Consider the following 115,343-nt stretch of genomic DNA (forward strand, 5'->3'; position numbering starts at 1 on the left):
CAGTGACGATGATTGGACGCGAAATTATAATTTCGGCTTTACGCGAGTGGATGGCTGAAATTGGTAAGCGTGCTAGCGTTGCGGTTTCTTGGGTCGGTAAAGTAAAAACGGTTTCGCAGATGTTTGCTCTTTGGGTACTGATTTGGCGTTACGATGATTGGATGATTTGGCTAGGCTATGCAGCGCTCTATATCGCGACCGTGCTGACATATTGGTCAATGGCACAATATCTGTTAGCGGCGAAAGATGACTTGTTGAATGAAGAGCATCACTGATCAAATATAAATAAACGGGCAATCGCCCGTTTTTTTATATTCGGTCATTTATTTGCAGAGTGCGACCTATCCACGAGGTCGGTGAATGTTGGAAATCAACGCTAATTAACCATCTGAATTGCAAGTAAAGTGAGCAAATTAGTGGCTTTTGAGTGTATTTTAGCCAAACGATTCAAAAATAGAAAAATAGTGTTGACTCATTAGAGCGAATCCGTAGAATGCATCCCGTACCCAAGAGGAACTCGAGAGAGTTTTAAGGGTGTAGAGATGGCGCCTTGGCAGAGTGGCTATGCAGCGGATTGCAAATCCGTGGACCTCGGTTCGACTCCGGGAGGCGCCTCCATCTTGCGACACTAGCTCAGTTGGTAGAGCGCAACCTTGCCAAGGTTGAGGTCACGAGTTCGAACCTCGTGTGTCGCTCCAAATTTTATTGGAATGATTGGCTTATGCGAGGAACCTCGTGTCTGAATCCAGCCGAGTCGCTCCAAAGTTTTAAAGCCCCGACTTGTCGGGGCTTTTTGCTATCTCCACATTACAACTCTCAACTCTCAACTCTCAACTCTCAATTCTCAATTCTCAACCTCGATTGTTCTGAAAACCGTGCAAGAATTCCTCTAGATTTGGATTCACTCCGCAGGCTTGGGGATTAAGTACACGGTTTTCACTAAACCATTGTCATTCAGTCATAATTTTTCATACTATCTTGATGTGCACTCTTTGGCATAATCGTCGGCATGGGGATGTGTGATGGACCCAGTACTGAGAAGAACACTTTTTGGCTGTGGCTGCTTGCTAGCCCATTTTTGCGCTGTACCGCAAGCGATGGCCGAATCACTCGCTTCTTATCCAGTGGGATGGGATAGCTGGACAGAAGTCAGACAAGGGATGATTTATCCAGCTGCGAGTGAACCGCCTGCAAGTGCATCACTTTTTAGACAGGCAGTGTTTCAGTCCTACAACTGGGTTAATGGTTTTCAAGGCTCATCAGTGGCGATTTTTGTCAATCCAAGCAAGTTAGAGCAGTATTTAAGTCACGGCCCTTATAGTGATGGTCCAACAATTGTCGCTTATGCAGAGGAGGCAGGGCTAATTTTAGTGACCGAGCATATTGGTGGGGAAGCGATATTTGGCAGTTACAACACCAAGGGTGAGGATGTCAGTCATAGTCATTACTCATTGAGACCTGACGTTTGTGAATCGTGTCATTCAACTTACCAAGAATATTGTTCTCATGGCGTGTGCTCGGATTTTGATGAGAAGCAAAAGTCATTTAAGTAGTGGAGAAGGTATGATTGCATCGGCAAAAAAGCTAACCGTTAGCAAAACATTGTTTCTTTCTCATTTGCTGCTGGCTTTAGTCATTATCGGTGGAATGAGTGTGGCTCGTTATGAGAGCGAATGGTATCGACAGGTCAATTTTTCCGCAACACTGGCAAAGCAGTCTCTCCAATCTCAAATTCATCCTTTCTCCGCCGCAGTGGGCGGCATCAACTACGCAGCGATGACACTCCCGTCCACTATCGATACTCTCAGTGCGATCGAAAATATGCTTTTTGTCGAGATCTCTGGTGTTTCTGACTTTTCGCGTAAATCGGTGGTGGTGCGTTATGTGCCGAACCAAAGTAAAGTCTGGCGTGCCGATCTAGCCAGCGATGAGGTTAAGCAATCAGCGGATCGGGTCAACAAGTTGACTGGGATGCTGAAGCTGGTGGAGTCATACAACACTTTGCAAGTACGAAAGCTTAACTACTTGCTTGAGCGCGCTAAAGCAGAGCAGCGTTTGCTGGCGAATAGCGTGCGCAAAGAAGAGACCTTTGAACTCAAATGGGAAAAACCGACCACGTTTTCTCCCTATTACTCTCTCGATGAATCTACTTACACTCTGCATGTTTTATTGCCGCTTAGAAATCAAAATGGAGGCTCAATTTGGGCGGTATTTGATGCTCAAGAACTGCGGGATTTCAAGCAAAGCTTAACTTATTCAATTGTTCTTGAAGCTTTGATTGCTCTTTCATTGGCCTCACTTGTCGTCTATTGGGTGGCATATTGGATAGTCCGACCGTTGAAACGCTTAGCGGACAGTATGTCTAAGACGGTTAATTATCGCAGTTTGGATGGTTTCCCAGAACTTGAACGCAGTGATGAAATTGGTCAATTAGCGCAGGCATATCGTGGTTTGTTGCTCAAGATTGACCAACAACTGGATTCATTGAGGGCGAAATCCGATGCGGATTCTCTCACGGGGCTGGGGTCAAGATACAAATACTCCCATGCGGCCTCGACTTACATAGAGCGCAACCTTAGAGCCGGCAAGGCGGTGGGGTTGCTAATATGTGATATTGACAACTTTAAAGCCTACAACGATATATACGGGCATATGCAAGGGGACAAGGCGTTAGTGACCGTCGCCGCTCAGTTGCAATCAAAGCTGACTAATGTCGATCTCGCTTTTCGTTATGGAGGAGAAGAGTTTGTCATTCTTTGTTGCCGCCGTGATAAAGCCGAGCTTGAACGCGTTGGTGAGCAGATGCGCCGTGCAGTTGAAGAGGTAAATCTATCTCATAGTGGCAATGCCGGTTATGGCAGAATCACGATATCGATAGGAGGATCACTGGCGCAACTCAGCCAAGCTCAAAACGAGGTGGCTGACTTTGATGCTATGGTTGAGTCACTGTTTTCGACTGCGGACAAAGCTCTCTATGAGTGTAAAAAAGCGGGGCGCAACCGTACCGCTTGGGCCAGTGTATTTTATCCGGTGCAATCCGGTTCTTACCCGCTATTGGGTTGTAAAAAATAGAGTTTGCCGCTGTCGGTTGAAAATAGCAGTTTATCGTCAGGCGTAACGATCAGTGCGCGCACGCGTTCACCCAACTCCTCGACAATACGGCTTTCTTGAACAGCGCCATTTTCTGATAGCTCGATGACATTAATGTGAGTTAATTTCAATGCACCAATAATCAGTTTACCGTTTAACTCGGGATAGCGTTCTCCGCGATAGATAAGCAAACTACTAGGAGCAATTGAGGGGACATAGGCTTGAGTTGGAGAATGGATGCCAGGCATCTCTTTGGCTTCGCCAACATCCAGTGGACCCCAGTATTCTTTACCATGGGATGTCACTGGCCAACCATAATTGTGTCCTTGCTCAATCAAGTTGATTTCGTCACCGCCTCTCGGGCCGTGCTCAACTGACCAAAGCTGGTTGGTTGCCGAATCGTAAAACAAGCCCTGAGGGTTACGATGGCCGTAACTCCAAATGGCGCTGGCGTTCTTGCCTTCTGATACGAATGGGTTGGAGTCAGGTACACTGCCATCGGGCAGTAAACGTAAAATACTGCCGGCGTGAGTCTGCTTGTTTTGTCCATTGGCTCTTTGACCTCTATCGCCAATAGAAAAGTACACGTAGCGCTCATCAAAAGTGATCCTACTGCCAAAGTGACGCCCAGTACTTGAACCAGAATAAGAGACAAAAATATCTTCTAGGTTAACGAGCTTATTCTCGACTAAAGATGCGCTGGCTAAAACGGTCTCAATCCCTGTGGGTAGATCGCGACTGTAGCTGAAGTAGTAGCGGTGGGCGTCAAACGGGGATTTCGCCACATCAAGCAAGCCTCCTTGCCCTTTTGCTAACACATGGGGAAAATCGAAAATAACGCGGTATTGACCGGTGTGGTGGTTAAGGATCCCGACTTGGCCGTGGCGTTCAGTGAGGAGTATTCTTTGCTCATCTATCACTGCCATGCCCCAAAGTACGCCGCGTCCAGATAACAATAATTCTGCTTGCCATGATTGCGCATAGGCAGGTGCGAACAGAAGAGGCAGTAACCAGTAGATAATCCATTTCATAAGTTGCCTTCCTTTTTTATCATCACTGACTACCAAGCGCGCAGTTTAATAGAATCGCTAGACCCTCAACTCGTTGCCTTGCCTACAAACCCAGTTATTCTTGCTGGACCAAGCATCTTGAGGTTATTTGAGTATATGAAATAGCGTGAGTGTTTGCTCGTCTATCGTCAACCTATCAAGCTAAGTGATTAGTGAAATTGCTTGTATATGAGCAATAAATGCACTATTGTGACGATTCGTCAATAATGACGATGCGTCATAAATTGAGTTCGGTGTGAAAATTTGTTCGTGTTATAATCTCGGTATCAAGGAGTACAAAATAAACGGGTAAACAAAGATGTTTGGTTTTCGCTGTGACAAGAAAGAGCAGAAAAACGCAGGCGGTTGCACGTTAGGGTTGAGCCGTAAAAAGCAAGCCATAGCCGATCGTGAAGTGGAACTCGTCTTGTTGGCAAAGTCTTTGGTACAAGAGCAAGGGTTTAGCAACTTGACCATGGATAAGCTAACCGCTTTGAGTCCATACTCAAAAGGAACGATTTACAATCACTTTTGTAGTAAGGAAGATGTGGTTCTTGCGCTGTGTATCCATTCGTTAAAAGCGGAAGCATTATTGTTTGCAAGAGCGGATGCGTTCGATGGTTCGAGTCGCGAGAAAGTGGTCGCGATGCATGTTGGTTATCGAATTTACACCCGCTTGGAGCCTGTTTTATCAACATGTGCGATTATGGCTAAAAGCCCTTGGGTACTGGAAAAAGCATCCGCAGAGCGAGTCAAAGAGCTCAGTCGACTTGAGGAGCAAGTTGTAGAGTACGCTGATCGATTGGTCCAAACGGCTGTCGAACAGGGCGATTTACAATATTCGGCTGGTATAGGTTCTGACTCTATCGTGTTTGCCAATTGGGCGATTGCTTTTGGATCCAATGCTCTTACACAGAGCTCGGGACAAAGCCATTGTATTAAACGCTTACAAGACCCTTACACCGTACTCAACAATGCCAATATGTTGCTTGATGGTCTAAATTGGAAACCCTTGTCCTCGCAGTGGGATTACCGGAAAACATGGCAGCGTGTTGAGAAAGAGCTGTTTAGTGCCGAAGTCGAGTACCTCTCTTCCGTCGGCCGCTAAGCTAAACGCCCCAAAAGGGCGTTTTTAAGCACCGTTTGTGACGAATCGTCATTTTTTGGCTGGGTGAGTACATCCAAATAGCTTGTTGATTGATAAACCAGAGTGATCTGGTTTTTCTTTCAACTTTCTTGACGAAACGTCACAAATGGAGAGTGTGATGAACATAAATCAGTACAACACGAAAGTGTGGTATACCCGATTAACCCAGCAACCTTGGCTGGTGTTGCTTCTATCCGTGTTGTTGTTAGTCGTTGCCAGTTACGGCGGCAAAAATCTCTACTTTGAAGGAGATTATCGAATCTTTTTTGATGGGAACAATCAACAGCTGCAAGCCTTTGATGAGATACAAGCGACGTTCTCAAAATCTGACAATATTTCAATTGTTATTGCGCCGACAGATGGCGAAATATTCACTGTATCAACATTGACCTTGATACAACATTTAACCGAGCAGGCTTGGCTGGTGCCATACACCAGTCGGGTCGACTCACTGGCTAACTATCAACATACCCAAGCAGTGCAAGATGACCTGTTGGTTGAAGACTTATTGCTTGAAGAGCACCCGCTGACTAAAGCGCGTGTTGAGTACGTCAAGCAAGTGGCACTAAATGAACCTGCATTAGTTAATTCGATGGTCTCAGCATCGGGTAAGGTATCGGTGATCAATATTACGATACAGATGCCTGAAATTGATAAAACCGCCGAGTCCGTTGAGGTGAACCGTTACGTTGATGAACTGATCAATGATTATCGCCAACACTACCCAGAGGTGGAGTTTCACAAAGCTGGCATCATTGCTTTAAATGGTGCGTTCGTTAAAGCTGCGCAAGATGATAGCGCGACACTTGTCCCTGCGATGTTTCTCATCATCTTAGTTTTTCTCACCATCATGTTGCGTTCCATATTGAGCGTTGCGGCGACTCTCATAATTATCGTTGGTTCTGTTGCAGCAACATTGGGAATTACGGGTTGGCTTGGTATGTACATCACTACTGCAACCGTCAATATTCCTACTTTAGTCATGACACTCGCGGTGGCCGATTGTGTCCATATCATCGCGGCGATGCGCCACAAAATGAAGCATAGTGCGAATAGATTGGCTGCGGTCGACCATAGCGTCGCGATTAATGCGATGCCGATATTGATAACCTCAGTCACCACCGCGATTGGCTTTCTGATGATGAACATGTCCGATTCGCCAGTATTGCAACAGTTTGGCAATGTCGCGGCATTGGGCGTTATGCTCGCATGTGGCTTGTCGGTCACCTTGTTACCTGCTTTGCTAAAGATTCTGCCGATAACAGTGGTAAGTGCGCCCGAATCGACGGCGAAAAAACCAAGTATTTTTGACCGTCTAGCAGATTTTGTCATCGATTATCATCGCATTATGTTGCCGTTATCGATTGTGGTGATTTGTTTAGCTGGGCTTGCGATTCCACTCAATAAAGTCAATGACGACTCAGTCCGATATTTCGACCACACCAGTGATTTTCGTCAAGCTGCAGACTTTATGGAGAAAGAGATTAGTGGCATGACCAATATCAGCGTTGCAATAAAGACTGCGGAATCACAAGGTATTGCCTCACCAAAGTTTATTGCTGCGTTGGGTGAGTTTACTGATTGGTTACGAAGCCAACCAAACATAGATCATGTCGCCACGCTAAGTGACACCTACAAACGGCTCAATCAAAATATGCATGGCGACCAAGCGAGTTACTATCGCTTACCGCAAGACAGACAACTCGCTGCGCAGTACTTGCTGTTGTATGAAATGTCCTTGCCATTTGGTTTGGATCTCAATAATCAGCTCAATATTGATAAGTCGTCGGTTAAGTTGGTCGTAACGACGCAAAACCGTGGTAGTGCAGAACTGGTCGCACTTGAGCAGCAGATTTACCAATGGTTTGAGGAGCATGCTTCCCAGTATCAAGTGGTGGCTTCCAGTCCTAACTTGATGTTTGCCCACATAGGTGAAACGAACATGGCAAGTATGCTAACAACGCTGCCTATTACGTTGTTGCTCGTCTCTGCCTTAATGATATTCGCGCTAAAATCCCTTCGCTTGGGTCTGATTAGCCTCATGCCAAATGTGGCACCAGCGGTGATCGGGTTTGGTCTGTGGGCATTGATTTCCGGTGAGATCAACTTAGGTTTATCCGTGGTTGTGACATTGACCTTGGGGATCGTGGTGGACGATGCGGTGCATTTTCTTACTAAGTACCAACGAGCACGTGCCAGTGGCCAAGATACTCAGCAGGCGATTCGTTACGCCTTTCATACGGTTGGACGAGCGTTATGGATAACGACCGTGGTTTTGGTTGCCGGTTTTTCCGTACTCGCAATGTCCAGCTTCAGACTGAACTCGGATATGGGACTGCTCAGTGCCATCGTGATCTTTATTGCCTTGGTTGTCGATTTTGTTTTTCTCCCCGCGTTGCTGATGAAGTTCGATAAGCAACATGACCAATCCTATTCCGACCAGCCGGCAATAGAGTCAGTTTCAACCCCACAAGCAACAAGACAAGGAGTCACATTATGAATTTATCCGCGAAACTTTGGCGCAAGAGTGCCGTCGTATTGGCCATCGTCTGTGCCAATCTAATCCCAGTTGCTGTCGCTGAGGATGGGCGAGGGTTGGAAATTGCCACAGAAAGAAAAAATCGCGATCAGGGGTGGGGGGATTCATTAAGCCAAATGGAGATGATATTAACCGATGCCCAAGGAGCAAGCAGTACGCGATTGATGCGCTTAAAAAGCCTTGAAGTGGATGATGATGGGGATAAAGGGTTAACGATTTTTGATCAGCCGCGTGACGTAAAAGGCACGGCATTTCTTAACCATTCACACATCGCGGAGCCGGACGACCAGTGGCTTTATCTTCCTGCTTTGAAGCGAGTTAAACGTATTTCATCGCGCAATAAGTCTGGTCCTTTTATGGGCAGTGAGTTTTCTTACGAAGACCTCAGTTCATTTGAACTGGAGAAGTACCGCTTTAAGTTACTCAAACAAGAAGAATTTGCTCAAGTGAATAGCTATGTTCTAGAGCAGATCCCGACAGATAAGTACTCAGGCTATAGCAAGCAAATTACTTGGCTCGATGCGGAGCACTATCGTCCGTTAAAAGTCGAGTTTTATGACCGCCGAGGCGCGTTGCTTAAAACACTGACATTCAGTGAATATCACCAGTACCTCAATCAATATTGGCGAGCGCACAAAATGGTCATGGTCAACCATCTTTCGGGGAAGCGTACCGAGTTGATAACCAGCAAGTTACAGTTTCAAACCGGGTTAACGACCAAAGACTTTCAGCAGAACATCCTCAAACGGATTAGGTAGGGTGTGATGCAGTTTTATTTCAAGTTGGCACTTGGCACATTAATCATGGCAAGCCAATTTGCGAGTGCGCTCGAGTTGAGTGGGCAGGTAAACCTAGAACATCGGCAGTTTCTGTCGCAAGGGACACAGGGGCAAGGCCAAGGTCAAACCTCGGTGGTATTGCAACCAGAGCTCTATTGGCAGGGGGAGGATGGTTCATCGAGCTTTACTCTGGTGCCGTTTTATCGCTATGACAGTTTGGATCAAGAACGCTCCCATGCAGATCTACGCGAGGCGCTGTGGCTTAAATATTGGGATGATTATGAGTTGCGCATCGGCGTTGGGAAAGTATTTTGGGGAGTGACTGAGTCGGCGCATCTGGTCGATGTTGTCAATCAAACCGATGCAGTGGAGTCGGTGGATGGAGAGCAGAAACTAGGACAACCAATGCTGCATCTTGCGCTAATCAAACCTTGGGGGACGCTGGACTCAATCTTATTACCTTACTTTCGACAACGCACGTTTGCAGGGCTCGATGGGCGACTTAGACCGCCGTTGCCGATTGTCTCAGATGCGATGTACGAATCATCAAGAAAACAAGCTCATCTAGACTATGCCTTTAGGTACAGTGCGATGCTTGACGATTGGGATATTGGGGTGAGTTATTTTAATGGTACCAATCGAGACCCTTACTATCGTGTAGCGTCCCATAGCAACCAATTAGTACTGGTGCCGTTTTATGCTCAATCTTCACAATTGGGTGTCGATCTGCAGGGGATTGTTGGTGACTGGCTATGGAAACTAGAAGCCATATATCGGGATAGTTTTGATCACCATACCGCCAGCGTAGCGGGCTTTGAATACACCCATATTGGCGTATTTGGCTCTGTTTTGGATATTGGCTATATAGCTGAATATCTCTATGACAGCCGAGGAAATAACGCTCAATCTGTTGGGCAGAATGACCTGTTTATTGGCAGTCGCTTTGTTCTCAATGATGAAGCGGGGACAGAAGTGCTTGTTGGGTTAACGCAGGATCTCGATCACCGTGACGTCTATAACGGTAAGTTAGAAGCATCGAGTCGCTTAACCAATCATTTGAAATGGCGATTGAATGCGTGGTGGTTCGAAAATCAGACGCCAACTGACTTACTCTATTTTGCACGGCGCGATGATTTTGTTGAACTATCGATAGAGTATTATTTTTAGCTAATAGCGCTATAGACCAGTCGCGTAAAAACAAACTAAGGGAGCAGATCAAGCTCCCTTTTTTTAAATAATAAGTATGAGTTATTACACTAAATTGGATAGAATGTTACACAAAATATAACTAAATAATTAAAAAACAGTTGCGGAAAGGTTGGCCTATGAACTCATTCCAATGGGACAGTTGTTATGAAACGGGGATTGATGAAGTCGATGAACAACATCAGTTTCTTGTGGATATTATTAATCGCTATGGTGTGTTGGTCGCCGAAAACACCATTTCGCTGCACGATATTCGAACCATCTTGTTTGAGCTTTCCCAATATTCAGAGTTTCATTTCCGCGAAGAAGAAGCCTTGATGCGTCAAAAAGGCATCTACTCAGAGCATTTACAACGGCACATCAAGGTGCATCGAGCGTTTATGACTGAGATCATTAGCATGCAAGCGTTTGTGAATGCGGAAAACAAACGGGCATCTGAACTGTTGCTCAACTTTCTTATCCATTGGTTGGCTTACCACATCCTAGGTATCGACAAAAACATGTCTCGCCAATTGGCGAAAATTGACCGTGGGATTGATGCCAAAGTGGCGTATGAGGAAGAGGAAAAGGCCTCAGATAGTAGCACAGAGCCACTACTTGCGGCGCTAACGGGCCTATTTGAACAAGTTTCTGAGCGTAATAAGGCGCTATTGGAGCTTAACCAAAATCTTGAAGATATGGTGCAAGAGCGCACTAAGCAGCTGCTCAAAGCCAATGAGCAGTTAGAGGAACTCTCGCTGACGGATTCCCTTACCCAGTTACCCAATCGCCGCTGTGCAATGCGCCAACTCAAACAGTTGTGGGATGTCGCATCGGTTAAAAACGAACCGCTGGTGGCGATTATGATCGATGTTGATCATTTCAAAGAGGTGAATGATAGTGCAGGGCATGATGCAGGGGACTTGGTTTTGCAAGAGATTGCCACCTTGCTTAAACATCATTTTCGCAATGATGATGTGGTTTGTCGGTTGGGTGGTGATGAATTCTTTGTAATTTGTCCCAATACCGACCAACAAGGTGGTCTGTATGTCGCTCGCCAAGCGCAAGAGTCAATATCAGAACTGCAACTCGATCTGGGTAAAGCATTTTGGCGTGGCAGCATTAGTGTTGGTGTCGCTGAGCGATTGGGTTCGATGGAGAGTTATCACGATCTGATTAAAGTCGCAGACAACGCAGTGTATCGTGCAAAAGCAGCAGGGCGAAATCGAGTATCCGCTTGGCTTAGCGTGGAATAGTATCAACGTTTGAATGGATTTTTATTGCGCCCATAAGCCGATTTGCTCAGCTCTATAGTGATTTTATCATCCATACATCACAGCTACCGTGTATGCTGCTAGCAATCGGAGCATCTAAATGCTCAAAGCCGACTTTTTCATACAGAGTGATAGCAGCATGCATGGAACTTAAAGTGTCTAAGTAGCACTGGCTAAACCCTTGCTGCTTGGCAAAGTCTAAACATGCGAGCGTGAGTTTCTTACCTAATCCCAAACCGCGACTTTGGGGCAAAAGGAAGAGTTTTTTTAGTTCGCATATATCATCGGAATGATTGAGTGGAGCAAGACCACACCCTCCTACGACGTCACCATCAATCGTGGCGACTAAATATAAACTTTTGTTTTTTTCAGTGTAGTAGTGACTCATCGCCTCTACTTCGGCATCGGATGGTCCGAACCCTTCACCAATAGCGCCAAATTCAGCGCCTACCGTTTTGATTATATTGCATATTTCTTCATTCTGTTCAGCCAGAATTGGTTTGACGATTAACGACATTTTGACTTCCTTTGCACATGTCTATATCCCTTGATGTGGGTATAAAAATTCCAACTATCAATATTAGAGCCGAATTTTTACTCAAAGACAGTGAGAATAGTGATTTCAGATTGGATTTAGACGTGTCATTCGTTACTATGTACAGCTATTTAAAGACCCAAGATCCCGATTGGGACGCTTATGGAACTACCACTTATGTCACTCGCTTTGAGCTTTGCTTAAAAGGGGGCGTAGGTAGATGAGGAAACGATGCAACATCTAGAAGAGATCATTGCTAATGCGAGCGCAGCAATTGAAGCTGCACAATCGCTAGTCGCACTTGATGAAGTGCGTGTTCAGTATCTAGGTAAAAAAGGTGAGCTAACGGCTCAACTTCAAAGCCTAGGTAAACTGCCACCGGAAGAGCGCCGCGAAGCTGGTCAAGAGATCAACAAAGCAAAAGGCGTAGTACAGCAAGCAATCGCTGCGCGTAAAGACGCACTACAAAGTGCTGAGCTAGAAGCGAAACTCGCTGCTGAAACAATCGACGTGACTCTACCAGGTCGTCGAATTGAAAACGGTGGTCTACACCCAGTTACTCGTACTGTAGAACGTATCGAGAAGTTCTTTGGCGAGCTAGGCTTTAGCACTGAAGCTGGTCCAGAGATCGAAGATGCATTCCACAACTTCGACGCACTGAACATTGCTGCGGATCACCCAGCACGTACTGATCACGATACTTTCTTCTTTAACCCAGACTTGATGCTGCGTACTCACACATCTGGCGTACAGATCCGTACGATGGAAAATGGTAAACCACCATTCCGCTTCATCGCACCAGGCCGTGTATACCGTAATGATTACGACCAAACGCACACGCCAATGTTCCACCAAGTGGAAGGTCTGCTTGTTGATGAAAACGTGAACTTTGCACAGCTTAAAGGTGTGTTACACGATTTCCTATGTAACTTCTTTGAAGAAGAAGTGGAAGTTCGTTTCCGTCCTTCTTACTTCCCATTCACTGAGCCTTCAGCAGAAGTTGACGTGAAAGGTAAGAACGGCAAATGGTTAGAAGTACTAGGCTGCGGTATGGTTCATCCGAATGTACTGCGCAGCGTAGGTATCGACCCTGAGAAATACTCTGGTTTTGCATTTGGTATGGGTATCGAGCGTTTAACTATGCTTCGTTACGGTGTAAACGATCTGCGTTCGTTCTTCGAAAACGATCTTCGTTTCCTAAAACAGTTCAAGTAATCCAGGGGATCAAGCACAATGAAATTCAGCGAATCATGGCTTCGTGAGTGGGTGAATCCTGCGATTACCACTGACGAACTAACACACCAAATCACTATGGCTGGTCTAGAGGTAGATGACGTTTTACCTGTAGCGGGCACGTTCAACGGCGTAAAAGTGGGTCACGTTGTTGAGTGTGGTCAACACCCAGATGCTGACAAACTGCGCGTAACGAAAGTTGACGTAGGTGAAGAAGAGCTTCTAGACATCGTATGTGGTGCGGCTAACTGTCGCCAAGGTCTAAAAGTTGCAGTTGCAACGGTAGGCGCTGTTCTACCGGGTGATTTCAAAATCAAAAAAGCCAAGCTACGTGGCCAGCCTTCACACGGTATGCTTTGTTCATTCACTGAACTGGGTATCGATGTAGAATCAAACGGCATTATGGAACTGGCAGAAGACGCAGTGGTTGGCACTGACTTCCGCGAATTCTTAGGTCTAGACGATGTAACTGTTGACGTTGACCTAACGGCTAACCGCGCAGACTGTTTCAGCATTCGTGGTCTTGCTCGTGAAGTGGGCGTTCTAAACCGCGCTGACGTTACAGAGCCAGCAGTTGAAGCTGCAGTAGAAACGATCACTGACACGGTTTCAATTGAAGTCAAAGCACCTGCGGCATGTCCACGTTACCTTGGTCGAGTGATCAAAAACGTAAACGTTCAAGCAGAAACACCGCTTTGGATTCAAGAGAAGCTACGTCGTTGTGGCATGCGTTCAATTGACCCAGTAGTCGACGTAACTAACTACGTAATGCTAGAACAAGGTCAACCAATGCACGCATTTGACCTTGCTAAGATTGAAGGTGGCATCGTTGTACGTCTGGCTGAGCAAGGTGAGAAGCTAGTACTTCTAGATGGCAGTGAAGCAGAGCTAAACGCCGATACTCTTGTAGTGGCTGACCACAATAAAGCGCTTGCAATTGCGGGTATCTTCGGTGGTGAAGATTCAGGCGTTAGCACTGAAACTAAAGATGTACTACTTGAGTGTGCATTCTTTGCTCCTGACCACATTCGTGGTCGTGCTCGTAGCTACGGTCTACACACTGATTCATCTATGCGTTTTGAGCGTGGTGTCGATTACGCACTACAATTCAAAGCCGTTGACCGTGCAACACAGCTTCTAATCGAAATTTGTGGTGGTGAAGTTGCACCAGTAGTGGCAGTGGAGTCTGAAGCAGACCTACCTAAGCCAAACCAAGTAGCACTTCGTCGCACTAAACTAGACAACCTACTGGGTCACCACATTGCGGATGCAGACGTGGTAGAGATCCTAGAGCGTCTAGGTATGACAGTTGAAGCAAATGCTGAAGGTTGGGTTGCTGTTGCACCGACATGGCGTTTCGACATTGCTATTGAGCAAGATTTGATTGAAGAAGTTGGTCGTATCTACGGTTACGATAACATTCCAAATCAACACCCAATTGCTGCACTGACTATGCACAACCACGTTGAAGCGGACCAACCGCTAAAACGCGTGCGTGATCTGCTGGTTGACCGTGGTTTCCACGAAGCAATTACTTACAGCTTCGTAGAGCCTGAGCAACAAAAACTGATCGTGCCAGATGTTGCACCACTTGTTCTGCCAAACCCAATCTCGGCAGACATGTCAGCAATGCGCCTAGGTCTAATCCAAGGTCTGCTAAATACTGTGGTTCACAACCAAAAACGTCAGCAACCACGTGTTCGTCTATTCGAATACGGCTTGCGTTTCATTCCATGTGAATCGGCAGAAAACGGCATGCGTCAAGAGCCAATGCTAGCAGGTGTTATCGCGGGTACTCGCGGTGAAGAACACTGGGATATGGCAACAGCAACCGTTGATTTCTTCGATCTTAAAGCGGATCTAGAAGCGGTACTTGAGCTATCTGCAAACGAAAAAGCCTACTCTTTCGTTGCCGCTAAGCACCCAGCGCTACATCCTGGTCAATCTGCAGCTATCGTACTAGATGGCAAAGAGATCGGTGTGATTGGTACGGTACACCCAGAACTAGAGCGTAAGTTCGGTCTAAACGGTCGTACTATCGTATTCGAAATCGAATGGGATGCAATCAACACTCGCGTGATTCCAGAAGCAGTCGCACTGTCTAAGTTCCCTGCAAACCGTCGTGATATCGCGGTAGTAGTCGACGAAGCAGTGGCATCTGGCGACATCGTAAACGCTTGTCTAGAGCAGGGTGGTGAGTTCTTGAAAGACGCACGTCTATTTGACGTGTACGTAGGTAAAGGCGTAGAAGAAGGCAAGAAGAGCCTAGCTATCGCACTAACGCTACAGTCTCTAGAGCGCACGCTTGAAGATGCAGATATCGCAGGTGCGGTTGATGCAATCGTTGCTCACGTTTCAGAGAAGTTTGGCGCAACTCTACGCGACTAATACTTAAAGAGACGGATATAAAAAACCTGCCAAGCGGCAGGTTTTTTTTCGTCTCATGATAGGGCTAAACTTTAAATCGTTTAGCCAGAGTTTCAAGCTGGCTTGAGAGCCCATTGAGAGTTTCGCTGCTGGCAGAAAGTTGGTCGGCCGCCTGCGCAGTTTCATCTGTTAAGGTGCTGATCTCACTAATGTTCATATTGATATCATTCACTACGGTTGATTGCTCTTCCGTTGCGGTCGCCACCAAGGTATTTTGGTCGTTGATCATTTCAATAAAGGCGTTAATTTGTTGCAGTGATAGCGCCACCGCTTCAGACTGCTCAACAACAATCGTACTTTGCTCATGTCCACGTGACATGGAATCAACCGCATTGGTCGACTCTTGCTGAAGGCGATTGATCACACCTTGGATCTCTTCGGTGGATTCCGCAGAGCGACTTGCAAGATTGCGTACCTCATCTGCTACTACAGCAAAACCGCGTCCTTGCTCACCAGCACGGGCGGCTTCGATTGCCGCGTTGAGTGCCAACAGGTTAGTTTGCTCGGAGATACTGCGAATGGTTTCTAGAATTGAGCTGATATCTTCCACTTGCACCGCAAGCGAGCTAACCACAGATTTTGCTCCGTCAATTTCCGTAGATAAGAACTCAATATTACTGGTCGTTTCGGTGACTTTCGTGACGCCGACGTTCGCCTGTTCGGTTGCTTCTCTGGCAATATTTGCCGCGCTTGCAGCATTCGAAGAAATTTCACCTACGGTAGCACCAAGTTCATTAATAGCTGTGGCGACTTGCGTTGTGCGGTCACGTTGTGAGACACAAATTTGCTGAGTTTGGTGTGCTTGACTAGCCAATGTCTCAGCGGCTTCTGACATGCGATGGCTGCTGGTCATAATTTCAGAAATGGATTCATGCACACGATCCATTAACGAGTTAAAGCTTCGCCCAATATCACTCAGTTCATCATTTGAAGAGACATCAAGGCGAACATCGAGTGCCAAGTCATTCGCGGCGTGGTTCATGTCTTTCTTCAGCGCATCGACTTTTTTACGCATATCACTGACCACAATATAGGCGATTGCGAAAGAGAGTAGCAAGCCAACAGCAATGGCCCCAAACAGGGTGTACTCGCCCTTGACGAATGTCTGCTCGCTCTGTGCATGTTGCGCTTCCGCTTGCACGAGTAAGTTATCTAGAATTGCAGCAGCTTGTTTGCGCAGGGTACCGTAACTTTTGGCATATTGTTGTTGATAGATTTGGCTCGCGGTTGCCATATCACCACGTTCGAATGCGGCTAACATCGGGGTTAGCTCTTCATTGACCATCTTTTCCATTGCCGCTTTAAGTGCAGTAGCTTCTTGCTTCATTTCAGGATTGACTTGCGCAGCAACGGCTTGCTCTAACGAGGTGACAAGTTCAGGAATGTCCTCTTCGCGGGTTTCTTTCACACGCGTTAACACCCCTTTCTTATCTTGCAGGGATTCCACTTGTTGGAGCAGCATCATATCAATACCTACGCGCATACGGGGAATACGTGATGCGACTTCTGCCATTGATCGCATCGGGTCAGCGGTATTGAGATAAATTGCTTCGGTTTGAGTTTGGATTTTGCTCATAGAGCTAACACTTAAAACGGCCACGACCAATAAGGCAAGGCAAGGGGCAAGTACAGCTAATATAAGCCGAGTTCTAATTGTAGTTTTATCAAGAAACATACCAAAATCCTGTTTGAATATGATGAATGAGCTTGTCTGAGAGCGACGTGAGAGCTTGGATAAGAGTGAGTTAACAAATATTAACTCGTTTGAATAATGATATTTATAAGCGACTTATATGTATCAAAATGTGACGGATTGGTTGTTCTCGAATTAAGCAAATTAAGATTTAATAAAACTGGGACGCCATACGCAAAAACCCCAAGCATGAACTTGGGGTTTTGTCAGACTTAGCCTACAAATGGCGCTGCCATGATTACGCGGTGGCAGTTGCCTTCGCTTTGATGCGATCGCGAGCGCCTAAAACTAGCGTCAGCGCAAAAGTGATCACAAACGCAATTGCCATACCAGCAACATAGTAGCCCAGTTTATCTGGAACAATTGAAATCACCCCAGGAAGACCTGCCGCACCCAACGCTTGGGCTTTAACATTAAATAGTGTAATGAACGCGCTTGCCGATGCAGCACCGATGATAGCGGCAATAAATGGGTAACGCAGCTTGAGGTTAACACCAAACATCGCGGGCTCGGTAATGCCTAGTAGCGCCGTCACCCCTGATGGCATTGCGATCCCTTTTAATTTGGTATCTCGAGTTGTAAAACCTACGGCGAGAGCTGCTGCACCTTGCGCAATGTTAGACATTGCCGCGATAGGGAAGATAAACGTACCACCAGTGACAGCGATGTCGGCAAGGAGCTGCGTCTCAATGGCAATAAAGCTGTGATGCATGCCTGTGATAACAAAAGGCGCATAAATAAAGCCAAATAGGGCACCACCGATAAAGCCCGCCGAATCATATAGCCAGTTCAGGCCATCACCCAGTAGGAAACCGATATCACGAGTAATTGGTCCAACTAGAGTAAAGGTTAAGAAACCAGTGATAAAGATAGCTAACATTGGCGTAAGCAAGTTATCGAGAACCGATGGAATAAACTTGCGTAGGCCGTTCTCGACTTTCGCCAGAATAAACGCAGAGACCAGAACAGGTAGCACTGAGCCCTGGTAGCCTACTTTCTGAATTTCAAAGCCGAAGATGTTCCATGTTGGGATGGTACCCGCTACGCTTGCACCGCCAAATCCCCAGCCATTGAGTAAGTCAGGGTGAACCATCAACATACCAAGCGCTGCACCTAAAAATGGATTACCGCCAAACTTTTTACTGGCTGAAAATGCCAACAGAACTGGTAAGTAGACAAACGGGGCGTTCGCAAACGTGTTGATCATGCTGGCAAGATCGGCCAAGTCCGGGTTTGCTTCAATCAAAGATTGACCGTCGATAAATAAACCTTGTGCGGTTAACAGGTTAAAAATACCCATTAACAGACCACCAGCGACAATCGCTGGGATGATTGGTACGAAAATATCAGACAGGCCTTTGACCGCACGCTGAACAATATTCTGTTTTTGCGCACCTGCTGATGCAACATCACTGGTCGACATTTCCGTCATACCGGTGAGTTTCGCCATTTCTGCGTACACCTGATTGACGATGCCTGAACCAAAAATAACTTGGTATTGACCGGCAACTTTAAATTGACCTTTTACTCCCTCAAGTTCGGCGACCGCGTCTTCATTAACAAGCGAGTCATCTTTTAAAGCGAGACGTAGGCGAGTAGCACAGTGAGCAAGCGCTTGTAGGTTATCTTTACCTCCAAGGTGCTCAAGCAGTTGTTTTGCGATTATTGGATAGTTCATTCCAAACCCCAGTAAATTATGTGGCTCTAGTTCTTATTAAAGTGTGTTCGAAAAAGATTGAGAACTTTTGGGAACGTTTGCGAAATGAATTCTTGTGGATTTATCCATCAACGTCAAAGGATGTTGGTGGTTTATGTGAACTGGATCAGCTAAACACATTCGCTAAAATCACGATACTAGGTAAAATTCATACTCAAACTGAGGTGTTTTCTGCAAACATTCCCAAGCAAACCAATAGGAAAGTGAATGGCAAGCTTACATGACGTAGCGAAATTAGCTGGCGTATCAAAATCTACGGTATCTCGCGTAGTCAACAACGAGTATGGCGTAAAAGAAGCGACCAAAATCAAGGTCATGCAGGCAGTTAAAGAGTGCGGTTATGTTGTAAACCAAGTCGCAAAGGATCTGAAATGCCAAAAGACTAACTTGGTTGGGGTGATTGTCCCTCGCGTCGCTTCGAATGCCACCTCGCAAGGGGTTGACGGTTTAAGCGCCGTGTTTGACGCGGCGGGAAAGCACGTCTTGCTGGCAAGTTCGCAGCAAGACTCAGCCAAAGAGATTGAATATATTCATATCTACAACCAAAAGCGGGTTGAAGGGATTGTGTTGTACGCGACGCATATTGATATGGAACTGGTTAATGCTATTAAGGCATCTAAAGCACCGGTGGTATTAGTGGGGCAAGATGGCTCGCTATTTAACATCCCAAGCGTAGTACATGATGATTTGCGTGTGGGGTTTGAAGCTGGCAATCGCTTACTTGATAAAGGTTGTCAACAGATTGGTTTTATTGGTGTTGATGCCTCTGATATTGCAGTAGATAAGCTCCGCTCGCAGGGTATTGAACAAGCACTGCAAATGCGTGGGGCATCGCCTTTGTTGTTTCACAGTCACGGTGAGTTCTCCATCGAGTCTGGTTATGCGCAAGTAAAACGCATTATACATGACTATCCACAGCTTGATGGTTTGTTCTGCGCAACGGACCGCATTGCTGTTGGCGCGATTAAAGCCTTGCAAGAAGCCAACATTAAAGTTGGTGAGCAGGTAAAAGTGCTGGGGGTCGGTAACGATGAGCTCGGTTACGTGGTGTCTCCTAATCTCTCTACCTTTAGCTATCCGTTTGTAAAAGCAGGAGAAAAGGGTGCTGCATTACTCCTTGATCTCATTGACGGCAAGCCACAAGAGATGAGTAAAGTGGTACTCACGTTTGATAATGTGGAGCGGGAAACTTGTTAAGTTAAGGGCATGAGCGCCGAGTATATTGCATTGAACAAGAGGGAAGCGAGGCTTCCTTTTTTTGTGTCTTAGATCACGAAGTGTTGTGGTTTAAGTGACAGAGACTTGTTGTTGACGATGAATTTTTCTATTCTTGCAAACGTTCCCAATTTTATAGGTTTGTTTGATGTCGTTATCAAGTTTTATCCAGATTGCTGGTGGTATAGAAAATATCGCGAGAGTACTCAGCCCTGATGAGCGAGTAATCTTAGTTGTGTTGGATGCTAAGCTAATTGACCAACATAATACGGAGGTTGAGTCGGTTGAACAGGTTCAGCAGGAGACGCAACTCACTTTTGTTCGCACTGAGATGATTACTGACAGTCAGTTGATCGAACTTGGTCGTCAAATTAGTGAGCGTCAATTGGAGCAACTGCGACCATTTTGTCAGCCCGTACCATGTGATTATCGACCTCAATGGCATATCTCTCCACCGCAGGGACTTCTTAACGACCCAAATGGTTTTATCTACCATAATGGTGAGTACCATTTGTTTTACCAGTGGTATCCATACGCTTGTGTTCACAAGGACAAACATTGGGCGCACTTGACTAGCAAAGACTTGGTCAACTGGCACTGGCAACCTGTTGCTTTAACGCCTTCAGATTGGTTTGACAGTCATGGAGTTTTTTCCGGTCACGCCTTAAGTCAGGATGAGCAACTGATGTTGTTCTACACTGGAAATACGCGAATCGGACCACAACGAGACCGTCATACTACCCAATGCTTAGCCACATCAAAAGATGGGATTCATTTTGAAAAATATGGCCCTGTAATAGGTGAACTTCCTCCAGGAGTAACTTCGCATATTCGAGATCCCAAAATCATTCGTCGTAATGACGAATGGTTAATGTTATTGGGGGCGCAGACAACGGATTTGAAAGGGCGTTTAGCTATTTATCGCTCCAACGATTTGCATCATTGGCGGTTTGATAAGCTGTATGGTGATGAGACAGGGGATATGGGCTATATGTGGGAATGTCCCGATATGTTTGAACTTGATGGCCAATGGTTTGCCATTATTGGTCCTCAAGGGATTGAGTCTTTCTCTAAGTACAACACGATTCCTCATCATAATGGCTACTTCAAAGCAACTTGGAATGAGAATTCACCAAGCTTGTCTGATTTTGCTCACCTTGATTACGGGTTCGATTTTTATGCCCCACAAACCATGGTAACAGCCGACGGTCGCCGAGTTTTATCGGGTTGGATGGGCTTACCCGATGAGATTGATCAACCAAGTCGAGGCTGGGTTCATCAACTGACCGCGTTACGTGAGTTATCAGTACGTGACGGTAAGCTTTGTCAGTGGCCGATTGCTGAAATGAGCGCTCTGGTTGATAAACAACTTGAGTTATCACTTAGCCAGCAACGCATTGATATTGGCACCAAATGTTTTGATATGTCGATAACACTAGAGTGGGGGCAGAGTTTGAATCTATTTGTTGATCAAGAGAGTGCCTTGGTGATTAAAGCTGAGCAAGAGAATCAACGATTGATTTTGGATCGTAGCCGTACGCTTAACCGTGCAATGGATACGCAAAGAGAACTGCCGCTGACTAGCCAAAAGGTTAAGTTACGTATTCTTGCAGATAACTCCTCGGTGGAACTGTTTGTTAATGGCGGTGAGGCAGTGATGACATCGAGAGTATTTACCAACAAGTGCGCGACGGCAATGTCGGTCAATGGCGGCGAAGCAAACGCGATTGTGAAGATACTGAAAGCGGCGACAGCACCCTTTCAAGTTAATTGATGATAGTTTTCCTTGGTGATAGAAAAAATCCCCGCTTAGCTAGCGGGGATTTTGGTTTTGTAGTTAACCAATATATTCAGCAAGTGCGACTTGAGTCGGTAGCGCCGTCATTGCGCCTTTTTGCGTGGTTGCCAATGCTCCGCAGCCGTTGGCCCAGTTAACCGCTTGATAAATTACATCTCGATTTGCCCATTCAAGGTGTTGGGAAAGTTTGGCGAGTAAACCGCCGACAAAAGCATCACCTGCTCCTGTAGTGTCGGTTGGTTTGACGGCTTTACCAGACACTAACTCTTGCTCGCCACCAAAGACGATAAGCGCCCCTTTCGCCCCTTGCGTCACAAGAACGAGGGTATTCGCAAACTCTTGCAAGGACGCTAAACCTAGTTCAAGGCTTGCTGTTTGCGTAAGGTGCATCAGTTCATCGTCGGAGAATTTCACCACATCAGCAAGCGCAATGGCTTGGCGAACCACTGGAATAAGTTCTGCTGGGTTTGCCCATACTTCTTCGCGTAGGTTTGGATCGAAACTAACAAAACCACCCGCTTGCTTTATTAGGCGCATCGCTTCCAATGTGGTGCTGCGGCTTGGTTCATTTGCCAGCGCAATTGAGCAAACATGCAGCCATTCGCCTTGAGAAAAGGTCGGTATGTCAGAAAGTTCTAAGAACTGATCAGCACTAGGTTTCACCATAAAAGTAAAGCTGCGCTCACCTGAGTCGTCTAAATCAACGATCACTGTTGAGGTGCGATGTGCATCATCAAGCAACATCGAATCCGTGTTTACTCGCTCTGCTGTGAGCGTCTGCTTCATAAAGCGCCCGAGAGGATCTTGTCCCACTCGGCCGAAGAAAGCGGCATCGCCACCTAAACGAGCGATTGCAACAGCCACGTTTGCCGGCGCACCGCCTGGGCATTTGAGGTAAGTTGATTCTGTATCAGGGATGAGGTCAACAACGGCGTCACCGGTTAGCCATACTTTGCTCATAGTTTGCACCTTAAATTGGAAAATTGAAGCGTTGCTGATATGATTGCTAAAACGGTTTAGCAAATCAATAAACTTGTTTCGCGAGTTGATGAATTTACTCAGATCTGTGATCGAAAACGGGGTATGTTCTCTTAAGTTTGGCTGAGGAAGTATCGCAATGACTGACAGAGGCAGGCGAAGCAGTTAGCATACGCAGCAGAGAGTGATGTTCAATCGCGATAGCTCATAACGGACGCAACATGAGTCAAAAGAAATTAAAATTAGCGGATATTGCTGACTTGGCAGGGGTATCCAAGTCGACGGTTAGTTTTGTGCTTAACGGGCACGCAGAAAAACACCGTATTAATGCTGATACCGTCGAGAAAGTACAACGCATTGCTAAACAACATAACTACACCCCAAGTGTTTATGCGCGCGCACTGAAATCAAAAAAAACTTATACCATCGGCTTGGTGATTCCAGATTTGGCCAATATGGGCTTTGCGAATACAGCCAAATCATTAGAGAAGCTGTTGCGCGTAGCGGGCTATCAGTTGTTGATCGCGTCGTCGAATGACGATCAACAACAAGAGATGCAAGTGGTGCAAGATCTGATTAAGCGGCAGGTAGACTTATTGCTGGTGGCATCTGCAATGCCCGATGAGATATTTTATCGTGAAAGGGTCACAGCCACACCAGTGATATTTTTTGACCGAACTTTTGCAGATAGCCAGTTTGTCAATGTTAAGACGGATGCTTACCGAGCGACGAAGGCGTTGGTGGCGCGTCTGGTAAGTGGGTGTGATGAGTGCCTCTATATTGGTGGGCAAGACTTGCTATCGCCCAGTCAAGAACGTTTAGCGGGTTATCGAGCAGGAATAGAGCAAGCCAATCTGTTGCCTAACCAAACATTGATTTTGAGTCGAGACTACCAGCCAAGTTCTGGTTACGAACTAATGGCGGAAGCGGTGAATCAACTTGGTCGTGTACCGCATGCGGTATTTACTGCATCGTATTCCTTATTAGAAGGGGTCTTAAAGTACCTTTCTGAGCACCATTTATTGGATAACTCGATTCGTCTAGGGACGTTTGATAACTATGACATTCTTGATTGTTTGCCGATCAAGATTGACTCAATAGAGCAAGATAGTGAGGCAATATCGACCACGCTGTTTGCTTTCGCTCAGCAGTTGCTCAAAGACCCACAAGCTTCAGTTGAAACCGCCGTAATCGCGGCAAAAATGCATTTTCGCCGCGAATCGAACTAGTCAGGTCTAGCGGCAGATTGACCGCGCCATACGCGCATAAGTATGGCGCACCCCTCGAATCGCAATGCTGTATTCGCGAATGTTTTCCGGTACCGCGATGCCGATCGCACACCCCGTATCGCCAATATGATGCAAATCTGCTCCTGCCATTTTACTCATCAAAGCAATTTGACGGATAGTTTCGACACTTGCCCCTTCTTGTGAGGTGCCGATGGCTGTCATCGCCATAATGCCTAATTCGTGCGCATAATCGATCAATTCAGCGACATACTCTTGGCTTATTCCAGCGATAGTACCTGGTGCAGGCACTAACACAATATCAACACCATTGTCGGCAAACTCTTTGACATCGGCTTTTGTGATGATCTTTTCGCTGCCAGAGCGCAAAATACCAGCAGCATGCATTTTGCCTGCAATCAATACCATTTGTTTACCCACTGCGGCGCGGATTGAGCGCAAACTATGAGAAATGGCTTCATTGCTTACGCCATTGCCCGGGTTACCGGTGATTGTGATAAAGCGAGCTCCCATCTCATAAAGCTTTTGTGCGTTTTCTCCCGTTGCTAAGCGACCCGGAGAGACTTGCCAAAAGTCTTGATGGCTTTGTTGGTAGTCTGGTGCAACCGCTTCTAAGTTCACGCCAACCGCACGCCCTGTATATCTTGCTAACTCTTTAAGAAGTTCTTGGGCAGGGATAGCGTCAGGCATACCTTTGATTTCAGGTTGGTCAGCGTCAAACAAGTTGAGTAGTAACAAGTCTGCACTTTGGCTCGCCGCTAGCTCTGCGTTACTCACTGATACCAACATCGGTTGTAATGCACCGATTGTTTCAGCCATTAAAATGCGCCCCTCACTTATACGTAGGGAATCTAACAAAGTTTGTCCTTGGAGAAGAGCAATATCAGAAGCAGAACAGTCTAAATAACGTTTGGTCATAACCACACCTCAATACGGCTTAGCTGAGTTTGAACAGCTTGAGCAAAGAAAAGATGGGCAGAATGTTAGCAAGAGTTGGGCAATAAAAACCGAGCAAACATGCTATTTTAGACGCAGCTAGCACTGTTTTCGTGGCTAACTTTTAGAACAATCAAAATATCATGTTGTAACTGTGTGCTACAGATTGAACTGAATACCGAGCTTCTTAAAACGAGCGTAAGGCTCTTTTGCACCGGATTGATACCACTCTGGGGGCATGGCATCGGCGAGTCCTGCTAGCTTGAGTACTCGCTGCTCGGTTTTGGAAATAACGACGTAGTGCAGCAGACTATCTAAGATCCGTTGTACTGTTTGTCTGGTGAGTTCACCGTCACGTTCGTAACGTTTTAGCTCGCCAATGATTGCTTGATGTGGAACCACTGGCTCAAGTTCTGCCAGCTTAAGTGACCTTAGCGTGACAGACTGAGGAGATTGATCACGCGCTGTTTGCCAGTCTGGTTTTCCGGCCTTAGATAAAAAGCCCTGTCGAAAGCAGAAATAGCTGAATAGAAACCGCTCAACCATCGACCAACGTCTTGCGTGGATTTCTAGCATTAAATGTTCAAACTCAATATCAATATCGGTCATATAAAAGGTGAATGAAAAAGTGTTGGGCAGTGATTATGCGACATTGTGGCGCCGCGAACCAGAGTGACTCGCGGCTTGTCGTGAAGTTAGGCGGGTAGTGGTTGCAACATCTGCTTTTTGATTGAGACGATCAACTGGGCGAGCAATAAAATACCGGTGACAGCCAAACCAATACCAATACCTGCCCAGATTCCACCAAGCTGATACTGTTTTAGCAGTAGCCATGCCGCCGGGATACCAAACGCCCAATAGCCAATCGCGGTCATAACGGTAGGGGCAAGTACGATTTTCATACCGCGAAGCAGATTAATCGCTAATAGCTGCCAAGCATCGACAACAAAGGCTAACGCCACGACCCAAAGGACCGAAGTGAGAAGTTCCGTTAGTTGTCCATCAAGGTTAAAAATAGCGGCAATAAACTCTGGCCACAGGATAAACCCACCAGCGAGTACGATGCTGATTACGGTGGTGATAGCAAAGCTACGCATGGCGGTCTGTCTGATACCTGAATAGTTCTCAGCACCGTAATCCTGCCCAACTAATATCGCTGCGGCTTGTGAAAAACCAAAGTTGATATTCCATGTGAAGCTCAAACATTGCAGCAGTATTTGGTGTAGAGCGAGGGCGGCAACGCCCACGGTACCGGCCATCAGAGTGCCACCGTAAATTAGACCATGTTCTAACAGCGCCGCAATGCCGATAGGCAAACCCATCGCGAGCAATGGAGTCACCAGTGATAACGAGTACTCGTTGAGGTTTTTCCACGGTGCAAACTCAGTAAATTCAGCGCGATTAAACACCCAGTACCCATAGCCTAGCATCACAATTAAAGATGAGAGTGCCGTACCAGCGCCGAGGCCGCTTAAGCCCAAGTTAAACTTAAAGGCAAGTAGGTAACTAATTGGAATGTTGAGTAAAATGTTGGCGACAGACATCACCAAAATTGAACGAACATTGCCAAAAGCACTGGTTAACCCTCGAAGAATTAGCAACAGTAACGCCGGCAACATTGTCCACTTCAACGCATTCACGTATTGCATTGCTGGCGCGATCACTTGCTCCGGTTGTTGCGCGACACGCAACAGATGCGGCGCAAATGAAAAACAACTGACAAGAAGTGCAGATAGAATTACTGCAAGTAACACAGCACCTTTGATCGCATAACGAATTTGTTGGTTGCCAAACTCGGGTCTCGCAACTCGTTGACCGTAAGCGATAGCGACTAAGTTTGCGACACAACCTACTGTGCTACTTGCGACAATAAACACGAAGCTAAAGATAGCAGCGCCGAGGCCTCCAGCGGCAAGGGCTGACATACTTAAGCGTGACATCATCCAAACGTCAGTCAAAACCAGTGCCATAGCAATAAGTTGAGAGATGATAAGGGGGAATGCTAAAGAGAGTATTTTTCTCATGATTGCTCAGGTTGGAGTAATTAAAAAGAATCGTTAATTTGCGCCAATTAAACGCTGAATTTGTATGGCGATCAAATGATTAATATGTCACTCTGGCATGAACTGAAGTTATGTGAGAAGTCGAGTGAAAGCGTACCCTAATTTGCCGTTTAGCCATAATAGTTTAAAAGTGTTTGAATCGGTGGCGAGATTGCTCAGTTTTACTCAAGCCGCGCAAGAGTTGAATGTCACTCAAAGTGCGGTGAGTCGTCAAATCAAGGCTCTGGAGCAGGAGCTGAACGCGACGCTGATCATTCGTAAACACCGAGCGATTGAGTTAAGTGACAAAGGCATTGCTTTGTTTGAGGTACTGCGCAGTAACTACCTTGAATTGCAAACCTTATTAGAAAAATGGTCACAACCGGAGAAAAAGCGTTTGGTGATCAAAAGTGCCATCAGTTTTGCCACTCGCATACTTATTCCTCGAGTACGTGAATTGAACGAGCGTTATCCTGATTATGAAATTGTGATTATTCCATTACTTGAAGGTGATTGGGATCTCTCTCGCGAGCAAAGTGACCTTGCGATAATTAATACTCGCCAACCCGAGTTATATCGTGGTCATCCCAAAGCGACTTTTTTACGTGATGAGTATATGGCGCCTGTTTACGCCTCAGGAGAAGGCTTATCAGTATTAAGTTTGCAAGAGATGCTTGCCATGCCACGCTTGCATGCAACCGATGATCACCTCGACTGGCGCTACTGGTTGTCACAAGAGGAAGATCGAGGTGTAAGGCCGAGTAGGGATACCTCATTTGTTAGCTTAGATTTGGCGATTAGTGCTTGTCTTGCCGGACACGGTGCAACGGTGACCGACTTACTGCTTGTTTTACCTGAGCTCGAACGTGGCTTTTTGTGCACCCCTGATTGCACGCCAGTTCGTTCAAGTGCTTGGCAGTACTTTGCTTATTTGCCACAGAAAAGCGATATCGCGAATGATTTGTTGGCATGGTTGCAAGGTGTATTTGCCAGTGATTTAGCTCGCTTAAACGCATTAGCGACAAAACATCAATGGCATCTCGGCTGAGAAAATAGATATGCAACCCAGTTATAGTCTTGGGTTTAAGGTAACATTCATAGTCATCAAGTTCAGGGAGGGAAGTGATGATAGCGTTAGCAGATAATATATGGATTTTTAATGGTGGAAACGTCACTTTTTTAGGTTTTCCGTTCTCAACTCGAATGACGATAGTGCGCCTTGCCAACCAAAAACTTTGGGTGCATAGCCCAATCGAACTCTCTGCCGAACTACAACAACAGGTTGAGTCGCTAGGAGAGGTGGCTTACCTTATTGCGCCAAATCATCTACACCATCTGTTTATAGCCCAATGGCAGCAAGCGTTCCCAACAGCAAAGACTTTTGGTACCGCGCAAGTGGTGAAAAAGCGTCAGGATCTTTACTTTGAAAACTGCTTAGCGCAGTCAAGTGAACTGCCTTGGGATGAGGAAATCTCACACTTGCTATTTACCGGCTCATCGGTGATGGAAGAAAGCGTGTTCTTCCATAAAGCAACTCAGACATTGATCGTCACAGATTTGATAGAAAACTTTGAGCCGCAACATTTTAAGCCGCTGCAACGAAACATCGCGAAGGTGGTTGGAATACTGGCACCAAATGGAAAGATGCCACTGGATTGGCGGCTGACTTTTCAGTTCAACAAGCAAACAGCGCGTGAACATATGTTGACGATTCTCTCTTGGCAACCACAGCGTGTAATATTGGCGCATGGAACCGTGATCGAAAATGATGCTAAGGCTTTTCTTTGCCGGTCGTTTAGTTGGTTAGGCTCGTTGGAAAAACAAAGCTAATTCATCCATTTGTATGATCGAACATTGTTCAATTTAGAGAGAATGATCGGCTGTTAATCGGGTTATTTTACTAAATATGCGTTGAGCATCCCTTTTCTCAACACCAAAGCATAAAAGCGTTTCGCTCGACTGATAAAATAGTTTAGGACCATTAGGCATTTTATCTGGCTAAGGGCGATTGTTTAGCGCAATAGCCAGCGAATTCAAGAGGCTACATGTTAGAAACTAAAAGACTAATACTCCGACAATGGGAAGATGACGACTACCCCCATTTTGCCAAGATGTGTGCAGACCCGGAAGTAATGAAGTATTTTCCAGCCACGCTCAGCGAGCAAGAGAGCCATCAGCTGGCAGATCGACTGCGAGCGCTAATTGATGTGAATGGTTGGGGCTTTTGGGTTGTGGAGCTAAAAGCAACGGGTGAGTTTATCGGTTTTGTCGGGCTAAATGCGCTCGATGGCGAAAGTGGTATTCCAGGTGCTCCGATGATTGAAATTGGTTGGCGCACGGTGAAAAAGCATTGGCGAAAAGGGTATGCAACAGAGGCCGCAGAGCAAGCGCTGCGTTATGCTTTCTTTGTGCTTGGCGTTGAGCAAGTTTATGCCTTTACTCCGATCACTAATACGCCTTCGCAGATGGTGATGAAGCGTTTGGGTATGGTCAATGCGCGTTTGGATTTTGATCATCCTAAAGTGGACGTGGGGCATGAATTGAGGCGTCATTGTTTGTATAAAATTGACAAGCAAATCGTGACGGTCGGATCTTTGTTAGGCTCTGTGCTTTAAGCGAAAAGGTGGGATGCGAGAGTATGGATACTCGAGAAAAAATGCACTCAGGAGGAGTGTACCATTGCAATGATGTGTCATTGATTGCTGAGCAACGTGAGTGTTTAGAGGTACTGTATGACTTTAATCACTCACGACCAAGCCAAGTTGCGCAGAAAGAGCAGTTGTTGCACCGCTTGTTGGGCGGTGTCGGCAAAGAGTGTTATATCGAGCCGCCATTGCACGCCAATTGGGGGCGAAACACCTATGTTGGCAACAGCTTCTATGCCAATTTCAATCTCACCTTAGTGGACGATACGGTTATCTCAATCGGCGATCATGTGATGATAGGTCCGAATGTGACCCTGACCACCGCGGGACATCCGGTTGATCCTGATAGACGCCGCAATGTCGCCCAGTTTAATCTTCCGATCACTATCGAAGATAATGTTTGGATAGGTGCCAATGTGGTGGTTCTACCGGGAGTGAGCATTGGCGAGAACAGCGTGATTGGTGCGGGCAGTATTGTAACTAAGGATGTACCCAGCAATGTTGTCGCAGTCGGTAATCCTTGTCGCGTGTTAAGAGAAATCTCGGAGCGAGATAAAGTGTTTTACCATCAGCAACGCCGCTTTGATGAGGGGTTAAGCTAACCAACGAGTCAATTATGCCAATTCTCTCTAGCGACTTGAGTATAATTCCCTACAATAGAGAGCTTTTGTGAGTATCGAGAGACAATTGCGTGAAAATAGATGATCTAAAACTGTTTGTAAAAGTGGTTGAACTGGGTAGTTTCACCGCCGCCGCAAATGCTCTTGATTTACCGCGGGCGAACGTTAGTCGCCGTATCAGCGAGCTAGAGAGCAAACTCAGTGTGCCCTTGTTTCATCGGACAACACGGAGCCTTTCTTTAACCAATCAAGGTGAAATCTACCACCAAGAGTTACTGAAAGCGCTGGCTCTGTTTGATCATGCCAGTCACGCGATCAATCAGTCAGATGAGCGTGTATCCGGCAAGATTAAGTTAGGCATGTTGTCTGAGACTCACGACGTTCTACAACCGATTCTGTTTGATTTTATTGATCAACACCCTGACGTGGAGTTGGATGTTCGAGTGATACAGAATGGATTTATCGATATGTATCAGCAAGGACTCGACATCGCGTTTCATGGTGGTGGATTAATTGATTCGGATTTAATTGCGCGTAAGATCTTACCATTGGACCGCTGTCTCGTCGCGGCACCCAGTTACATTACCCAGCATGGATTAGCTGACACTATTCAAGCATTAGCTGAGCATACCGCACTCTGTTTTCGCTGGCCGAATGGTGAGGTAGACAACCGCTGGCAGTTTGCCGAGGGTGAGATTAAAGTTAGCTCTAAGTTTGTTTCAAATAGTATCGCGTTTATTAAAGACTCGGCATTGTCAGGTCGAGGAATCGCATTTTTACCCCGAATTTTGGTGGCTAAAGAGCTTGAAAGTGGTGGACTTGTCCATATTTTACAACAATATAAAGCGACAGCAGAGCATGGTTATCTGCTCTATCCGCAACCGCGAACACTGAATCTTGCCAGTCGCGCTCTGATTCAACATTTGATACAAGAGATTCCTAAACTCGCTTGATTGTCACGTTAATCGTGACATTAAGTCATACATAAGACGGCTTATTTGAACACTGTTCGATAATAAAATAGTTCCATAGATATGGAGCTATTGAATATGAATCGATTAAGCACTCTCGCTATAGCTTGTGCGGCCGCTTTGAGCCTAACAGGTTGTAACCAATCACAAGACGTTGCTACTAAAACCACCGAGCAAACTAAACTTCAGGTGGTTCAACTGGGCACGTTCACGCCAAATAACGCCAAACATTTCAGTGGTACGGTCGCTGCACAAGAGCAAGCTTCGCTTGCATTTCGTGTACCCGGAACCATTGATGAAATTGTTGTCGCAAAAGGAGATACGGTCAAAAAGGGAGACTTAATTGCGCGCCTCGACCCGCACGACTATCAAGTGGCATTAGAAGAACTTCAAGCGAAAATGCTCGAAGCTCAATCAGCCCATAAGTTAGCCAAAGCGGAACTAAAACGAGTAAAGCAAGCGACTCAAGATGATGCGATCGCCTCCGTTAATTTAGATCGAGCGATCAGTGGCTATGAGCGCAGTCTATCAGCGATCAAAGTGGTGGAGAAGAACATCCAACGAGCGGAAGATACCCTTGCGTACACCCAATTACGTGCTCCATTTGATGGTGTTATTGGTCGGGTTGACTTCGAAGCCCACGAGCAAGTTCTGCCGGGTATGGCATTGGCAACCATTCAAGACAACATGCAGTTAGAAGTTGAGATTGATGTGCCGGAAACTTTGATTAAGTCGTTTGAAGTTGGGCAAATTGGCTCGGTATCTTGGTACCAGTCTAAGCAATCACTCAATGCTTATGTCACTGAAGTCGCACCGCTTCCACATTTGATTAAGCAAACCTACACCGTCACCTACCGCATTGAAAAAGGCGCAGCACAGTTGTTCCCAGGTAAGTCTGTGTCTATTACCACCCATATCGGATCCAGCCAGCAAGATTACTGCGTTCCTTATTCTGCATTGGTTGGCAGTAAAGAGCAGATGCATGTCAATTTAGTGCGCGAACATAAGGTCGTGAGCACACCGGTTGAGTTGCGTTCCCTTGATGCCTACCAAGCCTGCATCAATGGTGAACTGACCGCGGACGACTATGTGGTGGTTAGCGGAAGTCACTTCTTGGTTGATGGCCAGCGCGCCGATGACTTAGTAATTCGTAGTTTATAAAGGTGCATCATGATCAAGTTGGCTGAATTTGCGATTCGTCAAAGAACGTTCTTAATGTTCTTTACCGCGTTGAGCATTATTGCGGGGATCTACTCTTATTTCGATTTGGGTAAGTTGGAAGACCCAAGCTTTACAGTTAAAACCGCGGTAGTGGTTACGCTCTACCCGGGGGCTTCGGCAGAAGAAGTGGAGCTGCAAGTGACCGATACCATTGAAACCAAGCTCCAAGAGATGGGCGAGCTAAATCGCTTACGTTCTATCTCAAGACCGGGCATGTCGATGGTGTTTGTGGACTTAAAAGAGAGCCTCAATTCAAAGGCGTTACCGCAGCAATGGGACTTACTGCGTCGTAAAGTGAATGATGTAAAACTGCAACTGCCTAGCACCGCGCAAATTAGTATTGTGCAAGACGAGTTTTCGGAAGTGTACGGAATGCTATTTGCCATTCATAGCCATGACGCGAAACCGGAAGAGTTGCGTCGTTATGCTGAAGAGCTACAGCGCCAGATAAAAACCGTCGATGGGATTAAGAAAGTTGAGCTGCATGGCGTTCAACCCCGCACTGTCTATATAGATATGCCTGATGAGCGATTGGCTCAGTATGGTGTCTCATTTGCACAGGTATGGAATCAGCTTAGCGCGCAAAATATGACTTATGAAGCGGGGAAGTTTGACGCAGGAACTGAGCGAATTCGTGTTCATCAAGGTACTCAGTTTCAATCGTTAGACGATATTCGTAACTTGGTGATTAAAGGAGGTGTCAGTGAGTTGGGTACAGGCTTAGTGCGCCTTGGTGACGTTGCTGATGTTCGTATGGGTTATCAAACGCCAGCCGTGACGGAGAACCGTTACAACGGCGAGCCATCGGTGACACTGGCGGTGAGTCCTGTTAATGGTATTAACGTCGTTTCTTTAGGTGACACAATTCGCGATATCATCGACCAATATCAAGCCAGCTTACCGCTTGGTGTTGAGATTTCTGCTGTTGCGTATCAGCCAGATGAAGTCGCAAAATCTATCGATAACTTTGTTGGCAACTTGCTAGAAAGTGTCGCGATCGTGTTCGTTGTACTGCTGATCTTTATGGGCTTTAAGAGTGCCGCAATTGTGGGTGGTAGTTTGCTACTGACGATTCTGCTGACACTCATCTATATGAACATCTATGAGATCGATTTGCATCGCGTGTCGCTGGGTACTTTTATTCTCGCGCTTGGCATGCTGGTGGACAACGCCATCGTGATCACGGACATGATGATCGCCAAACTGAACAAGGGCGTAGAGCGCACTCAAGCAGCGTTGGAGTCGGTAAAAGAAACGGCACTGCCACTATTTGGTGCAACAGTTATTGCGATTATGGGGGCGAGCCCCGTGTTGTTCTCCCAGACAGACGCTGCTGAGTTTGCTGCATCCGTATTCTCTATCATCGCATCGTCGTTATTGCTGTCGTGGTTAGTGGCGATGACGTTTACCTTGTTGATGTGTTGGTTATTTATCAAACCAAGTAACAACGGATCTGGTGAAAAAGAAACGCGTTACAAGAAGATGGTCAGTTGGACGGTGGATAATCCGCTTAAAGCACTCACTTCACTGCTGCCTTTGATTGCGGTGACGGCGGTATTGATTCCATATGTATCGGTGAACTTTATTCCTCAGTCCGATCGTCCCATTGTGTTTTTTGACTACTGGCTACCGAATGGTGCGAAAATAGAGCAAACTTCGGCTGATATGAAGCGCATTGAGCAGTGGCTATTGGAGCAACCAGAAGTCACCAGTATCTCCAGTAGTATTGGGGCGAGCGTTCCGCGCTTTTCTGTGACAGTTGAGCCAGAGCCACTCGATCCTGCTTACGGTCAAATTCTGATCAACACCACTGACTATCACGCGATTTCAGCGTTAGTCGCACGAGGCGACCAATGGGTAAAAGAACAATTGCCTGATGCACGTCCGCGCTTTAGAGCACTAAAGCTTGCTACGACGGACAAATACGCCGTGGAGGCAAGATTTTCCGGCCCTGACGTCAATGTGCTGCATCAACTCGCTGACCAAGCAAAAGTGATTATGGCAGCGCATCCCGATGCGAAGTATGTGCGTGATGATTGGCGTCAACAAAGCAAGGTGCTTGAACCGATTATTAACCAAGAGCGTGCAAGAAAAGCGGGCATTAATCGAACTGATATTGCGTTTGCAATGAAACGTGCTTCCGATGGTCTGCCTTTAGGTATGATGAAACTCAATGATGAGCTGATACCGATTCAAATGCGCAGCACTGAACAAACCATGGCTTCATTAGAAACCATTCCGGTTAAATCGTTGCTTGGTTTGCACTCAGTGCCATTAGGACAAGTGGTTGATGGCTTCGATTTACGCGTTGAAGAGAGCATGATTTGGCGCCGTGACCGAGTTAAAACCATCACCGCACAAGCGGGTGTGGATCGAAGCACGACACCAGCTCTGGTTCGTAATGCCATCAAAGCCGATATCGAGGCAATTGAGCTACCACCTGGCTACAGCATGGAGTGGGGTGGTGAATACTATGATGAGCATAAGGCTGTTTCGGACATTATGAAGCAGTTACCTAAAGCATTGCTGATTATGGTGATTATTCTGGTCGCTATGTTTAACGGCTTTAAGCAACCGGTGATTATTCTTGCCACGATTCCTCTCGCTGCAACAGGGGCAACATTTGCCTTACTTGCTTTCGATAAGCCATTTGGTTTTATGGCGTTGATTGGTGCGATCACCTTAATGGGAATGATCATTAAGAACGGCATCGTGTTGATGGACCAAATCGAGCTTGAACGGAGCAATGGTCGAGAATTGTCTGATGCGATCAAACAAGCAACGCTTAACCGTACCATGGCGATCTCAATGGGTGCACTGACTACGGCACTGGGTATGATTCCATTGCTCAGCGACTTACTGTTTGACCAAATGGCAGCGACCATTATCGGTGGATTGGCAGCAGCAACGGTGTTATCGCTGTTTATTATGCCGGCTTTGTACCGCTTGGCTTACCGTGAATCCAGTCAGGCAGAGCAAGTAACACAGAGCAATGACAAGCGTCTTGAATCCAGTTCCACATCGGTTTAGCCAAGGGGTCAAAAGATGAAAACTAAACAGCTTAGCAAAGCGTTAAAACTGGCTCCATTGGCCCTGATTATCAGCTTATCAGGGTGTGCTGTAGGACCAGACTATCAAGAACCAACTGTTACTATGGCTGAAAGTTACCTATACAGTGATGGCGAGCAACTAAACAGCAGCGACTATTGGTGGCAGCAGTTTGACGACCAAACATTGAACCTAATGGTCAGTGATCTGCAACGACAAAATATCCCGCTAAAACGGGCCGCTGAACGGATTAACATGGCGCGAAGTTATCATTCGGTGGTTGAGTCGTTTAAGGTGCCGACTGTGAATGTTGGAGCAGGCTATTACAACTATCAGTTAAGCAAAAATGATTCGCTGCTCGGTCCAGCGCTGAACCCGATTGGTGACAGTGTCGCGGCATTGCCTCCACAAATGGGCAGCGCGGTTATGCTTGATAACCAACATGATGGCGGGTTTGTTGGAGCGTCAATTATGTGGGAAATGGATTTGTTTGGTCGCATCGGACATCAAGCGGATGCAGCGCAAATTCGCGTTGAGCAAGCAGAAATTTACCAAAGTGGACTCAACACCTTACTCACCGCTGATTTGGTGCACAACTACATTCAATTTAGAGGCGCGCAAGAGCGAGTTGAGCTGCTAAATGACAATATTGCCGACCAGCGTAAAACGCTTGATTTGGTTAAAAAAGTGGTCAGAAGTGGTTATGGTTCCGACTTAGATTTAGCGCAAGCTCAAGCCATGTTAGCAGCCACAGAGTCGTTGCTTCCTCAGTTGGAAATTGCCCAACAGGTACATAAGCAGCGAATCGCTACTTTGCTGGCCGAGCCACTTGATGCGGTAGAGAAACGACTAGAAACGGATCAAGCTGTGCCAACAATTCAAGGGGTAATTCCAACAGGGTTACCGTCAGAGCTGTTGCAGCGACGCCCAGATATTCGTATGGCGGAGCGCGAAATCGCAGCGGTTAACTCAGAGTTGGCCGCATCAGTTGCCAATCGCTATCCGAAGTTTTTCTTAACCGGTGCGCCGGGGTTGTCGGCGAGCAACTTTGATGACTTGTTTAGTAGTGATTCATTTGGTTGGGCGGGCTCTGTTGGTGTGAGTTGGAATGTTTTTGATGGTGGCAGAGGAGAAGCAATGGTTGACATCAATGATGCTCGACTTGAAAGCGCCATGCTTGGTTATCAACATACCGTGAACTCAGCCATTACCGAGGTTGATTCAATGCTGTTTGCATATGGACGTAGTCAAGAAAATCAAATGCGTATTGAGCATGCGCGACAATCTTCTGAAGTGGCATTAAGTAAGGCGAAGTCGTTGTATAGGGCTGGTTTAGTGGATCATCTGACGGTTCTGGATGCACAAAGACAGTATCGATTGATGCTTGATCGACAAGTTGCCGCCAAACTGCAAACCGCGCAAGTGACGGTTGGGGTGTATAAGTCGCTTGGTGGAGATTGGCAAATTTAATCTGCGCATAAAATAGTAAGCCGCAATATCAGTGGATATTGCGGCTTTTTTTTATCTGAAATTGCGCACTGGGTGATTAGTACAGCTTACCATCCACCAATACGGCTTGAGTCTGATAGTTCGCGTTTAGCACAGTCGCTGCTGCACGATAACCCGAGGCAAGCTTACCTAAGTCATTCGCCTTCATCGCCAGTGCAGGGTAGGTTGATGCCATCTTCAACGCTTCCGACTCTTCAATACCCCAACGAATCACATTGGCAACCGATTGATCCATTCCAATATGAGCGCCAGCGAGGCTGCCTTCAGCATTGACAAGTTTATTGTCGATAACTTCAATGATTTGTCCATCCAACTCAAAGCGATTGGTTTTACTGCCGACGGTTGCCATGGCATCCGTGACAATGAGCAATTTGCCCTGAGGTTTGGCACGGTGAGCGAGTAAAAAGCTATTTGGATGAACGTGAATACCATCGGTAATAATCGAGCACCAAGCATGGTCGCTGTTCAACGCTGTGCCGACTACGCCGGGCTCACGCCCCTCAAATGGGGACATAGCGTTAAATAAATGAGTAAAGCCATTGACCTCAGCGAGCTTGTCGTTGCTAAGTTGTTCAACGGTGGCATTACTGTGGCCACAGGAAATGATCGCCCCCACTTGTTGTAAATAACGCAGCGCTTCCAGTGACATCTTCTCCGTTGCGGCAGTAATAAGCACCTTAGCATTGTGCGGCCAAGGGAACTGGGAAAGGTCATCAACAGTCGGCGAGTAAAACAGCGTTGCGTCATGTGCGCCTTTTTTGGCCTCATTGAGCCAAGGACCTTCAATATGCACACCAAGCATGCCCGCTATTTTCTCATTGACGGCTTGCTCTGCGGTGGATAGTGCTTTCGCAATCTTCTCTGGCGTTGAGCTAATCAGTGTTGGCAGCAGATAAGCAGTACCATACTTACGATGCGCTTGGCAGATGGTTTCTATCGCACTTGAGCTAATATCATTGTTAAACATCACATCACCGCCTCCGTTGACTTGAATGTCAATAAAGCCTGGGGCGATCACGCCTTCATCATAGTGTTGATGTTCAATGTCTTTTGGTAGCTCGCTTATAGGCATGACGGCATGAATATGTCCATCTTTCCATACCAGCGCAGCATCATAACGATACTGCTCTCCGTCAAATAGCCTTGGCGCTGAGATAGCTTTCATAACCACTACTCTTCCTCGTTAAACTGATAAGCTGCGCCTAATAAGCACGCGTCGTAGTCCCCTTGGGCGGCAACGACAGGAACTTGGAATGCTTGTGGGCGAGCATGAATATGTTGTTGTACACGTTGCAAATAGGTGTCAGCGAGTCCAACACCTCCTCCTAACACGACGATATCGAGATCCAGCGTCGCTTTTAGGTTGCAGCATAAAGTGGCAATGGCATTTGCGCTACGGGAAATAAGTTCTTCTGCGATCAAGTCGGTTTTTGCGAGTGCGAACAATTCAACATTATCGATTGCAGGTTCAAATATCTGATCACTTGAGCGTTTGATTGCCGTGCCGGACGCAATGGCTTCCACACAACCCACTTGACCACAACCGCATGCTGGACCGTTAGGATCAATCGAGAAGTGACCGACGTGTCCTGCTAAGCCAGAGTGTCCGCTGTGAAGTTTGCCATCAATAATAATGCCGCCACCGACGCCAGTAGAGACAGTAATAAATGCCATGTTACTGACCGGATTGGTCAGTTTTGTGTATTCATACCAAGCGGCGGCTTGCGCGTCATTGAGCATGGCAACGGGCAAACCGGTCAGGCTTTCCAAAGCCTGTTTTAGTGGAAACGGTGCAGGAAAAGCAAGGGTATCGGGGTTAATGGCAGATATTCCTTGCTCTGAGACCAATCCTGTCGTTGAGATACCTATACGATGAGCCTCATTAAGCCATGTGCCAGCCTGCTCAAGTATGGAATGTGCAAACTCATTTGCTTGCGAAACGACCGGTGTCGGAAATTGGCGACGCTCGACAATAGCATCGTTTTTTACCAACCCGATTGCGATTTTTGTACCGCCGATATCAATCGCCAATGTCGACATTAGAATGCTCCTGCCTTTTGTGTTTGCGAGTTAAACCATTGAATCATCACTTCCAGACGCGTCAGCGCAGAACCCACGGTGACTGCGGTTGCACCATGAGCGATTGCTTGTGCAGCCAGTTCAGGTGTGTTGTAGCGACCTTCTGCCATAGTAAAGAATCCAGCATCAGAAAACTGTTTAACTAACTGCAAATCTGGTTCGGTTGGCTCTTCACCGCCGACATAGCCAGAAAGCGTTGAGCCGATAATTTCAACGCCTTGCTCGTTTGCCCACAAGCCATCTTCAAAGTTGGAGCAATCTGCCATAGCGAAACAGCCAGTGGTTTGAATTGCTTGCGCGATGACATCACGGTTTACAGGACGAGCACGATTGGTGGCATCAAAGGCGATGATGGTCGCCCCCGCTTGCGCGAGTGCATTGACATCTTCAATGTATGGGCTGATTCGCACAGGGCTGTCGATTAAATCGCGTTTTACGATACCGATAATCGGTATATTGACCGATTGAGATACCGCTTTGACGTTATCGACACCTTCAATTCGCAATGCTTTGGCTCCGGCTTGTTCGGCAGCCATTGCCATTGCGACGATAATCTCGGTCTTTTCTAATGGACTGCCCACAACAGGCTGTATTGATACCACGGTTTGACCTTGGAGTGACTCTTTTAACTGCTTGATATTTAAATTATTTGTTCTCACGCTTGGCCTCTCAAAAAAGACTTTTCACAGCGGAGTGTAGGCTGATAAAAGCCTGACACAATTCGTCGAGTAAGCAGGTAGAAATCATATCTCTGGCGAATTTTTGTCCGCGATCACATTTCAAAAAAAGTTGGTTTGAAAATAATCTTCACCACCATAATAATTCATAACGAAAATAATTTTCAAACAAAATAAAAAAATTTTTGAAAATCGTGAAACTAGGTAGAGAACAACAAAAAGGGAACACTATGAAAGCCATGAACAAGATTACTTTCGCTATGCTTGCTTTAGGACTATCGGTATCCGCTCAAGCTGCAACGACTTTAAAAATGGGGATGCAACCATCAGTAGGTTCAGTGGAATATAATTCTGCAAAACTAATGGCAGATACCATTGAAGAGCTCAGTAACGGCGAGATGAAAGTTGCTATCTACCCAAGTGCACAGCTGGGTGATGACCGAGCAATGCTTCAGCAACTCTCAATGGGTGACCTTGATATTACTTACGCTGAGTTTGGTCGTATGGGGTTATGGATCCCTCGCGCCGAAGCCGTGATGCTGCCATACGTAGCGCGTGATTTTGAACACCTACAAGCCATCTTTAACTCTGACTTTGGTCAAGGTGTTCGTGAAGAAATGCTAACTAAGTTTAACTGGCGTGCATTGGATACTTGGTACAACGGTACTCGCGAAACGTCATCGAACCGTCCTCTAAATAGCATTGAAGACTTTAAAGGTCTAAAACTTCGTGTACCTAACGCTAAAGCGAACTTGAATTTTGCTCGCCTGTCTGGCGCATCACCAACGCCAATGGCCTTCTCTGAAGTTTACCTAGCACTGCAAACCAACGCAGTAGATGGTCAAGAAAACCCATTGCCAGCAATTAAAACCATGAAGTTCTACGAGGTTCAGGCGAACTTAGCAATGACACACCATATCGTGAACGATCAAATGGTGATTATCTCTGAAACGACATGGCAAGGTTTAACACCAGAGCAGCGTGAAATTGTTAACAAGGCGGTGGCAAAAGCCGGTGAAGCACACACTGCGTTTGTTAAGCAACAAGAAGCTGACCTAGTGTCATTCTTCGAATCAGAAGGTGTGAAAGTCACTTACCCTGATTTGGCGCCATTCCGCGAAGCGATGCAGCCTCTGTACACTGAGTTTGAAGAAAAACTGGGTGAACCAGTGGTTAAAAAGCTTGCGGCAATGTAAGCAGCCGGAGCCAGTTTTGGCTTGAGTTTTAGTGTTAATTTCTAGGCTGGCCAATGCGGCCAGCCATGGAGCTCAAAATGTTACGCAAGATTATCGATAATATAGAAGAGATCATCACCGTACCGCTAATGGCTGCGTTATTAGTGGTGCTGACATGGCAAATCGTTAGCCGTTGGCTACTTAATGATCCTTCGCTCTGGAGCGAGGAGTTCGCAAGGGTTCTATTTATGTACATGTGTATGATTGGCTGTTCGATGGCAATCAAACGCGGTGCGCACGTCAACATTACGTTTTTCTCTGACAAACTGCCTGAAAAAGCGCGTATTGCGTTAATTTTTTCGCTTGAGTTTGCTGTTCTTCTATCGATTTTCGCCATTATCTATCTTGGTTATCAGCATGTTCAACGTACCGCGTTTTTTGAACTCATTACTCTTGGCATTTCGAGTAAATGGCAAACCTACGCCTTGCCGATTGGTGGATGTTTTATGGTGTTTCGCCAAGTGCAGAAATTAATGGGTATCGCAAAGCAGTTTTCTAATCGCGATAAAGAGATGGTGACGTCTGATTCGCAGATGGCAGAGAGGTAGTAAATTATGGCAACTTCTATTTTTGGTTGGCTAGGGCTGCTATTTGCAGGAATGCCGGTGGGATTTTCCCTAATTTTCGTTGCGCTGTTGTTTCTTCTGCTGACAGGCAGTACTGGTATTAACTTTGCTGCGCAACAGATGATCACTGGCGTGGATAACTTTACGCTGCTCTCTGTGCCATTTTTTGTCTTAACCGGACACTTGATGAATAGTGCCGGTATCACCGAACGAATCTTCAATTTTGCCAAGGCAATGGTAGGTCATATCACCGGTAGTTTGGGCCATGTGAATATTATGGCGAGTCTACTTTTCTCGGGGATGTCTGGTTCAGCACTTGCGGATGCGGGTGGTCTTGGTCAGCTTGAAATCAAATCAATGCGTGATGCAAAGTATGACGATGATTTCTCAGGCGGTTTAACGGCAGCATCATGCATTATTGGTCCTTTGGTGCCACCTTCAGTACCGCTGGTTATTTATGGTGTGGTTTCAGGCACTTCAATCGGTGCTCTGTTCTTGGCGGGCGCAGTACCTGGAATTTTGTGCTGTCTTGCGCTGATGATCATGAGTTACTTCATTTGTAAAAAACGTGGTTATATGGTGCTGCCTCGTGCGAGTGGTCGTGAACGTCTAAAAGCCTTTAAAGAAGCCTTTTTATCGCTGCTTACGCCTATCATCATTATCGGTGGTATCTTTTCGGGCAAGTTTACCCCAACAGAAGCCGCCGCTGTCTCGTCACTTTACGCGCTGTTCTTGGGTACAGTGGTATACAAACAGCTAACGTTTGAGGGTTTTATCGACATCTTAAAAGAGACAGTAAATAACACCGCAGTTGTAGCTCTTATGGTTATGGGCGTGACGGTGTTTGGCTGGATTGTGGCTCGCGAACAGTTACCACAAATGTTGGCTGATTTCTTCCTTAGCATCAGTGACAACCCACTTGTACTGCTGCTTCTGATTAACTTATTGCTGCTGTTCTTGGGCACCTTTATCGAGTCGCTCGCTTTGCTGCTGTTACTGGTTCCATTCCTTGTTCCTGTAGCGGTTTCGGTGGGCATTGATCCGGTTCACTTTGGTGTTATGGCTATCTTGAACCTAATGATTGGTATCTTGACTCCGCCGATGGGTATGGCGCTATTCGTTGTCGCAAGGGTAGGCGATATACCTTTCCACGTACTGACTCGTGGTGTCATCCCACTACTTGTGCCGCTGTTTATTGTGTTAGCACTGGTAGCGATTTTCCCTCAGTTTACGTTGTTCTTGCCTGAGCTATTCCTCGGCTACGGACAATAAAATTTAGATTAAAACAACAAGTGAGCCACTAAGGTGGCTCCGATTTAGTAGGATGTAAAAATGAACAAATTGACTGGTTTGATTGCTGCTCCTCACACGCCATTTGATACAAACAACAAAGTGAACTTTGCTGCCATTGATCAAATAGCCGAACTTTTGATCGCACAGGGTGTGACTGGCGCTTATGTTTGTGGCACGACAGGTGAAGGCATTCACTGCTCAGTAGAAGAGCGTAAAGCGATCGCTGAGCGTTGGGTGAAAGCGGCTGATGGAAAACTGGATATTGTGCTTCACACTGGCGCTCTAAGCATTGCCGACTCGATTGAACTCACGCAGCATGCAGAGACTCTCGATATTTTAGCGACCTCAGCGATTGGCCCTTGTTTCTTTAAACCGGGTAGTGTCGATGACTTGGTGGAATATTGCGCTCAAGTTGCGGCCGCAGCACCATCAAAAGGCTTCTACTACTACCACTCTGGCATGTCAGGTGTAAATCTCGATCTAGAGCAGTTCTTGATCAAAGGTGAGCAACGCATTCCAAACTTGTCTGGCGCGAAGTTTAACAATATGGATCTCTACGAATACCAGCGCGCTGTGCGTGCTTGCGGTGGCAAATTTGACGTGCCATTTGGTGTCGATGAGTTCTTACCCGCCGGTTTAGCGGTTGGGGCGGTAGGTGCCGTGGGAAGTACTTATAACTACGCAGCACCTCTGTATCTAAAAATTATCGAAGCGTTTAACAAAGGTGACCAAGCTACCGTTACGTCACTGATGGACAATGTTATTGCAATCATTCGCGTATTGGTGGAATACGGCGGTGTGGCGGCAGGTAAAGCAGCGATGCAACTGCACGGTATTGATGCGGGTAATCCGCGTACACCGATTCGTTCTCTCACTGACGCACAAAAAGCTGACGTTGTCGCGAAGATGCGAGATGCAGGCTTTCTTAACCTGTAGTTAAGGCTGACTGCTCAATTTAGTCGCTAGCAATAAAGGATAAATCTTTTATTGCTAGCCTAGTTGAAGGTGATATTTTCAGCACGAGCATCGACAAAAAAGTCTACTCACTCGCGTAATCGAAGATATTTACTTCAAGTAGTATGAATTCTAAAGCGTTTTGGCGGCAAACAGTGTCATTAACACGCTGATTTTGATATTTTTGCGGCAGCAAAATGATGATGTTGACATGAGGCAACGTATGGGCTCACCGAAAAATCTACTCGTTCGACTACGTTCGAACATCGAGCCGTTAAGCAAGAAATTGCGAGTGGTAGCGGAATATATTTCAGAAAACGCCAACGAGGTTCAGTATCAAACGATCACTGACTTAGCGCGTAATACCGCAACCAGTGAGGCGACCGTGGTTCGCTTGTGCCGAGATATGGGCTACAAAGGTTACTCTGATTTTCGAATGGCACTTGCCGTTGATTTGTCCCAGTCCCAGCCTCTGAAACCACAAGATCTTGAAGGTGATATTTGTGATGTCTCAGCGCAAAACGCATCAGCAGGTCTACTGGATACCGCAAAACTGATTGACCGCAAATCTCTTAGCCGTATTTGTGAGCGTGTACATGAGGCAAAATTCATCAACTGTGTCGGGGTTGGTGCATCAAGTATTGTTGGTCGTTACTTAGCTTATCGCCTGCTACGAATTGGCAAAAAAGTCACCATGTTTGAAGATACACATATGGCGGCGATGAATGCGGTGCGTAGTGAGCAAGGTGATTTGTGGTTTGCTATCTCAAGCTCGGGTTCGACACGCGAAGTGATTCATGCGGTTACTCAAGCATACGAGCGCGACATTCCTGTTATTGCGCTAACCAATATCAGTCACAGCCCATTGAGCGCTATTTGTTCTGAAATGCTGGTGGCAGCAAGACCGGAAGGGCCGCTAACTGGTGGGGCGTTTGCTTCTAAAGTTGGGGCGTTGTTACTGGTTGATGTGTTAGTGAACACCTTATTGGAGAACTACCCAGAGTATTCAGAGTCGGTATTGGATACTGCCAAGGTTGTTGTCCCGTTAATGAAATAACCCGCTGATTTTATTATAAGCCTGCAGTGAGCGGGCTTTATTTTGCAGTTTTTATAAAGGAAATATTCTTCTTGTGATGTTGTAGTGGAAAATATTTTTGTTTTATTGCGGTGAGTAGTGACCATCAGAGTCAATCCGCCGCGCTTAATAAGGAAATAGTGAACATGAAAGCATTTTATCCTGTATTACTGACGGTACCTTTGCTTGCTGCCTTCTCAGTGTCTGCGAATCAAACTTGGCCTGATTTACCAAAAGGGGTCAAAAATGGGGTGGGCGCTCAGGTAGACTCTAAACTTTATGTTGGTTTAGGCTCTTTGGGGCAAGACTTCTACATGCTGGACTTAAAGCATCTGGACAAAGGTTGGCAAAAACAAGCCTCATTTACTGGCCCAGCAAGAGACGGTGCGACAGCATCAGTGGTTGGGGAGGATATTTACATTTTTGGCGGCTCTGGCAAAGCTGATGCCAATGCTAAATCCCCGGTTATCTTTGATACTGTCTATCGCTTTGATGCCAACGCGAACACATGGTCGCAAGTCAAAACCACATCGCCCGTTGGCCTGTTAGGCGCGGCATCTTATTCTCCAGACAATCAACATGTTGTTTTCTTTGGTGGCTACAACAAACCGCTTTTTGACCAATATTTATCTGACATTTTATCGACCGACCAAAAAGCTAACCCAGAAAAATGGCAACAGATTGTGGATGATTATATGGGGATGAAGCCGGTCGACTATCAGTGGAACCGCCAAGTTCTGAGCTTCGATCCTGCCTCTAATCAATGGCAAGAGTTAGGTCTCTCTCCGTACTTACCAAACTGTGGTAGCGCGCTCGTAGCCAGCAAGCAAAACGCTTTACTGATCAGTGGCGAAATTAAACCCGGTCTGCGCACCGCAGAAGTAAAAACCTATCAGTTTGGGCAAGCGCAACCTTGGATGAGTGAGCATCCGTTGCCGACACCTGAGTCACAACCTTTGCAAGAAGGGGTGGCAGGCGCATTTGCTGGGATAAGTAACGGCGCAGTGATTGTTGCTGGTGGTGCCAATTTCCATGGTGCGAAACAGGCATTCGACAAAGGGAATATGTTTGCTCACAACGGGCTAGCAAAAGCATTTAACGCGCAAACCTATGTATTTAAAGACGGCTCTTGGCAACAAGCGAATGATCTTGCCGAGGGTATTGCCTATGGGCTTTCCTTTACTGTCCCTGAAGGCGTACTTATGGTTGGTGGCGAAAAAGCAGATAAGTCTGCAAGTACCAAAGTAGCAATGCTGTCTTGGAATGGAAAGCAAGTTAAACAACAGGATTAAACATGAAGATGCAGTTTTTGCCATTGCCACCTTTACCCTTAGGTCTTAAGAATGGTGTCGCGTTCTCCCATCATGACTCTGTTTTTGCGGGGTTAGGTAGCATGGGTGAGCAGTGGTTGATGCTTGATTTAAATGAGCAACAACATTGGCAGCCAAAGGCTCCGTTTCCAGGTGTCGCTCGTAACGATGCAGTGTGTGTCCCTGTAAGAGGTGGTTGCTATGTGTTTTCTGGCGCAGGTACTACAACGGAGCTCGGGTATGCAACGGTGCTGGTTGATGGCTACTACTATGATTGCCAACAAGATAGCTGGCATTTAGTGACGGAAGATATTCCGGTCGGGTTGCTTGGCGGGGCGGGAATAGCAATAGATGACAGCCTTTATTTTGTTGGCGGCTACAACAAGGTGCAGTTTGATGGCTTGATGGCACAACTTAGTGCATTGGAACGACAAGCTTCCCCCGATCTTAAACAGGCAACCTTGGTTGAATTTATGTCTCGTCCTATTGAAGAGTATCAATGGAACCAGCAAATTTACCGTTTTGATTGCAAGAGTCAGCAGTGGAGCCGAGTGGCTGAAAATCCATTCCAAGCCAACTGTGGTGCGGGTGTTTTTCGCAGTGATGGTACGTTGACATTGGTTGAAGGGGAGGTGAAACCGGGACTGCGTAGCTTACATACCAAACAGCTCACATTTGAGGCGGGTCAGTTAACTTCCAGTAGCTACTTGCCATCAATTGTAGAAGATGACCCGAAACATGAAGGACTTGCGGGAGCATTTTGTGGCGACGTGAATGGTTTGTGGATTGTCGCTGGTGGCGCCTATTTTATTGGCAGTCAAAGTAACTACCGGACTGAGCAGTACTATAGCCATCAAGGTTTAAGCAAAACCTTCACCGATAATGTTTGGTGTTTTGATGGTTGTGAGTGGCAACATGCAGGGCAACTACCTCAGGGTTGTGCCTATGGCGCCGCCGTCACGACATCACAAGGGATGGCAATGATTGGCGGTGAGTCACCACAAGGTGACGCTATGACCGAATGCTATTTATTGATCTAGCATTTCTTTCTTTGCTCAAAAGCCCGATATCCTTTGGTTAGGTATCGGGCTTTTTTACTGATAGTGGTGGGTGCTTAGTCGCGTCAACCGGGCGTTATTACGCCAGCTTAAATCTATCTAGCTGTTCTTTTAGTTCATCAGCCTCGGCTTGATAGCCATTGACGATGTGGTTTAAATCATCTGCTTGGCTGCTGGTTTGATGGGCGATTTCATTAAGAATATCGACGTCTTTATCAATCGCTTCACACGCTTTAGATTGTTCAATGGTTGATTGAGCGATGGAGCTAATATGGCTGTCGACTTGCTCAATGCTCGCCTCAAGCATTGAAACGCTTTCATTTACATGTTTGACGGAGGCAAAAGTAACATCACTGGCTTGTTTACTCTTTGTCATACTCTCAACGGAGAAGCGGGTTTTTTCGCTGATTTTTGCCAATAGTTTTTCAATATTCTCTGTCGCTTCTTGGCTGCGCTGGGCCAAATCTCTCACTTCGGAAGAAACTACCGCAAAACCTCTGCCGTGTTCACCAGCACGCGCAGCTTCAATTGCAGCATTGAGTGCCAGTAGATTGGTTTGTTCAGATACACCATTAATGGTTTCGACAATTTGACCAATACTTTGAGTGTCGTTTGCCAGCTCTGACATGCACTGTTCTGTCGCATTGATTTGATCAATAAGACTCTGTACCGATTCAAATGAACGTTCGCTTTGTTGCTGACATGCTTGAACTTGCTGGTTCATAGCATTGGTGTCGTCCATTGCCCGTTCTGCTGATTCGGCAATGCCTACACTTGATTGAGCCAGTTCGGTCATGGCGGTCGCGATGTTGTCACATTTAGCGATGGTGGAATGGCTACTTCGTTCAAGTTGCTCCGCCGAACTGACAATACGCACTAAACGTTCGGTGTTGTGGTCATTCGTTTTGGTAACCTCAAATAATAAATGCTTGAGGTTACTAATTAATTTATTGATGTTCCCAGCTATCGACGATATTTCGTCATGTCCACTCGAGTTCAACTGGCACGTGAGATCTTTTTGCTCAGACATTGCATTAAGATCAGATTTGATTTTCCCGACGCGATGTCTGAGACCTGAGACAACGAGGAAAAGTAACAGGCCAATGAGCAGTGCGCCAACCGCGGTTCCGACAACCAACAAGTTGCGATTAAAAATGGACTGAGCAGAGACGTTGGAAGCATATGTTTGCATATCATCTTGAACCGCATTGCGCAGTTGATTTAACAGTCCGATACGTTTGGTTGCCATCGGAAACCAGTCAGTTGCTTTAGGACCTTGGATAGCATCGAGGGTGTTGCTTTGAGACAAAAATTGCTGCTGGATTTTTTCGACATCTTGCCAAGCACTATTGGTTTGAAGTTGGCTTAGTTGGTTGAGGAACTCATCTGGCATAATGATTTTTGCACTGCGCTGAGCATAGTCACCGGATTGAATATACCCTTTGATATTGGCATAAACCACTGGGCTCGCACTGCCGCGTGCAAACACGCCATTTAATGCCCCTCGAACTTGTCCAGCACGTTCTTTCATAATCACAACAGAGATAAGAGATTTACCTAAAGCGCTGAGTTCATGACTGCGAGTTTCACTGATCAGCAAGTCGATATTATCGATAATGAGTTGGTTTAGATTGGAGTAATAACCAAAGGGTGCTATCTGCGGTTGCAACTGGTCAACGCCTTGACGCACTTGAGACAAGCGGGCGAGTTGTTTATCAATATCGATAAGCAATGTATTGATTAAGCTGCTTGGCAATACCGTGGACTTAAACTGCTTTAAATTGTTTAACGTGTTATCCACTTTGGTGCGCTGTTTGCTGAGGTTATTGACTATCTCGGGATTCCCTTTACTACCCAGCACCCCTGCAGTTAAGCCTCGCTCAACCGCGAGGTTATGAGCCAAATCATCATAGCGAATCACTAAGTTCACCAGTTGCTCATCTTTGATCGTCGTTTGTGACTTAGCATTTAGAGCGATTATGTCCAGAACGGCGAGAGTAACGGCAATCGTGACTGGAATTGTTACCGCAAAACTCACAATTAAATAAAGAGGAAAGCGACGTAGAATCGATTGCATGTTGTTTGTCTCCCTGACGCAATTACAAGCAAATATCTTTCATTAGTGTAGTTGTGTATTTTCTAGTACTAAAGTGTTACTAATTGGTAAATTATCAGAGAGTGATTTTGTAAGCATTTTTGTTGTAATTTCATTGCGAATTGGTGAGTTTGCGCAAGCTTTGCTTATGAAATAGCGATGTTTGATTGTTAAGTGAGGAGTTGGATTACTGACCGTTGTACCGCAGCAATCCAACTGGAATGGTTTGTTGGAATGAGGTGGGTTAAGGTTTCTCCCCAAGTGCTAGACGGCGCTCAATATCAACAATAACTTGCGGTAAATCGGATATTGTATCAATGAGGTAGTGTGGCTTGGCTGCCAGCATTTTGCTGCGGGCTTTTTCCCTTGCGCTATGCAAGGTTGCTTGATCCGCGTGCAAGTAATCTTGATAGGTGAGCCCAGCTTCGTTACCCGAAAGCAACAGTCCAACTGTCCACATCCCCGCGTTGTGCCCTTCTTCAATTCCCGGCACCGCATCATCCACTTTAATACAGCATTTGACATTGGTGACACCCAGTTCAATGGCATTTTTGAGTGCCATAAATGGAGCAGGGCGCCCGCCTTGAGGTAAGTCATCAGTCGCGACTATGTAGTCTGGATAATAGCCATATTGAGCCGCAGCAGGCACAAGCACATCCATCACCTGACGTGGATAACCCGAGCAAGAACCGATTTTTATCCCTTTTGCTTTAAGGTTATTGACGACTTCTACTGCATTGAGAATAGGTTCTGCATGATCAGTCACTTTGGCTATTTGTAGCGGCATAAATGCCGCGTAGATTTTGTCGATATCCTCGGTTGTCATTGCTTGACCAAATTGAGCTTGCCAACGAGATGCTACCGAAGGAATACGCCCAACGGCTTGGATGTGGTCCCACTTGCCGATGCCCATTGGTTGGCGAGCTTCATCGAGTGTAATCTCAAAGTCAAAACCAAGCTTAAACGCTTCGACAAAGATGGTGGTCGGAGCAAAGGATCCAAAGTCCACGATGGTGCCAGCCCAATCAAAAATAACGGCTTGAATGGCCGAGTGCGTGTCCAGTGTTTGCTTCAAAGTCATATTCAGTTCCTAATTTTGTTTGCTGCATACCGAGGCGATTGCCTGTTCAAAGATATGTAATGCTTGGGAGAGTTGTTCTCGAGAGATAATTAATGGCGGACTAAGTTGAATCACATTGCCTTGTGAAACTTTGAAACTGAGCCCATTTTGCAGGCACTGATAAAGCACCGTTTCGGCTTGTTCAAAGGTACGCTGTTTCGTTGTGCGATCAGTGACCAACTCAACTCCCCACAGCAACCCGATGCCGCGCACGTCGCCTATGAGAGGATATTTCTCCTTCATTGCCATCAGTTGCTGACGCATAAATTTGCTGTCAGCACGTGTTTTTTCAAGCAGTTGCAGTTGTTCTATCACTTCAATGGTGGCGAGTGCTGCTGCGCAACCAAGTGGGCTTTTTTCATGGGTATAGTGTCCCATGGAGATTTGAGCTGCGGTGTTATACTTGTCTTTGGTGATCATGGCTGCGATCGGGACTAAACCGCCGCCTAACCCTTTGCCAATACACAAGATATCCGGCTCGATGCCGTAAGCTTGGTAAGTAAACCATTCGCCACTTCGCCCCATACCATTGGGAATATCATCAATAATCAGCATCACCTGATGTTTATCGCATATCTCCCGAATGCGTCGCCAGTATGCTTGGCTAGGCACTTGCACATCCGTATTACGGACCGCTTCAGCGATAAATGCGCCGATGCCTCCCTCTTTTTCAATCACATACTCAAGGTAGTCGGCATAGTGCACATCGCTGTAATGATCGCTCCCTTCATGCATAGGAAACGCGCCCCGATAAGAGACCGGAGGTGGGATGCGTTCGACTCCTGCCATTAACGGCCCCATACCGTGGCGAAAACAAGCCTCGCCACCGACGGAGATAGCATCAAGCGAAGCGCCATGAAATGAGTCCCAGAGTGAGACCACTTTCGCATTACCAGTGATATGCCGCGCCAGTTTAAGCGCCATACCGACAGCGGACGTGCCCCCAGGAGCAAACAGCACTCGCTTTAACTCCCCGCCACATATCTGGGTGAGCTTCTCTGCACACTCTACTGCTATCTGGTTAGTGAAACGGCGTGGAGAAAACGGCAACTTGGTAATTTGCTGAGTGACTCGCTCAATAAGGTGTGGGTGACCGTATCCTAGTTGATGAACATTATTGCCATGGAAATCCATATAGCGTTTTCCTGCGCTATCTTGGATATAGATACCTTCTGCGTGTTCAAGGCTATCTAAGCAAGGGGTCGACATGGATTGGTGCAAGAATACGTTTGCATCACGCTCTAACAGGTTGTGTGTTCGACTGTCTGTAATAGAGGCGCACCACTTGCTGCGTGCGTGAGTGGTATTGATATCGCCTTCACTGCGAAACAGGGTGAGTGTGTTGTCTTGTTCCATCATAGTTCCTTGAATGGGGTGTAATCTGTCACTAGCTCTGCTGCCAATACATTGCATGGCGAACCGCTTCAATTAGGCGTTCGATATCTTGCGGGTATACCTCACCAATATTGCCGATGCGAAAACAGTCTGCATTGGAGACTTTTCCGGGATAGATAACAAAGCCCTTCGCCTTAAGTTGCTGATAGAATTGCTTAAACTGGTAGTCGCTATGCTGGGGCGAATAGAATGAGGTGATGATCGGTGAGTGGAGCTTTTCATCGAGAAGTGGGGTAAATCCCAACGCCTTCATTCCCGCAACCAAGGTTTTTTGATTGGTTTTGTAGCGTAAATGACGCGCTGGTATTCCGCCTTCTTGCTCTAGCTCAATCAGCGCTTGATAGAACGCTCGAACGGTGTGAGTTGGTGAGGTAAAGCGCCATTTACCATGATTGTTTTGCATGCATTGCCATTGGTCATAGAGATCAAGACTCAACGAGCGGGCTTGGCCCTGACAAGTTTCCAACTCATTTTGCTTAGCAATCACAAAGCCAAATCCCGGCACACCTTGTATGCACTTGTTCGCCGAGCTGATCATAAAATCGACACCCATGTCACCAATGTCGAATGGGATCCCACCAAAGCTCGACATTGCATCTAAGATGACCACTTTATGGTATCGCTTTGCGAGGCTCGCAAATGATGCCACAGGGTTTAACATACCCGTGGTCGTTTCGCAGTGGACAATGGCGACATGGCTGATGTGTGGGTCTTGCATCAGCACTTGCTCAACGTCAGCGAGATCGGGATGCTGAGTCTCGACGGGAGTGACCGTGACACAAGGAATATTTAAGTAGTGAGCGATTTGGGCAATGCGAGCGCCATACGCGCCATTATCAATCACCAGCAGTTTACCATTAGCAGGTATGACGCTGCCGATGGTCGCTTCAACTGATGCCGTACCACTGCCTTGCATAAGTACACTGGTATAACCTTGGTGCTGGGTTGCTAAGGTGACTAATTTACGGCGAATTACCTCGACAATGTCTTTGTTGTATTCATCATCCCATGTACACCAATCTTTCAGCATGGCCTGACGTACGGTCGTAGAGGTCGATAGTGGCCCAGGCGTAAGTAGTAGATAGTCGTTGTTCATCTTATATCCCTTTATTTTTAATTTGGTCTACACCAGATAAGATTACTTTAGCAGCGACTCAATTGGCGGGTAAATAGTCAGCCAGTCAACTTCATAAAAGTTTCATTTTTCTTGAGGTACGCGAACGGATTGGGGTAAGCGGGATAGGGAACATTTTCTAACGGTGAGCGTTAGTTTTGCTCGCTCGCTGGTTTTATCGCCAACGCATAAAGTGATACGTAGGCAAGTCACTAGGCTCAAGTAGCGCTGGATATTGCTTGTAATCCCTATCACGAAGGAAAGAATAATGACGCATCCATCCTATTGGTTTAAACAGGCTATCGAGTTAGAAAACCCACAAAAACCCAATGAACTAAAGGGCGATAGAACAACGGATATCGCAATTGTTGGCGGAGGTTATACCGGTTTGTGGACGGCTATTTTACTGAAACAGCAAGCGCCACAGAAGCGCATTACCATCATTGATAAGGGGCTTTGCGGCAGCGGAGCATCAGGTGCGAATGGCGGTTGTATGCTGACATGGTCAACGAAGTTTCCGACTTTAAAAAAGTTGTTTGGCGAGTCTCAAGCCGCATGGTTAGTGAAAGAGTCAGAACAAGCGGTGTTGGAGATTGAGCAATTTTGTCAACAATATGATATCGACGCTCAACTCGAACTCAATGGTGTCTATTACACTGCGACGAACAGCGCCCAGACAGGCAATATGCAGCCCGTGGTTGCAGAGCTAGAGCGTCTTGGCGTCAATAGCTGGCGACATTGTTTAGCCAGTGAACTGAAAACCAGCACCGGCTCGCCGCGCAATATAGAAGGTTTTCATTCAGCGATTGCTGCGAGCGTACAACCTGCGTTGCTCGCGAGAGGTTTGCGCAGAGTTGCGATTGAGATGGGAATTGAAGTGTATGAAAACACGCCAATGACGCAGCTTGAATATGGTCACCCTGCCAAGGTTGTCACACCGAATGGCACGCTTTCAGCTGACAAGGTGGTGTTGGCTTTGAACGCTTGGATGCTCGAGCACTTTAAGCAGTTTAAAAACAGTATTGTGGTTGTCTCTTCTGATATGGTGATCACTCAACCTTTGGGAGACGCTTTACCTCAGTCTGGTTGGCAACAAGGGAGCAGCGTACTCGATTCGCGCATCTTTGTTCACTACTATCGTGATACGCCTGACGGCCGTTTGATGCTGGGTAAAGGTGGCAATCAATTTTCTTTTCAAAACAAAGTGGACACCATGTTTAATAAGCCGAGTAACTATCAAACTTTATTGCGAAATGCATTTGATGCCATTTTTCCGCGTCTTAAAGGGAGCGAGTTTGCCTACAATTGGACTGGTGGATCGGATCGTTCTGCTACTGGTTTTCCTTTTTTTGACCGCTTGAACCAACAAGAGAACATTTTCTATGGTTTTGGCTACTCAGGAAATGGCGTCGCACAAACTCGCATGGGTGGGAAAATCTTGTCATCAATGGCGCTTGGACTAGATAACCAATGGACTCAATGCGGTTTGGCTAAGGGACCATTAGGATACTTTCCTCCTGAGCCATTTCGTTGGTTAGGCGCCATGATGGTACGAAATGCAGTTCGCCGTAAAGAGCAAGCAGAAGACAGTGAAACGGCTCCTTTTATCATCGATAAGTGGCTAGCTAAACTCGCGGGGCCGGCGGGAAAAGCCGATAAGGTCCGTTAGCAAGTGTCACGCGGTTAATAAATTTGTCATGCCTTCGTCATACGATTAGCGGCAATGGATTTGTCGGTCACTAAGGTGATGAAGGTTATGCACAATTTACCGCCACTAAACGCTCTCAAGGCGTTTGAAGCAACCGCTCGTTTGTTGAGTTTTACCAAAGCCGCGCAGGAGCTTAATGTCACCCGTGCCGCCGTAAGCCAGCAAGTGAAAAGTCTAGAGCACTATCTCGATGCTGTTTTAATAGAACGGCGGGGGACACAATTGCGACTTACGCCAGCTGCGCATGATTATTTACCCGTTGTCAGTCAGCTTTTTATCGGCTTGTCGACCACCACAGAGCATCTCTTTACTCGGCAGCGCCATCAGCAACTCTGTCTCCATGTCGCCCACAGTTTTTGCATGCAGTGGTTGATGCCTCGTTTGGCAGATTTTCGCCGTCAGCATCCGCAAATAAGTTATAAGCTCACGACCACAGCTAATGCCTTGCCAAATAGTAGTGCAATCGCTGATGTCGAAGTGATTAATGGTTATGGTGAGTGGCAAACAGAAGAGTTGCAACGTCTTACCATAGAGCGATGGATTGTGGTAGCGAGCCCAGGTTTCTTGAGGCTCAATCCGATAAACTCTTTGGCCGAACTTGCTTATGCTCCAAGGTTGGCAACCGGTGGATACAAAGAGACCTGGCAACACTGGTTTGAATATCATGGATATCAGCAGAGTATTTCACGGTTAATTGCTGAGTTTGACCACTCAATGCTGGCCATTGAAGCTGCCGTCAATCAGATGGGCGTTGCGTTGGTGCGCGATTTGTTGGTGGAAGATCACCTGCGTCAGGGCATCTTGGTGCAAGTTGGTCAGTGGCATATGCCGAGTGAAGGAGCGCATTACTTACTTTGTCGCAACACGCACAAACCGGCAGCTAACTTGTTCTGTGAATGGCTAAAAAACAGTGTGAGTTAAGTTTTATATTTTCCTTCTCCAAACTGCCATGGATTGTTCATGTTTTCGTCACATAGCCTGCGTAGGGTGTGTATTGCCAACTGGTACATACCAAAGAATATGAGCAGGTATGGCTGGTTAAATTGACCAAGTTGCGAAATAGACACCACGCAACATTAGCCGAATTAATGGAGAAAATGATGAAAAACCGTTTGATGAAAGGATCGCTGGCTGCATTGGTTGCATTGCTAGCAACAAACGCAAATGCAGCACAGGAAGTCACGGTTTACACCGCTTTTGAAACAGACATTCTTGCTAAGTACAAATCAGCATTTGAACAAGAAAATCCCGATATTGAGATTAAGTGGGTACGTGATTCCACTGGGATCATGACCGCAAAACTGCTGGCAGAGAAAAACAACCCGCAAGCTGAAGTTGTTTGGGGATTAGCGGGGTCATCTATGGCGTTGCTAAAGGAAGAAGGTTTGTTAAAGCCGTATACTCCTCAAGGTGTTGCAGAACTGCATGCCAATTTAAATGACCCTCAACCAAACCAAGCTTGGTATGGAAATGACGCCTTCTTCAATGCGGTTTGCTTCAATGAAGTGGTTGCCAAGCAACTGAATTTACCTAAACCAAGCTCATGGGATGACCTGACCAAACCTATTTACAAAGGGCATATTGCTATGCCAAATCCAGCCTCTTCAGGTACCGGGTATATGCAGGTATCCGCATGGTTGCAAAACATGGGCGAGGAGCAAGGTTGGAACTATATGCAAGCGTTAGATAAAAACATTGCTCATTACACCCACTCAGGCTCAAAGCCTTGCGTGCAAGCTGGTATGGGTGAGGTAGCGATTGGTATCTCGATGGCAAGCCGCGGTGCTAAGTTAAAAACTCAAGGTGCGCCATTGGCAGTTATAACCCCACAAGGTATTGGCTGGGAGTCGGAAGCTGTTGGCCTAGTCAAAGAGTCTGATGCTGCTAAGCGCGTTGTCGATTGGTCTATTTCGAAAGCGGCCAATGAGCTATACGTTGAAATGTACCCAGTCGTTGGGCACAAAGCCGTAAAAGCAACCGTCAATAATTTCCCTAATGTACAACAAAATATGGCGAAGATGGACTTTGCACAAATGGGCAGTAAGCGCGCAGATGTGTTGGCAAAATGGTCAGAAAAGTTTGATGCGAAATCAGAGCCTAAGTCTTAGGTTTTAGAAAAAGTGGACCAGACGACGGGAGCAATGCTCCCGTTTTTTATCTTTGTAAAACCGCCGCAATCAATCTGTAATCTTGTGTCTATAAATTCGTCATTCTAGCGTCATAATCAAAATCTAAAATTGGTATATACCATTTGGAGAGTGTGTTATGTCAACTAACCAACCTTATTTGAAAATTGATAACGTTGTGAAGCAATTCGGACAGTTCACGGCGTTAAAACAGATCTCACTTGCGATTGAGAAAGGCGAGTTTATCTGCTTTCTTGGCCCTTCTGGCTGCGGGAAAACCACCTTGTTACGTGCGATTGCTGGTCTAGATTTGCCCACTTCGGGCAAGATTTATCAACACCAACAAGAGACGACTTTTCTCCCCCCTGAGAAGCGGGATTTTGGCATTGTTTTTCAATCCTACGCACTCTTTCCTAATTTGACGGTGCAAGAGAACATTGCCATTGGCCTTAAAAATCAAGGCATGACCAATCGCGAAGCGCTGGAAAAAGTCGAGTACTGGCTGGAGATGATTGGCTTGCCTACTTCGGGTGAAAAGTACCCCAATCAACTTTCTGGTGGACAACAACAGCGTGTCGCTTTAGCTCGTGCTTTGGCACTTTCGCCGGGGTTATTGTTGTTGGATGAACCGCTTTCTGCGCTGGATGCGAAGGTGCGGGTTCACTTAAGAGATGAGATATGCAAACTGCAGCGTCAACTGGGCATTACCACGATTATGGTCACGCATGATCAGGATGAGGCTTTGTCTATGGCTGATCGCATTGTCGTAATGAACCATGGCGTGATTGAGCAAGTCGGGACGCCTCAGGAAATTTATCAGCAGCCAGCGACGCGGTTTGTCGCCGAATTTGTCGGCAGTATGAACTTTATCGAAACCTCAATTGCGACAGCAACGCAGATGCGTATCGCCGAATCCTTGTTGCCGATTCCTAATTTGTCTAATTGGCAAGTAGAACAAGGACAGCGCTTTGACTTAGCAGTTCGTCCGGAGTCGATCAAGTTTGTTGAGAGTTATGGTTGCTCACTGCCGGTTCGTATTAGAGCGATAGAATTTCTAGGCGCTTTTTATCGTGTCGACTGCCACTTACAACATGATGTAAACGCCGAGCTTATTGTTATTGATGTTGCCGTAGAGACAGTGCAAATGCTCAATCTAAAAGTGGGTGATGTTCGTTATATCCAGTTTGCTGATCAGGGAATACATGGTTATCCCTCGCCGGCGCTAACCTCTACGCAAGCGGCTTAATTGGAAAACATGGATGCAAATACAATGACGGTTACCACAATGACAACTCATACAGCCAGATTACAAGACAAAACCCGCGCCATATTTGGTCGTGTTAGCCGCGATAACTTGGTGCTCTTCGTGCTCCTGACTGCACTCTCCATTTTGATGGTGCTGTTTATTCTTATGCCGTTATGGGCGATGTTGACCAAAGCCGTGCAAAATAGCAGTGGTGAGTTCGTTGGTCTGGCTAACTTCGCGACCTATTTCGCTTCTTCGAGTTTGTGGATTTCGTTGGGTAATACTTTGACCATCGGCATTCTAGTGACGACAGTGGTGGGCGTGCTGGCTTTTGGATACGCTTATGCTTTAACGCGATCTTGTATGCCATTGAAAGGTGTGTTTCAGATCTTAGGTACAGCGCCAATTCTGGCTCCGTCACTGCTTCCTGCGATTAGCTTGATTTTTCTATTTGGTAATCAGGGTATTGCAAAGGAGGTGCTCGCCGGTCACTCCGTTTATGGCGTAATTGGTATTTCGCTCGGTTTGATATTTTGGACATTTCCACACGCTTTGATGATTTTAACGACATCTTTGCGAACATCGGATGCGCGCTTATATGAAGCGGCGCGAGCTTTGAAAACATCCCCGCTGAAAACGTTTTTTGTGGTGACATTACCTGCCGCTAAATATGGTTTGATTAGCACGCTGATTGTTGTGTTTACCCTTGTGATTACCGATTTTGGTGTCCCTAAGGTCATTGGCGGTGGCTACAACGTATTGGCGACGGATATCTTTAAGCAGGTTGTTGGACAGCAGAATTTCGCGATGGGAGCCGTCACCAGCATTATGTTACTTTTCCCAGCAATCTTGGCCTTCATGGCAGATCGCTGGGTGCAGAAAAAGCAAAAAAACATGTTTGATACTCGCTCGGTGGCCTACATTCCGGAGCCTAACAAAACCCGTGACACCGTGTGTTTTGCCTACTGCCTGTTGATTTCACTGGCCGTTTTAGCGGTACTGGGTATGGCGGTGTATGGTTCGTTAGTGACATTTTGGCCTTGGAACAAGGCATTGACGCTGAGCAACTACAACTTCGCTGAGATGAGTACTTATGGCTGGAGCCCGTTTTTCAACTCATTAACACTGGCCAGTTGGACAGCGGTGATTGGTACCTTAGTGATCTTTGTTGCGGCTTACTGCATCGACAAAGGACGCGCATTTGCGCCGATTCGTAAAGCGATGCAAATGTTGAGTGTTGTTCCGATGGCGGTGCCGGGTATGGTGTTAGGTCTGGGCTATATTTTCTATTTCAATGATGCCCACAATCCACTGAATGTACTGTATGGCACAATAACGTTTTTGGTGATCAACACTGTGGTGCACTACTACACAGTGGGGCATATGACAGCGTTGACGGCGCTTAAACAGATGCCTATTGAAATAGAGGCGACGGCGGCATCAGTTAAGTTACCGCAGTACAAGTTGTTCTTTAAAGTGACCTTGCCAGTCTGTTTGCCAGCGATCTTAGATATTGCGACTTATCTGTTTGTTAATGCATTAACCACGACTTCTGCGGTAGTATTCCTTTACTCGACAGATACGATTCCCGCGTCCGTTTCTATTTTGAATATGGATGATGCAGGACAAACTGGCGCAGCTGCAGCAATGGCGGTAATGATCATGATTTCTGCTGCAATGGCTAAAATTGTGCAGATGACGTTGGGTAAGTTATTAGAAAATCGCACACAAGCTTGGCGTAAAAGATAAGGATACCTAGTGCAGTACGTAAAAATTAAAGACTCTATTGTTGAACAGATTGAAGCGGGTATGCTTTCTCCAAGGCAAAAACTACCTGCGGAGCGTAAACTGGCTGAATCATTTGATACAACGCGAGTTACTCTGCGTGAGGCATTGTCGCTTCTTGAAGCGGAAGGGCGGATTTATCGTGAGGATCGCCGAGGCTGGTTTATTTCTCCAGAGCCATTGCGCTACGACCCCACTCAAACGTTAAACTTTCCCAACATGGCGAAAGCTCAAAACCGTGTACCTAAGACGGAGTTGGTGGCTGCTAAAGGCGTTCTAGCCGATAAGCTAGCCGCTCGATTGTTGCACTTACAGCCATTTTCCGATGTTTATCGAGTTGATCGAGTGCGTTATCTTGAGGATCGTCCGGTGGTTTACGTGACGAACTATATTCGACCTGAGTTGTTTCCTAATTTGTTGAGTTATGATTTGACCAACTCGTTGACTGATATCTATCGTGAGCATTTTGGCATGGTGTATCAGAAAACACGTTATCGGATTTCAACCAGTTCATTGCTGGGTGAGACTGCGCAAGCACTGCGAGCAACATCCGGTACGCCAGCGATGGTGGTCGAACGCGTCAACTACAATCAACACGGTGAGCTTATTGATTGTGATATTGAGTACTGGCGTCATGATGCGATCAGCATTGAATCAATTGCTGAGATCGGTGGTTAAGCCTAAAAGCTCATCAAGTTTTCGACTCTTTAATACCCAAGTTATTTGGGTATTTTTTTACCCATAAGGATAGGTATGGAACACCTTGCGATTATGCTGGTGGTTATTTCAGCGGTACTACACGCTGGTTGGAACCTGCTTGGCAAACGCTATTCCGGCTCAGGGATTTCTTTTGCACTGGCGGCAAGTTTGGCTGCCTCGTTTTTTTTATTGCCGTACCTGTTGTGGTATTTGACCGTGCTCGGTTTTGAACGCTTGCCGAAAGAGTTTTGGCAGTTATTACTGCTAAGCGGCTTTTGCCAGATTGTGTACATGGTCGGCTTAGTCTACGCCTACAAACATGCCGATATAGGCGTGATTTATCCCATTGCTCGTGCGCTTCCTGTGTTAATTGTAGGCGCTGCCAACTTGTTGCTGGGCTTCCCTCTAACCTTGATGCAATGGTGTGGATTTGCCTTGATTACCTTAGGCTGCGTGTTTGTACCCCTCACAAGCTTTACGCAAGTAACGTTCAAGGCTTACTGGAATTGGGGGGTATTTTGGGCGCTAGTGGCGGCCGTTGGGACGGCGGGTTATTCGATTATCGATAAGCAAGCCCTTAGCCTGTTAAGTCAAGCTGCATACTCGCTGCTAAATGACAAACAGAGTGCGGTTTTCTACTTGGGTGCTCAGTTTTGGGCAATGGGTTTACCTATCCTGTTTTGGTGTTTGTTGACCAACAACAAACAAGAAATCATCAAAGCTTGGCATATGCGTAAAAATGGCAGTCTTGCAGGAGCGATGATGGCAACAACCTATGGTTTAGTGCTTAGTGCAATGACGATGACTGACAATGTTAGCCTTGTTGTTGCACTTCGTCAGATCAGTATTGTATTTGGTTTATTGATGGGAGTGTGGTTTCTGAAAGAACGGTGGTTTGCCACTCGTTCGCTCAGTGTGATTACGATTTTACTTGGATTATTTTTAAGCTTAGCTTGAGGTCACTGACATCGAAGTGTAATTTGAGTAGAGTGTTGATAACTGACTGAATGTTTTGGATTAATTATGGGACCGGAAGCTCTTATTTTTGCTGTGGATGTATTTATAACGACGTGTTGTATGTATATCGCTTCTAAACTCTCTTTTGTGTCGGTAGAGTTTAAAGCATTGCTGATTATCGCCGTTATTGTCTCACTGGTATCACTTGTGCCTGTTGTTGGGTGGGCAGCTGGACTGATCCTGTTTGTTTACTTGCTGAGCAAAGCGGCGAGCGCCAGTTTTGGTGACTGTATCTGGGTGGTACTGTTTACCAAGTTGATATCTGCCGGCGCCATTATGTTGATTGGTAGCATGTTTGCCTAATATGGCTTAATGTCCAGCTAAGCCGCATAATGGATAGCGGTCTAATGAGGTTAATCTGATGGGGTATCTCTATCTCTCTATTGCAATAATTGCCGAAGTGATTGCGACAGGCGCACTTAAGTACTCGCAAGAGTTTACTAAGTTGGTGCCAAGTATTGTTGTTGTGGTTGGTTATGGCATTGCTTTCTACTTTCTTTCGTTAGTTCTGAAAACGATTCCTGTAGGTATTGCTTACGCCATATGGTCGGGATTGGGTGTGGTACTTATATCCTTAGTCGGGGTTGTACTGTTTAAGCAAAAACTGGACTGGCCTGCGATAGCGGGAATGGCCCTGATTGTGAGCGGCGTGGTTGTGATCAATGTCTTTTCGAGTGCATCGCATTAGTGATTGCTCTTGGTTTCAACACGTGATGCCCAATCATAGGTACGATGTTGGCGATGATTAACTTAGAGCGCTGTTTATCATCGCCACAAATCAGTGATATCTGAGTAAAACGGACACTTTCAGGCGACAGGGGTACACCTTGGGTATCGCAAGTTAGCTATTGGCAAGCACCAAATTGACCTCGACGTGACTCGGACAAATTAAGATACCAGCGGTACGACTATTTTGATCAGGCAGTTCAATCAGCAGGGGTGGGGCATCCTCACTTCTTAGTTCGACGATATTGTGGTCAACGATAATATCGATATTTTGACTGGCAATAACCTGATGATGTTGGGTTTCTTTGTAGCCAAAGGTGACGTCCAACTGCTCATCTTGCCGTTTAAGCACTCTCAATAGCGGTGCCTCATTGGAATAGAGTGCCAGCATTAAAGATTCGCCCAGTTGTAGCTGCGTCGCGTTAATTAGGATGTTGTAAGTCGCTGCGATTGGGCAAAATGGGCCCGGTGATATTTTTCTAAAGGTATTAAACTCATTCAGAATCTCAATCGGATTACCACGGCTGATCTTATTTTGCATAAAGGATACCGTGGTTGGCAGCACCATAATGCCTTTTGCGTTTTCAGTGATAGAAAACTCCAACACTCGGCCACTGGTGAGGCTTAACATTCGATTTTTAGTGCCAGTCTCTTCGGCTCGGGAAATCTCAATTAGGCTGCCGTTCTCTACTTCGTATTTGAGGTATTTCTTCTCATTGCTGTCTTTGATGTACAGCGTGATGAGGATAACGAGTTTCTGGTTGTCGATTAGCGATAAGCCAATATCTAAACGTGCAGAACGCACCTCTTCAGCGTTAATGTCATCTATTTTTGTTTGGTAGGCGTCGCTGCTGTTTTGGTGGAAGATCGATAGATTGAGTCCATTATCTTTGTTCAGTCGCGCGATAAACCCACTATCGGGATCATTGGCGATAGAGATGGTCGATGTATCCACATTGGTTTGAGAAGCAAACATCTCTGGCGATGCTTGATGCCAAATGTCTTTATATTTGTCCCAGTATCGGCAATGAAGTCCTCCATTGAGATCGCGATAAAATATGACAAAGTTATTGCTGGAAAGCTGAGGAAACTGTTGCGATTCCGATAAGTGGTCGATGTGAATTCCAATCGGCTCATAGCCGTTTGCGTCGAGCACTACAACAGACTGATGCTCCCAATTGACGAGATTTGTTGATGTGGCATGACCGACCGATTTTTCTTCCTCACGGTTGGTGAGCGTGAACAAATAAAAAAGATGAAACTTGCCTTCTGAAAACTTCAAAGATAGGGGCTTAATAAAAGAGCCTATAGCTGATAGTAAATGCATATCCCCTCCGGTTTATCACACTGTCACACAAGCGTATTGTTTAGTGTGCTTTTTATCTAATTGAAAATAAAAGAAATTTTTTGGCACGAGCATTGCTGTAGTGAATACTAGTTATAGTAGTTTAGAGGTTAAATGAGAACAATATGCTTACATCAAATATTAGCAAATCCAATGTTTTGTTAAAGCACAATTGTGACACCCGCGCAGAAGTTATCGCTTTGTTGGCGGATTCGTTATTTGCCAGCGGTAAGGTAAAAGCTTCCTTTAAACAAGCGGTGTTGGAAAGAGAGGAGAGCTTCGCTACAGGGTTAGAAGCAGGAGAAATATGTGTCGCGATTCCTCATACAGACCGAGAACATGTAATTTCTGATTCTATTGCTGTTATGACGCTTAACTCTCCTGTCGGTTTCAATGCCATGGGCACTGATGATGTGCCTGTCTCCGTCAGAATCGTGTTTATGCTAGCTATTTCCTCCAATGACAAACAAATAGATACGCTGCAAGAAGTGATTGACGTCGTACAGGATCAAGAGTTGTTGAGCAAGCTTTTGTGTGCTTCTGACTATCAAGAATTTGTCGATTATTTGAACGCCATTGAAGTTATTGACTAAAACCTAGATAAGGAAATCGTTGCCCATTCGGGTGTTTGACCCCTGTCTCTGTATTGATTGGTTTTGGAGTATATCGTTGTATGCACTTTCTTACTGAGTTTGGTATCAATTTATGAAACGAGTAACTGAAGTCTATGAAAAAATCCTTGAGCTAGAGGCAGCAACCCATGCTGAACATGGAACACTAGGCTTGTCGACTATCGAAATCGCAGACGCTGTCGGTTTGTGTCGTACCAATGTTAGTCGACTACTGAATGATCTCGTTCATGAAGGGACACTGCTCAAAACAAAAGGACGTCCTGTCGGTTATGTTACTCATAGTTTGGTGGCCAACTTAGGATTAGAAAACCGTGTTGATGGCAGCTTTATTGATGCGGCGATATTGGTCGGTAAGTCGCAAAGTGCGTTTGATAAATTGATTGGTAGTGGTGATTCTCTGAGAGGGTGCATCGACACCGCGAAAGCGGCAGTTGCGTATCCCCCCAATGGATTACACACCATGATTTTTGGTGAAAGTGGCGTTGGTAAAACCTTGTTTGCGCACTGTATGCATGACTACTATCAGCGCCATTTTCGTAAGTCCGTCCCATTTGTCCACTTCAACTGTGCTGACTTCCATCAAAACCCACAACTGCTATTGTCCCACCTATTTGGGCACACAAAGGGCGCGTATAGTGGCGCAAATAGTGACCGAGAAGGCTTGGTGCACAAGGCCAATGGTGGTGTGTTATTTCTTGATGAAATCCATCGCTTGCCACCGGATGGTCAAGAGATGTTGTTCTCGCTGATTGATAAACATAACTACTGTAAGTTGGGCTCAGATATACCCATTGCTTGTAAGGTGTTGCTGGTTGCGGCGACCACCGAGTCACCAGAGAAAAGTTTACTCAAAACATTTATGCGCCGTATCCCAATCACTCTGACGTTGCCGAGTTTGAGAGACAAAGCGGACACCGAATTGTTTGAATTGATCCTGAATCTTTTTGAGCAGCAGATTCACGAAAGTATTCGCAAAGATCTGCTTATTTCCGGGCGCGTAATCACTAAGTTAGTCAAGTATCGCCCTGATGGTGCTGTGGGACGGCTAACCTCAGATATCAAGCAAATTTTAGCATCGTCATTACTGGCATCGCCTGAGAACGAAAAACAGCTGGTCATCAATGATAAGTTTTTGCCGACTCACCTCCGGGCGGTTTCTTCGTCTAAACCTGAATTGTTTGATGTGGCAATTTTGAGTGAATGTGGGCAAGTTTATCTTAAAGACAGTAAAGCCGAATATCTGTTGACTCAGTACATCCAATCACACGATCGAACTGATGCGGTGCTGTTCTCTCACTATTACTCGTACATTAAGAATAAGTTGAGCGCCTGTTTCTATAATCAAAACATTCTGTCGAAACTGATCCCAAGTGCCACATGGGCGTTGACTGACTGGCTACTGGAACACTACTTCAATCGTCAGGTCGTGGGGATTACTGAGCGTAATCTTGTCGCATTACATCTTCATATTTATAACCAAGTTGAGACGTTTAGTTGCCACAGCATTAAAGACAATGAGCAACTACCTCAAGCTTTACGTAGCAGTCTAGATGCGCTGTTTAATGCTAAGTTGAATGAGGAAAAAGGTGCGGTCGGTGTGATGGTCATTTGCCATGGTGATGGTGTTGCGCAGAACATTGCACATGTCTGCAATACGTTGTTTGAAACCAGTGATATGCGCTGGTTTGATATCCCATTAGATTCCAGTTTTAGAGACCATCTGGATGAGATTGAAAAGCAAGTGTTGGCAATCGATCGTGGCGCTGGCGTTGTGATCCTTACCGATATGGGAACAACCGACGTTATTGCTGAGACGATACAACGTTCAACGGGCATTGATACATTTACGTTGAGTAGCATCTCTACCCCTGTGGCGTTAGAAGTATTAAGGCAAAGCTACCTAGAAGGTAAAACGCTTCATGAAATACGCAGTTATTTTGACAAGCAGATAGATGCACGAGAAAAAGTAAAATGTGATGCAATTCTGTCTATTTGTACCACCGGTCAAGGGTCAAGCGATTTTATTGCGCAAAAACTTAAAGAGTTAGCAGTGTCTGCCAATAGAAACGATATTAAGATCATCACTCTCAGCTTAAGTGATATTCGTCACGGCAGTAAAAAGCTAGATGCATTGCAAGAAAATAATAATATTCTTTTTGCGGTTGGAACCATTAGGCCAGGTATTGATGTGCCGTTTTATTCCATATCGAAGTTATTTTCATCGGATGGTGATGCACGATTTATTACTATTATTGGAGCAAAAGATAAAGAAACCAATATTTACGATGAATGCTTACATATCTTGTCTGACTATATTATGTACCTTAACCCTAAGTACGTCGTCAAATACATTCAAGCGTATATAGAGAGTAATGCACATCTCAGTCGGTTACATGATGACATAAAGCTAAAACTTGTTTTACACATCGCGGGAATGATTGAAAGACTCAGTCATCAAGGGCAGGGCTCTGCCATCGTTGTTGATGCGGGCGATTATGATCTTAGCGTTGTCTCTGATGGAATCGCGATTATAGAAGAGGCTTATGGAATAGACGTATCGCCTCAAGAACTGTCTTATATTTCTCAAATATCTCAAAGTGATTAATAAGGAAAATGCAATGAAAACGATCGATATCACGGTTAGAGCTGAGGATGGACTTCATGCCAGACCTGCGGCTGCTTTGGTTAAAATTTGCAGTAAGATGAATTCCGATATTCGTATAGAGAATGGTGAAAAAAGTTGCAATGCTAAATCGATGATGGGCGTGCTGAAACTGGGAGTAAAAAAGGGGACAGTCATTAGACTCACGGTTGATGGTGGAGACGAGGATATTAATTTCACCGAGCTTACTAGTAAATTTGATTCATTGGTTAACGCTTTATAACCAATTCGGTGAAATAAAAAACCAGCTTTTAATAAGCTGGTTTTTTTCGTTTTATACACAGTTACACACTTAATTTATTTTCAATGTGTAGCTGTAAGTTGTTGATATTTAATGATTAAAAGTTGGCTTGTAAATTGCTATTAATAGTATGGGTGTATTTCTATTGTTAAACTCGAGGAATGGACGTTATGGAACTTCTTAATTGGTTTATGGGTCTTGGATCCATAGTCGTGTTACCAGCGTTAGTATTCGTTTTTGGAATGGTATTAGGTACAAAGCCGAGTAAGGCATTAATGTCGGCTCTGACGGTTGGTATAGGTTTTGTTGGTTTGAACTTGGTTATCTCTCTATTGGGAGAAAGCTTAGGTCCTGCTGCTCAACAAATGGTTGAAAATCTTGGTTTAGAGTTAACGACGATCGACGTTGGTTGGCCTGCAGCTGCGGCAATCAGCTATGGTACTGCGCTGGGTGGATTGGCGATTCCGATTGGTCTAGGACTTAACTTTGTCTTGATTTTATTTGGTCTTACTAAAACGCTTAACGTTGACTTATGGAACATTTGGCACGCAGCGTTTATCTCATCACTTATTTATGCACTAACTGGCGATATGACACTCAGTATCGCAGCAACGTGTGTCTATATTATGATGATTTTGCTGTTCGGCGATATTCTTGGTGGCGTGATCAATCGTTTCTATGGATTCCCAAACATTACGTTCCCTCATGGTACAGCGATTCCGGGCTTTATCTTCGCATTACCATTTAACTGGTTGTTTGACCGAATCCCAGTGGTTAAAAACTGGAAAGCTGACCCTGAAACGATTCAAAACAAATTTGGTATTTTCGGTCAATCGACGGTAATTGGTGCCATTATCGGTTTGGGTATCGGTTTGGCTGCGGGCTACGATGCGGCGGGTCTTGGTCAACTTGCAGTAAAAATGGCTGCCGTTATGATGCTTATGCCTCGCATGGTCGCACTGCTTATGGAAGGTTTGACACCGATTTCTGAAGCTGCCAACGCGTTCGTGCAAAAACGCTTCCCTGATCGTGAACTCTATATCGGTATGGATGCGGCGCTATCGGTTGGTCACCCAGCTGTACTATCGTCATCACTACTACTTGTGCCGATTACTATTCTACTTGCCGTGGTTCTACCAGGAAACACCACGCTACCTTTTGGTGACTTGGCGACAATTCCTTTCTTAGTGTGTCTAATGGCCGCGGTATTTAACGGCAATATCATTCGAACAGTGATCGCGGGTACGTTCTACATGGTGACGATTCTATACATCACCTCATGGGTTGCGCCATTAGTGACTCAGGCCGCTATCGCATCGAACTTCGACTTGCAAGGCAATACCACAATCACAGCAATGGCAGAAGGTGGATTGTGGACAACATGGATGTACGTCGGTTTGGCAGAACTATTTAGTATGACAGGCATCCTTAGTATTGGTGTTGTGGTGCTCGCTGGCTTGGTTTACGTCAATAAGATTCTTCCAGGACGCAAAAATAAACAGCAACACGGCCAAGATACGGCTGCAGTGAAATAATCAAAGGTGACTATTATGAAAAAGCTTCTAATCATGTGTGGTACTGGCGTTGCGACTTCTACTGTTGTGACAAATAAGGTTCGTGATTGGTTAGACACGCAAGGTCTAGCTTCTGAGGTTCGCCTTTACCAAGGAAAAATCGCTGATGAAATGGGGCGTATCGATGAATATGACATCGTGATAAGCACCACTATCGTACCGCCTGAAATTAAAGAGAAAGTCATTATGGGCTTGCCTCTACTGACCGGAATGGGTGTTGATGAAATGTTTAACACTGTCAAACAACAAATTACGGCTTGAGGTGGATTATGCTTGTAACAACTCAAGAGATGTTCAAGCAAGCTGAAGAGGGTGGCTTTGCCATCCCTTCTGCGAATTTCTTGGACTATCGGATGGCGAAAGCTTTTGTACAAGTGGCAGAAGCGCACGGAATGCCACTTATCTTGTCATTTGCTCAATCTCATATGAAAGAGCTAGACATAATAGACGCGGCATCTATTGGCATTCATTTAGCGCAAAATTCCCGAGTACCGATTGCTCTGCATCTTGATCATGGTGAAGATAAACAGACAATTGAAAGAGCGATTTCATTGGGGTTCACCTCAGTGATGATTGATGCCTCCAAGCAACCTTTTGCCGAAAATATCGCCATCACTAAAGAAATCGTTGATATCGCTCATCACAACGGTGTCGTGGTAGAAGCAGAACTTGGGCATGTAGGCTCTGGTGATACGCTAGAGTCGGCAACACTGAGTGATTCGATATATACCGAACCTGCTCAAGCCCGTGAGTTTTGCGATAAGACAGGAGTCGACTCTTTAGCGGTATCCATTGGTACTGCGCATGGTCACTATAAAGGCGTACCCAAAATTAATTTCGAGGCTTTGGCTCAAATTCGTGATCAAGTTGAGATTCCGTTGGTTTTACATGGGGGCTCAGGTTCTGGTGATGACAACCTACATAAATGTGCCGTTAGTGGGATTCGTAAAATCAATATCTTTACCGACTTTATTACCGCAGCTCATAGCGCAATTTATGCCGAAAAACATGACAATATGCTGACTCTAAATCGTTTGGTTTCAGCAGCTTATGCAGAAACATTGGCTCACTATTACCGAGTGTTCGCCACACAAGCATGGAGGGCGTAGCCGATGAGTAATAAAAGAGAGTTTACAGCGCCATTTTTCACGCTTAACCCTAAGTCATACCTCTATGGTGACGAAGCATTGGCGTTGGCATTATACGCAGATGAGCTTGCCATCGAGTTTGACATCGATTTGTTCTTTACCGCGCAGCACGCAGATATTGCGAGAATTAAGCAAGCGACCAAACGCCTTATCGTGACGGCACAACATATTGATGCGATAAAGCCGGGGCGAGGGATGGGGAAAATTTTGCCTGAGAGCGTTAAATCCGCAGGTGCAGAAGCGACGTTTCTTAATCATGCGGAAAACCCACTCACCCAAGCAGATTTAACCAAAGCCATTGAACGTGCGAATGAAGTAGGGCTGATCACCATCGTGTGTGCAGATAGTATTCACGATGCAGAACTCATCGCACATCTTAAACCCGATATTATTGTCGCCGAACAGACCGAGCTTATCGGCACCGGAATGACCGCTGATGAAGAGTATATGAGACAGTCGAACCAAATCATTCACCGAATTTCGCCGACGACACAAGTGTTACAAGCGGCAGGCATTAGCACGGAGGATGATATTCGCAAAGCAATTCGTTCGGGGGCTGGAGGCACGGGTGGCACAAGTGGCATTGTCTGTGCCGAGGATCCTAAAGCGACCTTACACTCTATGATTAAAGCGCTAGTACAGTAGGTAAATTATGATATATCACGATACGATTACAGTTGAGTCATGCGCTGGACGCGTCTCTTATCACAACATTACCGATGAAGTGAAAAAGATTGTCGAGCTAAGTGGCGTCGCGAACGGCTCTGTACTGATACAAACGGCTCACACCACTTGTTCAGTGATTTTCGAGGAGTTTGTTCATGATCTCGATTTTAATGGCGATGAGTTTCTGCAAGTTGATATGAATCGAATGCTGGATCGCATTGTTCCTCGCGAACTCACGGAAAACACAGATTATCGATATCCAGGTCCAAAGCATCTTGAGTTCTTGATGAGTTTGGATGACCCTAACTATCCATGTGATCCGGGAACAATTTTAAATGGTGATGCACACATTCGTGCTTCTCTATTTGGACCAAGTCAGCAGTTCATCATCAAAGATGGCAAGATCAATATTGGCAGTGTGGGCTATATTTACTTTATCGATTTTGATCAAAATCGGCCGCGTAACCGCAAGTGCGCCGTAATGGTAGCAGGGGAGTAGCGTTGGAAGTGGATTTGTTTTAGAAAAACTAATGAGTTGAGACGATACTCCATGCAATTGCACTGGAGTATCGCTTTTTCAATTCCGTGAAAGGCTGGTTACAAAACCCAAGTTAGGCTGAGTAACAAAACTACTGCTGATGTAGATACAAACATCACCGCAAGCGTTGCGATTTCAGCAAGAGTAGAAGTTTTTTGCTGAGCATTGTTTTCTACTTTTGTAGTTTCTTCAGTGTCCAACATTGATAGTAGTGCTGAGTTCATAGTCTCCACCTTATGTAATCAAGTTTCAAAAGACAGGGTAAATATTACTCAAAATGTGAGCTTCGTCAAATTAAAATTGCAATTTAATTACAATATTTTTTCATAAGGCATGATTAGAATTTCTAATTAATGGTAGAGGCGAAACAAAATTGGCGTTTATTTTATAAAATAAACGCCAATGTCGAAAATTAATATTTAATCTGCGCGGTTTAGAATTGCCGACAAGTTACATGAATTTTTTCGATAAGCCATGGATAACGGCTTGAATAGAGAAACTTCGTTGGGCATTTTTGTTGAGAGACTCTGGGTATTTTTCATCTAATTCAATAAGATGTCTCAAGAGCATGTCGCTAAGTAGTAATTCGCCGATGACTTTTGGCAAACCAAAACCGGGTTTAGCGTGGTCATTGCTGATCGGCACAAGCGTAATATCAGAGATGGCCATAACGGGCGACATTGAATTTTTGCCCAGACTAATAATATGAACTTTTGATTCTCTAAGTTCAGCTAATAAGCCAATTGTTGTTTCAGATACTAGTTCATCTGAAAATACAATCGCGGTACTTTGCTTACCCTCTAGTGAGCAACTTAGCACATCATGGACGTCATTAATCCGTATCGCCAATATGCCTAAACGAATGAGGTTATCGCGAACAAATTCCAACGCACAAGATGAGGTTTGCGCGCCTAGTAACAACACATGGTTACTGTCGTGGATCAAACGAGCTGCATCCTTTATTTGGTCTTGATCGGCGACCGATAAGTTCGCATCAATAATCGACATCAACTCCTTGAGACCAGCGTAGCTGCCTTGTGTTTCGCTATCACTGGGCGCAGGATGATGATATGAGCGCGCGATCGCTACCTTAAAATCAGTGAAGCTACCAAACCCTATTTCTTTACAAAAACGGGAAATTGTCCCGACGCTGACCCCTGCTTTTTCGGCGGTGTTGGTAATGGTTTCAGACATCACTTCTTCAGGGTACTGAATGACATAATCAACGATTCTCACGAACATTGGTGAGAGCTCTCGTTTCTTATCTGCAAGCGTTTTAAGAATGTTCCCCACAAAACCCTCATCTTACTTACTGGTTAATTGAAAAAATTTCAATTTCGCCGCTACATCATCGTTCCTCATTGCAGAGAAAACAAGTGGAAATTATATGCATAGTAGCTTGAAACGAGCCAAAGACATGATCTCTATCGATAAATCGATCTGTGTCAAACATTGAAATTATTTCATTTAATCCGAGAAATTGAAATTGATTAAATTATAGTCTGATCACAGAAATCATTTCAATATGAAGTGTATTTTGAAAATGATTTTAATAAAACCAAAAAAAGGAACAGTGAAATGAAAGGTCTAGTTGTATGTCGCACAGGTATGGGTTCATCGATGATGCTGAAGATCAAAGTTGAGCAAGTTATTAACGAAAACTCATGGAATGCTGAAGTAAAACACGATGTTTATTCCGGTTTGGATTCGCATCGTGATGTTGATTTTGTTGTCACAATGTCGGACTTAATGACGGATGTAGAGAAAGCGGGCTATCGCGCTGTCGGTATTCAAAATCTGATGGACAAGAATGAAATCAGAGAAAAACTCTTACCGATCTTCGAGGGCTAAGCGATGGATATTTTGAAGTTTATTGTATTTGAAATACTGGGCGTCACCCCTTTCTTAGTCGGTTCAATTGCGTTCTTTGGCTTGGTAATGCAGAAGAAGTCTTTTGATGTTGTTTTGACCGGTACAATTAAAACCATCGTTGGCTTTTTGGTGTTTGGCGGTGGTGCAGCCATGGCAGTGGCATCACTGGATAGCTTCCAACAACTATTCAGTGAGGGATTTGGGCTCCAAGGCGTATTGCCGTTGGCTGAAGCGCTGACCGCACTTGCTCAAACTAAGTTCGCCCTGTGTGTATCACTTATCATGGTATGTGGTTTTGCTGCTAACCTGTTGTTTGCCAAGTTTACACCATTCAAAAACATCTTTTTGACCGGGCAACACAACCTCTATCTAGCCGCTTTACTGACCGTAGTGTTCAAAGCGCTAGGTTGGAGTGATTTAAGCACCATCGTATGCGGTTCTATTTTATTAGGTCTGTCTGCTTGTATTTTCCCTGCGATTTGTCAGCCATGGATGCGCAAAATTACCGGAAGCGATGAGATCGCAATGGGTCACTATGTCACGCTTGGCTATGCACTCTCAGGTTGGATTGGTAGTAAAGTTGGTGATCCTAAAGAGTCGACTGAGACCATTCAATTGCCAGGCTGGCTTAATATTTTTAAAGACTACATTGTGTCAGTCAGCATCAGTATCGGTATTTTCTACTACATCGCTGCCTTTGCCGCGGGCAAAGAGACGGTTGAAAGTATTGCTGGTGGCATGCATTGGCTAGTCTACCCAATGTTCCAAGCGCTGACATTTACCGCTGCTCTTTACATCATCATTACGGGTGTACGTTTGCTGTTGTCTGAAATCGTTCCTGCTTTCCTTGGCTTCAGTGAGAAGTTGATCCCTAACTCTCGTCCTGCACTTGATTGCCCAGTGGTGTTCACCTACGCACCAACGGCAACGGTTATTGGTTTTATCAGCGCGTTTGTTGGCGGACTTCTTGTGATGGGGGTTCTGGCGATCATGGGCAGTAACGTGATTATTCCAGTAGCGATTCCTTACTTCTTTATTGGTGCGACTGCTGCGGTGTTTGGTAATGCATCGGGTGGCTGGAAAGGTGCAATTGCGGGTTCTTTTGTCGTGGGGGTTTTAATCGGTGTTGGACCTGCCTTGATTTACCCAATCATGGAAAGTGTTGGTTTGTCAGGCACTTCGTTCCCAGAAACCGACTTTGTCGCACTTGGCTTGATTGTTTATTACCTAGGTAAAATGCTTCCTTAAGCCGCGGTGTAGTCAGCAATATTTAACAGATAGTTTCGGAGTTTATTATGAATATTAGTGAGTTAGAACAAAAAGCTAGACGACACCGCCGCCAGATCATTGAAATGGTTTACGAAGGTGGAGCAGGGCATATCGGCGGTGCATTATCCATTATTGATTTGATGACTTATACCTACGCTCGTTATGTCGATTTCAATCAATCTGAGCGAGCTAAAGTCGTACTGAGCAAAGGGCATGTCACGCCAGCGTTGTACGCGATTCTTTATGAGCAAGGCATTATCGAGCGAGAGGAGTTTAAAACTTTCCGCAATGTAGATTCTCGTCTGCAAGGTCATCCTAGCGTCAAGTGCTTACCAGAAGTAGACGCGACGACTGGTATGTTAGGACAAGGTCTATCTATTGCGCTTGGTATGGCGATGGCGAAGCGATTGAAAGGTTCTGAAGACAAGGTGTTTGCGATTATTGGCGATGGTGAATTGCATGAAGGGCAAATTTGGGAGGCGCTGTCTCAAGCTAGTCATATGAAAGCGTCAAATCTCTATGCATTGGTTGATTTAAATGGGCTCTCCTCTCACGACCCCGTTGCATCAGTTAACAATATCGAGCCAATTGACGATCGCTTTAAAGCCTTTGGTTGGGATATCTATGAGTTGGAAGACGGCAACGATATGGCGCAGATTCACCAAGCCTATGAATATTTTGAGCGCAATCCTAGCGACAAACCCAAGGCGCTTTTAGCGCGTACCGTCAAAGGTAAGGGAGTGAGCTATATGGAAAATGATGGAGACTGGCACTCTAAGTGCCCAAGCGCTGAACAGTTTGAAATTGCGATGAAAGAGTTGGAGGGTTAAAGATGGAACGTAAAGCACCAAGAGAGATGATTGGTCAGGCGCTTGTTGAGCTTGGCGCCAAATATAATCTGGCGGTTGTAGATAGTGATCTTGCCTCGTCAACCACATCGATTGAGTTTCAAAAAGCTTACCCTGAACGCTTCTTTGAAATGGGGATTTCTGAGTGTTCTGGGGTGAGTTTTACCACAGGTCTAGCGGCTGAAGGGTTTATTCCGTTTTACGTTAACTTTGCTATTTTGGCGACAGGAATCGCATGGAATCCGCTTCGAATGGCATGTTACGCCAAAGCGAATATCAAGATTATTGGTACTCATATCGGGATGGATGATGGTCCTGATGGCGCCTCTCATCATGCAAACGAAGATATCGCCTTGACCCGAGTAATACCAAACCTGACGGTGTTAACTCCCGGAGATGCTGAAGAAATTAAAGCGGCGATAGAAACTGCGATAAAAATTGATGGGCCGGTTTATATTCGCGTTGGTCGTGAGCCAGCCCCGATTCGCGATAAGTCACAAGTGCCGATCGTGACGGACATTGGCATCATCGAAGACAGTGGGGAAGAATTTTGCATCTTCCATGATGGTTCGACTATGGAGCAAGCGTTGCAGGGCTATCAGAAACTCGTAGATGAAGGTTATCGCGGTAAGTTGGTTCATGTTGCGAGAGTAAAACCGCTGAATAGCGAGTTTGTTCGCAGTGTAGCGAAGAGTGTGTATGCGATGGCGAGCATTGAAAACCATACCGTGCTTGGCGGTTTAGGTGGATGTTTAGCAGAATGCATTGCCAGCTTACCCCGTCACGCGCCGTTGATCCGAGCTGGTGTTCCTGACCGTTTCACCGAATCGGGCAAAAGTTTAGAAGTGAAAGCCAATCACGGCGTGAGTGGCGAACATGTCTATCAAGCGGTGAAAGAGGCGATGTCACTCAATGAATAATGAGAGTCAAGTTGCCAGCTTATTTGGCAAGCGTATCAAGTATAGCGATGTGAAATTGTCGTGGGATGATGCGCTTGAGCAATCAATAGCGATGCTGCAAAACGATGGGATCGTCAACCAGCACTATATTGAAGCGATTCGCAGCGTGACCGATGAGATTGGCCCTTATTACATTCTCACCGATGATCTCGCTATGCCTCATGCAAGGCCAGATGAAGGTGTGATTGCAGGTCAAGGCGGCCTCTCGTTGCTGATTTGCCACTCTCCAGTTCGTTTTGATCAAGAGCATTCCGCAGTGCGAGCATTTATTGGCTTAGCGGCGGGAGACAGTGAACAGCATGTGCTCACAATTTCGAACTTGATGAACTGGTTAGATAGCGATGATGCGATGGAAAAGCTCTTGAGTGTACAAAATCAAAGTGAATTAGAAAGGTTAGTAGAAAGTGCTTAACCCCCTTAAGCTCCTACACCTAAGCGGCATCGAAAGGATTTGATGTCGCTTTTTTTATTAATAACTCGATAATTTAATCTAGATTAAGGTTTTCACTGCGATACAGCGTATTATCACACCATAAACTTTGTGGTTTAAAGTGCACAAAAGAGAACAGCTATACAGCAATGTATGGCTGTTCTCTTTTTTGTTCTTGCTCCTTTTGAAGTGGTATTGATTTGAAGCGCGATTGTTGGCTGAGCAAATACCCAAGGAGAAAAAAATAATAAACAATTAGAGGATTGGATGTGAGCTTCCTATTTTCACCAAGCCGTATTGGCAACATGACCCTAAAAAACCGTTTTGTCCGCAGTGCAACGTGGGAAAATCTCGCCACTGAAGATGGTCATATGACGGATCGTCTGTATGAGATTTATGAAGAACTGGCGCAAGGCGAGGTTGGCTTAATTGTCACCGGTTACGCCAACATTGTCGCTGAGGAGAAACCTAATGCAGGTATGATGGGGATGTATAATGATACCTTTATCCCTGAATATCAAAAGCTAACTGAGCTAGTGCATCAATACGATTCAAAGATTGTAATGCAGCTTGCTTATGGTGGTACAAAAACCACCTTTAATGTTGGTGAACGTATTATCTTTGCTCCAAGTGATATCCCGGAACGCGGTACCAAGACGCAAGGTAAAGCGATGACTAAAGCTGAGATTGACTATATTGTGGAGGCGTTTGCATTAGCAAGTAAGCGTGCGCAAGATTCAGGCTTTGATGGGGTAGAGATTCATGCCGCGCATACCTATCTAATTAACCAGTTCTTAAGCCCTTACTACAACCAGCGTGAAGATGAGTATGGCGGTAGTTTAGAAAACCGCATGCGCTTCTTAGTCGAGATCTTCCAAGCAACACGCAAGCTGGTTGGTGATGACTTCCCAATTCTAGTGAAGTTGACGGCAACGGAGTTTTTTGAAGGTGGCGCTACGTTCGATGAAACCCGTGTGGTCTGTAAGAAGCTTGAGGAACTCGGTGTTGATGCCATCATTATCTCTGGCAACATCCATGGTAACGCGAGCACGATGATTGGCGAACAGTTTGACGGTTATACGTTACAAGCTGAAGGGTATTTCCACGAATATGGCGATGTGATCAGCCAAGAGGTGAGTGTTCCTGTTATTACCGTTGGTGGGCTAGGGGATTTCTGTGCTATCGAGGAAATTGCAGAACGTACCAACATCCAATATTTCGCACTGTCTCGACCATTAATGGCTGAGCCAATGTTAATTAAGCGTTGGCTAGAAGAAGATAGAAAACCCGTTGACTGCGAGCGTTGCTCAAAATGCCGTACCAAGCGCGGTAACTTTTGTGTGGTTTACAATAAACCAAACCAGCGCAATCGAGCGGCTTAACATCGTCTATTAAGCCTATTACAACCTGCTAGTATTTTTTAACTGGCAGGTTGCCTTACAGCACTTACCCTCTTTTTTACCTGATTTCCGTCTGAGCTTTTATTGTGCCTTGTCGGGTAAAACATCCATTGGTTTTGAAGCCAGATTCTCAATATGCTGCTTAATCACATTAATGATGATTGAAGGATTTTGTATTGGCATTAAATGAGTACTGCCTTCTGCGACAATATGGGTGGTATTTGGACTACTTTTCACCAATCGTTCGTGGGTGCTTTGCCAATATTTCATTTCACTCTCGTTGCTAAAAGGCCAACCTCCTAGTGGTTTCGTTGCTGTAATCAATGTGACAGGTGTTTCCGATAGTGGCCAAGACTGTCGTACTTGCATTTTTGTTAGATCCAATGCTTCAAGTTGACCGCGATAACCAGCATTTAACTCATCTAAATGACTAAAAGTGTCCGCCCATTCTTGCGTGTGTTGCATATAGTCGTAATGCTCTGCTGTCGCAGGATCAACGAGAATCAAACTCGCGACATCATCAGGGTAGCGAGCAGCAAAGACCGTTTGAAATAAACCACCGCCTGACCAGCCAACCAGAATATAGGGTGGAAAAGCCCCGACATTATCTAGAGCAGTTTTAAGTTCAGTGGCAATTTGCTGTGCGCTGCGTGGATTCGGTCCGACCTCAGATCTGCCTATCCCAGCCCTATCATAGGAAATGGTTTTTGCGTATTTTGATATTTCAGGCTGAATCTTAAACCATGCATCCAACGTATCACTAAAACCAGAGTCAAAGACGACCGTTGATGAACCAGTACCAAGTTGAAGTACATTCAGTTTATGGCTTCCAACATCAACCATATGCAATTTGTCCTTGGAGAGCACGGTTTGAGAGAAAGAAAGCAGAAGCAGAGTAAAAAGCAGGCTACTTTTCAAGTCATTACGCATATAGAAACCTTGAGCGTTGCATGTGGGGAATTAACATCTTAATAGCGCGTGATCTTGTCGTTTAGCGCAGAGCTAGAGTGCTCGACGTGCTCGCTGTAAGATGCAATAGATTGCATTTAAACGTAACTTTATCAGTCACATACGACCTTGACTATCCCAGTGCGAGTAGAAAGCCGATACACTGCACGAAAAATGTACGAGCTATATTTCTGCGGATCTGACTGCACGCGCTTGTCGCCCAATAAGCATTACTAATACTCTAAGCTATTCTTCGCTTTTAGGACTATAGTCATCGCCGAGGGGAAGCATTTTGTTGAGGTGAGCCGGGAGGTTCGATATTGCCGGTAAAGTTTATGTCACGCTTTTGCGCAAAATAGTCTCCTTTCTCAAGCTTTTGCCACCCTAATGTCAACGGCTTGCCAAAATTTCGCTGACGGACTAAAAAACGCTAACACCTAATGTATTTACCTCATAGAATGCGCGCCGACTCAATATCAATTGTATGAATAAATATGGTAAAGAAATCGATAATCCTCGGCGCGCTTGTCAGCACGCTAATCCTCAGCGCGACGGCGCATGCCGATGATAAGTTTACGTTAGGGCGCACTATACTGCTTGAGCACGGTAAGCATGCGGCAAAAGTACCGTTACTAGTTTGTCGTTATACCAATGCAATCCAAATTAAAGCCGAGCGTGAGTTAGACCTGCGTAAAGCAGTGGTGAAGTTTCAAAATGGTGAAAGCAAAACATTTAACTTTTATCGCGGCTTTGATAAAGATGAGTTCAGTGCTTGGCGTTACTTTGGAAAACGCCGCTGCGTTAAGAGCATCGATGTTTATGGTAACTCAGAAGGTTCGAAAGCGGGTGTACGCGTATACGGCAAAGAGAAGGACTAGAGTGCCTCACAGTTGAGAGACTAAACGTAAAATCGCCCATGCGGGCGATTTTATGTGTACGTCACTTAGCAGCTTGCATCTCCGTGAAGCCCCCACCATTGTGGATTTGAGTAAAACCTTGTTCACTCAAGTAATCATAAGCGATACCAGAACGGTTACCACTGCGGCAGTAGACGACAATCGGCTGGTCTTTGTCGATAGTGGCAAAGTGCTTATCGAGCTCGGATAATGGGAAGTTCACCGCTTGGTCGAGGTGCCCTGAAGCAAACTCTTGTGGCGTCCTCACATCAACGACCATCGCTCCCTGTTGAATTTTCTCCCAAGCAATTCTCGCTCGTTCAGAAGCATTGGCAACGACAGAAAACACACTCAAACACAACGACAACACTAACAAGTGGATATGTTTTCTCATAACTCTTCCATGGTTAAATTGTGAATAGTATAAATATATATCAGGGTTCGAAGGGAATGATCAGCGTTTTGTCTGTGCGTTTAGCTATAAATCACATTGCTTGCACTTCGATTGTCCAGTAAGCACTCTAGATAGGCGATATCGGTTACGTGCAAACAACCAGTACGCCAGATTGGCAATAGAACGAATAATGGGCAGACGCAGTAGAGTAAGATAGCGCTTTGTTCCCGTCAGTTCCCACAAGTAGACGTTCGCATCAACCCCCAAACGTAATTTACCTTGCTCATCAATCACATGTAGGACGCGTTTGGTTTGCTCTACATTGATATCTTGATGTGTCTGCATCTTTTGCTCATCGAGTACATTAACGAAACTCGCTCGCGTGGCTAGGTGAGTTTGCAGCGCGCGCATTTCTCTAACACAAAGTGGGCAACTGGCATCGTAAAAGATGGTTACGTTATTCAATAGTAATACTCCAAGAAAGCAGCAGGATCATCAGTGCATGGCAGATAATGACTACGGCGGTTAGCACTTTACGTAAATGATAGTAGCGTTGGTCACCCCGTTTTCGTTCACTGATGAAATTGATCAGGTGCGTCAGCATTAACCCCATAATCGCGCCGATGATCTTGAAATCCGCGATTAGCGCAAACGCGAGCGCACACAAAACAATCCCGTTAGATACCATCAGCATGTAGGGTTTAGCGGACGGCTTGTCCACTTCGCGCCCCCACAGCGTGCCCGCCATAAATGACGCGATGCAGACACTGTACATAGTGAAGAGCTTTGTTGTTAGTGACGGTGTCACATATTGTGGGGTAAGTAACATCAGTGGAAGTACCACAAATGGAACCAAGCCCATGTAGCCAAGCTTTTTTATCATGCAGTTACCTACGCAATGAAGAGGTTTACGATCAAGTATGGATGAAGTCAGAGCGGATTAAAGATGGAATAACACTTTTTCCGCGCGTTATTTGCTCAAACTCTAAATTGCACCGGGATGTGAAGCACTGATATGACCAGATGAGGAAAGGAGCGATTTATGGTGAAACGGTTTTCTTAACTATCTAATTTATCAATAGTTTATTTTTGTTGCTGCGAAAGAGTACATTAAGTTTCAGGCAATTTACGTGGAGTAAAATAAGTTTGTGTGAGGTTTGTAGTACGATTTTAATAGGCTAGAAGGTATCCTTAACCTTTGTAAGGCTATTTAACCTTCGCTGCAGGCACCTAATGATTGAAATTATAATTAATGGCAAATACCGCATCGTAGAAGAAGGCGCGACACTTCTGGAAGCTGCCAAGGTTTGTGGAGTCGAGATCCCTTCGCTCTGCGGACTGAATAAATCAAACGATAAAGTACCTTGTGACCTTTGTGTTGTCGAGGTCGAAAGTGGCGGCACAGTCCGCGCGTGTGAAACCCAAGTCTATTCTGGTTTGAACGTCATTACTCAGTCTCCGCAACTGACAGAGCATCGCCGTAAGGCGTTAAACCGAATCATGCAAGATCACTACGCTGATTGCGAAGCGCCATGTAAAACCGCGTGCCCAGCTGGAGTTGATATCCAATCTTACTTGTACTATATCGCTCAAAATGATCATCAAAAAGCGATTGAAGTGATTAAGCGTACGTTGCCGATGCCACTGTCTATTGGGCGAGTTTGTCCGGCATTTTGTGAGAGTGAATGTCGCCGTTCATTGGTGGATGACTCGATAGCGATTCGCCAACTTAAACGCCATGCTGCGGATGCGGATCTGGCGGCACAGGAAGCCTATGTGCCAGAGAAAAAACCGAGTAAAGATCGCGCGATTGCGATTGTTGGTAGTGGACCAGGTGGACTGACGGCTGGGTACTATCTCTCAAACGAAGGTTATGATGTCACTGTATTTGAGGCAATGCCCAAAGCGGGTGGCTGGTTGCGATATGGCATTCCGGAATATCGTCTGCCTAAAGCGATTCTCGATAAAGAAATCGAGTTAATGTGTCGCAATGGAATGCAAGTAAAAACGGGGCAGAAGCTCGGGCAAGATTTTACCTTGTCGCAACTTAGCGAGCAATATGATGCAGTCTGTCTCGCCGTTGGTGCCTCACTGGCGGTAGAAATGAACTACACAGGTAGTGATTTGGCGGGCTGCTACCTTGGGGTTGACTACCTAAAAGATTATGTCACTGAGCGTACCTACACGACAGGTGACAAAGTCGCTGTAATTGGCGGTGGTAACACGGCGATTGACTGTGCGCGTACTGCGAGACGAGCTGGGGCGGATACCACTATAATCTATCGACGCACTCGCGAAGAAATGCCGGCAGAAGATTATGAAATCGTTGAAGCCGAGCATGAGGGCGTTAAGTTTCTATTTTTGACCAATCCGGTCGAAAATATTGCCGATCAAAATGGGCGCGTTCAATCCGTACGATTGGAGCGCATGGCATTGGGTGCGCCTGATGCATCTGGCCGTCGCAGTCCGAAAGCGACGGGAGAGTTTTTCACTCAAGAGTTTGACACGGTCATCGCTGCGGTGTCTCAAAAGCCAGACTTAAGTTTCTTAGACAACGATTCGCCAGCCTTGCCATTAACCCGCTGGAACACCTCAGAATCTGATCCGCGCACGATGCATACGGGCACGGGCAATATATTTAGTATTGGTGATTTTCGACGCGGCCCAGCCACGGCGGTAGAAGCCGTAGGGGATGGACGCGTTGCTGCGAAAGCCATCGACCTATTTCTTGAAGGTGATATGGCGGATATGCCAAAACCTGCGTTTAACTCACGCAAGGAAACCGCGCTCAAACAGGTTGATCCAATTCATTTTGAAAACTTTGAGAAAGTGGCGCGTAGCATCATGCCGGAGTTAACGCCAGCGCAGCGCGAGCAGAGCTTCGCTGAGGTGGAGCTTGGCTTTGATAATGAAGAAGCGATAAAAGAAGCGGCTCGTTGCTTGGAGTGCGGCTGTCAAGCTAACACCAGTTGCGATCTGCGTGATTACTCAACGGAATATAATGCTGAGCAGCACTTTGACTACACCCTCAATGTCCAATCTCATCATGATTGGCTCAACTTGCGTGCAAAAGATCCGCGCCACAAGTTTAGCGTTGATCGCAGCTCTGAGTTTATTGAATTTGATGCTAACCGCTGTATCAGTTGTGGTCAGTGTATTCAGGCATGCAGTGAGCAAGCGGTGCACGGCATTTTAAACTTCGTTCATGACCACAACGGACGCCCAGCGCTTCGCCCAGATGACCGGCCTCATTTTGGTAAGAGTTGCGATGGCAAATTGTTGATGGGTGACTCCAATTGCGTGCAATGTGGTGCCTGTGTGCAGGCCTGTCCTACTGGCGCGATGGTCGACAAACGTGACCGTTCGCAAGGTCGGGTGGAGCAACTAAAAGCCGTAGATACCATTTGCACCTATTGTGGCGTTGGTTGTAAGTTGACCATGCACGTAGACGAAGCCAATAACCGTATTCAATATGTCACCGGTGCGAATTCGCCCGTCAACCAAGGTATGCTGTGTGTTAAAGGTCGCTTTGGTTTTGACTTTATCGGTGATAAAGCGCGTTTAACCACACCACTTATCCGTAAAGACGGTTTGCTACAGCCAGCCAGTTGGCAAGAAGCAATAGACTTAATTGCGAAGAAGTTTACTGCCATTAAGCGAGACTTTGGCAGTAATTCTCTGGCAGGTTTCTCTTCAGCAAAAACGACCAATGAAGACAACTACGCGTTCCAAAAATTTATACGCCGTGAGTTAGGGACGAATAACGTCGACCATTGTGCGCGTTTGTGTCACGCATCGACCGTTACCGGACTTGAAGCTTCGTTGGGCAGCGGTGCGATGACCAATGACATCCCAAGCATTCAGCATTCGGATGTGATTTTTATCATTGGTTCAGACACCACCTCTGCGCATCCGATTATTGCATCACATATTAAACAGGCAATTCGCCATCATGGTGCGCGCCTAATCGTGGCGGATCCAAAACGCGTTGATATGGTTGACCATGCTGAGCTGTACTTGGCTCATCGTCCTGGTACAGATGTAATGTTACTCAATGGGGTGATGCAACAGATCATCAAAAACGGTTGGTATGATCAAGAGTATATCGAAGAACGTGTTGATGGCTTTGATACCTTCCTACAAGAGGTGATGTCGCCAGCTTACGCGTTAGACAAAGTCGAGCTAGTTACCGGCGTGAGTGCCGACGATATTTTTGCCATGGCACGCACAATAGGTACGGCTAAACGTACCGCGGTTTACTATTCGATGGGGATCACCCAGCACACGACAGGCCATGATAATGTTCGTTCGATTGCCAATTTGCAGTTACTGTGCGGCAACATAGGCATTGAAGGCGGTGGTATTAACCCGTTACGCGGACAATCCAATGTGCAGGGGGCGTGTGATATGGGTGCGCTGCCTAATAGCTACCCAGGTTATCAAAAAGTGTATAACCCTATGGTGCGTCAAAAGTTTGCAATTGAATGGGACGCGCCTGATTTACCATCAGAGCCGGGGCTAACATTAACAGAGATCATTCATGCGGCTTGCCATCGCGAGGTACGTGGGTTGTATGTGATGGGTGAAAACCCAGTCTTGAGCGATCCAAACCAAGCTCACGTGATTGAAGGGTTGGAAGCGTTAGATTTCCTTGTGGTACAAGATATCTTCTTAACGGAAACTGCCCAGTATGCGGATGTGGTGCTACCGGCTTATTCATTTGCAGAGAAGTCTGGTCATTTCACCAATACTGAACGTCGTGTTCAACGGGTTAATGCAGCGTTAAAAGCGCCAGGAGAGGCAAAAGAAGATTGGTGGATTGTACAACAGATCGCCAATGCAATGGGCGGAGATTGGCACTATCAACATGTTGCCGATATCACCAGTGAGATTGCGCGTGTTACACCGCAGTATGCAGGTCTACTTTGGGAAAATATCACCCCGAATGGTGTCCAGTGGCCAAGCAATAAAAACAACCCTCATGGTACCCGTATTATGCACCAAACGCAGTTTACGCGGGGCAAAGGCCAGATGGTTGGGGTGCCGTTCCGTTATGCTGCCGAATTGCCAGATGACGAATATCCTTTGGTGTTAACAACGGGGCGTATTTTGGAGCAATTCCATACAGGCACGATGACGCGCAAGACCAAAGGGTTAGATAATCTGGCCGGGCCAAGAGCGATGGTCAGCGTGCAAGATGCCGAGGCGCTAGGTATCAGTAATGGGCAACGATTGAAAGTTTCAACCCGACGAGGTTCGATTGAGATAGATGCCTTTGTGACTAAGCGGATTCAAAAAGGGGTGATTTTCATTCCTTTCCACTTTGTTGAGTCACCAGTTAACCGACTGACGACGACCGAAACCGATCCGCACGCTAAGATCCCTGAGTTCAAAGTGGCAGCGGTACGAGTGGAAGTGCAAGAGCCTGCGATGGCTTAACGTGCTTTGGTCAACATACCTAAATGTAAGGGGCGCGTTTTGCGCCCCTTTTACTTACTTATCGAACCGCTCGCGGTATTCTCACTTGTGAGTAAATCGAATGCGCTCGCTGCGATTACCCTCCAGCACAACATGATCAAAGCTATCAAGTTGATGATGCTTAATCAGGGCGCGTAGGTTCTCTACATACGCTTCACCTCGAGTGGAATAGTGCGCGAGTGCGGCAACCAACTGGTGACCGTTAAGGTTATTTTGCTCGCGCAGTTGTTTGCGCAGGTGCCATAACTCTTTGTAAGCGCCAGTGGTGTTAAGGTTATGCATATAACTTGCGGTTCCCGCATACAAGTTATCAAATGCCGCCACTTTTACATGCCCACCCGGCGTTGTCAGGTACTTGCCCCCGTGTGCAGGGAGATGTTCACCGTATAAGCTATTGCCCTCGATGGCAAAATGGCTGGTGCCCCAACCACTTTCATCAATGCCTTGCGCAAGTACCATTCCAACTGGAATGATGTCTACATGCAGCAGCAGTTCGTCAATATCATTGGATTTTACAGCGTAAGATTCCATTAACTGCGCAACCCATGCCTGCTCTTGTGGCGTCCAGTCTGACTGTGGCTTTTGGGCTAATTTCTTGAGCGAAGTTCTCACCGCTAAAATTTGCTTGTTTACCGCTGTGACAGTTGGCAGCAGTAAGCGAATAAACCCGGTCGTTTTCTGCTCTACTGGCAATGCGTTAAGGTCAGTTGGCAAGTTTTCAACATAGTAGCTGGGTAGCTGGAGGTTTTTGGCAACCTGTTGAAGGTCATAATTGTCTTGCTCGAATCGGGCGACAAGTTGTTTAGCAGAATGCAACTCGGTGATCTGTTCAACGGGATAAGGTTGTGTAATGTGATCCGGTGAGGATGGCAGAGCGTCATTCGCGTGGGTTGTAAAAGAAAACAGCGCCAGTGCGCTGATGGTAGCAAGGTGAGAAAGTCGTAATGATGACATTCTGTTTCTCCATGTGAGAGCCAACTCGGTGTTGAATGATTGATCAATCTCGTTTGATTATACATTAGCAATAATCGATTGATTGCGTAAAACATCGATCAAATTAGCGCTTTAAGTTTTCATCACTTTCAGCGTAATTGATGCTTTTTTGATTAAACGGATAAAAACAGTCAAATTTAACAAAAGTGATCATTGTCACATGTAAACCGAGTCACTATACTCCGCGCTCGACTAGGTACGTAAACGTTTACCTAGTCGGCTTTCAATCGGCTGCAAAATGGAAACTTGCCCCAAGGAACTGGGCCCAGCGTAACTGTGAGCGTTTACGGGCCAACAATCTGCGAACGGGCAAGACAACATTTTGCGATGTTGCCTGCACCTGTGCGCGTCTGATTTTTGGTTCGCCTTAATTTTAGATATTTAGCACAGATACATAGCAGGGTAACATTAATGCAAATCATCTATAGCTTGGCAGGCATCTTCGCCATCTTGGCGTGCGCCTATGCACTTTCAGATAGTCGTAAAAGCATCAACTGGCGTACCGTTTTAGGTGCATTCGCGCTACAAGCGAGTTTTGCCGCGTTGGTTCTCTATTTCCCTTTGGGTCAATCACTACTCGGTTCAATTAGTCACGGTGTTTCGGGTTTACTTGCATTTGCTGATCAAGGAATTGGCTTTGTGTTTGGTGAATTGGCAACCGGCAGCTTTATTTTCGCCATTCGTGTTCTTCCTTTGATTATCTTCCTTTCGGCGATCATTTCTCTGCTTTACTACTTGGGCATCATGCAAAAACTTATCCTTGTGATAGGTGGTGGTATCGCGCGTGCGCTGGGTACTTCCAAAGTTGAATCATTGGCGGCAACCAGTAACATTTTCTTATCGATGAGCGAAGCGTCTTTAGTGGTGCGTCCATTCTTAGCCAACATGACACGTTCAGAACTGTTTGCCGTTATTGTCGGGGGGATGGCATCGGTAGCGGGCTCTGTACTTGGCGGCTATGCGGCACTGGGCGTGGAGTTGAAATACTTGATCGCGGCAAGTTTTATGGCGGCGCCGGGTGGTTTGCTTATGGCAAAAATCATGGTCCCAGAGCGTGAGACTTCCGCTGCGCAAGGGGAGATTGAGTTAGAAAAGAGTACCGACAGCAACGTTATTGATGCTTTGGCTTCTGGCGCAATGAATGGCGTTCGTGTGGCGGTGGCCGTGGGTACGATGTTGATCGCTTTTGTCAGTGTGATTGCCATGGTCAATGCCGGTTTTGAAGCCGCTGGTGAGCTAGTCGGTATTGATAACCTAACCTTGCAAACCATTTTGGGTTACCTATTTGCGCCATTGGCACTATTTGCTGGCGTACCAATGAATGAGGTGTTTTCTGCGGCGGCTTTGATTGGTCAGAAGACGGTTCTCAACGAGTTTGTCGCTTTCTTGGATTTCGTTAATGTTAAAGAAACTCTTTCTGCTCATAGCCAAGTGATCATTACTTTTGCGCTATGCGGATTTGCTAACATCGGTTCAATTGCGATTCAACTTGGCTCAATTGGTGCTATGGCTCCAGAGCGTCGTCACGAAGTGGCTAAATTGGGTGTGCGTGCAGTGACCGCAGCAACCTTAGCCAATATGATGAGTGCCGCTTTAGCTGGTTTGTTTATCGCGCTATAAGTTTCAGGCAACATTGCAGAAATTAGCGTAAGCCCACTTCGAACAGTGGGCTTTTTGCTCTCTAGATTTCGTAGTTGGCTTTTATTCCAATATCAAAATGGAGTGGCATCTGCCATTTTTTGAAAGATAGATAGCCGACGATGAGGCCGGTGAGTGCCAGCAAGATGGACGCGTAAATCGTTTGAGTGAAGTACAAAAGCCCAATCGAGCTTGCCAACAAAATCGGCACGACTTTTAAACCAAGTACTTTAAAGCAGAACGACTCTTTGAGCGCAAGACCGGATAGAGTGATAAACAAAAAGCCCAGAGATAACCATACACGGCCTTGTTGCGGGTCACTGAGTATGAGCAAAATACCAATCCAAGCGGACCAGACAATAATGGTACGAACCCATTTGTTGTAGACATGTAAGTTGGCCGCACACATTGCCGCAGCGATGCCAGTGATAAGTAACGAAAGCGAAAGTGTATGAGTGAGGTTAAACAGCGAGCTCAAACTCAATGCTAAAAATAGCAGTGCTATTGCAAACAGTGAGATGCCGGTGCGATATAAGCAGACGCTCAGTTTGTCTAAACTATCGAGCTTTTCTTGGTATTCTGGATTGGCCATGTTGTCTACCACCTTAAGAAAACGGTACGGCTAATATGGGATGCAATCAATTTACCCCATGATTTAACACAATAAAACGATCATCTCTTTGAATTGCTGTTCGACGTTAGTCGTGTTAACTAGTTGTTGATAATTTGATAAGGTAAACCACGTCCCACACGATAAGTAAACAAAGTAAGTTAAACGAATAAGTGTGTGGTTCTATTGCCGCGAATAAGGCGACATATTGGCTTACCTTGCTGGATTGCATTATGGCTTACACGAGTAGACAAACGATCAAGTTTTGGAAAAACAGCCTTGTTCGCCGTTTTTTTGTGCTTTCGTTGCTAGTGGCGAGTTTGCCTTTGCTGATAACCATTGTGGTTTATGATCGAATGACCGCTGGATTGGTCTCGGATATGGCAAAGGAGCGTGTGCAGCAGAACCTAGTGCAGGTTAAAAACAGCATCCACCATTTCACCCGTCAGCATACCCATGCCTTGTCCGCGATATCCGAACTTCCGGCCATCGCTGGTTTATTTAATCCAACCCTACCTTCGAGCCAGTTTGCCCAAACACTTAGCTTGATCCATTTCGATATCGACCGCGCTGAAATTTATGGTGCGCTGTTTTTTGATCAAAATTGGCAGTTAGTTAATGCGTTAGCGGGTCAAAGTGCGAGCGGCTATCCATACTGGGGAGTAGGGCAGTTCTCAGTGACATCTTTACCGAAAACGTCTTTTGGCGAGGTGATGCTCATTGGCCCGCAACCAGCAATACGTGGTAAGTCCGCTTGGTATTTGCTGGCGACTCCTGTTTACCTAGCAGGACAGCGCCAGCAGTTAGTTGGCTATCTAGCATTTCAGTTACGATTGGCGAGCTTAACGCAATATCTCTCCGCAGGGGGCTTTGACGAGACGCTGCTTTGCGTTGGAGAACAAGAGCCAAGCGATTGTTTTGACGCTTTGGGCCGGTCCGTAGCAATGAGCCACCAAGGTTATGAGCGTGAGCCTTTAACGGGGGATTGGCAACTCGTCAACAATGCAGGCCATGAGCCGTTATTAGATCGAGAACACGAGCGGATTTTGGTTTTACTTATGGCGGGCTTGGTATTGTCGCTGGTCACCACGTTTTTCTACTTTCTGGTCAAGCGAGTTAGGCGGCGGGTATTCCCCCTAATTGATGCGGCAAATGCTGTTTCGGCGGGTCACTCGGTTGCCCGAATACCAGTGTCTGGTCACGATGAAATTTCGCTCTTAGCAGGGGCGTTTAATCGTATGACTTCCCATTTAGATTCATTAATGTTGGCTAGAGGAGAGGCGGAACGCAAAGCCGTTTGGGGAGAGTTTGCGACAGGCATTGCTCATGAGATTCGCAATCCACTGGCGACAATTAAAGTGTGTGTGCAGACCTTGTCGCATCAAAAAGCTGAAGAGCAAGAACTGCAAAGTTTGATGGTGGGTGAGATTGAGCGCATCAATCAATTGATTTCAAATTTGCTGGAATACGCGCGCCCACCGGATCCGCAAACACAGCGAGTTGCGTTAAAGGCACTAATCCGGCGAATGAGCGCTTTGGTGACACCGATGGCTCAAGAACGGGGGGTGATATTGGTGCTTGATGATAGCGTCGAGACAGACATATCAGTCTTTGCGGATGAAAACCAATTGCAGCAGATCTTAATGAATCTACTGATCAATGGATTAGAAGCATCCAAGGCAGAAAGTAGCATCCAACTTAGCGTGATAGAGACCGAGTCGACGGTTTCATTGATGGTAAGCGATCAAGGTTGTGGAATGACAGAGCAACAGATAGCCAGCATCAATCAACCATTTTACACCACCAAAACGACAGGAACCGGCTTAGGTTTGTCTGTATCGCAGCGTTTGGCAGAAATGAATCAGGCCAAACTGGAATTTTATAGTCAGCCCTTAAAGGGCACTCAAGCCGTGTTGAGATTTGATAGGGAGTCAGTCTGTGAATCAAACTGCGATGAATGCGACGGTAAAAAGTAAACCAACGCTTTTGATTATTGATGATGAAGTTGCATTGACGCGTTCATTGCAAATTGCCTTGCGCTGCAATGACTTTGATATTGAAGTGGCACACAGTGCGGAAGAAGGGTTATGTAAGGCTCAACTCTCTCGTCCGAACGCGGTCTTGCTTGATCTCAGACTACCGGATGGCGAAGATTTACAGCCATTACAACGTTTAAACACTATGCTCCCAGATAGTGCAGTGTTAATGATGTCAGCCCACGGTGATATAAAAATCGCGGTAGAAGCGGTTAAGCAAGGCGCGAAGGATTTTATTACCAAGCCATTTGATATTACGCTACTCAAAAACCAACTTGGCCAATATTTCCAAAACTCTGCGGTCAATCACCAAGGTTTAATTGGTCAAACGCCAATGATGGAAAAGCTCGTCAGTGAGCTCGCGTTAGTCGCGAAAAGCCAAGCTCGTACCATTCTTCTTTTGGGTGAATCCGGTACGGGTAAAACGGCGGTTGCGGCGGAGATTCACCGCCAAAGTGCTTTGGCCGATAGAGCATTTATCGAGCTCAATTGCGCAGCGCTTCCAGAAAGTTTGCTTGAGTCTGAGCTGTTTGGCGTTGAAAAGGGCGCATTTACCGGAGCAAGCAAATCTCGTGCGGGACTGATCGATGTCGCGAATGGCGGAACGTTGTTTCTTGACGAGGTAGGAGAGCTTCCTCTCGCTCTGCAAGCTAAGCTCCTCTCGTTTCTCGAGAGTCAGCGTTATCGTGCTGTTGGTTCGACAACAGAGAAGCAAGCCAATGTCCGAGTGATTGCGGCGACCAACTGTAATCTGGCTAGCGCGGTAGAAGAAGGGCGTTTTCGCGCCGATCTATACTATCGCCTCAATGTGATGCCACTGATGCTCCCATCATTGTCGCAACGAGCGCAAGATATTCCGTTATTACTTGATCACTTCGCCCATCAGTTTGCGGTTGATGGCGCACAGATTCGTTTTTCAACCGCGAGTATCGCTTGCCTTAGTGCGTACCGTTGGCCGGGTAACATTCGAGAGCTCAAAAACTTAGTTGAACGGCTATCTGTGTTATACAGCGGAACGGAAATAGAGTGCGATAAGTTGCCGAGTGAGTTTAATACCCTGCAAACGGCGTCTTCGTCGTCAGGATTCTATGGCGCAAATAGTGAGCCTTTAGAAGTGATATCTTCTCGATTGGCAGGTGAAGAAAAAGCCGCGATTTTGACGGCACTTGCTGAAAGTGGCGGACACAAAGGCAATGCAGCCAAATTACTCAATATATCCCGTCATGCGTTAAAAAGGCGTTTGCAGAAACTCGGTATTGAAGTATGAGAATGTTGTTAGTGCGTTTTTCCGTACTCATTTTTACGCTGCTGCTCAGTCCCATATTACAAGCCGAAGTGGTTCTCGGCGCCACAAAACAAGAGGCTGATCTTGAAGTTGGCTGTCTTTATCCGCTAACAGGGCCATCAGCGTTATGGGGCAATGATGCTGTCGTGGCATTGGAAATGGCGCTAGAAGAAGTACATAGAGAGAAGGACGCGCCCAAGCTACGTGTTTATGTCGCAGATACCATGGGTAAGCAGTTCCGTTCACGAGAAATCGCGACCAGCTTTATTCATCGTGGTGTCGACGTGTTATGTGGTGTAGTGAATTCCAATATCGCTTTGGAAGTGTCACAACTGGCAAAGCAACATCAAATCTTATTTCTTGGTGCAGGGCATAGCACCGCTAGGCTCACCGAAGATCAACGACACCCTTGGTATTTTCATTTAAACAATGACGCATCGCAATCAAGTGATGCGGGAGCTAGATATCTACGTGATGTCAAAGCAGAGATGGAATGGCAGACCATCTCCTATATTGGTCCTGACTATGAGTATGGTCATCAGATATGGCAGACAATGATGAACAGTTTGCAGCGGCATCATGTGCAATATCAGGTTAAAGATGAGTTTTACAGCTTGCTGGGAGAGACCGATTACCGCCTTTACATCAAAGCGCTACTTGCCGACCCACCAGATGTGTTGGTGAGTGGTCATTGGACGCGAGATCTGGTTATTTTCCTTGAACAGGCCGCAAGAGCGGGATTGTTGGAGAGCACCCACTTTGTCAATTTCGACACCGGAGGCGGTTACTTCGTTCTGTCGCGATTGGGCGATACGCTGCCTGAAGGCGTCGTTCTTTCTGGGCGCTCACACATCAATTGGCCTGAAACTTCTGCCAACCAAACTTATATCAATTCATTCTTTGAACGTACTCAACGATTTCCTACTTTTATCGCTCAAGATGCGTATACCGTAATTCGGGTGCTGGATGTTGGCTGGCGACAAGCCAAACCGCAAACTGTGAGTGGGCTGCGTAATGCATTACCCGGCTTGAAAGTCTCGTTACCGGAAGACCCGCAAGGTTTCCAATCTTATATTGACCCAGATACCCATAAAATTATGCAGTATCAGGCCATTGGAACAACTCAGCAAACAGGCGGCTTTGCGCCCGCAACGCGTATGTTGGGGCAGTGGCGAGCTTATCCTCCCTTAGTGCCCTGATTTTGACTGAGCGCATTGAGCGAAAGCCGCTCATCATCATGGGCGCTTTGCGCTCAACATGCAGAGTTAGGCGCGGTTATATTGTCGGGTGTTACTATTTATTAACACCGGTTAACTGGTCGGATTAGTTATTGATTAAACAGGTGTCTACCAATATATTCTTATTTAACATGACGATAACCTTGGTTTTAAACTGTCGCTGCATGAGTGGTTTTCTAGAAAGGAAGTTAATTTATACAATTTATTAACACTGGCATCAGGGTTGCTCTTATTTCCGAGAATATCAAAAAATAAAACCCACTCAGAAATAGGAGTATGCATGTCAGTCATCAAACGCTCTCATGGAATGGAGCAACCTTACTGGCCGGCAGGACCTTTTAAGATTCGCTTGCCGTTTATTCATTACCGCTGGGAAATGGCGGAAACCATCCAAGGCATGATCATGTTTGTGGTCGGGATGGCGATGATTCCGCTACTAGAAAAATACTTAGGACTTCCCTATGACGTTGCACTGGCGTATGTCGTAGTCTGTGGTATTGGCTTTATGCTTCCCAACCTACTTGGGGTGCCGATGGTGCCAGGTTGGATAACACCAGCCATTCCGGTGGTATTGTTGTTTCTCGGAAATTTTGAGCCTGGTCCCGAAGCGATTCGTGCCTTGGTGGGTTTGCAACTGATTGTAACCGCTATCTTCTTTATTCTCGGTATTACCCGTTTAGGCAGCAAGTTGGTGGATCTTTTTCCTGATTCTATCAAAGCGGGAATTTTGATTGGTGCAGGGATTGCCGCACTCAGTGGTGAAATCAGTGAAGGCGGGCGTTTAGCCAATACGCCTGTTTCACTGATCATCGGCTTTTTGGTTACCGCTTACGTGCTGTTTTCACTTAATTTCCGTGACTACGTAAACAAGCACAAATGGGCAAAGGTGATTGCTGGTTATGGCATGGTGCCGGGAACTCTTGTGGCGATGGGCGTAGGCTGGGCGGTGAGTGAATATCCATTGCCTGATATCCAGTTTGGTGTCTCAACGCCAGCTTTTGGCGAAATGATTAACTATCTACCATTTACAGTCGGTCTACCAAGTTTAGAGATGCTGTGGATGGCGATTCCTACCGCCTTAATTGCTTATGTGATTGCTTTTGGTGACATCATCGTGGGTAAGAGTTTGCTTGATCGTGTTGACCACCTTCGTCCAGATGAAGTGATTGAGGTAAACGTTGACCGAGTGCACTTGGTGACCGCTCTTCGCAACTTGATCCATTCGTTTTTTGCCCCTTATCCCGGTCTTGCGGGTCCTTTGTTTACTGGTGCTATGGCGACGATTGCAGAGCGTTATCGTCATGGTCGTAGCGCGATGGACAGCATCTACAGTGGGGCTGGCGTTTTCTGGATTGTTGGCTTTATCGCACTGTTCGCGTTGCCGCTCATTACGCTGTTTAAACCGGTTTTGCCAATTGCGCTTTCCATCACGCTACTGATTACTGGTTACTTGTGTATTTCAGTCGGGGTTGAGCAGGTGCGCAATGCCACCCAAATGGGCGTTGCAGGTACGATGGGCGTGGTTCTCGCCGTCTACGGTGCTGGTTATGGTCTATTAGCTGGTGTGGCGCTGTACTTCTTAATTGAGTATCGCCGCAGAGATGCTGAGCCGATGGAGGTCGAAGAGCCGATAGAAGTGCTCGAAGACTGATAAACAAGGACTGTGTTCGCCCGACGCTGATCGGGCGCTAAGGAAGAAAAGCGATGAGTAAACATAATATCTATCATATTGGCTTAGAGAAAACGCCGGCTAACTATGAAAGCTTGAGCCCATTGAGCTTTTTAGAGCGCGCAGCCGCGGTTTACCCTACTTATACTGCGACCGTGCATGGTGACATTCATAAAACGTGGCGAGAAACCGAAGTTCGTTGCCGGAAACTTGCATCTGCTCTTCAAAAGCAAGGGATCGGAGAGGGGGATACGGTTTCAGTGATTGCTCCCAACCTACCAGAACTCTTTGAAATGCATTTTGGCGTGCCTATGTCTGGTGCGGTGTTAAATGCGATCAATACCCGATTGGATGCTGATGCGATTGCATTTATCTTTCAACATGCAGAAAGCAAAGTGGTGATTGTAGACAAAGAGTTTACAGAGGTGGTTAAGAAGGCGTTAAAGATGATCGCCCACCGTCCGCTAGTGATTGCCATTGATGACCCGCTCTACACGGAAGGCGAGCTGATCAGTGAGTTGACTTACGAAGAGTTTATTCTTGATGGTGACCCAGAGTTTCAATACTGGCCGCCAAGTGATGAGTGGCAGGCGATATCACTGAATTATACCTCAGGTACGACAGGCAACCCGAAAGGGGTGGTTTACCATCACCGTGGCGCACATTTAAACGCGGTCAGCAATATTATGTCGTGGGATATGGGGTCACACCCAGTCTACCTTTGGACGCTGCCAATGTTTCATTGTAATGGTTGGTGTTTTCCATGGACGATTGCCGCTTCGGCGGGGGTGAGTGTCAGTCTGCGCCATGTGCGCGCTGATGCGATATTTAACTCGATTAAGCAAAACCAAGTGACCCATTTTTGCGCAGCTCCGATTGTGCTCAATATGATGAACAATGCTGATGTGGATCTGAAGGCGGATATTCATCATCAAATCAAGGCAATGACAGCAGGCGCTGCGCCACCTGCTTCTGTGATAGAAGGGATGGAAGCTCTGGGTATCGAAGTGACTCATGTGTATGGATTAACAGAGACATTTGGGCCTTGTGTGGTGTGTGATTGGCAGCGTGACTGGGATGATCTCAACAATACTGAGCGGGCGCGTATGAAAGCGCGACAAGGTGTACGAGCGCCAATGCAAGGTCAGTTGATGGTAGCGAATCCAATTACCATGCAACCCGTAGCGAAGAACGGTGAGGAGATGGGGGAAATCTTCTTACGTGGCAATATTGTCATGAAAGGCTACCTAAAAAACCCGAGTACTTCTGATGAAGCGATGGCGGAAGGCTGGTTTCATACTGGTGACTTAGCGGTGTGGCATTCAGACAATTACATTGAAATCAAAGACCGTTCAAAAGACATCATCATTTCAGGTGGAGAAAACATCTCCAGCATTGAAATTGAAGATGTATTGTATCGCCACGAGTATGTGGAAGAAGTGGCGGTCATTGCCATGGCTGATGAAAAGTGGGGCGAAGTGCCTTGTGCCTTTGTGAAAACCAAAGATGATGTTGAGCTGACCCAACAAGAATTGATTGCGTTTTGTCGTAGCCAGATGGCGCACTTCAAAGTACCGAAAAAGTTCATCTTTACCGCGCTACCGAAAACCTCGACAGGGAAAGTACAGAAATACGTATTGCGAGGTCGAGTGAATGAGTAACCACCTGTAATCTAAATTTAGTGTCTGACTATAGTGCTTAAGGGCTATCCATTGTTGCTATTGGGTAGCTCTTTTTTACACCTCAAGTGATTGTGTTCACTCGCTTATTAAAACGTGGTGAACAAAAATTGCACATGATTTCTGTTTAATGTCAATTGTTGCTATTGAGAACTCTTATATATGAGACCACTTCTACGTGAGTCGAGTCACATATAAAACCATTTGTTGCCGATATATCTAATTGCTAATTCAATCATTTATAGAAATACGTTAGCTTACACTGGGCTTTGCCCTTAGCTAAAAATAGAACCGAAATATCATCAGGTAGGTATCAATAAGTATGTCAGTTGCAGAAATAGAAGATCAACGCACTGTTCGTGAACTTCAAGCTATCTTTAAAAAGGAATACGACAAGAAAGTTAACTCTGAAAAACGTATTTCTGAATGTGACCAAGGCTTCCAAAACCTTAGAACTCACAGCCAATCCGCATTGAACTATGCACAAAAATTTAAATCTTCAAAGTTGAATGAGCAAATTAATTCTATTAAGAGCTCAGGTCAGCATCCACAATCGTTAGATGATCCTAAGTTGATTGAGCTTAAGCAATCTTTGAACTCGCTGTTTGAACATTGTGACACCATCAACCCGCGTGGATTTACCGTCTCTAGCTTAGAGAAAATTGCCGATCATCCAAAAAGTGTACTGTTAAAAGATGAGCAGTTCGCCCAACTGACAAAAGACGAGCAACGTGTCGCTCAGCAGTTCGAAGAAGTGGCTGAGCCGATTAAAAATGCGCACCTGCAACGTGTGGTACTTGGACAACAGATCGAGACCGAAAAGCAAAGAGTGCTGAAGAAACGTCGTTTTGTGCGAAACAGCATTATCGTCCTGCTGCTTGCAGCGGGCGGATTCGCTATGGCGCTAAAAGAAAATGACCCGCAACTTTTTGAACAATATCTAAATATTGTCAAAGGCATGATCAACTAAGCACACGTGTAACTCGATATGAATAAATTAATCCAAAACCTAACCAGCAGCAAAATCAAACATACTTTTGATCAAGCTGATTTATACCCAAAAATCGAAAGCAACATCGATGAACATGCCCAAGTACAAAGTGCGTTACTAAGCCGTGCTGAGCAGGTGTTGAGTGACGAAATTGATTCGCAAAAACAGCAGTTGGAAGACGCAAAGCAGACGATTAAACAAGCCGTTTCATGGCTGTCAGAGGTCGATGCGCCAGAACTGAAAAATCAAACATGGCCAGAATTCCCTTTTAATACCCAATATATTCCTAACGAGCTAGTGATTGGTTTTCAGAAGTTATCTATTGATAACCAAACCTTCAAGCTGCCTGTCACTGTGCCATTTATGTCGGGTGATGATACTTATTACTACCCAGCAGATGCAGACAGCTTAGAGTGGACGCAAGACGCTCTACACACCATCATTATGCGTCTGAGCGTAATGTTACCTTATGGTGCGCAGTTCTGTTTGCTTGATCCGGCGAAAATGGGTGAGAACTTCCCTTATATCAAACAACTGCCGTTTAAGCGTCCGTTAACCAATGATATTTCGCGTACTTTGGAAGAAGTATTAGACGATATCAAACGTATCAAGCAAAACTACCTGGATAACCGTACGCGTCGTTTAATTAATGTTGATCCAGAAATCCGTGGTAACGAGAAGTTTGAATTTATTGTCGCTTCTAACTTCCCGAAAGGTTACGACCGTCGTTCTATCGAACTGTTGGCGCAAATCGCCAATACAGGTTCTGTTGCGGGCAAATATGTGATCTTGCAACATAACCAAGATCTTGAGCTGCCAAATGGCGCTTCAATGGAATGGTTCGAGTCACTGAAAAACATCCGCTCAGGGGACAATCATATTACGGCGATCCCTGAGCTTGAAACCTACATGATTGGTTCTGAAGCGATCTGTGATGAGACCATCAACACTATTTTAGATTGTGTCGCCAAAGCGAAACCGAAAGAGAACAAGCTTGAGTTCACGGATGTAACTGACACCAACCCAGAAAACTGGTGGAAAGGTGATACAGGCCATGAAATCCGTGTTGCGGTTGGTGGTACTGGTGCTAAGAAAGATGATCTTGAACTGTGGTTTGGTGAAAGTAATGGTCGCCAAATCTGTGCGCACGGTATGTTGGGTGCGATGACAGGTGCTGGTAAATCAAATCTTTACCATGCCTTTATTATGGGTCTGGCATGTCGCTACAGCCCTGACGAACTGCAACTGTATCTTATTGACGGCAAACAAGGCGTTGAATTTAAGTGCTACCCAACGCTACCCCACGCGAAAGTGGTCTCATTGAACACATCACCAGATTTGTCGCGTAGTGTGTTAGGTGAGCTGGTGGAAGAGATGATCCGCCGTAACGAAATGTTCAAACGCGAAGGTTTCGAAAACCTGCGAGATTACCGCAAAGAGACTCAAAAGCCGCTACCGCGTATCCTTTTGGTTGTGGATGAGTACCAAACTCTGTTTGAAGATGACCGTGATGGTCTAGGTTCTGACCTAATGGAAAAACTGGCTACACAAGGTCGTAGTGCTGGTATCCATATGTTGGTCGGTTCACAGCGCTTTGGTGCTTCAGGCATGCAAAACCAGCAGAGTATCTTCGGTAACATTCACTTGCGTATCGGTATGCAGATGAGTGAAGCGGACGTCACGGCACTGCAAGAGTTTGGGCCAAACGGCAAACGTCTTCTACGTGCGTGTAAAGAAGCGGGCCAAGTGGTAATCAATGACTCTGCGGCGAATGATGATAAAAACCGTGCAGGCCGAGTAACTTATCTATCAGATAAGCTACGTCTTGACTTGATCAAGCAACTTGCTGAGAAATGGCAACATAAGCAAGGTCTTGCGAATCTGCATCACTCAATTTTGCTTGATGGGTCAGGCCAACCAAACTTAAGCGAAAACCCTCAGTTAGAGCAGCTATTTAGTACCTACTCAGCGCACCCTTCTCAACAAGAGTGGGTGGAGTTTGCTAACTTACCTGAGCATCAACAAGGCTTGGGTGAGAAAGAGTGGTATCCAGTTGAGAAACCAGCCAACTTCTGGTTGGGACGTGAAATGAACATTCATGGACAAGCGAACGTTGTTGTCCGTCGTCGTACCAATGAACATCTGCTGTTTGTTGGTGAGTCAAATGAGGCGCGCTCAGGTATGCTGAGCTACTGGTTGGGACAACTGCCGATTAACCATGCTGCGGGTGAGTACCAATTGTACTTACTAGAGCGTGCAATCAAAGGTTCTCCATGGCATGGCATTATGAGCCGAGCGATCGATACTTGTGGTTTAACCGACGTACATTACCGCGAGAGTGTCAGTGAGTTTGCCAGCGACTTAGACCACGTTAAGGCGGAGTTTGAGCGTCGTAAATCAATGGATGAAGAGCAAATGCTGGCTCAACCAACCATCTACATTGTGGTGAATGAAGCGCAACGTGCGACAGAGCTTCAGCAGCAAGCAGGCCGTTACGGCGTGAAAGAGCATGGCGAGTTAGGTGCGGTCATTTCAGAGTTGCTAGAGCAAGGTGCAGAGTATGGCATTCATATTGTGATGAGCTTTGACAATGTTCGTGCGGTGACGAAAGTGTTCGATCGCCGTGATATCGACTTGTTCAAACACAAAGTGGTGTTGCAAATGTCAGAAGATGACAGTTTCTGCGTGATCAAGTCACGTCATGCGGCACTGCTACAGCAAACAACTCGCGTACCGGTTTACGCGCTGTATGCCAACGCATCGCAAAACTACCCAGTCAAGTTCAAACCATACTGCTACCGCGATGTAGAAGATCATGAGAAAGAGCTTGAGCAGTTAAACAACTACCTGCAGTCATGGAGCCACTAACGTGTCATTAAACGATGTAGAGCAAAACCTACAGCAGTTTGTGACGCAATTGGACAGCTTTTCTGAAGCTGTCCGTCAGTGCCAGCGAGAGTTACTCGATCCAGTAGATGAGGTGACCGCAGTGTTGCCTCATACTAAAGCGAATACATATCGAACGCTTTCGACTGAGCTAGATAGTGTTGCATCCAAACTGACACACAGTCTCGCTCCGGGATTGCAATCGGGGTTGGAATATCGCCTGCATGTGCTGAGGACTTATCTCTATGAATAATCATCAGCTAACCGCGCTTGAAACGCTAGAACAGCGCTCGCAACGCAATTTAAAAAACTTAGAGCAAGCGTACCATGAACTGCATGTCGCTTGGGTTGTGTTGAAAGAGAGTTATGAAGGGCAAGGCGCAGAAGAAGCCGATATGCAGTTTCAAGTTCTGGCAGGGCAAGTTACCGAATATCAGCATGTGCTTGAGAAATTGATGATGCAATGTTCTCAAGAGATCGCTGAGCTGAAAGAAAGAGGAGAGGCGCATGCAACCTAGATGGTTAATTGCACAGCTTGAAGAATTTTCTTTCTTGTCGCAGTCTCAAAGTGCGCTGAGTGATGAAGTACGAAAAGTACTGGGTTTGACTGAAAGCCACGGGGCTGAGCATACCAATCGCCTTGATAATGATGTTCATCGATTTACTGCGCTTTATGAGCAATTGATGGATGAGCAAAGAGACCGTTGGGATAGCCATGAGCGAAGATATCAGCAGACTGTACGCACTCTTGATGAGCGAGATCAGGAGTTAACACAGGCGCAATCAGAGCTAGAAGAGACGAAAAATCATCAGGATTTTTGGCAAAACCAACTGACTCGTGCCCGCAATTGGAAGTCGCGTGCGCGAACTCGGCTTGATAGTGCAGAGCGAGAACTAAGATCGGCGGAGCAACGTACCTTGAGTGCTGAGCAAGACTATCGTTCTGCGAAGGCCAATTATGACTACGCAAGTTCGCAGACGATTCGAGTTTATGTCGGCAAAGATAGTCGCGGCAACGCACAGTACGAGTATCGTCCTAATCCTGCCACAGCCGAGCGTCATGCGATGAATGCCGCGCATGGTCGTTTGCAAACTGCGCGAGAAGAAGAGCGTCGGGCAAAATCGGAATATAAAGCGGCTCGCAATGAGTACAAAGAGGCTTGTGATCAAGTGAATGGGAGTATGTCTGCGGTGTCCGATATGGAAGTGGCAACCAAGCATTCTTACTCAGCACTTTCGAGTGCGGAAGATGCCAAAACCAATACACTTAATGCCAAATATAGCTTGGATGAAGAACGTCGAATTTTAGAGCAAATGGACGACACTCTAAAAAGTATTGAAAGCTGCGTAAACAGCCAACAAAACTGTCAACGTGAACTTCATCAACATAACTCCATGGCACTAACGACTTTACGTAACAACGAGCAAATTCAAGAAGATTTGGTCTATGAAATCTATAAGATTCGTTATGCACTTGAGAACAAAGCGAATTTGCTAGCCGCATTTGATGCGCCCGTGTTTTTAGGATAATCATGCAACCAACATTTGATACAGCTTTCTATCAGCGCAATCACATGGATTTGGAAGATGAGTTGATGAAGTTAGCCTTAGCGGTACAAAACTTCAAAGAACAGTCCCAAAACCTATCAGCGATTTGGTCAGATGATGCAGGGCGGAGGATCAGACAAATCCATTTGCTGCCTTTAGTTGAGCAATATGGACAGTTTGAAGGCACCGCCAAGCAATATCTTCAATCAAGTGAAGAGCGCCTGAAAAGCTTTTACGAAATGAAGCGATTAATCAGCGAGTACGCCGGTTTTCATTCCAGCTTGGAAGAGAAAGAAGAAGACACTCTAAGACAAAATGATGAGTATCGAAGGGTGACCGCGATTAGTGAAAATCAGCGCGATAAAGGGCTTGAGTTCTCTGCTAAGAGTGAACAGTTCAACCGCCTAGCGAGAAGCCATGTAACGCCGATTTAACGTTAAATAAGAGTAAGAAGCCAGCGAGAGATTCCTCCGCTGGCTTTTTTATCTCATTTCACTCATTTTTTAGTTAGCGCGATTGTTATTGACCAACACTCTCGACCAGAGAGGGTTTAATCAAACGTTATATCTCGAAGAAAGAGCGCAATATCTGGGAAAAATATCAGCAGTGTCGCGGACAGCAATAAGATTGCGATAAACGGGCCCGTTCCGCGAATAACTTGCCAGTAAGGCTTTCTGAAAATGGCGATAGCAGTAAAGATATCGCAGCCGAAAGGCGGGGTTGCTGACCCAATGGCGACTTGCAAGGTGATCACGATACCCACATGAACTGGGTCGAGATTAGTTGCTTCGATCGCTGGGGCAAAAATAGGCGTCAGTACCAGTATGACCACGATGGGGTCGACAAACATACACGCGACAAAAAAAGCAATGGATATCGCCGTCAATACGCCCAAAGGTCCAATCTCACTGATCCCTACCGCATCAAGAATCGTTTGTGGTATTTGTGCAAAAGAGATAATCCATGAGAAACCGTTCCCGACACCGACCAATATAAATACCACGGCGGTAATAAGCCCAGTTGAACGAGCAATGGTAAAGAGATCATGTTTGGTGAGCGAACGGAAAATAACAAACTCAAGTAACAGTGCGTAGAGCACGCATACGGCGGCCGCTTCGGTTGGGCTAAACACACCACCATAAATGCCACCCACGATGATAACGGGGAACATTAAAGGCCATAGAGCACGACGTGTCGCATGAAAACGTTCACGCCAACTTGCTTTAGGTTCAGTTGGAACGTTAGTCACGGTTGCGTAGTAAAGGCAGTAAAGAGAAAAAAGGAATAAGATCAATAAGCCCGGTCCAATGCCGGCGATAAACAACTCAGCAATTGAGGTTTCAGAGATAACGCCGTAGATAATCATTCCAATGCTAGGGGGAATCAAAAAGGCGATATCACTGGCGTTGATAATTAGCGCCAGAGAAAACGAGTCGCTATAGCCTGCGCGCAGTAGTTTGGGTCTTAGGGCTGAACCGACCGCAACCACCGTAGCTTGGGTTGAGCCCGATACCGCACCGAACAACGTACATGAGGTGGCGGTGCTGATGGCTAAGCCTCCTTTTACGTGTCCAATAAAGGCCATAACCATATCAATCAGTCGGGCTGCTGATTGTCCTCGGGTCATAATATCTGCGGCTAAGATAAACATCGGTACTGCAATCAATGATGCAGGGCGAATGCCGCCAAGTAATTGTTGGATAAAGGTGTCCATTTGACCAACCCCACCAAAGGTCATGTAAAACCCAGTGAGTGCGGCGGTTATTAGGGGAATCATCATTGGAAAGCCAAGCACCAGCAAGGCAAGCATGATCATAATTAAACTGAGAGCCATAAAATCGTTGCCCGTTAAACGTCTTTCTCTGTTTTGGTGTATTCATCAGGGACACCGGCAGAGAGATAAACTTTAGAAGAGGTGATGTTTTTAAACAGAGTCAGTGCGTATTGAATACCGGTGATCAGAAAGCCGAGCGGAACCCAGATGTAAATCCACCAAATTTGGATACCAAGGGCAGGGAGGATTCGTCCTCGTTGGTAAATAGAGGCAATGTATTCACAAGCAAAGTAGGCCAGTGCGAACATGACCAACGCGGTGAAAAAGCAGATCACCGTCATTAACAATTTGCGGGTTTTAAATGGTAAAGCATCATAGATTGCCGACATTCTAATATGACGCCCGTAACGTGCCGCATAACCAATACCTGAAAAGGTAATCAACACGATAAGAATGCGGTTGATTTCACCTGAAAAAAACAATCCTTCACCAAAAACAAAACGAGCCACCACATTGACGCAAGTGTTGAGTGCCATTAAAAGCACGCCTGCCGCCAATAAAAATGACTCGAGTTTACAAATGGTATTGTCCAATCGCCCGAGCAAACCGGGAAGGGTCGAGCGATAAGTCAGTGCTTCTGCATCAGTCATGATGAACTTCCATAGCAAAGACAGGCACTCCGCAGAGTGCCTAATAGAAAAGTGATTATTTGGTTACCGCTTCAAGATCTTGTTTGAATTGGTTGAGTAGTTGCTTGCCGCTTTCACCGGTCATTTCGTAGAACGTTGCCTCAACTTTAGGGGCGCGAGCTTTAAATTGAGCGATTTGGTCATCGGTTAAACGAGTCACCGTCACCTTGCTGCTGGCTTTTTGGATTTTTTCGAGCGACTTTTCAGCTAAACCGCGAATGTGTTTGACGGTTTCGTTAAATGCGTAGTCCGCAGCGTCGCGAACCATCTTTTTGTCTTCGTCAGAAAGCTTATCAAAGAAGGCTTTGTTTGCCATTGAGGCGGTAGTAAACCAACCATGATTGGTGAACACCAAGTTTGGAGAAACTTCGTATAAACCACCTGATTCTATCCAGAAGATGGGGTTTTCTTGCCCTTGAATCATGTTGGTTTGCAGTGCGCCGTAGACTTCACCCCAAGGTAATGGTGTTGGTGTTGCACCGAACGCCTCATAAGTCGAAGAGAGTAGAGGGTTAGTCATCACACGGATTTTTTTGCCTTTTAGGTCTTCTGGCGAGCGGATGGGTTCATCAACCGTCATCACCATTTCACCTTCAGGATACATCTTCAACAGCTCAAGACCTTGCTCTTGGTAAAGCTTCGGAAAGTTCTCATTAACCGCCTTACTTTGACGGAAAAACTCGACTACCGTGTCCATATCAGTTGGCATTAGGTAAGGGATAAAGAATATCTGTGCTTCAGGGATAACCGAACCGGTAAAACCAGGCGACTGGTTTACAAACTGAAGAATACCCGCTTGTGCTTGCTCGAGAATGTCATCGGATTCTCCAAGTTCACCAAAACGATAGACCTGTAACGTATGCTCTGAGTTATCTTCAATATATTGCTTGAACTTAAGAGCGTACACATCTTGAACATCGCCTTTATATTCTTCGTGCGCATAGCGCCACGTATCAGCACTGGCTAGGGATGAAAAACAGAGTGAAGCCGCTACGCATGAAACAGCAGTCAATTGCTTAATATGGTGATAAATGGACATCATGTCCCTCCAACGTTGTCGTTTATTGCCATTACCCAGCGCCCTAAACTTGCGATTTTGCTTCTTTAACTTCAATGCAAAATGGTGTCGTCGTTGGGGCTAAATAATTCAAACTGGTCACGAATCAATAATTGGCTAACAAGGTTAAACGTTAGAGCTGTAAATAATAAGTAAGCGCTATGAGATAATGTTGGTGTTGTGATACGCACCCTATTTACCAATGAAACAGGTGGTGTAATCGAGGGTTGTACTGAGGTTGGACGATTTTAAATAACAGATTGAAGCAGCAATAATGCTAAAAAAGATTACAGTTGTAATTATTTTTTGAGCAGCTTGACGATGTTGAGAGCCAACGTGGTGTGATGCGCTTTAAGTGGGTGTGAACCACCCACTTAAAGCGGTGAGAGCAGCAGTTAGCCAGTCTCAGGCAAGGTGTTGTGACGAAATGTTTCTAAGAACTGACCAAAACCAACCGAGCCCGCCCAGAAATTGACTGCATGTTCAACGCCTTTACTAGTGTAAGTTGCACCTGAAATACCATCTACCGTGTAACCATCTTGGGTTGGAGAACTTTGTTGAATCACTCTTAGAGAGGGTTTCCCTTGTTTAAAGAGCGGTTGTTGATTGAACTGTTCAAGCCATAAATGGTTGTCAGTAATTTCAGCGCCTAAACCCTTAGTTTCACTGTGTCGATAAAACCCTAGTTGAGCAATTGTGTAGTTTGAAGTGTCCAGCGCGAGATACCCATATATCAGCCCATTTTTACCCTGAGCTTTAATAGGGATGACAATGCGTGAGACCCGATTTTGACTGTCAGTGACAGCATAGGCAGGGAGCTCGTTCTCTCTTTGTTTAATTTGAGCAGAATCTTCGTACTCGTAAAGAGTGCGCCAAGAGTCACTATCATAGTGAAAAGATTGCTCGACACTCATTTGCGAGGGGTGGTACTCGCCTGTTTCAAGGTTTACATCCAACACTTGAATACGCTGCTTAATGAGCTTGGACAATGATCCCTTAATATTGCCTAAGCCGGCAACTTCAATCAGGACCAAACGTTGATCTAATTGAGTGACTTGCTCACTGTTGCTTGATTTTACTGACCCTGAATCATCGCAACCAAACAAGTTAATCATGACCAACAAAATGACTATAAACTTAAACTTCATGGCGTTGGCTTACTTGAGCTTACGAGGTACAACTTGTGCGATAATTTTAAAATCCCCTTGATTTGTGTTGACAAGCATAGTGAGGTATTCGCCTACCTTTAAAGCACGTTTAGGGGCAAACATCATAAAGTGGTGTGTGTTAGGTGTCAGTGCGAGCTTTTTGTGTGCGGGAATAGTAATGCTCTTGACCATAAACATTTTACGTTTACCTGCCTCGTATTTTGTTCCATGTAGCATGGCCTTATCAAACTCATCTATCTTAAAACCGTTGATGATAAGCGCTTGATCTGAGTTATTGTGAATGGTCATTTTTGACCCTGTTCCTTTTGCCCCGTTAGCCAATTGAAAAATGACAGGGGATTCGATCTCGACTTTATCTTGGAGGTTCTGTGAAGCCCATGCGGAAGACATCATTGCAAAACATGTGATCACAAGAGTGAAGAAAGGGCGAGTTTTTATAACTAACATCTGCTTGATTCCTAAAAATTAAAGTTGAGAGATAACCTTGTCGAGATCCATACTCGCAGAGTAGCCAATATGCATATCTACCAGCTTACCCTCACGGTTAATAAGATAAGTCGTGGGGGTTACGCCCACAGAAAAACGTTCCTTGGTAATGCCTAATTGATCCTTAACCATTGGAAAAGAGAAGCCATACTTGTTGGCAAATGCATTGAGGTCGACGTCATAGTCGTCAATATTGATGGCTATGATGGCAACCTCATTGCTGCGTCGAGCGTAGATTTCTTGCCATTTATTCATCATTGCGATGCAGGCACCACAAGTTGATGACCAAAATTCAAGAACGATTTTTTTACCTTGGTAATCCTTGATACTTACCGTCTCTTGTGCAGCGTTCAGAGCTGCGATATCGGGACTTGCGTTCCCTAGTTGGGCTTTTTGGTCCTGACATCCACTTAATGCCAGCATCGAGAAAAGAACGACCACCAAACCGTACTTACGCCACATCTAACACCTCCTCACCGATATATTTACCGTGTTGGAGGCGAATGATTCTGTCGGTGAACTGACCTAAGCTAGGGTTGTGCGTCACCATAATGATGGTTCTATTTTGAGCGTGAAGTCGTTTGAAAATGTCGAGAACGATCTTTTCATTTTCTTCATCCAAGTTGCCTGTCGGTTCATCCGCAAAAATAATCGGGCTTTCATTAACGATGGCTCTGGCGATACAAACTCGTTGTTGTTCACCACCGGAGAGTTGGCTGGGCAAGTGCTCAAAACGGTGACCAAGGCCCACTTGTTCAAGCACTCGTTTCGCGGCTTCTTCGTCAGGCACACTGTGGTAGTGTTGCGCTAACATCACATTTTCTAATGCGGTTAGGTATGGAATAAGGTGAAACTGTTGGAATACCAGTCCGATTTTTTCCGCGCGAAAAGCTCGTCTTCCTTCTTCATCTAAACTACCTGCATCTTCTCCATCGAGGAAAATTTTGCCCGAAGTCGGATTATCCAAACAGCTAAGGATGTTCATTAGCGTGGTTTTTCCTGAGCCTGATGCGCCCATAATGGCAACAAATTCCCCTTTCTTGACCTCGATAGTGATGTCATCTAACGCATGAACTTGGTCAAAAACCTTATACAAGTTTTCTGTCTTGATTGCATAACCTGACATATTAATCTCCTTTAAGCACTTTAGCCGGATCGATTCGAATAGCTCTGATAGTTGGAAGAGTCGCGGCGACTAAAGCGGCTGCGAAAGAAAGTAAACTCGTAATCACGAGCACAGGGAGTCGTAAGTCAATCGTGGCATTGAATACCGATTGCCCAAGGAATTGAGCTAAAACATAGCCAATCACTAACCCAGCGATCACTGCGGCACAAGTTATCGCAATGGTTTCTAGAACGATTTGACGAGTAATTGATTGATTGGACGCACCGAGAGATTTTTGAAGAGCAAACTCATAGCGACGCTCGGAAATCATTGATGTCATGGTGGTGTTCACGCATAAGGTGGACAGCACTAGAATCACCAAAGCAACGATGCCCATCAGTAATTTGATTTTGTTAAGTACTTTCCCCTCTGATGCGGAGACTTTGCGGATAGGGCGAACGAGCAGGTCAGGGTGCTGTTGCTTCAAGATAGATTCAAATTGAGATACTTGACCTTTATCGTTGGTTAAACTGAACATAGCAAAGTTAATTTCATTGCCTTTGTTTAGCCATTTTTGTACGAATGGAAGGTTGACGATTAAGTAATTGTCCTCGTCTGCTCCTGACTCCACAATCCCTTTTATCTTGAAGGTATAGCGCTCATTCTTGTTGTATACCGTCAGGCTTGAGCCCACTTTGAGTTCGAGTTTCTCTGCCAGTTTTTTGCCGATCATGACATTGCGATCATCAAAAGAAACACCGACCCAACCACCTTCAACTTGCCAGTAAGGCACAAGTTTTTGCAATTGCGAGAAATCAATCCCCATCAGAACGATTTTTTCTAACTCGGCTTGTACCATGCCATATAAATATGGACTAGATGCGATCAAACTATCCTTTGGCGCTAGTGATTTGATCTGATTATATTGCTCGGTATCTAGATGAGTTGTCGCATCGGGACCGACAAAAAAGTTAGCGCCATAATTGCGCAGTTCATAGCTCATTTTCTGGTTGATATCGAAATATACGCCAGCCATTGCCGTGATAATGGCAGCGCCAACGGTGAGAGCCATAAAAACGACCAACACTCGTTGCGCGCGAAGTCGTAGCGAACGTGAAACTAGAGTCAGTAACATTGAGGAATGTTTATTTGCGGCCATACAGCACCTCAATTGGATAGAGAGAAGCGATTTTTCGGGAAGGGAAGTAGGTCCCGAGTACGGTGATTAAGGTGGAAACAAACAGCACGACAGGCACAATGATCCAATCAAAAGAGATCGATGAGCCAAACAGGGCATAGCCAACGACTTTCGACAACCCCCAGCCAGCCAGACAGCCGAGCAAGCCTCCCAATACCCCGCAAATCATCGATTCGGAATAGAACAAGGCATAAACTTGCCAGTTGTAAGCGCCGAGAGACTTCATTAAACCTATCTCTTTTGCGCGCTGTAAAATGGCGTTGGTCATCAACGAGGCAATCCCCATCGCAGAGGCGATGAGAGCCGCAAAGGTGACAACAAACAGTAAGCTCTGGATTTTTCGAATTACCGTGCCTTCCGATGCAGCAACCTGCCAAAGTGGTTTAACCATGGCATTGTTCATTGCACCTTCTAACTGGAAAGAAATGGAGGAAACAAAGGCAGTGCAGAACCATAGATCATATTCATCGGAGTCTAGCGACTCGAGATCTTCGCGCGCCTTCTTTGAAAGTGCATTTTCCGGCACGGTTAAGGCAGAAACCTTGACCGATTGGAGTCGTCCTTCTAATGCGAGTAAATCTTGAGCTAAATTGAGTGGCATTAATACGGCATTTTCATCCGTAGTGCCGTTTGCAAGAATGCCAGTCACGGTAAGGGAAGTTTGGCGTTGGTCGACGCCTTGCAACTGCAACTTATCACCAATTTTAAGCTTCAGTTTTTGCGCCAGTGATTGCCCAACTAACGCCTGCGCACGTTCATCATCGGGCCATTGACCTGTAACATGCCAATAAGTTGAGATGGTTTTATTCCCGGTTTTATACTCACCATCATCCGATACGGGTAAGTTTTTATCGAAGAAGGTGCCAATAATATTGATGGTTTGATTGGCATCGATTGCTTTGACTTGTCCACGTACAAAAGGGGCAAACCCGATGATGTTGTTGCGCCAGAAAATATCCATAATGTTTGGAAGTTCGCTTTCTGCAAGCAGGTCTTCTTTATCCAATTTGTTGATGTTTTTGGCTAAAATATCAGGGAGTTTGACCTGTCCTTCTGGCGATATTTCAATGTTTGCGCCATAGCTTTTCATTTCCATCGACATCTTGTTACCAATATTGATAGAAATAGCCAACAATGCCGAGATCAAACTTGCGGCTAGAAAAACCGTCACAATCGCGAGCAGTTTGCGATTAGTATCATGACGCCATGATTGACGTAGCATTCTAATTAACATCATTACTCTCCTAATGGATTTAGCGGTTCGACATCCGCGTATTTCCATGGGTCATCACGGAAAGCGTCATAGGATTGTTCCGAGGTAAAGAAGTAAGTTTTACCTGAGAACAAATAACTATGTTCAGCATCCATATTGCTGATTTGCTTACCATTGACGGGATCCGTCGCCATCACTTCCACCACATCACTGAAGTACTTCAAACCGCTTTCCAAGGTGGCTTTAGTGATTAAAATCTCTTGGTTTGCAATGTCCCATTTAGGAATTGGAATTGGGTTACAGCCGCCAGGCTTACCAATGGATGGAATAAAAATATGTACACCACACGCTAAGCAGACGACTTGATCGCCAACTTGCGCATAACCCGCGTCGCCACATAGCATGCAGGAATCGAACACCACGCCAAATTTCTGCTCACCAGCAAAGCGGTCAATGATAAAAAAGCGTACCACTTTTCCATCACTTGCAATCCATTCAAAACGGTGCAGCTTGCCATCAACTAATTGTTCCGTAATTGGAATATGGACGGCTTGATCTGCGGCGATTTCTATTCGTTGTGCTTCTGAGCGACGAATCGGTTGTGAGGCGACTAAGTCCCAAAATAGAAGGGCAACCAGCACGGTTGCGATGGTTGCAATATTGAAGCGAACTTTTCGCTGTGCCGCATTGAGTGCCGCTTGGTGTTTTCTTCGCTCAATGGCTGACTGCGCCAATTGAACTTGACGTTTTAGTGGTCGCACTTGTGTGGTGAAAAACTTGATCAGGCAAAGAGATGCGAGCGCAAGTACCACATACGAGAGTAACCAAGAGAAATTCGTCACCTTGGATACGTAGGATAAGAGCCCTTTATCTAGCCCTAAAATTCCAAGCTTCATACAAGCAAGAATAATCTCGCCTGATAGAGGTAATCCCGCAAGTAGTAGCAGTAAAACACTCAGTGCCGCGCGGGCTTTGTGGTTTAGCGTGCTGGTGTTGATGGTTGCTGAAATTTTAGTTAGCGCAATTAAGAGGAAGCCAAGCACAATCGAACAAGAGTTTAGAATTAACTCAGTGTTGATTACGTTGGTTGTACTTAACATCGTGAGCTTTGCTTCTTTCGCCCACAGGAAGCCGCAAAGAAACACGGTTAAGCTTTGCAGTATGACAAGGACAATCGCGGGTAATCGCCATATCACGCTAGTTAGAACCGAGAAGACCAATACACCGAGGTAAACACTATTGATGACTAGAACGTTTACCTGACTAAATGGCAGTAAATAAAATAGCGTTGTTCCAGCAAAAGCTGCGAGTAAAAACCACCAAATTTGATGTTTATACAAGGAGGTTGTTTGACCCGCCCACAGCACACCAAATAATAGGGCAGGGAGTAGAAAAACAAGTAAGACGTGAGAGAGATAGAAGCTCATATTTATCAATGACCATTCATACACAATGCATCAGATAATGGTTTTACCCTATGCAGAAATAGAACAACCAGACCACAATAAGTGGCCTGGTTTTTTAGTAAACCAAGTGGGTTACTTGATGCCGACGTACTTAAATTCGTATTGGGCATCGAATGGTTTAAACCAGCGACCAACACCGGTTTCTTCATCGGTATGGCGAAGTAAACCAGCTTTTGATGGTGGGTCGATGTGGAAAGTTAGCTTGTAGTTACCTACACCGAGCATATTGATGTTCGAACCATAGTGAGGACCATCTGCTGCCACCATTGGCATGAAAGTACCTTCTTGTGTTTTGCCTGTATCAAGGTTCTTTAGGGTGTAGTTGATAGTTAGATATGGAATCCACTCACCGGCACCAAAGCCATTCTTGTTACCCGCAATAGCATGGATATCAGCTTCTAAGTGAACTTCAGATTTTGACGCAGCGCGCATCATACCCTGAGGTTCCATTGTGACTGGCTTAAGGTAAACCGCAGCGATTTCCATACCATTCATTTCTACTGGTTCACCAGCAGGGTATTCGACGAAAGGTAGGTCGTTTGCCATAGCAACACCAGACAGAGCTGAGAGAGCCACTGCGGTCGCGATGATTTTCTTGTTAAACATAGTAATGTCCTTTACTTGTTTGATTTTTATGGGGTAGTTTCATGTTTAAGACTTTGCTTGTTGGGCAAACTCTCGTTTATTTTTCACTTTCATAACAATGAGTGCGAAAACGGCAGCAACCACTAGTGCTAATTGAGGCACGATGGTTTCTAAGTAGGGATAAATCCCTAAAGGTGCAAATTCTGGTGCGTTAGCAATGAGAGTCGGTTGGAATAGCTTGCCTTCGATCAGTTCTAACACGCCTTTACCAGCGAACACGAAGGCCATTAGGTACATGAACGCACCGGTAAATATAAAGAACGGTTTGAGTGGGAGCTTGACCACGCTGTAACGCATGACGAAAAAGATCACGGTAAGAACCAACACACCGAGGGCAAAACCAGCAATAAGGGCTGTCATAGTTTGTGTGTTTGCATCTGCAGCCAGAGCGAAGTAGAACAATACTGTCTCTGCGCCTTCACGGTACACCGCGAGGAAGCTAGCAAGCCATAAACCAAACAAAGAGCCAGTGGTAATGGATGCGGCTAGCTTATTCTCTAAGTAGCGTTTCCATTGAGCAGCTTCGACCTTAGACAATAACCAGTAGCTCATTGAGAAGAGAATGGCGACGGCGATTAACATGGTGAAACCTTCAAGTAGCTCTCTGCTCGCTCCTGAGTTTTCGAACAACCATTGGAACAGTACTGCAGTGATTGCACTCGCAATAAGACCAACCACAACAGAATTCTTAACCACATGCAGCTTATTTGAAGCGTCATTTTTGATTAAGTAGGCGGTGATAGCGGCGACAATCAGCAGAGCTTCCAAGCCTTCACGGAAAATAATCGTGAAACTTGCGATAAGCATTGCCCACCAACCCAAGCTACCTTCAGAGAGATTGTCTGCCGCATCCATCAAACTGATTTTGAGTTTTTGCACCTGCTGATCGATGTCAGATTGAGCTTGGTTAGCTTTAAGCATGCTCACAATTCGAGTGAAATAGCCTTCAAGCTCGGACTTAAGTGCGCTGTCTCGAGAGCCTACCGCATTTTCCATTCCTGACGCTTCAAAGTGGTCAAAATAGGCATCCTGTACGGCGAGAATTGCTTGTGCTTTATCACCTGCGTTGTAAAGACTTATCGCCTCATTGATTGCACTCATTATGTCGCTAACGACAGGTTTCCAATCTCTTGCTGCAACTTCTTGTTCGTTGCTGTTAGCTGAATTTGATATTTGGAAATCACGAGTCGCAGGAAGACCGGGTAGTTCGTCTTTTAAGCCTTGAACCAATGTTGATAACTCATAGCCAAAGCGAATTAAGTTTTGCTGGCTGTAGTCCAGCTTAGTGATCTTCGCAATGGATCGAAATCCTGCGTTGTACTGAGCAGAGCGTTCAGAAGAGCGGTTCAAACGGATGGCGATTTCTAACTCGGTATTTTTATAGCCCTTAAATTGCGCTTGTTGAACAAGATCAAATGCCAGTTGTTGCTTCTCGCTTGCTTTTGATGGTTGTTCTCCGGACTCACGATATTCAACTAATGCTTGGTTAAGGAGTGTGTCGATGGTAGTAACGGCATCTCGCCAAAATGGCAAAATGTCATCAGCATGGAGGTTGGTATTTTCAGCGGTTAGTTTATGCCCTGACGCTAAGATTTCTGGTAAGCCGGCTATCTCTTGTTTTAGCCAATCTATTTCTGCGTTCACATCACTGGTAGGTTTACCAGCAACGATCATTTTACGAATCTCACCAAACTTAGCTTCAAGCTGATAAGCGTACTGTTGTGAATAGTTAATGCGCACAGGGCCTTCAAGGCTTTCAAAAACCTCGAAATAAGCCATTTGAACGGTTGTTTTTGCTTGAGTCTTATCGCCTTGTTCATAGAGGTGTGCGGTTTTGTCTAAACGACTAGAGATATCTTGAACAGCAGCATCATAGTCAATCGCCCACGCGCTAAGCGAGAATATACCTGCCAAGAGAAGTACAAATATTGATGATAGTTTACGGATCATTTCAACCCACTTAGGAAATAAAAATCACTCTCAAATGTTATTGATAATTATTGTTATCACCATTAAGAAATCAATTGTTACATTTAAACCGTTGAAATAGTGTGTGATTTGTGGGTGGGTGCTGTTTTCGATAACATTTTGAAATAAAAAGGATTGTGGCGGAGAGAGTTTGATATTTAATGGTATTTGGGATCATAGTTCCCAGTTTTAAATGCAACTAATCACCTAATTTAGAAAGAAATTATGCGGCAAATAAAGAGTGGGGTGGGGTTTAGAATACTGAGATGTTGTGACAGAAATCGCGATTAGTTTGAGACAGTTACTCAAATAATCAATCAATTAATAGTGAGTTGAATGGCTGCTTGGGCAACTTTTGCCACATGAGGAATCAATAGAGATTGTTGCGATATGATTTGTTCAATCGTCATCCATTGGCAGTCTATGGCATCATCTGCCGCCATAGCATGGCCTGATACATAGCGGCAAAGTACCGCCAATAATACAAAGTGGTGATGTTTCCCTTGGGCATCAAACTCATTTAC

The 115,343-nt window shown here is 45.7% G+C and carries 102 protein-coding genes and 2 tRNA genes (2 of these 104 only partly in view); 67 read left to right on the plus strand and 37 right to left on the minus strand.

The annotated features are described in order from the left end of the window. The 5 genes from pgsA to GZK95_RS05800 all read left to right on the plus strand — a co-directional run. A protein-coding gene (gene pgsA / locus GZK95_RS05780) for a CDP-diacylglycerol--glycerol-3-phosphate 3-phosphatidyltransferase (RefSeq protein ID WP_075709315.1) crosses the window boundary here: on the plus strand, positions 1-275 show its end. Its footprint begins 283 nt before the window's first position; 275 of the gene's 558 nt are visible here — the last part of the coding sequence; its start codon lies beyond the left edge, outside the window; its stop codon occupies positions 273-275. Between the two features lie 269 nt (positions 276-544). Continuing rightward, positions 545-618, plus strand: a tRNA-Cys gene (locus GZK95_RS05785). 4 nt (positions 619-622) lie between these two features. Beyond that, positions 623-698 (plus strand) — tRNA-Gly (locus GZK95_RS05790). 324 nt (positions 699-1,022) lie between these two features. Beyond that, positions 1,023-1,553, plus strand: coding sequence for a hypothetical protein (locus tag GZK95_RS05795; RefSeq protein ID WP_139315044.1), 531 nt, complete (start codon positions 1,023-1,025; stop codon positions 1,551-1,553). Between the two features lie 10 nt (positions 1,554-1,563). Continuing rightward, the gene (locus GZK95_RS05800) at positions 1,564-3,072 is read left to right on the plus strand and encodes a GGDEF domain-containing protein (RefSeq protein WP_075714590.1); all 1,509 of its coding nucleotides are present in this window, start codon (positions 1,564-1,566) and stop codon (positions 3,070-3,072) included. On the opposite strand, the gene GZK95_RS05805 is transcribed toward GZK95_RS05800, so the two are convergent. Beyond that, positions 3,045-4,121, minus strand: coding sequence for a PQQ-dependent sugar dehydrogenase (locus tag GZK95_RS05805; protein WP_075714588.1), 1,077 nt, complete (start codon positions 4,119-4,121; stop codon positions 3,045-3,047). The two genes, GZK95_RS05800 and GZK95_RS05805, sit on opposite strands and share 28 nt — an antisense overlap. A gap of 337 nt (positions 4,122-4,458) precedes the next feature. On the opposite strand from GZK95_RS05805, the gene GZK95_RS05810 reads away from it, so the two are divergent. The 5 genes from GZK95_RS05810 (at position 4,459) to GZK95_RS05830 (ending at position 11,045) form a co-directional block, all read left to right on the plus strand. Beyond that, positions 4,459-5,247 (plus strand): TetR/AcrR family transcriptional regulator, encoded by a 789-nt coding sequence (locus GZK95_RS05810; RefSeq protein ID WP_075709318.1) that lies wholly within the window; start codon positions 4,459-4,461, stop codon positions 5,245-5,247. Positions 5,248-5,404: 157 nt separating this feature from the next. Then, on the plus strand, positions 5,405-7,786 hold the full coding sequence (locus GZK95_RS05815; protein WP_075714586.1) for an efflux RND transporter permease subunit: 2,382 nt from the start codon (positions 5,405-5,407) through the stop codon (positions 7,784-7,786). After that, positions 7,783-8,583, plus strand: a complete 801-nt coding sequence (locus tag GZK95_RS05820) for an outer membrane lipoprotein-sorting protein (RefSeq protein WP_075714584.1) — start codon at positions 7,783-7,785, stop codon at positions 8,581-8,583. The genes GZK95_RS05815 and GZK95_RS05820 overlap by 4 nt, the downstream gene beginning before the upstream one ends. 45 nt (positions 8,584-8,628) lie before the next feature. Next, on the plus strand, positions 8,629-9,771 hold the full coding sequence (locus tag GZK95_RS05825; RefSeq protein WP_083626189.1) for a hypothetical protein: 1,143 nt from the start codon (positions 8,629-8,631) through the stop codon (positions 9,769-9,771). 158 nt (positions 9,772-9,929) lie between these two features. After that, positions 9,930-11,045, plus strand: a complete 1,116-nt coding sequence (locus GZK95_RS05830; RefSeq protein ID WP_075714580.1) for a GGDEF domain-containing protein — start codon at positions 9,930-9,932, stop codon at positions 11,043-11,045. 52 nt (positions 11,046-11,097) lie between these two features. Here GZK95_RS05830 and GZK95_RS05835 read toward each other — a convergent pair whose 3' ends face one another. Next, positions 11,098-11,580, minus strand: a complete 483-nt coding sequence (locus GZK95_RS05835) for a GNAT family N-acetyltransferase (protein WP_075714578.1) — start codon at positions 11,578-11,580, stop codon at positions 11,098-11,100. A 249-nt stretch (positions 11,581-11,829) separates the two neighbouring features. Here GZK95_RS05835 and pheS point away from each other — a divergent pair, with 249 nt between their 5' ends. Both pheS and pheT read left to right on the plus strand, forming a co-directional pair. After that, positions 11,830-12,813: a phenylalanine--tRNA ligase subunit alpha gene (gene pheS / locus GZK95_RS05840; protein WP_075709324.1), complete on the plus strand. Its 984-nt coding sequence runs from the start codon at positions 11,830-11,832 to the stop codon at positions 12,811-12,813. 18 nt (positions 12,814-12,831) lie between these two features. Beyond that, positions 12,832-15,219 (plus strand): phenylalanine--tRNA ligase subunit beta, encoded by a 2,388-nt coding sequence (gene pheT / locus GZK95_RS05845; RefSeq protein WP_075714574.1) that lies wholly within the window; start codon positions 12,832-12,834, stop codon positions 15,217-15,219. A 64-nt stretch (positions 15,220-15,283) separates the two neighbouring features. Here the strand turns inward: pheT and GZK95_RS05850 are convergent, their stop codons facing one another. Beyond that, positions 15,284-16,933: a methyl-accepting chemotaxis protein gene (locus GZK95_RS05850; RefSeq protein ID WP_075709326.1), complete on the minus strand. Its 1,650-nt coding sequence runs from the start codon at positions 16,931-16,933 to the stop codon at positions 15,284-15,286. Between the two features lie 256 nt (positions 16,934-17,189). Then, the gene (locus GZK95_RS05855) at positions 17,190-18,629 is read right to left on the minus strand and encodes a sucrose-specific PTS transporter subunit IIBC (RefSeq protein ID WP_075714572.1); all 1,440 of its coding nucleotides are present in this window, start codon (positions 18,627-18,629) and stop codon (positions 17,190-17,192) included. Between the two features lie 246 nt (positions 18,630-18,875). Between GZK95_RS05855 and GZK95_RS05860 the strand changes: the two genes are divergently transcribed. Continuing rightward, the gene (locus tag GZK95_RS05860; RefSeq protein ID WP_075709329.1) at positions 18,876-19,865 is read left to right on the plus strand and encodes a LacI family DNA-binding transcriptional regulator; all 990 of its coding nucleotides are present in this window, start codon (positions 18,876-18,878) and stop codon (positions 19,863-19,865) included. 166 nt (positions 19,866-20,031) lie between these two features. Further along, positions 20,032-21,657, plus strand: coding sequence for a glycoside hydrolase family 32 protein (locus tag GZK95_RS05865; protein WP_075714570.1), 1,626 nt, complete (start codon positions 20,032-20,034; stop codon positions 21,655-21,657). Positions 21,658-21,720: 63 nt separating this feature from the next. Here the strand turns inward: GZK95_RS05865 and GZK95_RS05870 are convergent, their stop codons facing one another. Beyond that, positions 21,721-22,641 (minus strand): aminoimidazole riboside kinase, encoded by a 921-nt coding sequence (locus GZK95_RS05870; protein WP_075714568.1) that lies wholly within the window; start codon positions 22,639-22,641, stop codon positions 21,721-21,723. A gap of 239 nt (positions 22,642-22,880) precedes the next feature. Here GZK95_RS05870 and GZK95_RS05875 point away from each other — a divergent pair, with 239 nt between their 5' ends. Continuing rightward, on the plus strand, positions 22,881-23,888 hold the full coding sequence (locus tag GZK95_RS05875) for a LacI family DNA-binding transcriptional regulator (protein ID WP_075714566.1): 1,008 nt from the start codon (positions 22,881-22,883) through the stop codon (positions 23,886-23,888). Between the two features lie 6 nt (positions 23,889-23,894). On the opposite strand, the gene GZK95_RS05880 is transcribed toward GZK95_RS05875, so the two are convergent. The 3 genes from GZK95_RS05880 to GZK95_RS05890 all read right to left on the minus strand — a co-directional run bounded on the left by GZK95_RS05880 (position 23,895) and on the right by GZK95_RS05890 (position 26,866). Then, positions 23,895-24,824: a DUF7916 family protein gene (locus GZK95_RS05880; RefSeq protein ID WP_075714564.1), complete on the minus strand. Its 930-nt coding sequence runs from the start codon at positions 24,822-24,824 to the stop codon at positions 23,895-23,897. Between the two features lie 177 nt (positions 24,825-25,001). Beyond that, entirely contained in the window at positions 25,002-25,451 is a 450-nt protein-coding gene (locus GZK95_RS05885) for a hypothetical protein (protein ID WP_075714562.1), read from the minus strand. A gap of 86 nt (positions 25,452-25,537) precedes the next feature. Further along, positions 25,538-26,866 (minus strand): MATE family efflux transporter, encoded by a 1,329-nt coding sequence (locus GZK95_RS05890; protein ID WP_075714560.1) that lies wholly within the window; start codon positions 26,864-26,866, stop codon positions 25,538-25,540. Between the two features lie 124 nt (positions 26,867-26,990). Here GZK95_RS05890 and GZK95_RS05895 point away from each other — a divergent pair, with 124 nt between their 5' ends. The 8 genes from GZK95_RS05895 to GZK95_RS05930 all read left to right on the plus strand — a co-directional run bounded on the left by GZK95_RS05895 (position 26,991) and on the right by GZK95_RS05930 (position 36,859). Continuing rightward, positions 26,991-27,932 (plus strand): LysR family transcriptional regulator, encoded by a 942-nt coding sequence (locus tag GZK95_RS05895; protein WP_075709336.1) that lies wholly within the window; start codon positions 26,991-26,993, stop codon positions 27,930-27,932. A 77-nt stretch (positions 27,933-28,009) separates the two neighbouring features. Then, the gene (locus tag GZK95_RS05900; protein WP_075709337.1) at positions 28,010-28,714 is read left to right on the plus strand and encodes a DUF4336 domain-containing protein; all 705 of its coding nucleotides are present in this window, start codon (positions 28,010-28,012) and stop codon (positions 28,712-28,714) included. Between the two features lie 215 nt (positions 28,715-28,929). Beyond that, positions 28,930-29,499: a GNAT family N-acetyltransferase gene (locus tag GZK95_RS05905; RefSeq protein ID WP_075714558.1), complete on the plus strand. Its 570-nt coding sequence runs from the start codon at positions 28,930-28,932 to the stop codon at positions 29,497-29,499. A gap of 23 nt (positions 29,500-29,522) precedes the next feature. Next, a complete protein-coding gene (locus tag GZK95_RS05910) occupies positions 29,523-30,131 on the plus strand; it encodes a sugar O-acetyltransferase (protein WP_075714556.1) in 609 nt (202 codons plus the stop codon). An 89-nt stretch (positions 30,132-30,220) separates the two neighbouring features. Further along, positions 30,221-31,102: a LysR family transcriptional regulator gene (locus tag GZK95_RS05915; RefSeq protein WP_075714554.1), complete on the plus strand. Its 882-nt coding sequence runs from the start codon at positions 30,221-30,223 to the stop codon at positions 31,100-31,102. Positions 31,103-31,198: 96 nt separating this feature from the next. Further along, entirely contained in the window at positions 31,199-32,281 is a 1,083-nt protein-coding gene (locus GZK95_RS05920; protein ID WP_075709341.1) for an efflux RND transporter periplasmic adaptor subunit, read from the plus strand. Between the two features lie 9 nt (positions 32,282-32,290). Then, entirely contained in the window at positions 32,291-35,371 is a 3,081-nt protein-coding gene (locus GZK95_RS05925; RefSeq protein WP_075714552.1) for an efflux RND transporter permease subunit, read from the plus strand. Between the two features lie 15 nt (positions 35,372-35,386). Next, positions 35,387-36,859, plus strand: coding sequence for an efflux transporter outer membrane subunit (locus GZK95_RS05930; protein WP_075714550.1), 1,473 nt, complete (start codon positions 35,387-35,389; stop codon positions 36,857-36,859). A gap of 76 nt (positions 36,860-36,935) precedes the next feature. On the opposite strand, the gene nagA is transcribed toward GZK95_RS05930, so the two are convergent. Genes nagA through GZK95_RS05945 form a run of 3 tightly spaced genes read right to left on the minus strand, consistent with a single transcriptional unit; the run spans position 36,936 to position 39,636 of the window. After that, entirely contained in the window at positions 36,936-38,069 is a 1,134-nt protein-coding gene (gene nagA / locus GZK95_RS05935) for an N-acetylglucosamine-6-phosphate deacetylase (protein WP_075714548.1), read from the minus strand. Next, on the minus strand, positions 38,069-38,938 hold the full coding sequence (locus GZK95_RS05940; RefSeq protein WP_075714546.1) for an N-acetylmannosamine kinase: 870 nt from the start codon (positions 38,936-38,938) through the stop codon (positions 38,069-38,071). The genes nagA and GZK95_RS05940 overlap by 1 nt, the downstream gene beginning before the upstream one ends. Continuing rightward, positions 38,938-39,636 carry a putative N-acetylmannosamine-6-phosphate 2-epimerase gene (locus GZK95_RS05945; RefSeq protein WP_075709346.1) on the minus strand — a complete coding sequence of 233 codons (699 nt, stop codon included), beginning with the start codon at positions 39,634-39,636 and terminating at the stop codon, positions 38,938-38,940. The genes GZK95_RS05940 and GZK95_RS05945 overlap by 1 nt, the downstream gene beginning before the upstream one ends. A gap of 248 nt (positions 39,637-39,884) precedes the next feature. On the opposite strand from GZK95_RS05945, the gene GZK95_RS05950 reads away from it, so the two are divergent. The 7 genes from GZK95_RS05950 to GZK95_RS05980 all read left to right on the plus strand — a co-directional run bounded on the left by GZK95_RS05950 (position 39,885) and on the right by GZK95_RS05980 (position 47,127). Then, the gene (locus tag GZK95_RS05950; RefSeq protein ID WP_075709347.1) at positions 39,885-40,850 is read left to right on the plus strand and encodes a sialic acid TRAP transporter substrate-binding protein SiaP; all 966 of its coding nucleotides are present in this window, start codon (positions 39,885-39,887) and stop codon (positions 40,848-40,850) included. A 65-nt stretch (positions 40,851-40,915) separates the two neighbouring features. Further along, positions 40,916-41,437 carry a TRAP transporter small permease gene (locus GZK95_RS05955; RefSeq protein ID WP_139315043.1) on the plus strand — a complete coding sequence of 174 codons (522 nt, stop codon included), beginning with the start codon at positions 40,916-40,918 and terminating at the stop codon, positions 41,435-41,437. A 6-nt stretch (positions 41,438-41,443) separates the two neighbouring features. After that, positions 41,444-42,727 (plus strand): TRAP transporter large permease, encoded by a 1,284-nt coding sequence (locus tag GZK95_RS05960; RefSeq protein ID WP_075709349.1) that lies wholly within the window; start codon positions 41,444-41,446, stop codon positions 42,725-42,727. Between the two features lie 60 nt (positions 42,728-42,787). Continuing rightward, entirely contained in the window at positions 42,788-43,684 is an 897-nt protein-coding gene (locus tag GZK95_RS05965; protein ID WP_075714542.1) for a dihydrodipicolinate synthase family protein, read from the plus strand. Between the two features lie 241 nt (positions 43,685-43,925). After that, entirely contained in the window at positions 43,926-44,759 is an 834-nt protein-coding gene (locus GZK95_RS05970; RefSeq protein ID WP_075709351.1) for a MurR/RpiR family transcriptional regulator, read from the plus strand. 158 nt (positions 44,760-44,917) lie between these two features. Continuing rightward, complete coding sequence (locus tag GZK95_RS05975; protein ID WP_404817683.1) at positions 44,918-46,069, plus strand: N-acetylneuraminate epimerase; 1,152 nt, start codon at positions 44,918-44,920, stop codon at positions 46,067-46,069. A gap of 2 nt (positions 46,070-46,071) precedes the next feature. Beyond that, positions 46,072-47,127, plus strand: coding sequence for a YjhT family mutarotase (locus tag GZK95_RS05980; protein WP_075714538.1), 1,056 nt, complete (start codon positions 46,072-46,074; stop codon positions 47,125-47,127). Positions 47,128-47,224: 97 nt separating this feature from the next. Here the strand turns inward: GZK95_RS05980 and GZK95_RS05985 are convergent, their stop codons facing one another. The 4 genes from GZK95_RS05985 to phnW all read right to left on the minus strand — a co-directional run bounded on the left by GZK95_RS05985 (position 47,225) and on the right by phnW (position 52,851). Then, on the minus strand, positions 47,225-49,222 hold the full coding sequence (locus tag GZK95_RS05985) for a methyl-accepting chemotaxis protein (protein WP_075714536.1): 1,998 nt from the start codon (positions 49,220-49,222) through the stop codon (positions 47,225-47,227). A 262-nt stretch (positions 49,223-49,484) separates the two neighbouring features. Then, a complete protein-coding gene (gene phnX, locus GZK95_RS05990) occupies positions 49,485-50,321 on the minus strand; it encodes a phosphonoacetaldehyde hydrolase (RefSeq protein ID WP_075709355.1) in 837 nt (278 codons plus the stop codon). A 9-nt stretch (positions 50,322-50,330) separates the two neighbouring features. After that, positions 50,331-51,716, minus strand: coding sequence for an aspartate aminotransferase family protein (locus tag GZK95_RS05995; protein ID WP_075714534.1), 1,386 nt, complete (start codon positions 51,714-51,716; stop codon positions 50,331-50,333). A 31-nt stretch (positions 51,717-51,747) separates the two neighbouring features. Beyond that, complete coding sequence (gene phnW / locus GZK95_RS06000; protein WP_075714532.1) at positions 51,748-52,851, minus strand: 2-aminoethylphosphonate--pyruvate transaminase; 1,104 nt, start codon at positions 52,849-52,851, stop codon at positions 51,748-51,750. Positions 52,852-53,137: 286 nt separating this feature from the next. Here phnW and GZK95_RS06005 point away from each other — a divergent pair, with 286 nt between their 5' ends. The 9 genes from GZK95_RS06005 (at position 53,138) to GZK95_RS06045 (ending at position 62,138) form a co-directional block, all read left to right on the plus strand. Next, on the plus strand, positions 53,138-54,538 hold the full coding sequence (locus tag GZK95_RS06005) for an FAD-dependent oxidoreductase (protein ID WP_075714530.1): 1,401 nt from the start codon (positions 53,138-53,140) through the stop codon (positions 54,536-54,538). An 87-nt stretch (positions 54,539-54,625) separates the two neighbouring features. Beyond that, on the plus strand, positions 54,626-55,498 hold the full coding sequence (locus GZK95_RS06010; protein WP_075714528.1) for a LysR substrate-binding domain-containing protein: 873 nt from the start codon (positions 54,626-54,628) through the stop codon (positions 55,496-55,498). A 176-nt stretch (positions 55,499-55,674) separates the two neighbouring features. Further along, positions 55,675-56,685 carry a putative 2-aminoethylphosphonate ABC transporter substrate-binding protein gene (locus GZK95_RS06015; RefSeq protein ID WP_083626187.1) on the plus strand — a complete coding sequence of 337 codons (1,011 nt, stop codon included), beginning with the start codon at positions 55,675-55,677 and terminating at the stop codon, positions 56,683-56,685. A 157-nt stretch (positions 56,686-56,842) separates the two neighbouring features. Further along, complete coding sequence (locus GZK95_RS06020; RefSeq protein WP_075709361.1) at positions 56,843-57,949, plus strand: putative 2-aminoethylphosphonate ABC transporter ATP-binding protein; 1,107 nt, start codon at positions 56,843-56,845, stop codon at positions 57,947-57,949. A gap of 9 nt (positions 57,950-57,958) precedes the next feature. Then, positions 57,959-59,698 carry a putative 2-aminoethylphosphonate ABC transporter permease subunit gene (locus tag GZK95_RS06025; protein WP_075712847.1) on the plus strand — a complete coding sequence of 580 codons (1,740 nt, stop codon included), beginning with the start codon at positions 57,959-57,961 and terminating at the stop codon, positions 59,696-59,698. A 9-nt stretch (positions 59,699-59,707) separates the two neighbouring features. Beyond that, positions 59,708-60,412 carry a phosphonate utilization transcriptional regulator PhnR gene (gene phnR / locus GZK95_RS06030; protein WP_075709363.1) on the plus strand — a complete coding sequence of 235 codons (705 nt, stop codon included), beginning with the start codon at positions 59,708-59,710 and terminating at the stop codon, positions 60,410-60,412. 75 nt (positions 60,413-60,487) lie between these two features. Beyond that, positions 60,488-61,390, plus strand: a complete 903-nt coding sequence (locus GZK95_RS06035; RefSeq protein WP_075712845.1) for an EamA family transporter — start codon at positions 60,488-60,490, stop codon at positions 61,388-61,390. A 66-nt stretch (positions 61,391-61,456) separates the two neighbouring features. Further along, a complete protein-coding gene (locus tag GZK95_RS06040; protein WP_075712843.1) occupies positions 61,457-61,753 on the plus strand; it encodes a hypothetical protein in 297 nt (98 codons plus the stop codon). Positions 61,754-61,808: 55 nt separating this feature from the next. Then, positions 61,809-62,138, plus strand: a complete 330-nt coding sequence (locus GZK95_RS06045) for a DMT family transporter (protein ID WP_139312657.1) — start codon at positions 61,809-61,811, stop codon at positions 62,136-62,138. A 153-nt stretch (positions 62,139-62,291) separates the two neighbouring features. Here the strand turns inward: GZK95_RS06045 and GZK95_RS06050 are convergent, their stop codons facing one another. Further along, on the minus strand, positions 62,292-63,503 hold the full coding sequence (locus GZK95_RS06050) for a hypothetical protein (RefSeq protein WP_075712841.1): 1,212 nt from the start codon (positions 63,501-63,503) through the stop codon (positions 62,292-62,294). 143 nt (positions 63,504-63,646) lie between these two features. On the opposite strand from GZK95_RS06050, the gene GZK95_RS06055 reads away from it, so the two are divergent. From GZK95_RS06055 to GZK95_RS06090, 8 genes are all read left to right on the plus strand, one after another. Beyond that, positions 63,647-64,114, plus strand: coding sequence for a PTS sugar transporter subunit IIA (locus GZK95_RS06055; protein WP_151148860.1), 468 nt, complete (start codon positions 63,647-63,649; stop codon positions 64,112-64,114). A 112-nt stretch (positions 64,115-64,226) separates the two neighbouring features. After that, positions 64,227-66,758, plus strand: a complete 2,532-nt coding sequence (locus GZK95_RS06060) for a sigma 54-interacting transcriptional regulator (protein ID WP_075712837.1) — start codon at positions 64,227-64,229, stop codon at positions 66,756-66,758. Positions 66,759-66,771: 13 nt separating this feature from the next. Then, positions 66,772-67,038: an HPr family phosphocarrier protein gene (locus GZK95_RS06065; RefSeq protein WP_075709370.1), complete on the plus strand. Its 267-nt coding sequence runs from the start codon at positions 66,772-66,774 to the stop codon at positions 67,036-67,038. 188 nt (positions 67,039-67,226) lie between these two features. After that, the gene (locus GZK95_RS06070; protein WP_216350088.1) at positions 67,227-68,591 is read left to right on the plus strand and encodes a PTS galactitol transporter subunit IIC; all 1,365 of its coding nucleotides are present in this window, start codon (positions 67,227-67,229) and stop codon (positions 68,589-68,591) included. Between the two features lie 15 nt (positions 68,592-68,606). Further along, a complete protein-coding gene (locus tag GZK95_RS06075) occupies positions 68,607-68,891 on the plus strand; it encodes a PTS sugar transporter subunit IIB (protein WP_075709372.1) in 285 nt (94 codons plus the stop codon). 8 nt (positions 68,892-68,899) lie between these two features. After that, positions 68,900-69,739 (plus strand): class II fructose-bisphosphate aldolase, encoded by an 840-nt coding sequence (locus GZK95_RS06080; protein WP_075709373.1) that lies wholly within the window; start codon positions 68,900-68,902, stop codon positions 69,737-69,739. Positions 69,740-69,742: 3 nt separating this feature from the next. Continuing rightward, positions 69,743-70,423, plus strand: a complete 681-nt coding sequence (locus GZK95_RS06085; protein WP_075712835.1) for a triose-phosphate isomerase — start codon at positions 69,743-69,745, stop codon at positions 70,421-70,423. Positions 70,424-70,430: 7 nt separating this feature from the next. Further along, a complete protein-coding gene (locus GZK95_RS06090) occupies positions 70,431-70,943 on the plus strand; it encodes a YjbQ family protein (RefSeq protein ID WP_075709375.1) in 513 nt (170 codons plus the stop codon). 98 nt (positions 70,944-71,041) lie between these two features. On the opposite strand, the gene GZK95_RS06095 is transcribed toward GZK95_RS06090, so the two are convergent. Together GZK95_RS06095 and GZK95_RS06100 are read right to left on the minus strand one after the other, a co-directional pair. Beyond that, on the minus strand, positions 71,042-71,206 hold the full coding sequence (locus GZK95_RS06095; protein ID WP_161987198.1) for a hypothetical protein: 165 nt from the start codon (positions 71,204-71,206) through the stop codon (positions 71,042-71,044). 226 nt (positions 71,207-71,432) lie between these two features. Further along, a complete protein-coding gene (locus GZK95_RS06100; RefSeq protein WP_075709376.1) occupies positions 71,433-72,275 on the minus strand; it encodes a MurR/RpiR family transcriptional regulator in 843 nt (280 codons plus the stop codon). A gap of 285 nt (positions 72,276-72,560) precedes the next feature. Here GZK95_RS06100 and GZK95_RS06105 point away from each other — a divergent pair, with 285 nt between their 5' ends. From GZK95_RS06105 to GZK95_RS06130, 6 genes are all read left to right on the plus strand, one after another. Further along, the gene (locus GZK95_RS06105; RefSeq protein WP_075709377.1) at positions 72,561-72,833 is read left to right on the plus strand and encodes a PTS sugar transporter subunit IIB; all 273 of its coding nucleotides are present in this window, start codon (positions 72,561-72,563) and stop codon (positions 72,831-72,833) included. A 3-nt stretch (positions 72,834-72,836) separates the two neighbouring features. Continuing rightward, positions 72,837-74,102, plus strand: coding sequence for a PTS ascorbate transporter subunit IIC (locus GZK95_RS06110; protein ID WP_075709378.1), 1,266 nt, complete (start codon positions 72,837-72,839; stop codon positions 74,100-74,102). Between the two features lie 47 nt (positions 74,103-74,149). Continuing rightward, a complete protein-coding gene (locus GZK95_RS06115; protein ID WP_151148859.1) occupies positions 74,150-74,953 on the plus strand; it encodes a transketolase in 804 nt (267 codons plus the stop codon). A 2-nt stretch (positions 74,954-74,955) separates the two neighbouring features. Further along, entirely contained in the window at positions 74,956-75,891 is a 936-nt protein-coding gene (locus GZK95_RS06120) for a transketolase family protein (protein ID WP_075709380.1), read from the plus strand. After that, entirely contained in the window at positions 75,884-76,342 is a 459-nt protein-coding gene (locus GZK95_RS06125) for a PTS sugar transporter subunit IIA (RefSeq protein ID WP_075715347.1), read from the plus strand. Before GZK95_RS06120 ends, GZK95_RS06125 begins: the two co-directional genes overlap by 8 nt. Before the next feature lie 287 nt (positions 76,343-76,629). Continuing rightward, positions 76,630-77,742 carry an NADH:flavin oxidoreductase gene (locus tag GZK95_RS06130; protein ID WP_075715346.1) on the plus strand — a complete coding sequence of 371 codons (1,113 nt, stop codon included), beginning with the start codon at positions 76,630-76,632 and terminating at the stop codon, positions 77,740-77,742. A gap of 99 nt (positions 77,743-77,841) precedes the next feature. On the opposite strand, the gene GZK95_RS06135 is transcribed toward GZK95_RS06130, so the two are convergent. Then, the gene (locus tag GZK95_RS06135) at positions 77,842-78,690 is read right to left on the minus strand and encodes an alpha/beta fold hydrolase (RefSeq protein ID WP_075715345.1); all 849 of its coding nucleotides are present in this window, start codon (positions 78,688-78,690) and stop codon (positions 77,842-77,844) included. A gap of 512 nt (positions 78,691-79,202) precedes the next feature. Between GZK95_RS06135 and GZK95_RS06140 the strand changes: the two genes are divergently transcribed. Beyond that, complete coding sequence (locus GZK95_RS06140; protein ID WP_075715344.1) at positions 79,203-79,586, plus strand: DUF2541 family protein; 384 nt, start codon at positions 79,203-79,205, stop codon at positions 79,584-79,586. Positions 79,587-79,647: 61 nt separating this feature from the next. Here GZK95_RS06140 and GZK95_RS06145 read toward each other — a convergent pair whose 3' ends face one another. From GZK95_RS06145 to GZK95_RS06155, 3 genes are all read right to left on the minus strand, one after another. Continuing rightward, a complete protein-coding gene (locus GZK95_RS06145; RefSeq protein WP_075709385.1) occupies positions 79,648-79,998 on the minus strand; it encodes a rhodanese-like domain-containing protein in 351 nt (116 codons plus the stop codon). Between the two features lie 84 nt (positions 79,999-80,082). Further along, positions 80,083-80,463 carry a thiol-disulfide oxidoreductase DCC family protein gene (locus tag GZK95_RS06150; RefSeq protein WP_075709386.1) on the minus strand — a complete coding sequence of 127 codons (381 nt, stop codon included), beginning with the start codon at positions 80,461-80,463 and terminating at the stop codon, positions 80,083-80,085. Beyond that, positions 80,456-80,881 carry a DUF3429 domain-containing protein gene (locus tag GZK95_RS06155; protein ID WP_075715343.1) on the minus strand — a complete coding sequence of 142 codons (426 nt, stop codon included), beginning with the start codon at positions 80,879-80,881 and terminating at the stop codon, positions 80,456-80,458. Before GZK95_RS06155 ends, GZK95_RS06150 begins: the two co-directional genes overlap by 8 nt. A gap of 350 nt (positions 80,882-81,231) precedes the next feature. Here GZK95_RS06155 and fdhF point away from each other — a divergent pair, with 350 nt between their 5' ends. Next, positions 81,232-85,437 carry a formate dehydrogenase subunit alpha gene (gene fdhF, locus GZK95_RS06160; protein ID WP_075715342.1) on the plus strand — a complete coding sequence of 1,402 codons (4,206 nt, stop codon included), beginning with the start codon at positions 81,232-81,234 and terminating at the stop codon, positions 85,435-85,437. An 81-nt stretch (positions 85,438-85,518) separates the two neighbouring features. Here fdhF and GZK95_RS06165 read toward each other — a convergent pair whose 3' ends face one another. After that, positions 85,519-86,430 (minus strand): glucosaminidase domain-containing protein, encoded by a 912-nt coding sequence (locus GZK95_RS06165; RefSeq protein ID WP_075715341.1) that lies wholly within the window; start codon positions 86,428-86,430, stop codon positions 85,519-85,521. A gap of 450 nt (positions 86,431-86,880) precedes the next feature. Between GZK95_RS06165 and GZK95_RS06170 the strand changes: the two genes are divergently transcribed. Next, positions 86,881-88,089, plus strand: a complete 1,209-nt coding sequence (locus tag GZK95_RS06170; RefSeq protein WP_075715340.1) for a NupC/NupG family nucleoside CNT transporter — start codon at positions 86,881-86,883, stop codon at positions 88,087-88,089. A gap of 61 nt (positions 88,090-88,150) precedes the next feature. On the opposite strand, the gene GZK95_RS06175 is transcribed toward GZK95_RS06170, so the two are convergent. Continuing rightward, positions 88,151-88,699, minus strand: a complete 549-nt coding sequence (locus GZK95_RS06175; RefSeq protein WP_075715339.1) for a DUF2301 domain-containing membrane protein — start codon at positions 88,697-88,699, stop codon at positions 88,151-88,153. Between the two features lie 251 nt (positions 88,700-88,950). Between GZK95_RS06175 and GZK95_RS06180 the strand changes: the two genes are divergently transcribed. From GZK95_RS06180 to GZK95_RS06230, 11 genes are all read left to right on the plus strand, one after another. Beyond that, positions 88,951-90,693, plus strand: a complete 1,743-nt coding sequence (locus tag GZK95_RS06180; RefSeq protein WP_075715338.1) for a sensor histidine kinase — start codon at positions 88,951-88,953, stop codon at positions 90,691-90,693. Beyond that, complete coding sequence (locus GZK95_RS06185) at positions 90,656-92,020, plus strand: sigma-54-dependent transcriptional regulator (protein WP_197740169.1); 1,365 nt, start codon at positions 90,656-90,658, stop codon at positions 92,018-92,020. The genes GZK95_RS06180 and GZK95_RS06185 overlap by 38 nt, the downstream gene beginning before the upstream one ends. Next, the gene (locus tag GZK95_RS06190; RefSeq protein ID WP_083626244.1) at positions 92,017-93,237 is read left to right on the plus strand and encodes an ABC transporter substrate-binding protein; all 1,221 of its coding nucleotides are present in this window, start codon (positions 92,017-92,019) and stop codon (positions 93,235-93,237) included. The genes GZK95_RS06185 and GZK95_RS06190 overlap by 4 nt, the downstream gene beginning before the upstream one ends. A 319-nt stretch (positions 93,238-93,556) precedes the next feature. After that, positions 93,557-94,927, plus strand: coding sequence for a solute carrier family 23 protein (locus GZK95_RS06195; RefSeq protein ID WP_075715336.1), 1,371 nt, complete (start codon positions 93,557-93,559; stop codon positions 94,925-94,927). A gap of 53 nt (positions 94,928-94,980) precedes the next feature. Continuing rightward, entirely contained in the window at positions 94,981-96,606 is a 1,626-nt protein-coding gene (locus GZK95_RS06200) for an acyl-CoA synthetase (RefSeq protein WP_075709395.1), read from the plus strand. Between the two features lie 340 nt (positions 96,607-96,946). Beyond that, on the plus strand, positions 96,947-97,594 hold the full coding sequence (locus tag GZK95_RS06205) for a hypothetical protein (protein WP_075709396.1): 648 nt from the start codon (positions 96,947-96,949) through the stop codon (positions 97,592-97,594). 18 nt (positions 97,595-97,612) lie between these two features. Then, positions 97,613-100,483, plus strand: coding sequence for an FtsK/SpoIIIE domain-containing protein (locus GZK95_RS06210; protein WP_083626242.1), 2,871 nt, complete (start codon positions 97,613-97,615; stop codon positions 100,481-100,483). Between the two features lies 1 nt (position 100,484). Continuing rightward, positions 100,485-100,754 carry a hypothetical protein gene (locus tag GZK95_RS06215; protein ID WP_075715335.1) on the plus strand — a complete coding sequence of 90 codons (270 nt, stop codon included), beginning with the start codon at positions 100,485-100,487 and terminating at the stop codon, positions 100,752-100,754. Next, complete coding sequence (locus GZK95_RS06220; protein ID WP_075709398.1) at positions 100,747-101,019, plus strand: hypothetical protein; 273 nt, start codon at positions 100,747-100,749, stop codon at positions 101,017-101,019. Before GZK95_RS06215 ends, GZK95_RS06220 begins: the two co-directional genes overlap by 8 nt. Beyond that, on the plus strand, positions 101,009-102,031 hold the full coding sequence (locus GZK95_RS06225; protein ID WP_075715334.1) for an efflux RND transporter periplasmic adaptor subunit: 1,023 nt from the start codon (positions 101,009-101,011) through the stop codon (positions 102,029-102,031). Before GZK95_RS06220 ends, GZK95_RS06225 begins: the two co-directional genes overlap by 11 nt. 2 nt (positions 102,032-102,033) lie before the next feature. Next, positions 102,034-102,483 (plus strand): hypothetical protein, encoded by a 450-nt coding sequence (locus GZK95_RS06230; RefSeq protein WP_075709400.1) that lies wholly within the window; start codon positions 102,034-102,036, stop codon positions 102,481-102,483. A 116-nt stretch (positions 102,484-102,599) separates the two neighbouring features. On the opposite strand, the gene GZK95_RS06235 is transcribed toward GZK95_RS06230, so the two are convergent. From GZK95_RS06235 to GZK95_RS06295, 13 genes are all read right to left on the minus strand, one after another. After that, on the minus strand, positions 102,600-103,883 hold the full coding sequence (locus tag GZK95_RS06235; protein ID WP_075715333.1) for a TRAP transporter large permease: 1,284 nt from the start codon (positions 103,881-103,883) through the stop codon (positions 102,600-102,602). A gap of 14 nt (positions 103,884-103,897) precedes the next feature. After that, positions 103,898-104,473 (minus strand): TRAP transporter small permease, encoded by a 576-nt coding sequence (locus tag GZK95_RS06240; RefSeq protein WP_075715332.1) that lies wholly within the window; start codon positions 104,471-104,473, stop codon positions 103,898-103,900. Positions 104,474-104,528: 55 nt separating this feature from the next. Then, positions 104,529-105,554 carry a TRAP transporter substrate-binding protein gene (locus GZK95_RS06245; RefSeq protein ID WP_197740170.1) on the minus strand — a complete coding sequence of 342 codons (1,026 nt, stop codon included), beginning with the start codon at positions 105,552-105,554 and terminating at the stop codon, positions 104,529-104,531. A 410-nt stretch (positions 105,555-105,964) separates the two neighbouring features. Continuing rightward, positions 105,965-106,717: an FMN-binding protein gene (locus GZK95_RS06250; protein WP_075715330.1), complete on the minus strand. Its 753-nt coding sequence runs from the start codon at positions 106,715-106,717 to the stop codon at positions 105,965-105,967. 9 nt (positions 106,718-106,726) lie between these two features. Next, positions 106,727-107,185, minus strand: coding sequence for a copper chaperone PCu(A)C (locus GZK95_RS06255; RefSeq protein ID WP_075715329.1), 459 nt, complete (start codon positions 107,183-107,185; stop codon positions 106,727-106,729). Between the two features lie 18 nt (positions 107,186-107,203). Continuing rightward, the gene (locus GZK95_RS06260) at positions 107,204-107,686 is read right to left on the minus strand and encodes a TlpA family protein disulfide reductase (protein ID WP_075715328.1); all 483 of its coding nucleotides are present in this window, start codon (positions 107,684-107,686) and stop codon (positions 107,204-107,206) included. Beyond that, a complete protein-coding gene (locus tag GZK95_RS06265; protein ID WP_075715327.1) occupies positions 107,676-108,350 on the minus strand; it encodes an ABC transporter ATP-binding protein in 675 nt (224 codons plus the stop codon). The genes GZK95_RS06260 and GZK95_RS06265 overlap by 11 nt, the downstream gene beginning before the upstream one ends. A gap of 1 nt (position 108,351) precedes the next feature. After that, the gene (locus GZK95_RS06270; RefSeq protein WP_075715326.1) at positions 108,352-109,488 is read right to left on the minus strand and encodes an ABC transporter permease; all 1,137 of its coding nucleotides are present in this window, start codon (positions 109,486-109,488) and stop codon (positions 108,352-108,354) included. Beyond that, the gene (locus GZK95_RS06275) at positions 109,475-110,764 is read right to left on the minus strand and encodes an ABC transporter permease (RefSeq protein ID WP_225623991.1); all 1,290 of its coding nucleotides are present in this window, start codon (positions 110,762-110,764) and stop codon (positions 109,475-109,477) included. The genes GZK95_RS06270 and GZK95_RS06275 overlap by 14 nt, the downstream gene beginning before the upstream one ends. Continuing rightward, the gene (locus GZK95_RS06280; protein WP_225623990.1) at positions 110,764-112,080 is read right to left on the minus strand and encodes a Fe-S-containing protein; all 1,317 of its coding nucleotides are present in this window, start codon (positions 112,078-112,080) and stop codon (positions 110,764-110,766) included. Before GZK95_RS06280 ends, GZK95_RS06275 begins: the two co-directional genes overlap by 1 nt. Positions 112,081-112,278: 198 nt before the next feature. Beyond that, a complete protein-coding gene (locus GZK95_RS06285; protein ID WP_139315070.1) occupies positions 112,279-112,812 on the minus strand; it encodes an iron transporter in 534 nt (177 codons plus the stop codon). Between the two features lie 45 nt (positions 112,813-112,857). Then, positions 112,858-114,801: an FTR1 family iron permease gene (locus GZK95_RS06290; protein ID WP_075715323.1), complete on the minus strand. Its 1,944-nt coding sequence runs from the start codon at positions 114,799-114,801 to the stop codon at positions 112,858-112,860. Positions 114,802-115,136: 335 nt separating this feature from the next. Continuing rightward, a protein-coding gene (locus GZK95_RS06295) for an NUDIX hydrolase (protein ID WP_197740171.1) crosses the window boundary here: on the minus strand, positions 115,137-115,343 show its final stretch. Its footprint extends 234 nt past the window's final position; 207 of the gene's 441 nt are visible here — the last part of the coding sequence; its start codon lies off the right edge, out of view — the gene reads right to left on this strand; the stop codon is at positions 115,137-115,139.

This window comes from Vibrio panuliri (assembly GCF_009938205.1).
In the GTDB taxonomy this organism is placed as follows: domain Bacteria; phylum Pseudomonadota; class Gammaproteobacteria; order Enterobacterales; family Vibrionaceae; genus Vibrio; species Vibrio panuliri.

Coding starts and splice junctions, on each gene's coding strand:
- GZK95_RS06120 (WP_075709380.1), top strand. CDS start 74,956: ATGGAACGTAAAGCACCAAGAGAGATGATTGGTCAGGCGCTTGTTGAG.
- GZK95_RS05865 (WP_075714570.1), top strand. CDS start 20,032: ATGTCGTTATCAAGTTTTATCCAGATTGCTGGTGGTATAGAAAATATC.
- GZK95_RS06200 (WP_075709395.1), top strand. CDS start 94,981: ATGAGTAAACATAATATCTATCATATTGGCTTAGAGAAAACGCCGGCT.
- GZK95_RS05825 (WP_083626189.1), top strand. CDS start 8,629: ATGGCAAGCCAATTTGCGAGTGCGCTCGAGTTGAGTGGGCAGGTAAAC.
- GZK95_RS06135 (WP_075715345.1), bottom strand. CDS start 78,690: ATGCGTAATGACTTGAAAAGTAGCCTGCTTTTTACTCTGCTTCTGCTT.
- GZK95_RS06285 (WP_139315070.1), bottom strand. CDS start 112,812: ATGTTTAACAAGAAAATCATCGCGACCGCAGTGGCTCTCTCAGCTCTG.
- GZK95_RS06240 (WP_075715332.1), bottom strand. CDS start 104,473: ATGACTGATGCAGAAGCACTGACTTATCGCTCGACCCTTCCCGGTTTG.
- GZK95_RS06225 (WP_075715334.1), top strand. CDS start 101,009: ATGCAACCTAGATGGTTAATTGCACAGCTTGAAGAATTTTCTTTCTTG.
- GZK95_RS05900 (WP_075709337.1), top strand. CDS start 28,010: ATGATAGCGTTAGCAGATAATATATGGATTTTTAATGGTGGAAACGTC.
- GZK95_RS05815 (WP_075714586.1), top strand. CDS start 5,405: ATGAACATAAATCAGTACAACACGAAAGTGTGGTATACCCGATTAACC.
- GZK95_RS06170 (WP_075715340.1), top strand. CDS start 86,881: ATGCAAATCATCTATAGCTTGGCAGGCATCTTCGCCATCTTGGCGTGC.
- GZK95_RS06085 (WP_075712835.1), top strand. CDS start 69,743: ATGAGTAATAAAAGAGAGTTTACAGCGCCATTTTTCACGCTTAACCCT.
- GZK95_RS06245 (WP_197740170.1), bottom strand. CDS start 105,554: ATGATGTCCATTTATCACCATATTAAGCAATTGACTGCTGTTTCATGC.
- phnX (WP_075709355.1), bottom strand. CDS start 50,321: ATGACTTTGAAGCAAACACTGGACACGCACTCGGCCATTCAAGCCGTT.
- GZK95_RS05875 (WP_075714566.1), top strand. CDS start 22,881: ATGAGTCAAAAGAAATTAAAATTAGCGGATATTGCTGACTTGGCAGGG.
- GZK95_RS06155 (WP_075715343.1), bottom strand. CDS start 80,881: ATGATAAAAAAGCTTGGCTACATGGGCTTGGTTCCATTTGTGGTACTT.
- fdhF (WP_075715342.1), top strand. CDS start 81,232: ATGATTGAAATTATAATTAATGGCAAATACCGCATCGTAGAAGAAGGC.
- GZK95_RS06175 (WP_075715339.1), bottom strand. CDS start 88,699: ATGGCCAATCCAGAATACCAAGAAAAGCTCGATAGTTTAGACAAACTG.
- GZK95_RS06080 (WP_075709373.1), top strand. CDS start 68,900: ATGCTTGTAACAACTCAAGAGATGTTCAAGCAAGCTGAAGAGGGTGGC.
- GZK95_RS05995 (WP_075714534.1), bottom strand. CDS start 51,716: ATGGAACAAGACAACACACTCACCCTGTTTCGCAGTGAAGGCGATATC.
- GZK95_RS05955 (WP_139315043.1), top strand. CDS start 40,916: ATGGAGCTCAAAATGTTACGCAAGATTATCGATAATATAGAAGAGATC.
- GZK95_RS06260 (WP_075715328.1), bottom strand. CDS start 107,686: ATGTGGCGTAAGTACGGTTTGGTGGTCGTTCTTTTCTCGATGCTGGCA.
- phnW (WP_075714532.1), bottom strand. CDS start 52,851: ATGAACAACGACTATCTACTACTTACGCCTGGGCCACTATCGACCTCT.
- GZK95_RS06020 (WP_075709361.1), top strand. CDS start 56,843: ATGTCAACTAACCAACCTTATTTGAAAATTGATAACGTTGTGAAGCAA.
- GZK95_RS05910 (WP_075714556.1), top strand. CDS start 29,523: ATGGATACTCGAGAAAAAATGCACTCAGGAGGAGTGTACCATTGCAAT.
- GZK95_RS06095 (WP_161987198.1), bottom strand. CDS start 71,206: ATGAACTCAGCACTACTATCAATGTTGGACACTGAAGAAACTACAAAA.
- GZK95_RS06140 (WP_075715344.1), top strand. CDS start 79,203: ATGGTAAAGAAATCGATAATCCTCGGCGCGCTTGTCAGCACGCTAATC.
- GZK95_RS06015 (WP_083626187.1), top strand. CDS start 55,675: ATGATGAAAAACCGTTTGATGAAAGGATCGCTGGCTGCATTGGTTGCA.
- GZK95_RS06255 (WP_075715329.1), bottom strand. CDS start 107,185: ATGTTAGTTATAAAAACTCGCCCTTTCTTCACTCTTGTGATCACATGT.
- GZK95_RS06210 (WP_083626242.1), top strand. CDS start 97,613: ATGAATAAATTAATCCAAAACCTAACCAGCAGCAAAATCAAACATACT.
- GZK95_RS06050 (WP_075712841.1), bottom strand. CDS start 63,503: ATGCATTTACTATCAGCTATAGGCTCTTTTATTAAGCCCCTATCTTTG.
- GZK95_RS06195 (WP_075715336.1), top strand. CDS start 93,557: ATGTCAGTCATCAAACGCTCTCATGGAATGGAGCAACCTTACTGGCCG.
- GZK95_RS05835 (WP_075714578.1), bottom strand. CDS start 11,580: ATGTCGTTAATCGTCAAACCAATTCTGGCTGAACAGAATGAAGAAATA.
- GZK95_RS05965 (WP_075714542.1), top strand. CDS start 42,788: ATGAACAAATTGACTGGTTTGATTGCTGCTCCTCACACGCCATTTGAT.
- GZK95_RS06090 (WP_075709375.1), top strand. CDS start 70,431: ATGATATATCACGATACGATTACAGTTGAGTCATGCGCTGGACGCGTC.
- GZK95_RS05795 (WP_139315044.1), top strand. CDS start 1,023: ATGGACCCAGTACTGAGAAGAACACTTTTTGGCTGTGGCTGCTTGCTA.
- GZK95_RS06060 (WP_075712837.1), top strand. CDS start 64,227: ATGAAACGAGTAACTGAAGTCTATGAAAAAATCCTTGAGCTAGAGGCA.
- GZK95_RS06105 (WP_075709377.1), top strand. CDS start 72,561: ATGAAAGGTCTAGTTGTATGTCGCACAGGTATGGGTTCATCGATGATG.
- GZK95_RS06075 (WP_075709372.1), top strand. CDS start 68,607: ATGAAAAAGCTTCTAATCATGTGTGGTACTGGCGTTGCGACTTCTACT.
- GZK95_RS06115 (WP_151148859.1), top strand. CDS start 74,150: ATGAATATTAGTGAGTTAGAACAAAAAGCTAGACGACACCGCCGCCAG.
- GZK95_RS06190 (WP_083626244.1), top strand. CDS start 92,017: ATGAGAATGTTGTTAGTGCGTTTTTCCGTACTCATTTTTACGCTGCTG.
- GZK95_RS05870 (WP_075714568.1), bottom strand. CDS start 22,641: ATGAGCAAAGTATGGCTAACCGGTGACGCCGTTGTTGACCTCATCCCT.
- pheS (WP_075709324.1), top strand. CDS start 11,830: ATGCAACATCTAGAAGAGATCATTGCTAATGCGAGCGCAGCAATTGAA.
- GZK95_RS06040 (WP_075712843.1), top strand. CDS start 61,457: ATGGGACCGGAAGCTCTTATTTTTGCTGTGGATGTATTTATAACGACG.
- GZK95_RS06005 (WP_075714530.1), top strand. CDS start 53,138: ATGACGCATCCATCCTATTGGTTTAAACAGGCTATCGAGTTAGAAAAC.
- GZK95_RS06010 (WP_075714528.1), top strand. CDS start 54,626: ATGCACAATTTACCGCCACTAAACGCTCTCAAGGCGTTTGAAGCAACC.
- GZK95_RS05830 (WP_075714580.1), top strand. CDS start 9,930: ATGAACTCATTCCAATGGGACAGTTGTTATGAAACGGGGATTGATGAA.
- GZK95_RS05820 (WP_075714584.1), top strand. CDS start 7,783: ATGAATTTATCCGCGAAACTTTGGCGCAAGAGTGCCGTCGTATTGGCC.
- GZK95_RS06235 (WP_075715333.1), bottom strand. CDS start 103,883: ATGGCTCTCAGTTTAATTATGATCATGCTTGCCTTGCTGGTGCTTGGC.
- GZK95_RS05930 (WP_075714550.1), top strand. CDS start 35,387: ATGAAAACTAAACAGCTTAGCAAAGCGTTAAAACTGGCTCCATTGGCC.
- GZK95_RS05905 (WP_075714558.1), top strand. CDS start 28,930: ATGTTAGAAACTAAAAGACTAATACTCCGACAATGGGAAGATGACGAC.
- GZK95_RS06110 (WP_075709378.1), top strand. CDS start 72,837: ATGGATATTTTGAAGTTTATTGTATTTGAAATACTGGGCGTCACCCCT.
- GZK95_RS06145 (WP_075709385.1), bottom strand. CDS start 79,998: ATGAGAAAACATATCCACTTGTTAGTGTTGTCGTTGTGTTTGAGTGTG.
- GZK95_RS06180 (WP_075715338.1), top strand. CDS start 88,951: ATGGCTTACACGAGTAGACAAACGATCAAGTTTTGGAAAAACAGCCTT.
- GZK95_RS05880 (WP_075714564.1), bottom strand. CDS start 24,824: ATGACCAAACGTTATTTAGACTGTTCTGCTTCTGATATTGCTCTTCTC.
- GZK95_RS05940 (WP_075714546.1), bottom strand. CDS start 38,938: ATGTCGACATTGGCGATTGATATCGGCGGTACAAAAATCGCAATCGGG.
- GZK95_RS06070 (WP_216350088.1), top strand. CDS start 67,227: ATGGAACTTCTTAATTGGTTTATGGGTCTTGGATCCATAGTCGTGTTA.
- GZK95_RS05925 (WP_075714552.1), top strand. CDS start 32,291: ATGATCAAGTTGGCTGAATTTGCGATTCGTCAAAGAACGTTCTTAATG.
- GZK95_RS05810 (WP_075709318.1), top strand. CDS start 4,459: ATGTTTGGTTTTCGCTGTGACAAGAAAGAGCAGAAAAACGCAGGCGGT.
- GZK95_RS06165 (WP_075715341.1), bottom strand. CDS start 86,430: ATGTCATCATTACGACTTTCTCACCTTGCTACCATCAGCGCACTGGCG.
- GZK95_RS05950 (WP_075709347.1), top strand. CDS start 39,885: ATGAAAGCCATGAACAAGATTACTTTCGCTATGCTTGCTTTAGGACTA.
- GZK95_RS06035 (WP_075712845.1), top strand. CDS start 60,488: ATGGAACACCTTGCGATTATGCTGGTGGTTATTTCAGCGGTACTACAC.
- GZK95_RS05885 (WP_075714562.1), bottom strand. CDS start 25,451: ATGACCGATATTGATATTGAGTTTGAACATTTAATGCTAGAAATCCAC.
- GZK95_RS06055 (WP_151148860.1), top strand. CDS start 63,647: ATGCTTACATCAAATATTAGCAAATCCAATGTTTTGTTAAAGCACAAT.
- GZK95_RS05960 (WP_075709349.1), top strand. CDS start 41,444: ATGGCAACTTCTATTTTTGGTTGGCTAGGGCTGCTATTTGCAGGAATG.
- GZK95_RS06230 (WP_075709400.1), top strand. CDS start 102,034: ATGCAACCAACATTTGATACAGCTTTCTATCAGCGCAATCACATGGAT.
- GZK95_RS06220 (WP_075709398.1), top strand. CDS start 100,747: ATGAATAATCATCAGCTAACCGCGCTTGAAACGCTAGAACAGCGCTCG.
- GZK95_RS06290 (WP_075715323.1), bottom strand. CDS start 114,801: ATGATCCGTAAACTATCATCAATATTTGTACTTCTCTTGGCAGGTATA.
- GZK95_RS05850 (WP_075709326.1), bottom strand. CDS start 16,933: ATGTTTCTTGATAAAACTACAATTAGAACTCGGCTTATATTAGCTGTA.
- GZK95_RS05805 (WP_075714588.1), bottom strand. CDS start 4,121: ATGAAATGGATTATCTACTGGTTACTGCCTCTTCTGTTCGCACCTGCC.
- GZK95_RS06065 (WP_075709370.1), top strand. CDS start 66,772: ATGAAAACGATCGATATCACGGTTAGAGCTGAGGATGGACTTCATGCC.
- GZK95_RS05970 (WP_075709351.1), top strand. CDS start 43,926: ATGGGCTCACCGAAAAATCTACTCGTTCGACTACGTTCGAACATCGAG.
- GZK95_RS05985 (WP_075714536.1), bottom strand. CDS start 49,222: ATGCAATCGATTCTACGTCGCTTTCCTCTTTATTTAATTGTGAGTTTT.
- GZK95_RS06250 (WP_075715330.1), bottom strand. CDS start 106,717: ATGAAGTTTAAGTTTATAGTCATTTTGTTGGTCATGATTAACTTGTTT.
- GZK95_RS06125 (WP_075715347.1), top strand. CDS start 75,884: ATGAATAATGAGAGTCAAGTTGCCAGCTTATTTGGCAAGCGTATCAAG.
- GZK95_RS06205 (WP_075709396.1), top strand. CDS start 96,947: ATGTCAGTTGCAGAAATAGAAGATCAACGCACTGTTCGTGAACTTCAA.
- GZK95_RS06265 (WP_075715327.1), bottom strand. CDS start 108,350: ATGTCAGGTTATGCAATCAAGACAGAAAACTTGTATAAGGTTTTTGAC.
- GZK95_RS05800 (WP_075714590.1), top strand. CDS start 1,564: ATGATTGCATCGGCAAAAAAGCTAACCGTTAGCAAAACATTGTTTCTT.
- GZK95_RS06025 (WP_075712847.1), top strand. CDS start 57,959: ATGGATGCAAATACAATGACGGTTACCACAATGACAACTCATACAGCC.
- GZK95_RS05890 (WP_075714560.1), bottom strand. CDS start 26,866: ATGAGAAAAATACTCTCTTTAGCATTCCCCCTTATCATCTCTCAACTT.
- pheT (WP_075714574.1), top strand. CDS start 12,832: ATGAAATTCAGCGAATCATGGCTTCGTGAGTGGGTGAATCCTGCGATT.
- GZK95_RS06270 (WP_075715326.1), bottom strand. CDS start 109,488: ATGGCCGCAAATAAACATTCCTCAATGTTACTGACTCTAGTTTCACGT.
- GZK95_RS05855 (WP_075714572.1), bottom strand. CDS start 18,629: ATGAACTATCCAATAATCGCAAAACAACTGCTTGAGCACCTTGGAGGT.
- GZK95_RS06275 (WP_225623991.1), bottom strand. CDS start 110,764: ATGATGTTAATTAGAATGCTACGTCAATCATGGCGTCATGATACTAAT.
- GZK95_RS05920 (WP_075709341.1), top strand. CDS start 31,199: ATGAATCGATTAAGCACTCTCGCTATAGCTTGTGCGGCCGCTTTGAGC.
- GZK95_RS05980 (WP_075714538.1), top strand. CDS start 46,072: ATGAAGATGCAGTTTTTGCCATTGCCACCTTTACCCTTAGGTCTTAAG.
- GZK95_RS05860 (WP_075709329.1), top strand. CDS start 18,876: ATGGCAAGCTTACATGACGTAGCGAAATTAGCTGGCGTATCAAAATCT.